Raw genomic sequence first — 114,665 nt, 5'->3', positions numbered from 1 at the left:
TGCTCGGCCTCGGCCTCAAGCCTGCTGGGGATCTTCATTTCGCCTTTGCTGGTCGGCCTGCTGATGAATCTGCACGGCGCGGGCGGGAGTCTGGAGCAGGTTGGTAAAATCATGCTGCAGCTGCTGCTGCCGTTTGTGCTGGGGCATCTTTCTCGCCCATGGATTGGCAACTGGGTGACAAAACATAAAAAGTGGATCTCAAAAACCGATCAGACCTCTATCCTGCTGGTCGTTTATTCGGCATTCAGCGAGGCAGTCGTGAACGGTATCTGGCACAAAGTGGGTATCGGATCGCTGTTGTTCATCGTTATTGTCAGCATCGTGCTGCTGGCAATTGTGATAGCTATTAACGTGTTTGTAGCGCGCAGGTGTGGGTTTAATAAAGCGGATGAAATTACGATTGTCTTCTGCGGGTCGAAAAAGAGCCTGGCGAACGGCATTCCAATGGCCAATATTCTCTTCCCGACCTCAATCCTGGGGATCATGGTGCTGCCGCTGATGATCTTCCATCAGATTCAGCTCATGGTGTGCGCAGTGCTGGCGAGGCGCTATAAGCGCCAGGCCGAAGCATTGCAGGCGCAGGAAAAAAACCGCGCCTCCGAAGCTTAACGCGGACGCTTAAGGGGCTGGACCAGACCAGTCAGTCCCTCTGTTTTAATCAACAGGGTTAATGCCATCAGTTCGCCGAGATGCCCGGCAGGAAATTGATCCTTACGGGCAAACCACAGCAGATACTCTTCCGGCACATCAATTAATCGACGGCCTTTGTACTTGCCAAACGGCATTTCCGTATTGGCAATTTCAATAAGCTGCTCTTTATCCACGCGACTCTCCGAGCAGGCGCAGCATTTCGTCTTCATCGATTACCGCAATTCCCAGCTCCTGCGCTTTAGCGAGCTTAGAACCCGCAGCCTCCCCGGCGATAACCAGGTCGGTTTTCTTCGACACGCTGCCCGCAACCTTCGCGCCCAGCGCAACCAGCTGCGCTTTCGCATCATCACGAGAGAGCTGGCTCAGGCTACCGGTCAGAACAATCGTTTTTCCGGCGAACGGGCTATCAATCTCTTCAGCATTGACCACCACCGGCGCAGGCCAGCGGACGCCCTCTTTACGCAGCTGAGCGATAACTTCGCGGTTGCTCTCTTCGGCAAAGAAATTACGCACGTGCGTGGCGACGACAATCCCGACATCCGGCACTTTTTGCAGATCGTCAATCGAGGCCTGCTCAAGCGCCTCAATAGTGCCAAAGTGGGCCGCTAAACCGGCTGCCGTCGCCTCACCCACTTCACGGATCCCCAGCGCATAAAGAAAACGAGCGAAGGTGGTCTCTTTTGACTTCTCCAGGGCATCCACGATGTTCTGCGCTGATTTTGGCCCCATGCGATCGAGCCCGGTGAGTTTACCCGGCGTCAGCTGAAAGAGATCGGCTGGCGTGTGCACATACTCTTTTTCTACCAGCTGATCGATGATTTTATCGCCCATACCATCGACGTCCAGAGCGCGACGGGAGACAAAATGCTTGAGCGACTCTTTGCGCTGCGCGCCGCAGATCAATCCGCCGGTACAGCGCGTTACCACTTCGCCTTCAACGCGTTCGACGTCGGAGTGGCATACCGGACAATGGGTTGGGAACACGATTTCCCGCGTCTCTTCCGGGCGTTCTGAGAGCACAACGTTCACGACCTGGGGAATCACATCTCCGGCACGACGAATAACTACCTTATCGCCGATGCGCAGTCCCAGGCGCTCGATTTCATCGGCATTGTGGAGGGTCGCGTTGCTGACCAGTACTCCGGCGACGTGTACCGGCTCAAGACGCGCAACCGGCGTGATGGCGCCGGTTCGCCCGACCTGAAACTCAACGTCGCGCACGAAAGTCATCTGCTCCTGCGCCGGAAACTTAAACGCCACCGCCCAGCGCGGCGCGCGTGCTACGAAGCCAAGCTGTTCCTGTAACGCAAGCGAATCGACTTTGATCACCACTCCGTCGATATCAAATCCCAGATTCGGTCGATCTTCTTCCACCTTGCGATAGTAAGTAAGCACTTCCTCTGGCGTATGGCAGAGTTTTACGCGCTCGCTGACCGGCAGCCCCCAGAACTTAAACTGCTGCAAGCGTGCAGAGTGGCTGGCCGGCAGCTCGCCGCCTTCCAGCACGCCCACGCCATAGCAAAAGAAAGTGAGCGGACGCTTCGCGGTAATCCGCGGATCGAGCTGACGTAAAGAACCTGCTGCGGCGTTACGCGGGTTAGCAAAGACTTTCCCCCCGGTTCGCCGGGCCTCTTCATTAATTTTTTCGAACCCTGCCTGCGGCAGAAACACCTCTCCGCGAACCTCAAGCCGCTGCGGAATATTGTCGCCGCGTAGCTTCAGGGGGATCGCGCGGATGGTACGCACGTTGGAGGTAATATCTTCACCGGTCGTTCCATCTCCGCGGGTCGCCGCCTGTACCAGCAAGCCGTTCTCATAGAGGATACTGACCGCCAGGCCATCCAGCTTGAGCTCGCAGCAGTAGGTAAGATCATCACTATTTTTCAGACGGTCCTGCACCCGCTTGTTAAACGCGAGGAAACTCTCCTCATCAAAGACGTTATCGAGCGACAGCATCGGAACTTCATGGCGGATCTGGCTAAAGGAGGCTAGCGGTGCGGCGCCGACGCGCTGGGTGGGCGAGTCTGGGGTGATCAGCTCCGGGTGCTGAGCTTCCAGCTCGCGCAGTTCACGCATTAACCGGTCGTATTCCGCATCAGGAATTTCCGGCGTATCCATGACGTGGTAGAGATATTCATGATGGCGAAGCGTGGTTCGCAGTTCAGTCAGTTTTTGTTCGTTCGATTCCATATTACACCATCAATGATAAAAAACCCCCGACGGGCGGGGGTTCAGGATAAGTAGATTAAACGCAAAAAGCGGGATCAGGCGTTCGCCTCTTTTACTTCACGAATGCGGTCCTGATATTCACGCAGTTTTTGCGGCGTCATCATACGACGCTGGTCGTCCAGCACCACGCCACCGACTTCATCGGCGATGTACTGCGCGGACTGCAGCATCAGCTTAAAGTTTTGCAGTTCATCGCCAAAGGACGGAACCTGCATAAAGATAGTCACCCCAGGGGTCATCATATCCGCCATGCTGTCCGGATTAAAGGTGCCAGGTTTGACCATATTCGCCAGACTGAAAAGCACCTGGCCGCTACCGTCCGGGCTCAGGTGACGATGGAAAATATTCATATCGCCAAATTTGAAGCCCGCCTGCTGGATACTGTTGATGAGCAGCTCGCCGTTAAGCTGCGAGCCATGATGCGCGGCGACGTTCATCACGATGACCGTCTCCTTGCGCTCTTTAGGCTGCGGCGCTGCCGGCTGCGGCTCAGGGGCCGGAGGTTCAGGCGTCGGCTGCGGCTGCGGAGCGGCAACAGGCTGCTGTTGAACCGGCTGCTGCACATGCTGAACGGGTTGCTGCACATGCTGCTGTGGCTGCGGCGATTGCTGTGGCTGCGTTTGCGGCGGCTGCTGGGGCTCCACGGGCTGTGTCACCGGCTGCTGCGTCGGCGCGGCATAATGCGGTTGCTGAACCGGAGCCTGAGAGTGAACTGGCTGCTGATGCGGCTGCTGCGCTGCACGGGCAGGCTCTTCCGGGCGCACAGGCTGCTGCGCCTGACGCTCATAAGGAGGCTGGTACTGGTGCTGCGGCGGCTGACGAGGAGCTTCATGCTCCCCATGAACGCCGTTCGGCGCATGACTCGCCCGATGAACCCGGACTTCACCAACGCCTTCAACATCGTCATCAAAGTCGTCGCCTTCCGACTCTTCATCGTCGCGAGACTTCATACGTTTCAGTGGGCGATCGCGAAACATCGAGGAACGTTCTTTACGGCTGGTCCAAAAACCGTGCACCAGTAAAGCGATTATGGCGATCGCGCCAACAATGATTAATATCAGACGCAAATCCTGCATCATTATATTCTCTGTTGTTCTAACACCTTGCCACCACGGCAAACATTTACTCACTAAGAGTATTTGCCGATTACATCAAGTGCAAGTGCGTCTGGGGCTTTCACTACATAAAGATGAACTAAATCGTGCTTTTTGCTGTTTTTTCGAACATTTCCTAACTGGTTATTGTCGGCTAACCCGATAAAATAGCCCGACATTCAGCCTGGATGTTAAAAAAGGAGTATCACCTGACTATGGTTTCATCATCCGTAACGACCCCGCGCAGTGGCGTCTACTATTTTTCGCAGGGTTGGAAGCTGATCGGGCTGCCGGGGATCCGTCGATACGTCTTCCTCCCTCTACTCGTCAACATCGTGCTGATGGGTGGCGCATTCTGGTGGTTGTTCACGCGACTGGATAGCTGGATCCCTTCTTTGATGAGCCATGTTCCTGAATGGCTGCAATGGCTTAACTATCTGCTGTGGCCCATCGTCGTCATTTCTATTCTGCTGGTGTTCGGCTACTTCTTCTCGACTATCGCCAACTGGATTGCCGCGCCCTTTAGCGGCCTGCTGGCCGAGCAGCTTGAGGCGCGTCTGACTGGCGCGACGCCGCCGGACGTCGGAATTTTCGGTATCCTGAAAGATGTGCCGCGCATCATGAAGCGCGAGTGGCAGAAGTTTGCCTGGTATCTGCCGCGGGCGATCGTCCTTTTGCTTCTCTATTTTATTCCCGGTTTCGGCCAGACCGTCGCCCCGGTGCTGTGGTTCCTGTTCAGCGCCTGGATGCTGGCGATTCAATACTGCGATTATCCTTTTGATAACCATAAAGTGCCGTTTAAAACCATGCGCCAGGCGCTACGCACCCGCAAAGTCACCAACATGCAGTTTGGCGCTCTGACCAGCCTGTTTACCATGATCCCGGTGCTCAACCTCGTGATCCTGCCCGTCGCAATTTGCGGCGCGACGGCGATGTGGGTTGATTGCTACCGTGACAAACACGCGATGTGGAAATAGCGCTATCTCGTTCGGAGCGGCTTATGCCGCTCCTTATTACTTCTGGCTTGCCATTATTTCCCTTCCGAATATAGATATGCTAAATCCTTACTTCCGCATATTCTTTAAGCGGGTATGCTGAAGCCGTACTCCCAAATTTCATACAGTTAAGGACAGGCCATGAGTAAGATTTTTGAAGACAACTCCCTGACTATCGGCCATACGCCGCTGGTACGACTGAACCGCATCGGTAACGGGCGCATCCTGGCAAAGGTAGAATCACGTAACCCGAGCTTTAGCGTAAAATGCCGTATCGGTGCCAATATGATTTGGGATGCCGAAAAACGCGGCGTGCTGAAACCCGGCGTTGAGCTGGTAGAACCTACCAGCGGTAATACTGGTATCGCGCTGGCCTACGTGGCGGCGGCGCGCGGTTACAAATTGACGCTGACGATGCCCGAGACGATGAGCATCGAACGCCGTAAACTGCTGAAGGCGCTGGGTGCCAATCTGGTCCTGACCGAAGGTGCAAAAGGCATGAAGGGCGCCATCCAGAAGGCCGAAGAGATCGTCGCCAGCAATCCGGAGAAATTCCTGCTGCTGCAGCAGTTTAGCAACCCGGCCAACCCGGAAATTCACGAAAAAACCACCGGCCCGGAAATCTGGGAAGATACTGATGGTCAGGTCGACGTCTTCATCTCCGGCGTCGGTACCGGCGGTACGCTGACCGGCGTGAGCCGCTATATCAAAGGCACCAAAGGTAAAAAAGATCTGATTACCGTTGCCGTAGAACCTACCGATTCCCCGGTTATCGCCCAGGCGCTGGCAGGCGAAGAGCTTAAGCCCGGCCCGCATAAAATTCAGGGTATTGGCGCAGGCTTCATTCCCGGCAACCTGGATTTGAAACTGGTTGATAAAGTGGTAGCGATCACCAACGAGGAGGCGATCTCCACCGCACGCCGTCTGATGGAAGAGGAAGGCATTCTGGCTGGTATCTCTTCCGGCGCCGCCGTTGCCGCTGCGCTGAAGCTGCAGGAGGATGAATCCTTTACCAACAAGAATATTGTGGTTATCCTACCCTCTTCAGGTGAGCGCTATTTAAGCACTGCATTGTTTGCGGATCTGTTCACAGAGAAAGAACTGCAACAGTAATGCCAGCTTGTTAATATCGTGTAAAAAAGCACCTTTTCAGGTGCTTTTTTGTGGCGCACATCAAACTTTTACCCCTCCTGGCATTGATTCACTTCGTTGGGTCTGGTATTTAACCAGCACATTTATTTCGATGCGCGAAATTATTCCGAATGGGATTTCCATAAGCTGAATCGATTTTATGATTTGGTTCAAGTCTTCCTTTAGCGGCATAATGTTTAATGACGTGGTAGACGTTAACGGCCTGAAGGTTTCCACAGCGATTCTGAGCTGCTGGTGCCGAAGCCGGACACGTAATGCCGGCGCTAACGATACAGGCTAAAGTTTGGCCGTTAGGCTAAACTTTAGGTCCACAACACTAAACCTATAAGTTGGGGAAATATAATGTTCCAGCAAGAAGTTACTATTACCGCTCCGAACGGTCTGCACACCCGCCCTGCTGCTCAGTTTGTTAAAGAAGCAAAAGGCTTCACTTCTGAGATCACTGTAACCTCCAACGGCAAAAGCGCCAGCGCCAAAAGCCTGTTCAAACTGCAGACTCTGGGCCTGACCCAGGGTACCGTTGTAACTCTCTCTGCCGAAGGCGAAGATGAGCAAAAAGCAGTTGAGCATCTGGTTAAACTGATGGCTGAACTCGAGTAAGTTCACGGGTTCTTTTTAATATCAGTCACAAGTAAGGTAGGGTTATGATTTCAGGCATTTTAGCATCCCCGGGTATCGCTTTCGGCAAGGCTCTTCTGCTGAAAGAAGATGAAATTGTCATCGACCGGAAGAAAATTTCTGCCGATAAGGTTGATCAGGAAGTTGAACGTTTTCTGAACGGCCGCACCAAGGCCTCCGCCCAGCTGGAGGTCATCAAAACCAAAGCTGGTGAAACTTTCGGTGAAGAAAAAGAAGCCATCTTCGAAGGGCACATCATGCTGCTGGAAGATGAGGAGCTTGAGCAGGAAATCATAGCCCTGATTAAAGATAAGCACATGACTGCCGATGCGGCAGCCAATGAAGTTATCGAAGGTCAGGCTACTGCCCTGGAAGAACTGGACGATGAATACCTGAAAGAGCGTGCTGCTGACGTACGCGACATCGGTAAGCGCCTGCTGCGCAACATTCTCGGCCTGGCCATCATCGATCTTAGCGCAATTCAGGATGAAGTTATCCTGGTTGCCGCAGACCTCACCCCGTCTGAAACCGCACAGCTGAACCTGAACAAGGTGCTGGGCTTTATCACCGACGCGGGCGGCCGTACTTCCCACACCTCCATCATGGCGCGTTCTCTGGAACTGCCGGCCATCGTGGGCACCGGTAGCGTCACAAGCCAGGTGAAAAACGGCGATTATCTGATTCTCGACGCTGTAAATAACCAGGTTCTGGTTAACCCGAGCGACCAGCAGATCGAAGAGCTGCGTAACCTGCAGGCTCAGGTCGCTGAAGAGAAAGCGGAACTGGCTAAGCTGAAAGACCTGCCGGCAATTACGCTGGACGGCCATCAGGTTGAAGTTTGCGCCAATATCGGTACCGTACGCGACGTTGAAGGTGCCGAGCGTAACGGCGCAGAAGGCGTTGGTTTATATCGTACTGAATTCCTGTTCATGGACCGTGATTCGCTGCCAACTGAAGAAGAACAGTTCGCGGCTTATAAAGCGGTTGCCGAAGCATGCGGCTCTCAGGCCGTTATTGTTCGTACCATGGACATCGGCGGCGACAAAGAGCTGCCGTACATGAACTTCCCGAAAGAAGAGAACCCGTTCCTCGGCTGGCGCGCCGTGCGTATCGCCATGGATCGCAAAGAAATTCTGCGCGACCAGGTACGTGCCATCCTGCGCGCCTCTGCTTTCGGTAAACTGCGCATCATGTTCCCGATGATCATCTCTGTTGAAGAAGTGCGTGCACTGAAAAAAGAGATCGAAATCTACAAGCAGGAACTGCGCGACGAAGGTAAAGCATTTGACGAAGCAATCGAGATTGGCGTAATGGTGGAAACCCCTGCCGCTGCGACTATTGCACGTCACTTAGCCAAAGAAGTTGATTTCTTTAGTATCGGTACCAATGATTTAACGCAGTATACTCTGGCAGTTGACCGTGGTAATGATATGATTTCACATCTTTACCAGCCAATGTCCCCGTCTGTGCTGACGCTGATTAAGCAAGTTATTGATGCTTCTCATGCTGAAGGCAAATGGACCGGCATGTGCGGTGAGCTTGCGGGCGATGAACGTGCTACACTTCTGTTGCTGGGTATGGGTCTGGACGAGTTCTCTATGAGCGCCATTTCCATCCCGCGCATTAAGAAGATTATTCGTAACACGAACTTCGAAGATGCGAAGGTATTAGCAGAGCAGGCTCTTGCTCAACCGACAACGGACGAGTTAATGACGCTGGTTAACAAGTTCATTGAAGAAAAAACAATCTGCTAATTCACGAGATGCGCGGCCCAAATTACTGCTTAGGAGAAGATCATGGGTTTGTTCGATAAATTGAAATCTCTGGTTTCTGATGACAAAAAAGACACCGGAACTATTGAGATTGTAGCCCCGCTCTCTGGCGAGATCGTCAACATCGAAGACGTGCCGGATGTAGTGTTTGCGGAAAAAATTGTGGGTGATGGCATTGCTATCAAACCTACTGGCAACAAAATGGTTGCGCCGGTAGATGGTACCATCGGTAAAATTTTTGAAACCAACCATGCGTTTTCAATCGAATCTGATAGCGGCATCGAGCTATTCGTTCACTTCGGTATTGATACCGTTGAACTGAAAGGCGAAGGCTTCAAACGTATCGCTGAAGAAGGCCAGCGTGTGAAAGTCGGCGACCCGGTTATCGAATTCGATCTGCCGCTGCTGGAAGAGAAAGCCAAGTCTACCCTGACTCCGGTTGTTATCTCTAACATGGACGAGATCAAAGAGCTGATCAAACTGTCCGGTAGCGTAACCGTGGGTGAAACTCCGGTTATCCGCATCAAGAAGTAATTCTTGCCGCAGAAGAATGGCGCCTCTCAGGGCGCCATTTTTTTATCTCGCCGCTTTGAATGGCCGATAGCACTTCTCCCGTGAAAGTATTTTCATCCCCTCAGGGCCGCTTTCCAGAATCCGCTTCTCGCTATCAGAAACCTGTAAATCACACTGATATCCGCCAACGGCGCCAAATAGCGACCCCACTTCGCAAACATCCTCCAGCGCTTCGCTGCCGGTCGTCTCAAAATGGCCGACGACTCTTCCCTGCTGACGAACCACTAAACGATAGCTCTTCATATCCCCTCTCCTGACGGCGGAAGAATAAGCTCGTCGCAGCCCTGTTCATCGGTCCAGGTCATTACCGCCAGCACCCGCTGCGCGGCGGCATGAGCGGCATCACCCAGCGGTATTCCGCACACCAGGCCGCTCGCCAGCTCGGCGCAAAAAAGATCGCCCGTTCCCTTAAGGTCGGTTTCTACGCGCGGATGTTCGATCACCTCGACCGACTCTGCGCTAACCACCAGCACGTTGATCGTGGCGCTATCCGCTCCCGGCGCGCTGGTAATAACGACCCATTTCAACGAATCCGAGAGCAGGCTGCGGGCGGCGACAATCGCCTCCTGCTGATTATGGCAAGGCAGTCCGCTTAGCGTCTCCAGCTCAAACAGATTGGGCGTGATTCCCTGTGCCAGCGGGAGCAAATGAGTACGATAGGCTTCCGGAATCTCGGCCTTAACATAAATACCGCTATCCACATCGCCAATGACGGGATCAACGAGAATACACAGCTCGGGATGATGCTCGCGAATGCGCTGCAGCCATTGCGCAAGGCGCTTAATCTGCACCGCGCTTCCCATATAGCCGGTCGTGACCGCCCGCAACTCGCGCAGGGCGTCACGCTCCTCCAGCGCCTTTAAATAACCGGCAAACCACTCTTCCGGGATGACGCCGCCATAGTAGGTGTCATAGTGCGGAGTATTGCTGAACAGCACCGTCGGCACCGCGATAACCCGCAGGCCGTGCTGCTTTATCGCCGGTATCGCAATACTGTTTCCTACGCTGCCGTAGACCACCTGCGACTGCACGGCCACGATATCGACCTGTAGTGCCCGACTTTTATCGTTGAAGAGCACCGATTGTATTTCATCCTGCTGGCCCATCCTTTCTCCCCCCCGCTGGACAGCGGGTCATACTCTGATTATCATTCGTCCTATGCTAAATTTCATTTTGTCATAGGTCAATAATGATCGTTGGAAAAACTGCCAGTGAGATCTTCGATAATATCCGCCATCTGGTGCAAAGCGGCGTACTCAAACCTGGCGATGTTTTGCCGCCGGTACGCGAACTGGCTGGCAAGCTGTCGGTTAACCGCAATACGGTCGCCGCCGCCTATAAGCGACTGGTGACCTCCGGTCTGGCCATTAGCCAGGGGCGTAACGGTACGGCCATTAAGACGCATAATACGCTTCCCGCCCTTGAAGGTGGCGATCCCTCTTCGCCGCTAAAAGATATCTCCAGCGGCAACCCCGATCCCACGCGCCTGGCGAACGTCAAAAACTACCTCAGCGCTATCGCCGCCGCTCCACGCCTGTACGGCGATGCGGCGGTTGACCCACGGCTGGCCGCGTGGGCCCATGCCTGGATGAGCAAAGATTCAGGCGTGGACGCGGAGATTAACCTCGCCAGCGGCGCTATCGATGCGCTCGAACGTCTGCTGTGCGCCCTGCTGCTGCCGGGCGATAGCGTGGCTATCGAAGATCCCTGCTTTCTCAGCAGCATTAATATGCTGCGCTATGCCGGCTTCACCCCCTCGCCGGTACCGGTCGACGCTGAAGGCATGCAGCCTGATGCCCTTGAGGAGGCGCTGCGCAACGGCGCCCGGGCGGTGATCATCACCCCGCGAGCACATAATCCGACGGGCTGTAGCCTTAGCGAGCCCCGCGCCCGGGCGATACGCGATATCCTGGCCCGCTATCCGCAGGTTCTGGTGATTATTGATGACCATTTCGCCCTGCTCTCCTCAACGCCCTGGCACTCTCCGCTGGCCGCCGAAAGCCGGCGCTGGGCGCTGGTACGCTCGCTGTCGAAAACCCTTGGGCCGGACATGCGTCTGGCTATCGTTGCCAGCGATTGCGAAACGTCGGCGGCGCTGCGCCTGAGGCTTAATTCCGGTAGCCAGTGGGTCAGCCATCTGCTGCAGGATCTGGTCATCGCTTGTCTTAATGATGACGCATTTATGGCATCGCTGACGGAGAGTCGCCGCCACTATCGTCGGCAACATGAAAAGCTGATCGCCGCGCTCGCTCGCTGCGGGATAACCCACCTGACGCCAGGAGACGGCCTGAACTTTTGGTTTCCGCTGGAGGAACCAAGCCAGCCGGTAGCGCTTCGCCTGGCGCATGCTGGCTGGCTGGTCCGCGAAGGCGAAACGTTCGGAATTCGCGCCCCTTCACACGGGCTGCGGCTGTCACTTGCTACGCTCAGCGATGAAGAAATTAATAAGCTCGCCAGTGACTTATGTCAGATATTACAACAACAGTGACGGGAGTTAACGCTATGCAGATCCACTTTATCGTCCATGAAGTCTTTGAAGCGCCGGGAGCTTATCTGCACTGGGCGCAGGCGCGCGGTTACGATACCAGCTGGTCGCGGGTTTATGCCGGGGATGCGCTACCGGAAAATGCTAACGCCTTTGATATGCTGGTAGTGCTGGGCGGCCCGCAATCTCCGCGTACCACCCTAGCCGAATGCCCATATTTTGATACCCACGCCGAGCAGCGTTTGATTGCGCAGGCCATTGCCGCCGGGCGGATCGTGGTGGGGATTTGTCTCGGTTCGCAGCTTATCGGCGAAGCGCTGGGCGCGCCGGTCATGCAAAGTCCGGAAAAAGAGATTGGCCACTTTCCGATAACGCTCACCACCGCCGGCCTGCAGGACGGCAAACTGGCCCATTTTGGCCCGTCGCTGGTCGTGGGCCACTGGCATAACGATATGCCTGGCCTGACGCCGGAAGCGGAGGTGCTGGCCTCCAGCGAAGGCTGCCCGCGGCAAATTGTGAAATATCGCGATCGGGTTTATGGCTTCCAGTGCCATATGGAATTTGACGCTGAGGTCATCGAACTGCTGATCGCCCATTCACAGCAGGAGCTCAGCGCCGCCAGAGGCAGACGCTTCATCCGCAGCGAACAGGAGATGCGCGCCTGGGATTACCGCGAAATGAATCAGAAGCTGTGGACATTTCTTGATAAGCTGACGGAAAAATAACCGAAAACAGCCGTTTTTCTTAAAGATGCATTTCCTGACTGCGAAGAGAGTAGACTTATCGAACAAACCAATATGGAAGGTACTCAAGATGAAGAACATCCTCTGCGCAGTTATGGCGCTGCTTCTCGCGCTCCCTGCTTTTGCCAGACTCAATACCTATGAAGAAGCGCGTATTAACGCCATGCTTGATGCCCTGGCGCAAAAGAAAGATTTGATCTTTGTGCGCAATGGCGATGCCCATACCTGCGAGGAGGCAGTGTCACACCTGCGGCTAAAATTAGGTAATACCCGTAACCGCATCAACACCGCCGAGCAGTTTATTGATAAAGTGGCCTCATCATCGTCGATCACCGGCAAGCCCTATATCGTTAAAATCCCCGGCAAAAGCGACGAAAACGCGCAGCCTTATCTGCATACATTGATCGCCGAGACGGATAAAACGGTCGCAGCAAAGGGAAATTAATCCAACACCGGCTCGACGCCCCCGAGGTTTAGATCCCCGCGCCCTGGGTAAAGTGCTCTTCGCCAAATACGCCGGTCGAAAGGTAGCGATCGCCGCGATCGCAAACGATCGCTACCACTACCGCGCCAGGATTTTCACGGGCAATGCGTAGCGCGCCCGCCACCGCGCCGCCTGAACTCACACCGCAGAAAATCCCTTCCTGCACCGCCAGCATCCGCATGGTGTTTTCCGCGTCCTGTTGATGAATATCCAGCACCGCATCCACCAGCCGCGCATTAAAAATCCCCGGCATATATTCGGCAGGCCAGCGGCGAATGCCGGGAATACTGCTGCCCTCTTCCGGCTGCAGCCCCACGATGCTCACCGCTTTAGCCTGTTCGCGCAGAAAGCGGGAAACGCCGGTAATGGTGCCGGTGGTGCCCATGCTGGAGACAAAATGGGTTATCCGCCCTTCTGTCTGCCGCCAGATTTCCGGCCCGGTAGTGGTGTAGTGGGCATAGGGATTGTCCGGATTGTTGAACTGGTCCAGCAGCTTGCCTTCACCGCGCTGGGCCATCGCCAGCGCCAGATCGCGAGCCCCTTCCATCCCCTGCTCTTTGGTGACCAGAATCAGCTCCGCCCCGTAGGCGCGCATGGCCGCACGTCGCTCCTGGCTCATATTATCTGGCATCAGCAGCTTCATCTGATAGCCTTTAAGCGCGGCGATCATCGCCAGCGCAATGCCGGTATTGCCGCTGGTTGCTTCAATCAATACATCGCCGGGCTTAATTTCGCCGCGCTTTTCCGCTTCGACAATCATCGAAAGCGCGGCGCGATCTTTTACCGAACCGGCCGGGTTATTCCCTTCCAGTTTGACCCAGATTTCGCTGCCGTTATCTGGTCCCAGACGCTGTAGCTTCACCAGAGGCGTGTTGCCGATTGTTTGTTCTAATGTATTCACGGTTTTGCCCAATAAAAAGGCCGGGAAGCGTTTACCCGGCCTGCAAACATCCCCGGATGGCGACGCAGGCGTCTTATCCGGGCTACCCAATCCTGCCGTTGCGAAAACGGCGATAAACATGCGGATTAAGCTATCAGGCCGATTCGGCCAGAGCAAGCTCCTCGCGCGGCTCAATACGCTCACGACCGTTGTACAGGCGGGCATTCTGCAAGCCGACAAACAGGCGTTCCCCGCGATACGGCGCCTCTTCGCCCTGATACACCACGGTGAGCGGTTCGTCATACCACCCGAGAGGCTGCACAACTAATTGGGTGTAGTGGCCTTTCGGGCTCGCTTCCAGCACCTGTACCGGCAACGGTGAATCCAGGCTGGTGCGCCGGCTGATATCCACTTCCCACGGCCGCAGGAACAGATCCACCGGCCCCTGATACGCCGGGGTATAGCCTAACGGCCAGCGATGCGCGCCCACGTGAAACTGTCCGCCGCGAATGGTGCCTTTCAGGCGGTTCACTTCGCCCATAAATTCCAGTACAAAGCGGGTTGCCGGCTCGCGCCATACCCGATCGGGTGCATCCGCCTGTTCAATATTGCCCTGGCTCATCACCACCACGCGATCCGCGACTTCGGTCGCCTCTTCCTGATCGTGGGTAACGAATACGCTGGTAAACTTTAGCTCTTCATGCAGCTGACGCAGCCAGCGTCTCAGTTCTTTACGTACCTGGGCATCCAGCGCGCCGAAAGGCTCATCCAGCAGCAGAATTTGCGGTTCGACCGCCAGCGCGCGCGCTAACGCGACGCGCTGCTTCTGTCCGCCGGAAAGCTGGGCCGGATAGCGATCGGCCAGATGCGCCAGCTGAACCATCTCCAGCAGTTTGGTAACTTTCGCTTTGATCCCGGCGGCATTTGGCCGTTCACGCTTAGGCAGCACCGTCAGGCCGAAGGCAATGTTGTCGAACACCGTCATATGACGAAACAGCGCATAGTGCTGAAAAACAAAGCCAACTTTACGGTCGCGAGCGTGCACCCGGCTGACGTCGGTACCGTGAAAACGAATGTGCCCGCTGGACTGATTCTCCAGCCCGGCAATGATGCGCAGCAGCGTGGTTTTCCCGGAGCCTGACGGCCCCAACAGCGCGACCATCTGTCCGGAAGGGATATCCAGTGAGATATCATTCAGCACCTGGGTGCGACCAAAAGACTTCTTAATATTGGCAATCTCAATGCTCATGATTTCCCTCCAGTTGCGCGCGTTTTTCCTGATTGGCCAAACGCCATTGCACCATACTCTTCAAAAACAGGGTCAAAATAGCCATTAACGTCAGCAGAGCCGCGGCGGTAAACGAACCAACGGTATTGTAGTCCTGCTCCAGTAGTTCTATTTGCAGCGGCAGCGACAAGGTTTCGCCGCGGATAGAGCCGGAAACAACCGATACGGCGCCGAATTCGCCGATCGCGCGGGCGTTAGTCAGCACCACGCCATACAGCAGCGCCCAGCGGATGTTTGGCAGCGTCACCCGACGGAACATCTGCCAGCCCGAAGCGCCGAGCAGAATCGCCGCTTCATCCTCATTACTGCCCTGGCTCATCATCACCGGCACCAGCTCGCGAACCACAAACGGACAGGTCACAAAAATGGTCGCCAGCACCATACCGGGCCAGGCAAACATAATCTGTAGGTTATGCTCATCCAGCCAGCCGCCAAGCGGGCCATTAGAGCCATAAAACAGCAGATAAACCAGCCCCGCCACCACCGGCGAGACGGCAAACGGAATATCCAGCAACGTCAGCAGCAGCTGGCGGCCGGGAAAGTTAAAACGCGTCACCAGCCATGCCAGCAGCGTGCCAAACACCAGATTCACCGGCACGGTAATTAAGGCGATCATCACCGTCAGCCAGATGGCGTGCAGCATGTCCGGATCGGCCAGGTTATGCAGCACCGGCATCAGACCTTTGCTGAAAGCCTGCACGAAGATATAGACCATCGGTACAATCAGGATAAAGGCGGAAACCAGCATCCCGATACCGATCAAAAACCATTTCCCCCAGTTAATGCGGGGGGCGTCATAACGCTTTAACTGAGCAACGATCGCCATTAATGACCTACCACGCGTCGACCAAAGCGACTTTGCAGGGTGTTGATTGAGAACAGCAGCAGTAACGATGCCGCGAGGATCACCGAAGCAATCGCGCTGGCGGCAGGGTAATCAAACTCCTGCAAACGAATAAAAATCATCAGCGAGGTCACTTCCGTTTTCCACGCGATGTTACCGGCGATAAAAATAACCGCGCCGAACTCTCCCAGGCTGCGGGTAAACGACAGCGCGACGCCGGCCATCAGCGCAGGTGAAAGCTCCGGCAGCACCACTTTGCGAAAGCTCTGCCAGCGCGTCGCGCCCAGGGTTTCCGCCGCCTCTTCATATTCCGGCCCCAGCTCTTCCAGTACCGGCTGCACCGTACGAACCACAAAAGGAATACTGGTAAAGGCCATCGCCACGGCGATACCCAGCCAGGTATAGGTCACTTTAATATCAAGCTTCGCCAGCCATTCACCGTAAAAGCCGTTGACGGAGAACAGCGAGGCCAGCGTCAGGCCCGCCACCGCCGTCGGTAGCGCAAACGGCAGATCCATCAGCGCGTCCAGCAACGTGCGCCCCGGAAAGCGGTAGCGCGTGAGGATCCACGCCATCAGCAGGCCAAATACGCCGTTAAAGATCGACGCCACAAAGGCCGACAGCAGGGTGACTTTATAAGCGGCTACCACCTGCGGGTTGCTGATCACATCCCAGTATTGACTCCAGGTCATTTCCGCGAGCTGCATCACCAGCGCGCTCAGCGGCAGCAGCAGAATTAAGCACACGAACAGCAGGCTGGTGCCGAGGCTCAGGGTAAAGCCCGGCAGCACGCGCTTTGAGGCAACAGCAAACATTACTTACGCCCCGCCGCCAGCAGTTTGTCCAGCTCACCGCCGCTGGCAAAGTGGGTTTTCATCACTTCCGGCCAGGAGCCAAACTGGTCCTCCACGCGGAACAGCTCGGTCTGCGGGAATTTATCTTTCAGCGAATCCATCACCTTCGGGTTGTTCACGCGATAGTAATAGTCGGTGATGATCGTCTGCGCCTGCGGGCTGTAGAGCCAGTTCAGATAGGCTTTCGCCGCTTTCTCCGTTCCGTTAGCCTGAACGTTTTTATCTACCCAGGCCACCGGGAATTCGGCCAGGATATTGGTCTTCGGGATAACCACTTCAAATCCCTGATCTTCGTACTGTTTACGGATGTTGTTCACTTCCGATTCGAAGCTGATCAGCACATCGCCCAGACCGCGCTCGGCGAAGGTCGTGGTAGCCCCGCGACCGCCGGTATCAAACACTTCGACGTTTTTCAGGAACTGGGTCATGAACTGCTCGGTTTTCGCTTTATCGCCGCCGTCAGCCTTGTCCGCCGCGCCCCACGCCGCTAAATAAGTGTAACGCGCGTTGCCGGAGGTTTTTGGGTTCGGGAAAATCAGCTTCACGTCGGAACGCACGAGGTCATTCCAGTCGTGGATATTCTTCGGGTTGCCTTTACGCACCAGGAAGCCCATGGTGGAGTAAAACGGCGAGCTGTTATTCGGCAGACGGCTTTGCCAGTCGGCGGGAATCAGTTTGCCTTTGTCGTGCAGAATCTGTACGTCGGTCACCTGATTGTAGGTCACCACGTCGGCCTTAAGCCCCTGCAGAATCGCCAGCGCCTGTTTTGATGACCCGGCATGAGATTGTTTAATCGTCAGCTTATCGCCGCCGTTATCTTTCGCCCACTGCTGTTCAAACTGCGGGTTAAGGGCGGCAAACAGCTCGCGGGAAACATCGTAGGAGCTGTTCAGCAGTTCCGTCGCCTGCGCCTGCGCAACCAGCAGCACAGAAGCAGCCAGCGCCAGATATCCTTTTTTCAGTGATTTAACGGCCATTGCGCACCCTTATCAATATGATGATTTTCTGCTGATCATCATATTTATAACGGCTATGAAAGGAGTAACGGTTTTATATACCGTTTGGCGATTTGGAAGTCGAAAAGAGAATAAGAGAATGGCAAAGCTTATCTGAATCACGCATCCATAACCGGAAAACGGGCGACGCTTGCCGACCGCGCCGAACGTTTCCCTCTCCCTGCGGGGAGAGGGTGAGGAGGAGATCTTACAGCGCCAGCAGCCTATCCAGGGACGGCGCGAAGTAGTATCCGCCGGTCACCGGTTTGGTAAAACGCAGCATCGCGTCGCGCTTACCGTCGGTATCACCGAACATACTCAGCAGCTGCTGTTCAATATTGTGCAGACGCGCGCAGTAGGCGCAAAAGTAGAGGCCGTGAGTACCGCTGGCGGTACCGTAAGGCAGGCTCTGACGCACAATCTTCAACCCTTTCCCTTCTTCTTTTAAATCCACGCGGCTCAGGTGAGAGGTTTCCGGTCGAGCATCGCCGTCAATCTCTTCGTTGGCCTCTTTGGTACGGCCGATCATCATCTCCTGATCGGGAACGCTCATACGGTTAAGCTGCTTGAGGTTGTGCTCCCAGCGTTGCACGAATACGTAGCTGCCGCCCGCATCCACGCCATCCTGAATCACCGCCACTTCACGACGAGTCTCTTCCCCCGCCGGGTTTTCGGTACCGTCAACAAAACCGCTGAGGTCGCGCTCTTCAATCCAGCGGAAGCCGTGAATCTCCTCTTTGACCTCAATCGCGGCGCCAAAAGCGGACATGGCCGCCTGAGCGACGGAGAAGTTCAGCTCATGCTGCGCGGACAGGATATGAATCAGCACATCATATTGGGTCGACGGAGCCAGACCTTTACCGTAGCCCGGGAACGCTTTTAACTCTTCGGCCCCTACGCCGCCGCTCAGATGGCGCCAGACGTGATGACCGAAAGCGACGACTGCTCCCAGCTTAGCTTCCGGATATTTTGTCTGAAAGGTGGCTAACTTATCGGCAAACACTCTGCTGGCTTCGCGCAGTGCGTCCACATCGCCTTTGACATTCGCTTCAATCCAAATCGCCGCACGGCAATGTTCCGGCAAAATGCCGCTCTGAACCTGAGACATCGCTCCTCCTGAAATAGTACAGCCACAACGCTGTGGCTTTTAAGGCGCTATTGTACCCGCTTTTTCAGGACGTCGAATCACTTCAGATCAAATTAGCGACGCCAGATAATTTTGCTCACCTTCCAGTTTTTCAGCGTGTCATCGGAAGGCATTAACTCCTCAGGGCCGCTCCAGTTACCGGTAAAGGCATAGCTAATATGCTGGCTGCCCTTGGCCTTACACTCCACCACCGCACCGTTATCGTTGCTGCCTTTCTGACAGTTGCCAAACGCTTTGCTGTAAATATCGCTAAACGGGGTCCCGATTTTCACGCCGCTGGCGGCTTTGATGTTGCTATCCCGCACGTCGATACGGCTAATAGTCCCGCTCTCGCCGTTAATGGTCAGCGCAACCTTGTCATCTTTTAACGCTTCGAAGTAGCGCACAATATTGCCGTTAGCCGTTTTCATGCCGCTGCGCAGGCGGTAGCTGCTGCCGAGCGCATCGCCGATCGCCTGCTCGTTCAGCGGCGTTGTCGCCGTCAGGTTGCCTACGCCCTGTTCGGTCACTTGCGTAGAGGAACCAAACCAGTTCCACGGATAAGCCGACGACCAGTTAACCGAGCTCATCGTCGAGCAGCCGGTTAACGCCAGCGGTAATGCGCAGAGAAGTAAACGTCGCGATTTCATGACTCAGTCCTTTCTGATTAATTCAACGCAAGTTGGAGTGCGCGATCGGCAAAAAGTGCCGTTAAACCTGCTCTTCGCGAAAACAGGCTTTCAACCGACGGTTGCTTAACAGCCACCAGAGCGCATAAAGATCCGCCGCCAGCAGGGAGATGGTCACCGCCGAGGGCGATTCTCCGCTCAGCCACAGCAGCGGCTGCCAGACCAGCAGCAGGCTCTGAGAAAGCACCAGCAGCCAGCGCATCATCGGCCAGAGGCGAGGAAAACGCTGACGATGTCCGCTGATGAGAAACGCCAGTACCGCCGGGATGCCGGGCAGCAATCCCAGCCAAAAATTATCGTGATCCGGATAAAACAGATTCAGCAGCGCGTCACCCTGCTGCCGCGACGCTCCGGCCATCAGAAACAGCACCCACGTCCGCGCCTGAAGCAGCAGCACGCACCAAAAAAGGAACGGCAATCGCAGGCGACCGTGGGCATCAAAATCGGCGGGGATAAACTCAGTATTCTTCATCTTCAATTAAGCGTTTGCCGAGGCACAGCACGTCCGAATGCTCATAGCCAAGGCGTTCGTACATCCCCTGAACCACATCATTATCTTCGCGGATCATAATGTTTATTTTCGGGCAGCCGCGGGCAATCAGCTTTTTCTCCAGCCGATTAAGCAGCGCGTTAGCAATACCGCGACCGCGATATTCCGGATGCACGCCGAGATAATAAGCGGAGCCGCGGTGACCGTCGTAACCGCCCATCACCGTACCAACCACTTCACCGTTAACTTCGGCCACCAGAAACAGGCTGGCGTCGTGGTTCAGCTTACGCTCAATATCCATTTCCGGATCGTTCCATGGCCGCAGGAGATCGCAGCGCTCCCACAGGGTAATAACCTCTTCGAAATCTTGTTGGCGAAAAACGCGTATCTCCATGGTATTGCCCACCATTAACGGTTAAAAACAGAGATTATGGCGCGATTGTGCCCGCTAGCCAATATCAGGCGCAATGAGCCGCAAAAAATGGCATAATATGACTTTGTCATGTATTGAAATGAAAAGTAAAACAATTCTTATTTTGAATGGTCGTATCAAAAAACACGATACGATATAACATTAGTCACCACTTGTTTGCAATTCAGGCCGAATGAGCACTTTTAAACCATTAAAAATACTTGCTTCGCGCCGCCAGGTGCTGAAAGCCGGGCTGGCAGCAATGACGCTTTCAGGGATCGCCTCTCAGGCCAGCGCGAAAGAACAACAGCCATTGAAAACATCCAATGGGCACAGCAAACCCGTAGCGAAGAAAAAAGGCGCCAGGCGCGTCGTGATGCTCGACCCGGGCCATGGCGGTATTGATACCGGCGCTATCGGCCATAACGGTTCAAAAGAGAAGCACGTCGTGCTGGCTATCGCCAAAAACGTGCGCAGCATCCTGCGCAACAACGGTATCGATGCGCGTCTTACGCGCAGCGGCGATACCTTTATTCCACTCTATGACCGCGTGGAGATCGCCCATAAGCACGGCGCCGATCTCTTTATGTCGATTCACGCCGATGGCTTCACCAACCCGAGCGCCGCCGGCGCCTCCGTTTTCGCCCTCTCCAACCGCGGCGCCAGTAGCGCCATGGCGAAGTATCTCTCGGATCGCGAAAACCGGGCGGATGAAGTGGCCGGCAAGAAAACGACCGATAAAGACCATCTGTTGCAGCAAGTGCTGTTCGATCTGGTGCAAACGGACACCATCAAGAATAGCCTGACGCTCGGCTCGCACATCCTGAAAAAGATTAAGCCGGTGCATAAGCTGCACAGCCGCAATACCGAACAGGCTGCGTTCGTCGTGCTGAAGTCGCCATCAATTCCGTCGGTGCTGGTGGAGACGTCGTTTATTACCAACCCGAACGAAGAAAAACTGCTGGGCACCACCGCGTTCCGGCAGAAAATCGCCACGGCAATAGCCAACGGCATTATCAGCTATTTCCACTGGTTCGATAACCAGAAAGCCCACTCGAAGAGACGTTAATGAAACCCGACGCGCACCAGGTAAAAGCTTTCCTTCTTCAGCTCCAGGATGACATCTGCCAAAAGCTTAGCGCCGTTGACGGTAGCGAATTTATCGAGGATAGCTGGCAGCGGGAAGGCGGCGGCGGCGGACGCAGCCGGGTGCTGCGCAATGGCGGTATCTTTGAGCAGGCTGGCGTGAATTTTTCCCACGTGCACGGTGATGCAATGCCGGCTTCCGCAACCGCGCATCGTCCTGAACTGGCAGGCCGCAGCTTCGAAGCGATGGGCGTCTCGCTGGTCGTACACCCACGCAGCCCGTACATCCCTACCAGCCACGCCAACGTGCGCTTTTTTATCGCGGAAAAAGCGGGTGCCGATCCGGTATGGTGGTTCGGCGGCGGCTTTGATTTAACCCCCTACTACGGTTTTGAAGAAGATGCCGTTCACTGGCATCGTACCGCCCGCGATCTTTGCCAGCCCTTCGGTGAAGAGGTTTATCCGCGCTATAAAAAGTGGTGTGACGACTACTTTTTCCTCAAGCATCGTAACGAGCAGCGCGGCATCGGCGGCCTGTTTTTCGATGATTTGAATACCCCGAACTTTGACCATTGTTTCGACTTTATGCAGGCGGTGGGCAACGGCTTCACCGAGGCGTATCTGCCGATTGTCGAGCGGCGTAAAGAGAGAGTCTGGGGCGAGCGCGAGCGCGATTTCCAGCTCTACCGTCGCGGGCGCTACGTGGAGTTCAACCTGGTGTGGGATCGCGGTACCCTGTTTGGTCTGCAAACCGGCGGCCGTACCGAGTCCATTCTGATGTCGATGCCGCCGCTGGTGCGCTGGGAATACGACTACCAGCCGGAAGCGGGCAGCCCGGAGGCCGCGCTAAGCGAATTCATTCAGGTACGTGATTGGGTTTAAAGTTGCCAGATGGTGCGATCCGTAGGCCAGATACGGCGCTGTTTTGCCTGATGGCGCTACGCTTATCAGGCCTACGATGACGGCACGATTCGCCAGCCGGTAAATAACGCGTAATCAAACCCACTGCCGCATCCGCTGATGCAGCGTCAACGACGGTTTCTCGGCGAACAGCTGTTGATAATCGGTGGCGAACTGGCCCAGATGCCAAAAGCCCCACTGCATCGCGGCATCTTTCACCGTTGCGCTCTGCGACCACGGGCTAATCAGCTCCCGGCGCACCGCGTTCAAACGAATGCGCTTCAGCCAGGCGTTCGGCCCGATCCCCAGAATCGCGTGAAAGGCATTTTGCAGCGTGCGGCGGCTAACGTGCAGCTGCTGACACAGATCGAGAACCGTCAGCGGCTCCGACATATTCTCCAGCACGTACTCCCGCGCCCGGGAAAGCAGCCGCCGGTAGCTCTGATGGCTGATGCTCTCGGCGGTGACCATCGGCTGCGCCTCCTCCAGCATCGCCCCCATCGCCAGCAGGAGATTATCGCCCAATACCTTGCGCACAGCGGGCTGATGTAGGTTTTCCGGATTCTCGCTAAACGTCGCCAGCGCCTGCTGCACAAAGCCCCATAGCGCTGCCTTGTGCTCCTCTTTAACCTCCAGCGCCGACTGGTTACGCAGCATATGCAGCACCCGCTCCGGGTGATGCAGGAAGCTGGCCTGACGGGAAATGACATCCTCTGAGATAACCACTCCCAGAATGGTGTAATCATCCGGCGTGCTGAGTTCGAACTCGGTGCCGCCGGGTCGGGTGGCGATCTCGGCGCTGCCGAGACACTGCGATCCTATAAACCCCTGCTCGCCGCGGGTTGTCGGGATACCGAACCAAAAAGAGTTCGGCCACACCAGGCAGGATTGACGCAGCGCCAGACCGGTATACTCGCGAAAAACCTGAATATCATCGAGCAGGATTTCGGTAAATTCACCGTGAAATTTCCCCGGATGCAGCTGATCGTAAATCTGCTGCCAGGCGGTAATCGTCAGGGCATGTTCATAGACATCGGTGGTCCGCCGCTGGTGGACGTTATCCACCTCGACCATCGGCGTCAATTTAACGTCTTCGGGTAATGCTTCATGATAAAGATGGTGCAGGCTGGCCGGTGTTTTCTTTTTCATGATCTTATCAACCGGGAGCGCTCTCGCGTTCCCGGCACCTCCGACTGGTTAATTTTTTAGACGATAGCGACTACTGCGTTTACGCAACGATCCGGTAGAAAACAGCTGTTCCAGCGCCTTTCTGGCTTCGTCAAGCGACCAGCCAAAATGGGCGGCCACCTCCCCTGCCGTCATTCCCTGACGCGTCGATGCCAGCAGCGCCAGTAAAGGCTCAGAGGACTCCGCTATCACCGGTGGCTGCGGGGCTTCCGGCTGCGGCTGAAAGCCGCCGATCAGCCGCTGGGTGTCCTCTTCCGGGCGCCCTATCTCCCGACGGCTAACAACGCGCCCCGTACGCTGCGCCGCAGCGCTTCCGGCATCCAGTGCCGCCCGGCACGCCGCCAGGTCGCCTTCCACCACGAGGGTTAACCTGCCGGGGTCGAGAACCTCATGGCTGAGCAGCCGCACGTTGGCCGCCTTCAGCATCGCATCCGCCGCATCAACGGCGGCGACCATGCCGTCAACTTCCAGTAATCCCAGGGCGTTGATCATCGCTTCCCCCTTACGCGCGCTGGATTGGATGACGGGCAATATCCAGAACGGCATCGGTAAAGGCATTGCAGGCTGCCTTACAGGCGGCCTGGCTCCCCGTCAAGAAGGCGGCCGAATAGTTGGTTTCCGACGGCGGCGGCACGTAGGTCACCAGCTGCACGTCGGCCGATTTCATCGCCGCGTCAATGCCGAAAGTGGCCTCCAGCGGCGGCGCCACCAGATAGGCGATCGGATCGCCCAGCGCGATGCCTGAAGAAGACGAGAGATAAGAGCCGGTACGCGACACCACGTGCGCCAGGAACGCCGTATCTTCGGCATCGTTGGCCCACTGAAACGCCGCTCCGCTTTCGATATGCGCCATCATCGCGTCCAGGCCAGCGCGAACTTCCGCCGGGTTCGGGCCGCCCAGCATAATCAGCACTTCCCCTGCGGTTGGCGACGGGCCGTGAGCCGCGCCAGCGTAGAGGGAGCGACCGTAAACCACTTCAACCATCGCCTGTTTTGTCGCTTCGTCAGCGGCAATATAGGTCACATCATCCGAATCCGCCGTGATGAGTCCGAGGCTACGTATATGCGGCGGTAATTTAAGCTCGCGGGCAAAGCCGTCATTTACCGAAGCAATCACGCGCATGGCCGTCACCGAAGGGCGAATTAAATCTAATGCAGGCATGATGCCTCCTTAACGAGTCATGTTGATGCCGGAAGCTTTCTGCTCCAGCATGCGTTTGGCCAAATCGACGATCACCGCAGCGGCTTCTACCGGCGGCGTGCCACCCTGGTGAATATTGGAAATACAGGTCCGGTCCGCTTCGACGGTGGTTGCCACGCGCGGCGAATACACGGCGTAACAGGAGAGGCTTTCCGACTGCCCCAGCCCGGGACGCTCGCCTACCAGCAGGATGACCACCTTCGCGCCGAGGATTTCGCCAATCTGATCTTCAATTTTGACCCGTCCGTAGCGGACGAAGAACGGCGTACCGACCTTCAGCCCGGCCTGCTTCAGCCCCGACAGCAGCGGCGGCAGGATCTCTTCATAGTTGACGGTAATCGCGTCCGTAGAGAGGCCATCGGATACCACCACCTGAACGTCAGGATTCGCCACGCACTGCGCCTTCAGCGCGTCAATCGCTTCCGGACTCAGGCGACGGCCCATATCCGGGCGCGTAAGGTAGAGGTTCTTGTCGCTAATCTCGGAATGCACCTCGAGCAATCCCTGGTTTTTCACCCACTCTTCCGGAACCTCTTTCAGCACCGTATCCTTAGAGCGCGAATGGTCGGCGAGGAAGCGCAGCAGCGCGAGGGTGCGCGGACGCGGGCCGGCGCGGCCGGTGCAAACGCGCGCCGCCGTGCTGCGTTTCAGTTCGGCCAGCACTTCCGCGCGATGCGGCTGCTGCACGCCAATCCAGCCTTTAGCCTCTGGCGATCCTAAATCCAGCGCGCAGCTCTCCGCCGCGACCTCACACCGGCTGCCGCACTTCGTCGCCGCAGCCTGAGGCGCCGCTGCGGCCGCCTGGGGTTGTCCCATTGACGCCATCACGCTACGTACAATTTCTTCAATCTGCTTTTGATCCATCATGTGTCATCCCCGCGTCATCAAAAGAACAGTGACGGATCGCCCGCCCGTTGGGTCAGACGACCGTTTGCCATAATGCCCATGGTTTCCAGCCAGCGTTCGAACTCCGGAGACGGCCGTAGATTCAGCAGCTGACGGACGGTGGCGGTATCGTGAAACGCGGTGGTCTGATAGTTGAGCATGATGTCGTCGCCGAGCGGCATGCCCATGATGTAGTTGCAACCGGCGGTGGCGAGCAGAATCATCAGGTTTTCATTGAGATTCTGATCGGCGTCAGCATGGTTGGTGTAGCAGCAGTCGCAGCCCATCGAGATGCCGCTCAGCTTGCCCATAAAGTGATCTTCGAGACCGGCGCGAATAATCTGCCGGTCGTTATAGAGGTACTCCGGCCCGATAAAGCCCACCACCGTATTGACGAGGAACGGATCGTAGTGCCGCGCCAGGCCATAGTTGCGCGCCTCCATCGTCACCTGATCGGCGCCGAAGTTCGCGCCAGCCGACAGCGCCGAGCCCTGCCCGGTTTCAAAATAGAGGCAGTTTTCTCCGGCGATACGGTTGAACTCGGCGCCGACCGCCCGCGCTTCATCGAGCATCGCCAGCTCCACGCCGAACTCTTTTAGCCCCTTTTCGCTGCCGCAGATGCTCTGGAAAATAAGCCCTCCCGGCGCGCCGCGGCGGATCGCTTCAATCTGGGTAGTGACATGCGCCAGCACGCAGCCCTGAGTCGGGATATTAAACTTGTCGATAACGCCGTAGACGGTATCGAGGACGCGGGTCAGGTTCTCCACGTCATCGGTCACCGGGTTAACGCCGATCACCGCATCGCCCGCGCCGAACGAGAGCCCTTCGTAGATTTGCGCCGCAATGCTCTGCACGTCATCGCGGGTATCGTTCGGCTGCAGGCGACAGCTAAAGGTGCCCGGCAGGCCGATGGTGGTGTTGGCTTTTTTAATCACCGGCATTTTCTTTGCGCCGTAGATCAGGTCGGCGTTGGAACAGACCTTCGCCACCGCCGCCACCACTTCTGAGGTCAGCCCTTTGCGCACAAACGCAATATCGTCGCTGGTGACTTCATCGTTGAGCACGTATTCGCGCAGGTCGCTGATGGTCCAGTTTTTAATCCGCTGATAAGCGGTTTCGTTGACATCGTCCTGAATCAGGCGCGTCACGCAGTCCTCTTCATAAGGGATCACCGGGTTATTACGAATATCGGCGACCGTCATATCGGAGAGCACCTGCTTCGCCGCTACGCGCTGCTGCGAACTTTCTGCCGCCACGCCCGCCAGCACATCCCCCGAACGCAGTTCGTTGGCTTTAGCCAGCACCTCTTTTACATCCTTAAACTGATAAACATTGCCGAACAATGTGGTCTTTAATTTCATAAGTCGTTCCCTCAGGAAGGAAATGCGAGTGATTTCACCGTCACCGGCACAACCGATCCGCCAAAAAGAGGCGTACCAATGTCGATATAGTCCCCCGCCCGTACGCTCACCTCATCGATGACCGCCAGCGGGAGTTGTTGCAGCTGCGGGCGCAGCAGCATGCCCAGCGCTTTGCCAAAGTCCTGCTCGGCCACCACCAGCAGGGGATGTGGATTGGGAAAGCGCGCGACAAAAGCCAGTAGCGCGTCAATCACCACCAGCAGGGCGGCGTAGCGCACCGGCAACGAAGCAGGAAGCGCCAGCACGTAAGCATCCGATCCCGGATCCAGATCGAGCTGCAGCAGCGCCTGCTGCCAGGCGCTCAGCAGATCGGATTCATCAAGCGGGATCGCCACCGGCAGATTGCGCAGCGGGAGCTGAACCCCTTCCAGCCAGATGGTGCTGCCGGAAAGGGAGAGCGTATGCGCGCCGGCGCCAATCACCGTGGCGCGCACGGTTTGCGCCGGAAACTGCACGTTCATCTTCCGCAGCCGCGGATGCTCGTGCAGCGCCGTGGCCAGCAGCGGTCCGATATCCGCAAAACAGAACGGGTCGGCAGGCTGGTTGCGGTAGCACTCGCCCACTCCGCCGGAAAGGGTAATCACCTCGGGTACCGCGCCTGCGGGCAGCAGGCCGGTTTGCATCAGCCGTTGCGCCAGCGGAGAGAGCGTGCCGTCGATAACTTCGACGATCAGATCCGCCATCCGACGCGCTACCCGCGCTAACTGCGAAGCACTCAACGCGCGCGCATCGGCGCCTGCGCCAAAAACCTCATCGACGATCATTTGCCCCGGCTGATGGGCATAAACCACGCGTCCCTGGCCGTCGGTCTCCAGCAGGCGTCCGCCAACGTTCAGGCAGGCGGTGGCGCTGACTTTTCCCGCTTCAAATAGCGCGTAATTTGAGGTACCGCCGCCGATATCAATGTTCAGCACCCGGCACATCCGCTGTTCAGAAAGGGTTTGCGCCCCGGCGCCGTGACCGGCAATCACCGATTCCAGATGCGGCCCGGCGCTGGCCACCACAAAGTCACCCAGCGACTGCGAGAGCGCCATCACCGCCGCCCTTGCGTTGCGGGTTTTCGCGCTTTCGCCGGTGATAATGATCGCCCCGGAGTCCACCGATTCTGGGGCAACCTCTGCGGCCTGATACTGCGCCAGAATCAGCGCCTTGAGTTCGTCCTCCTTCAGACCGCCCTGTTTATCAACCGGGGTAAAGAAGACCGGGCTTTGCCAGCTAATTTCGCGTTTGATGAATTCGTAGCGCGGCACCTGCGACACCGCCGCACGGTTAACCAGCTCAAGGCGGGAGAAGATCACCTGAGTGGTGGTGGTGCCGATATCGATGCCGACGCTCAGCAGCTGGCGAGTTTTCACGATTGCGCCTCCGCTTCGGTGGTCGCCGCCGCCGGTGCGTTTTCATCTTTCGGCACCAGCAGCATCGCCACGCCAATGGCGGTAACGCCGCCGATCAGCTTGCCGACGATCATCGGGAAGATCATGGCGTTCATGTTGGCGGCGGCGAAGCCTAAATGGTCGCCCAGCGCGAAAGCGGCGGAGACGGAGAACGCGCAGTTAATGACTTTGCCGCGAGTATCCATCTGTTTCATCATGCCGAACATCGGGATGTTGTTGGCCAGCGTCGCCACCATGCCTCCGGCGGCCATATTATTGATTTTCAGCAGATTACCGACGCGCATCAGCGGCTTTTCAAACCAGCGGGTCAGCAGCAGCACCATCGGATAAGCGCCGAGCAGCACGCAGGATATCGAGCCAATGACTTCAATGGCGCGCATCACCTCGCCGGGCTGGTCGCCGGGAGCCATAAAGATCGGATCAAGCCCCGGGATCAGATCCCAGCCCAGCAGGAACTTGATGACCGCTGCCGCCAGGCCGATGGTGATCAGCGCCACCAGAAATTTGGCGAAGATCTGGAAGCCGTTGATCATTTTTTCCGGAATAAACTTCAGCCCCAGCGCGACCAGCACCGCGACGATAAGCACCGGGATCATATTCATCAGGATCAGCGCGAAGGTAAACTCTACCGGCTGACCGTTAATCTCCACGCCGGAGTACATGGCCACCAGACCGCCGGCGATACAGCCGATCGGAATCGTAACGATCCCGGCCAGCACGCCCAGCGCCAGGTAGCGGCGGTCAGAGGGTTCGATGATGCCGAGCGCGACCGGAATGGAGAACACCAGCGTCGGCCCCATCATCGCCCCGAGGATCAGGCCGGAATAGAGCCACGCCGCCACGTCGCCGCCCGCCAGCTCTTTGGCGAGGAAGAAACCGCCCATATCGCAGGCCAGCAGCGTGCCGGCAAACATCGACGGGTTGGCGCCGAGCATTTCATACAGCGGAATAATCACCGGCCCGAGCAGGTGCGCCAGTACCGGCGCCAGCGCGGTCATCCCGACCATCGCCAGGCCCAGCGCCCCCATCGCCATAAACCCCTCTTCGAACTGGCCGCCGGAGCCCTCAATGCTTTTACCAAACTTGCCGAGAAAGCGCGCCGAGCCGCCAAACTGCGACAGGATCCTGTCCACGGCGGCAATCAGCATAAAGAACATCATGATGTACATGATGATTTCGTTAATTCCCATAGCCCTTACTCCCTGTCATTCGTTATGTGTAAAGACGTCCCATGGGCATACAACCAACGCCAGGACGGTAGCCCGGCATCGCCTCCGGGAAATTCTGTAACGTTTTGCGCACTTCTCCCGGGGGCGGCGCTTTGCGCCTTGCCGGGCTACGGGCTGGTAGCCCGGACAGACGCGCAGCGTCGCCTCCGGGATAATCAGCCGGGGTTAACGCCGCATCAGTGCGCCGCCGCGTACAGATCGATAATCTGCTCCCGGCTGGCGGTGCGTGGATTAGTGCGCAGACAAATGTCCTCCTGCGCCGCCTGCGCCCATGCGCTGAAATGTTCGGCCATCGCGCCGGCATCCGAGAGTCGTTTGCTCAGACCCACTTCAGCAATCAGCTCGCGTACGGCGGCGATAGCCTCACGATCGTCGGTTTTCTTACCGGTTAACGCCCGGCCGATTTGGCTGAAACGCTCGCGGCGCACCATGCGGTTAAACTCCATCACCGTCGTCAGCAGCATGGCGTTGGCCTGGCCGTGCGGAATATGCAGCGCTGCGCCAGGCTGATGCGCCATCGCATGACATAAGCCCAGACCCGCGCTGGAAAAGGCCATCCCCGCCATACAGGAAGCCAGCAGCATACTTTCGCGCGCGGCAAGATCCTGGCCGTAGCCAACGGCCTTCGGCAGCGACCGGCCGATCATCGCTATCGCGCCAATCGCCAGGCTGTCGGTGAAGGGCGTCGCGTTGAGCGCGCTGTATGCCTCAACGGCGTGGGTCAGCGCGTCAATCCCGGTCATTGCCGTCACCTGTGGCGGAACGCCTTCGGTCAGGGCGGCGTCGAGAATCGCCACGTCCGGCATGAGCGAGGCATGGGCCAGCACTTGCTTACGCCCGCTGACTGCATCGATAATCACCGTCACGTTGGTGGTTTCCGAGCCGGTTCCGGCGGTGGTCGGCACCGCAATCAGCGGCAGACGCGGGCGCAGTACGCTGCTTTCCGTCATCGCGCTTAACGTCTGCTCCGGGTTGGTGACTAACAGCGCGACCGCTTTCGCCGCGTCCAGCACCGAACCGCCGCCAAAGGCCACCACGCCGTCGCACTTCGACTCGCGCAGCTGCGCCACCGCCGCGCAGACGTCGGTAATGCACGGTTCTCCCGGCGGACAGGGCCAGACGGTCATCGTCACCCCTTTCATTGCCAGGCTGCGAGCAAGCCCGGCGGTCATTCCCGCCTGATGCAGGAAACTATCAACCATCACCAGCAGATGGCTTAGGCCCCGCGCTTGCGCCTCCTGTCCGCAGGCGCTCAGCGCGCCGAGGCCGCACAGCGTTACCGGCGGCACGCTGAAGGTTTTCACCCGCTGCAGATTCAGGGTATCGAACGCCTGAAAGAGCGCCGTCTGCAGTTCAGCTTGCATAGATTCCCTCCGCTTTCTCTCTCCCGCTGCTGGCTATCGCCAGCGGGGTCATAAACAGGCTGTGCTGCGGTAAATGCACCCGTAATTCCGGGAAGCGTTTGCGAAACAACGCGTCCACGCCCGGCTGCATACAGGAGCCGCCCGCCAGCCATAAATCGGCAATGCCATGTCCTTCAATATGGTGAGCAACGATCTCCGCCATTTTTTCGTACACCGGCTTCACCACCGGCCAGATCTCCTGCGCGTTGCTGCGCTTGTACTGCTCCGCCTCTTCCAGCGGGATACGACGATTTCCGGCGAGGGTCAGGGAGATATGGTGGCCGCCGGTCGCTTCATCGGCGGAGTAGGTCACCAGACCCTGCTTAACGATGGCGATGCCGGTGGTACCGCCGCCAATATCCACCACGCCGGCGTTATCAAGCTGCAGCAGATCCGCCACCGCGGTCGGTTCATCCAGCACGTGGCTAACTTCCAGGCCGGCAGATTCGAGTACGTTGATCGAAATACGCGGGTCGGTACCCGGCGGAAACGAGGTCGCCGCATGGGTGAAGCGGCAGCCGAGCTGCTGTTCAAGAACGTCGAGATGGCGGCGCACGAGGGTAACGGCGCCGAAGAAATCCCAGACGATGCCGTCGCGCACGACGTCAGCCCAGTCCAGGCACACTGCAACCGGCTGGCCATCGCCATCGACCACCATCGACACGACATCGCAGGTGCCTAAATCCACGCCCAGCCACAGCGGCGAACCGCTGTTCGCAGGCGTCTGGTTACACAGGGCCGCGGCTTTTTGTAGCCTGGGAGTGAGCCAACGTTGTTCGTCGTGCGCCATCTCTTTCACTCCTTATACGATGCGGAACGCATCCACCAGCACGCAGCGACGCAGACGGACAAAGGTACGTGCGCTGGTTACCCCCTCCCCGGTCGGCGTAGTGATGGTCATGGTGGTCCAGCCCTCTCCGCCCAGCCCGAGCCCGGCAATGCACGGCCCGTTTTTGACGAAAATGCTGGTATCAATGGCGTTGGCCATCTGATTCATGTTGTCGATATTGCGCGAGTGCATCGCCGCCGTATGGTGGCAGCCGCCTTCCAGCTGTACCGCCAGCGCGATAGCGTCATTGACGCTGGCCACCCGTACGACAGGGAGTACCGGCATCATCAGTTCAGTCACGGCAAACGGATGGCTGGCCGGCGTTTCAACAAACAGCAGGCGCGTCTGCGGCGGAACGCTCAGGCCAATAGCGGCGGCAATCTTGCTCGCGTCACGTCCCACCCAGTCACGGCTGACCGTACCTTTGCCGCGCTCATCGATATTCTTCAGCAGCACCGGCTGAAGCTGCTCGGCCTGGGCCGCGCTGAGCTTCACCGCCTGCTGGCCTTCCATCAGGCGCATCAGCTCGTCGGCGACGCTATCGACGACAATCAGCACCTTTTCGTCAGCGCAGATAATGTTGTTATCAAACGAGGCGCCTTTGACGATGGACTGCGCGGCGCGCGCCAGATCGGCCGTTTCGTCGACCACTACCGGCGGGTTACCGGCCCCGGCGGCAATCAGACGTTTATTGGTATGCTTGCGTGCGGACTCCACCACCGCTTCGCCGCCGGTGACCACCAGCAGACCAATGCCGGGGTACTTAAACAGCCGCTGGGCCGTTTCGATATCCGGGTTCGCCACGGTGACCAGCAGATTGGCCGGACCGCCCGCGGCAATTACCGCCTGGTTGAGCAGCATAATCGCCCGTTGAGAGACTCTTTTCGCCGCCGGATGCGGGGCGAACACCACGCTGTTGCCCGCGGCAATCAGGCTGATAGCGTTATTAATCACCGTTGCCGCCGGGTTGGTGGAGGGGGTGACCGAGGCCACCACGCCCCACGGCGCGTTTTCTATCAACGTCAGGCCGTTATCGCCGGTCAGCACCTGCGGGGAGAGACATTCGACGCCCGGCGTGCCGCGCGCCTGGGCCACGTTTTTGGCAAATTTATCTTCAACGCGTCCCATGCCGGTTTCGCTGACGGCAAGCTCCGCTAATTCTCTGGCATGTTTTTCGCCTGCCTCACGAATGGCGTGAATCGCCAGCTGGCGCATCGCCACGCTTTTCAGCCCCTGCTGAGCCACCTTTGCCGCCGCGACGGCGTCATCAAGGGAGGCAAAGACGCCCATCTCATGAACGGCGCTGTCCGGCTGGCTGCTGTCCTTCATTTTCAGCAGTACGGCTTTCACCACCTGTTCAATATCCTGTTGGTTCATGATGTTCAGTCCTATTTATGGAAAATCACCTGGCCGCCGGCCACCGCTTCATCGACGATACCGATGACGCACAAATCCACAGGAGACGCGTCGCTGCGGTGTGCCTGTCGCGCCGAGCTGCCGCTGACCAGCAGCACCCATTCGCCGGGCCCCGCGCCGATGCTGTCGATGGCGACGGCGCACTGTCCGTCGGGCTTGCCCGCAGCATCAATCATCTCCACCATCAGCAGCTTGTCGTGCGCCAGCCCCTGATGGCGAACGGTGCAGACAATTTGTCCCGTGACGACTGCCAGTTTCATACCCGCCTCCCTGGATTGCGTGGTGAGTCATGGGCCGGATAAGCGCAGCGCCATCAGGCAATGGCGCGCGTTAATGCCGAAGGACAACCCCGGCGCGCCTTATCCGGCTAACCATCAGATGTTGCTGTCGCCTTTGAAACTGATGGGGAACACCTCCTCCAGATCGCCGTGCGGACGCGGAATCACGTGCACCGAGACCAGCTCGCCGATACGCTGCGCCGCAGCGGCGCCGGCATCGGTAGCGGCCTTGCACGCTGCCACGTCGCCGCGCACCATCGCGGTGACCAGTCCGCCGCCAATCTGCTTCACGCCAACCAGCTTCACGCGCGCGGCTTTTACCATCGCATCAGAGGCCTCAATCAGCGCAACCAGGCCCCGGGTTTCAATCATTCCTAATGCTTCCATTGTGTTTTCCTCTTGCGTAAGGGGGTCCAGAACGGGACCGTTCATTCAACCTGCATGGGTAAGCGGCAATCGCTGCTTACGTCACTCCGGCGCGGCACGGCTGCCACTAACGCCAGTTCGATAATTTCCTGCACGCTACAGCCTCGGGAGAGGTCATGGAGCGGTGCGGCCAGCCCCTGAATCAGCGGCCCGATCGCACGATAGCCGCCCAGACGCTGGGCGATTTTGTAGCCGATGTTGCCCGCCTCCAGCGATGGAAAAACCATCACATTGGCCCGTCCCTGCAGCGGACTGTCGGGCGCTTTTTGCGCGGCGACCTCCGGCACGAAGGCGGCGTCAAACTGCAGTTCGCCATCCACCATCAGCTGCGGAGCGCGCTGACGCACGATCTCTGTGGCCTGCTGTACGTTGGCGACGTTGGGGTGGCGGGCGCTGCCGTTGCTGGAAAACGACAGCATCGCCACCCGCGGCTCCTCGCCGGTAATCGCCTGCCATGTCTCAGCGCTGGCGATAGCGATATCCGCCAGTTGCGCCGCCGTCGGCTGCGGCACCACGCTGCAGTCGGCAAATCCCAGCGCCGGTCCGACGTACTGCGGCAGCATCAGAAAGATCGACGACAGCGTTTTGCAGCCAGGCTGAAGGCCAATAATGCGCAATCCGGCGCGCAGTACGTTCGCCGTCGAGGAGAGATTGCCGGCAATACACACGTCGGCCTTTCCGGCGCTGACCATGGCGGCGGCGAACATCAGCGGGTCGTTGAGTTTTTCCTCCGCGTCCGGCGGCGTTTTTTCCCCGGCCCGATCCAGCCAGCGCCGGGCAAAGGCGGCGCGCATTTGCCGGTTGCTGTACGGATCGACAATCTGCATTCCGTCCATCGGCAACCGGTGGCTGAGGGCGAACTGGCGCAGAGCAAAAGGGCTGGCGATCAAAATCGGCTTTGCCAGCCCCTGCTGCTGCAGGTAGTGCGCCGCTTTAAGAACGCGAATGTCCAGGGCATCCGGAAACACCACCCGGGCGGGCGAACGCAAAGCCAGTTGACGCGCGCGTTGAATAATCATTGCTCCCCTCCCAGGCGTTGTTGGATCTGGCTGACGGTTAGCGGATGGTTTGCCACGCATAAAATCATCATCACGTAGACGGTGCTGGAGAGGCGGTTGAGCGCCTGCAGAATGTCCGGACGTAAGACCTCAAAGCTGCGCGTAATAAAGACCTGGGCGGCGATCGTTTCCGTCTCCCGAACCCGGGTGCGCAGCAGATTGAGCAAGGCGGCATCGCGGCCGTGAGCGGCTTCAGGCACCAGATGATCGTGGCCGAGATAGCGCAGCGGCTGGTGGGAAAGGCGATGCAGCTCATCCTCATTCAGGCCGACGATGGACTGCGCCGCCAGCGGTTCATCCATAGCGTCGGCGCGCATAATATTGCCCAGACGCGAGCGGATATCCGCCAGCCAGGGCTGCCATGGCTCCGCCAGTTCAATTTGCAGCCATACCGCCAGGGCGATGGTGGCGTCGAGCGCGGCGCGAAAGCCCAGGCGCGGATCGCTTTTAGCGACCATTTTGTCCGCCGTTAGATGGGTCAGGGTGTCCGGTTTTTTTTCGACCGGCTGGCGGCACAGTTCGCAGCAGGCCTGCGGATGTGTGTCGCTGCTGGTTAAACCGTGTACCGGCTGCGGCTGCTGCGCGTCGTCATCGACAAACAGGCTTCCCTGCTCATCGAGAAACTTAATGCGCAGACGGCGGCTCTCCAGCAGTTCTCGGGCCGAAGGCGTCAGACGAGCGTCGGCGGGCAGATGAATTTCTGCCCCTTCGCTGAGCGTATGGTTCGCTCTGAGCCAGGCTTCGGTAATAAAATCTTTCATAGCGATTGCCAGTTCGCAGGCCAGGCGACGTACAGGAAGCGCACGGTCGATGGCGTGCCGAATTCAATGCTGGAGCCTTTCGGGATAAACATCACATCGCCGGCTTTGGCCACCATGGTTTCACCTTCATGGCGTACGTGGAGTTCTCCCTCCAGCACCATGTCGACTTCGTCATAGTTCAGCGTCCATGGGAAAAAGGCGTTTTCCCACTGCATAAATCCGGCGGCCATACTGCTACCGTCCTGCTCGGTGACTAAATCCGTTAAGCCGACGCAGTGCGGTTCCGCGCCGTCGAAGCGGCCAAATTTCACGCTGCTGCCGTCAATGACTTTGACGCCGCCTTTGCCGGTGACCGCCTTAAAGCTGGGCTGCATATCGCCCAGCGCCAGCGACTGTTTTTCTTGCATCACCTTGTCCATCAGCTGCGCGACCAGGCTTTCGGTAAACTGCCCTTCCGGCAGCTGGGCAATAATGGTTTCGCGAATGCGCTGGCTTTCGGTTTTGCCCTCCTCCACCGGTACCGCCGCTTCTGGCGCGGACTCATCGCACTCTTTGATGGCGACGCCCAGCAGCTCCGCGACTTCGCGAGCTTCCGGGGTGATGATGCTGGCGCGCAGCACAACCGATATTTCCTCTTCACCTCGCGCGTGGGCCGCACGAATATCGTTAGCTGTGATTAGTTTCTTCACCTGCCCCTTCCTCCTTTTGGCTGAGCTCACTCAAGTAATTCACCAGCTGCTCTACGCTTTGCGGGTCGTGAGCGTTGAGCGCGAAAATTGGCTCTTGAAACCCCATCTCGTACAGCAGTTGCCGCACCGCGGCGACGTTAGCGTCCGGCATGTCCGTTTTGCTAATCGCGGCGATATGGCGTTTATTCGCCCCAATATCCAGTAACCCGGCGGGTAGACGACTTTCGGTATCATTTGCCGCGTGGACATAAATCAGCGTATCGACATCCTGCAGCGTGGTAATTAATGCGTGATACCAGCGAGGATGACTAAAATATTCTCCTGGTGTGTCGATATCGCCTTTTTCATTAAATTCCACGGCCTGCGTTTTTCTCGCGAGGGAATAATTCCCGTGCAGCGCATTAAATAGCGTTGTTTTTCCCGCGCCCACCGTACCGACAAATGCAATACGCTTCATCGCAGCCTCTAATTAGCTTTTAGTTAACTCGCAGAGGGTGTAATTTAATAATCGACCAAGCCCGCTAACCGTCTGAATCAGCGCCTCTTCAACCGCACCCACGGAGCCGTAAATCACCAGCGCGCCGCTGAACCTGTCGAGAAAACCGATATGCACATCGGCGGCTTTCATCGCTAAATCACCGGCGATCATGGCGGTTTCGCCAGGGGTTAAGGTCATAATGCCGATAGCGCCGGATTCGGGAACGCCGATCTTTTTCGCCAGTTCTGCCCCAGGGTGCGCAATCAGGTGCGCCAGCGTCACCTGCTTGCCGGGGACAAACTCCTGAATGATGCGTTCTTTATCCATAACTCACCGCTCCGCTAAAACTTGCGCTTATCGTGACAAGTTTCCGCTGGAGTAAATAACAAAATTCGGCAAGTTGATTTGAAAAGTGAGATAGATCACTTATAAACAGAAATAAAAAAGCGCGGGAGAATTCCCGCGCCTGAATTAATTAAATGATTATTACAGCGGCTGAGTTTGCGCTTCAACAACCGCCAGCGCGACCATATTCACGATACGCCGTACCGACGCAATTGGCGTCAGGATATGTACCGGCTTTGCGACACCCATTAGCACAGGCCCCACGGTCACGCCTTCCGAGCTGGAAACGCGAAGTAAGTTGTAACTAATACGGGCCGCTTCCATATTCGGCATCACCAGGATATTGGCTGAACCTTTCAGCGGGCTGTCCGGCATCCGCTCATTGCGAATGCTTTCCACCAGCGCGGCATCGCCGTGCATTTCGCCATCGATCATCAAATCCGGCGCCTGCGTCTTCACCAGCTCCAGCGCCTGGCGCATTTTGCTGGCGGACGGGCAGTCCGAAGAACCAAAGTTCGAGTGCGAAAGCAGCGCTACCCGCGGCTCAATCCCGAATCGACGAACGGTTTCTGCCGCCATCAGGGTGATTTCGGCAATTTGCTCCGGCGACGGATCGTGGTTAACGTAGGTGTCAGCGATAAAGGTGTTGCCGCTCGGCAGCAGCAGCGCATTCATCGCCCCTGCCGCATGAACCCCTTCGCGGTAGCCAAACAGCGGCTGTATTACGCTGTAGTGCTCGTGATAGTCGCCAATGGTGCCGCAGATCAACGCATCGGCTTCGCCGCGCTGCACCATGATCGCGCCGATGACCGTGGTATTGCTGATCACCGCCCGCTGCGCCTGCTCCTGGGTGATCCCGCGGCGCTTCATCAGGTTGTAATATTCGTTCCAGTACTCTTTAAAGCGCGGATCGGATTCGTTATTCACGATCTCAAAATCAACGCCGGCTTTGATCTGCAGCCCCAGCTTCTGAATACGCATCTCAATGACGCCGGGCCGGCCGATAAGGATTGGTTTCGCCAGCCCCAGGGAGACGAGTTCCTGAGTCGCGTGCAGCACGCGGGTATCTTCGCCTTCCGCCAGCACCACCCGCTTCGGCTCTTTGCGCGCCTGCGAGAAAATCGGCTTCATGAACAGATTCGTTTTGTAGACAAACTCGCTGAGCTTCTCGATGTAGGCATCAAAATCGGCGATTGGGCGCGTTGCGACGCCGGAGTCCATCGCCGCTTTCGCCACCGCCGGAGCAATCTTGACGATCAGCCGCGGGTCGAACGGCTTCGGAATGATATATTCCGCGCCGAAGCTCAGGTCCTGATCGCCGTAGGCGGAGGCCACCACTTCGCTCTGTTCTGCGTGAGCCAGTTCGGCAATCGCATGCACCGCCGCCAGCTTCATCTCTTCGTTAATCGCCGTTGCGCCGACGTCCAGCGCGCCGCGGAAGATGAACGGGAAGCACAGCACGTTGTTCACCTGGTTCGGATAGTCGGAGCGGCCGGTGCAGATAATGGCGTCGGAGCGCACCTCTTTCGCCAGCGGCGGCAGAATTTCCGGCTCAGGGTTAGCCAGCGCCAGAATCATCGGCGCGCGGGCCATCTTTTTAACCATTTCCTGGGTCAGCACTTTCGGGCCCGAGCAGCCGAGGAAAATATCCGCCCCGTCAATCACATCATCCAGCGTACGTTTGCCGCTGTCTTCTACCGCATAGGCCGCTTTCGTCTCCGCCATATTCGGCTCACGGCCCTTATAGATAACCCCTTTCGAGTCGCAGACCACAATGTTGTGTTTCTGCATTCCCAGCGCCACCAGCAGGTTCATACAGGCAATCGCCGCCGCGCCCGCGCCTGATACGACCATCCGCACGTCGGAGATATTTTTCTCCACCACCCGCAGACCGTTCAGAATCGCCGCGGTACTGATAATCGCCGTCCCGTGCTGATCGTCATGGAAGACCGGAATATTCATGCGCTCGCGCAGCTTCTGCTCAATGTAGAAGCACTCCGGCGCTTTGATATCTTCGAGGTTGATACCGCCGAAGGTCGGCTCCAGCGCTGCAACGACATTGATAAATTTGTCCGGGTCAAGCTCATCGACTTCAATATCGAATACATCGATACCGGCGAATTTTTTAAACAGAACGCCTTTACCTTCCATTACCGGCTTACCGGCCAGCGCGCCGATATTGCCCAGTCCCAGCACCGCCGTGCCGTTGGACACCACCGCCACAAGGTTGCCGCGGGCGGTATATTTATAGGCTGCCAGCGGATCCTTCTCGATTTCCAGACAGGGGGCGGCGACACCCGGCGAGTAGGCCAGAGCCAGATCGCGTTGGGTAGCAAGCGGTTTTGTCGGGGAGACCTGGATTTTTCCGGGGACCGGGAATTCGTGGAAATCAAGGGCGCTTTGTTTTAACTGCTCATCCATTTTATCGTTCCTTTCACGTATCGATCGTAGGGGGTGAAACGTAATGGCGTACCTGGTGTTCACCCTAAAGGGCTACCTAGTATCTCGCCTGACGGCTTCGTAAACTTTGAACACCGCCATACTCTCGCCATAACAAAGTTATGTTTGTTATCGATTTATAATGTTTATGTAACTTAGATTCGGAGGCAATGATAGCCCCGTCTGCTATGCTTTTTAGTTATGCAACTCATCACCCTCTCTATCCTAAACCAATAAAAACTCATGCAACTCATTGTTTCAGGAGCACATTATGTCCCGTAGAGAACTAGCCAACGCCATCCGCGCCCTGAGTATGGATGCAGTACAGAAAGCCAACTCCGGCCACCCTGGCGCGCCAATGGGTATGGCCGATATCGCCGAGGTGCTGTGGAACGATTTCCTTAAGCACAATCCTGAAGACCCAAAATGGTACGACCGCGACCGTTTTATTCTCTCCAACGGTCACGCATCAATGCTGCTCTACAGCCTGCTGCATCTGACGGGTTACGATCTGCCCATCGAAGAGATAAAAAACTTCCGTCAGCTGCATTCAAAAACCCCGGGTCACCCGGAGATTGGCTATACGCCGGGGGTGGAAACCACCACCGGTCCGCTGGGGCAAGGACTGGCAAATGCCGTGGGTCTGGCTATCGCCGAGCGCACGCTGGCGGCGCAGTTTAACCAGCCGGAACACGAAATTGTCGATCACTTCACCTACGTGTTTATGGGCGATGGCTGCCTGATGGAGGGGATTTCTCATGAAGTGTGTTCCCTGGCGGGGACGTTAGGACTGGGCAAGCTGATCGGTTTCTACGACCACAACGGCATTTCCATTGATGGTGAAACCAAAGGCTGGTTTACCGATGACACGGCAAAACGCTTTGAGGCCTATCACTGGCATGTGGTGCATGAAATTGACGGCCACGACCCCGAAGCCGTGAAGAAAGCGATTCTGGAAGCCCAGAGCGTGAAGGACAAACCCTCGCTGATTATCTGCCGTACGGTGATAGGCTTCGGTTCGCCGAATAAAGCCGGGAAAGAAGAGGCCCACGGCGCCGCGCTGGGGGAACAGGAAGTGACGCTGGCGCGTCAGAAACTCGGCTGGCATCACCCGGCGTTTGAGATCCCGAAAGAGATTTACCGTGCCTGGGATGCGCGTGAAAAAGGGCAAAAGGCGCAGAAAAGCTGGCAGGAGAAGTTTGCTGCGTATCAGCAGGCCCATCCGCAGCTGGCGGCGGAGTTTACGCGGCGCATGAGCGGCGGACTGCCTGAGTCGTGGGATGAAACGACGCAGAAGTATATCGCCGATCTGCAGGCTAACCCGGCGAAAATCGCCACCCGTAAGGCTTCGCAAAATGCCCTCGATGCCTACGGCCCGCACCTGCCGGAACTGCTGGGCGGCTCCGCCGACCTCGCGCCCAGCAACCTGACCATCTGGAAAGGGTCGACTTCGCTGAAAGAGGATCCGGCGGGTAACTATATCCACTACGGCGTTCGTGAATTCGGGATGACGGCCATCGCCAACGGCATCGCGCATCACGGCGGGTTTGTGCCCTATACCGCCACTTTCCTCATGTTCGTCGAATATGCCCGCAACGCGGCGCGTATGGCGGCGCTGATGAAAGCGCGGCAAATCATGGTCTATACCCACGACTCCATCGGTCTCGGCGAAGATGGCCCGACGCACCAGGCGGTCGAACAGCTGGCCAGCCTGCGCCTGACGCCAAATTTTAGCACCTGGCGACCGTGCGATCAGGTAGAAGCCGCGGTGGCGTGGAAGCTGGCGGTAGAGCGCCATAGCGGACCGACGGCGCTGATCCTCTCCAGGCAAAATCTGGCGCAAATGGCGCGCACGCCGGAGCAGGTACAGAATATCGCCCGCGGCGGCTACGTGCTGAAGGACGCAGGCGGCAAGCCGGACCTGATCCTGATAGCCACCGGTTCGGAAGTCGAGATAACCGTGCTGGCGGCGGAGAAGCTGCTGGCCAAAGGGGTGAACGTGCGCGTGGTTTCGCTGCCATCGACCGATGTCTTTGATGCGCAGGATGAGGCGTATCGGGAATCCGTCCTGCCCTCGGACGTCAGCGCCCGCATCGCCGTCGAAGCCGGCATCGCCGACTACTGGTATAAATACGTGGGGCTAAAAGGAAAAATCGTCGGTATGACCGGCTATGGCGAATCCGCGCCGGCCGATAAGCTCTTCCCTTACTTCGGCTTTACCGTTGAGCATATCGTCAGCGTAGCGAATGAGCTACAGAACGGGTAACCCATAGCGTGGGCCAGGCGTCTGGCCCCTGCCAGTTATCGCACTGCGGCTGCTGCGCGTAGCGTACCAGGCTAAACCGCTGGCCGTCATAACGCCAGCGCGTTTGGATACCGCAATCGCCGGGTGCGCGCCCTTTATCGAGGGTCACCAGTTCCTGATGCCGATCGTCGTAGCTGGCGTTCACCAGCTCGACGTCACGCGGCGCATCGCCGGGTGGCTGGAAGGGCAGCGTGAGTCGTACCGGGTGAGCAATATATGGCCGCTGGCGCGAAACCAGCCAGGCCAGCCAAATGGTATTGTAGGCGCCCGCTTCGCAGCTGGTCATCAGCAGGACCTTCTCGTCGGTCAGCGCGGACACCCGTACCTCGCGGCGAAACGGATCCAGCGAACAGGCGCTGCTGTTCATGCGCTCATTGCCATAATCCATCAGATCGTTAAGTTCATCGCGGCTCAGGGGCGACTGCGCCCCCTCCATTTTCACCACCGATCGCAGCGCCGGCGCAGGCGGTACGCTGAGCGGCGGCTCTTCTCCCTTGCCGACCCATGCGGTCTCGCTCCCCACCCGCTTTTGCCGGCTATCAATAAACAGCAGGGCGGCTTTGAGCCCCTGCAGAGAAACAGTCTGGAGACCCTTTTCAAGCGTGATGGTCTGCGCGTTTTGCACTTGCTGCAGGAATGCGTCAATGGTGACGTTATCGTCAGTTTTCAGCAGTTTGTCGGCAATCTGCCAGTGTGTATCGCTCAAGGCCAGGGGTTTGCCTTCGAGCTGAAGCCGGGGCGCTATCGGCGCCAGCGCCGCCACCGGGTTACCCACGCCTCCCAGCTCAATACGCAGGCTGGCGCTGGTTGCCGCTCCGGCGCTGCGGGTAAGGGTCATCACCAGGCCGTGGTGTAGCCCGACGTTGCGGGCTACGCAGAAGTTCTGATTGTTGCAGGTCACCTGCCAGTCGCTGAAGAGCTGTTGCGCCGGCGCCGCCCGCACCAGCGATGCCGGCAGCAAACCGCAAAGCAGAAACAAAATAACCCGATACCACATGAGCGGCACAACCCCGATGAACACGCCATAAACAGCGGCTATGTTCGCCAGCGGCGAGGTTTTACTCAATCGGATTTATCAGAGATCCCCGTTCATCAGCCCGGAGTTTTGCAAATATTGCAGCAGGATCACCGCTTTGCCGTCGCGGATTTCCCCGTTGGCCATCATCTCCAGCGCCCGATGATAAGGGAGCTCCAGCACCTCGATCTCTTCATCATCAACGCCGCCACCGTCGTTGGCCCGCTGGGTATCGTTATATTCGGCAATAAAGAAATGGATAAGCTCGGTGACGCCGCCGGGCGACATAAACAGTTCAAACAGTTTGCGCACTTCGCCGACTTCGAAGCCGGTCTCTTCAATGGCTTCTTTACGCACGCACGCCTCCGGCTCGTCGCTATCCAGCAGCCCGGCGCAGGTTTCGATCAACATCCCGTCTTCGTTGCCGTTTACCCAGGTCGCGATGCGGAACTGGCGAACCAGCACGACGGTCTGCTTATGGCGGTTATACAGCAAGATGGTCGCACCGTTGCCGCGATCGTAGACTTCGCGTTTATGGCGAACCACGCTGCCGTCGCTGCGCGTCAGCTCATAGGTCATGTTGCGCAAAACGAACCAGTTTTCGGAGAGGATTTTATCTTTGATAATGTTGATATTGAGTGACATACGGGCCCCACAGCGTGAAATAACGATGTCATACTACGCTGCGGAACCCGCTTTGTCGTTAGTGAAGCGGAATCGATTTAACCTCGAGGAAGTCCATGATCCCCTGCGCCGCGTGGCGGCCTTCCGCCATTGCAGTTACCACCAGATCGGCGCCGCGCACCGCATCGCCGCCGGCAAACACCTTACGATGAGTGGTCTGGTAACGATAGCGACTTTCCACATTGGCCTTAATTCGGCCGCGGCTGTCGAGCTTCACGCCCACCGATTCCAGCCACGGCATACCGTGCGGATGGAAACCGAAGGCCATAATCACCGCATCGGCGGGCATCACGAACTCGCTTCCGGGGATTGGCGAAGGGCTGCGGCGTCCCTGTGCATCCGGCGCACCAAGCTGGGTTCGCAGGAAGCGCACGCCGTTGACGTGCCCCTCTTCGTTCAGCTCCAGGGTGACCGGCTGGACGTTAAATTCAAATAATGCCCCCTCTTCGCGCGCGTTTTTCACCTCTTTCTTCGAACCGGGCATGTTGGCTTCATCGCGACGATAGGCGCAGGTGACCTGCTTTGCGCCGTGGCGCAGCGCGGTGCGCACGCAGTCCATCGCCGTATCGCCGCCGCCGAGTACCACGACGTTCAGCCCCTCGGTATTGACGTAAGGCTCTTCCGGCAGCTCCAGCAGCCCCATAACCTGTTTAGTATTCGCGATCAGAAACGGCAGCGCATCGTAAACGCCGGGCGCGTCTTCATTCGGCAGATCCGCTTTCATGGAGCGATAGGTACCTGCGCCAATAAATACCGCATCATATTCATCAAGCAGCGTCGTCAGCGGAATATCCTTGCCTATTTCGCAGTTCAGCTCAAAGCGCACGCCCATCCGGGTGAAGATTTCACGCCGCCGGGCAAGCAGGGATTTATCCAGCTTGAAGGCCGGAATGCCAAAGGTCAGCAGGCCGCCGATTTCCGGATGGCGGTCAAACACCACCGGGCTTACGCCGTTGCGCACCAGCCGGTCGGCGCAGGCGAGACCGGCTGGACCGGCGCCGATAATCGCCACCCGCTTACCGCTGTTCACGACCTGCGAAAGATCCGGCCGCCAGCCGTTGGCCAGCGCCTGGTCGGAGATATAGCGTTCAATGTTGCCGATAGTCACCGAACCGTGCTCATCGCGCAGCGTGCAGGCCCCTTCGCACAGGCGGTCCTGCGGGCAGACGCGACCGGTTATTTCCGGCAGGCAGTTGGTCTGATGAGAAAGCTCAACGGCGGCGGCGATATCCCCCTCTTTCACCCGCTCAATCCACTGCGGAATATGGTTGTGCAGCGGGCAGGTCCATTCACAAATGCTGTGTTCGCCGCATTTCAGGCAGCGTTCCGCCTCGTGATTGGCCTGTCCGGCGCTGAACGGAAGATAAATTTCGGCAAAATTAGCCTTACGCGCTGCGGCGGATAGCTTGTCGGGCTCGCCGCGCGGCGGCGTCGCGGCCATCTGTGCGACTTTCCCGGCGGAGCAAGATGCCATCGGGGCGCCGGGGTGACCCAGACGCGCCGCGCGCTGACGCCGCTGTTTCGCCAGATTCATCAGCGTGCTGTCCGTCGCCAGCTCCAGCGCCCCGGCCGGGCAGTTTTGCACGCAGGCAGGCCCCTCTTCGCGACCGTTACACAAATCGCACTTATGCGCCGTCGCTTTGACTCTGCCCTCCTGTACCGGCGTCAGGACGATTTGCATCACGCCAAACGGGCAGGCAACCATACAGGATTTACAGCCGATGCATTTTTCCTGATTCACCTGGACGCTGCCGTTAAGCTGGCTGATGGCGTCATTTGGACAACTGCGGGCGCACGGCGCGCCTTCACAGTGGTGACAGGTTACTGCGTTACGCTTTTGCTCATTTTTGATAACCGTAATGCGCGGCAAAAAACGCTGCGGGGTCAATACATGCTGCTCATCGTTATGCGCCATGACGCAGGCAACTTCACAAGCCTTGCATCCGATGCACTTATGACTATCGCTTAAAATAAAGTGGTTCATGACATCCTTCAGTCTTATTGGTGAATAACCCCTCAATTCGCATGACTATCTATTACCCGACAAGGCGGGGCTGGAACAATGTGCAATTGCACAGGTCGCCGATTTTTTGGTAATAACCCGAGTTGGATCAATTTTTTTGACTTAAATGAAATTACGTTTTATTTAGCTAAGTGATAATAGGCCGCGTCTGCGGCGACGGGTAGAAAGGATGACGTCGGTAGAGGGAGAAGGACGGTTCTTTACGCTGCCATAAAAGGCACACGATAAATTACACTATCTCCTTATTTTCTCCACGATTGCCTGCGCCCTTGCCGCTAGAGTGTCACAGGCTCTGCAATAACAAAAAAATGTGCAAAATGAGGTCCTAATTCTGATGGCGAATTTTTTTATCGATCGCCCCATTTTTGCGTGGGTTCTGGCAATCCTGTTATGCCTGACCGGTACGCTCGCAATTTTGTCGCTTCCCGTTGAGCAATATCCCGAACTTGCCCCTCCTAACGTCAGGATCGCAGCAAACTATCCCGGGGCCTCAGCACAAACGCTGGAAAATACCGTTACCCAGGTTATCGAGCAGAATATGACCGGCCTCGACAACCTGATGTACATGTCATCCCAGAGCAGCGGCACCGGGCAAGCCACCGTGACGCTAAGCTTTACCGCCGGTACCGATCCGGACGAAGCCGTCCAGCAGGTGCAGAACCAGCTGCAGTCGGCGATGCGTAAACTCCCGCAGGCCGTCCAGAACCAGGGCGTGACGGTGCGTAAAACCGGGGACACCAACATCCTGACGATTGCGTTCGTCTCTACCGATGGCAGCATGGATAAACAGGATATCGCCGACTACGTCGCCAGTAACATTCAGGACCCGCTCAGCCGGGTAAACGGCGTCGGCGACATTGACGCCTATGGTTCCCAGTATTCGATGCGTATCTGGCTCGATCCGGCCAAACTCAACAGTTTTCAGATGACGGCAAAAGACGTCACCGATGCCATCTCTTCACAGAACGCGCAGATTGCCGTCGGCCAGCTGGGCGGTACGCCTTCGGTAGATAAACAGGCGCTCAACGCGACAATTAATTCGCAATCGCTGTTACAAACCCCGGAACAGTTCCGCAATATCACCCTTCGGGTTAATCAGGACGGCTCGGAAGTTACCCTTGGCGACGTCGCGACCGTGGAAATGGGAGCGGAGAAATACGATTACCTCAGCCGCTACAACCGCCAGGCGGCTTCCGGGCTGGGGGTTAAGCTGGCCTCTGGCGCAAACGAAATGGCGACCGCCGAACGCGTCATCAGCCGTCTGAACGAGCTGTCGCAATACTTCCCGCATGGTCTGGAATATAAAGTCGCTTACGAAACCACCTCATTCGTTAAGGCGTCGATTACCGACGTGGTGAAAACGCTGCTCGAAGCCATCGCGCTGGTGTTCCTCGTCATGTATCTGTTCTTGCAGAACTTCCGCGCGACATTAATCCCAACCATCGCCGTTCCGGTGGTGCTAATGGGGACTTTCGCCGTCCTCTACGCCTGCGGCTACAGCATCAACACCTTGACCATGTTTGCGGTGGTGCTGGCGATAGGCCTGCTGGTGGACGACGCCATCGTGGTGGTGGAAAACGTCGAGCGTATCATGAGCGAGGAGGGCCTCTCGCCGCGTGAAGCGACGCGAAAATCGATGGGGCAAATTCAGGGTGCGCTGGTCGGTATCGCCATGGTTCTATCGGCAGTATTCGTGCCAATGGCCTTCTTCGGCGGCACCACCGGCGCGATTTATCGTCAGTTCTCGATCACCATCGTCTCGGCAATGGTGCTGTCGGTTCTGGTGGCGATGATCCTTACCCCGGCGCTGTGCGCCACGCTGCTCAAACCGGTGCATAAAGGCGAAACCCACGGGCAACGGGGTTTCTTTGGCTGGTTTAACCGCACGTTTAACCGCAACGCCAGCCGCTACGAAACCGCCGTCGGCAAAATTCTTCACCGTTCGCTGCGCTGGATAATGATCTACGTCCTGCTGCTGGGGGGGATGGTGTTTCTGTTCCTGCATCTGCCAACGTCATTCCTGCCGCTGGAAGACCGCGGCATGTTTACCACGTCGGTGCAATTGCCCAGCGGTTCGACCCAGCAGCAAACCCTGAAGGTGGTCCAGCAGGCGGAAGACTATTTCCTGAAAAACGAAAAACAAAACGTCGAATCGGTGTTCGCCACCATCGGCTCCGGCCCCGGCGGCAACGGACAGAACGTAGCGCGTATGTTCGTTCGCCTGAAGGACTGGGACCAACGCGATCCTACAACCGGTTCCTCTTTCGCTATCATCGAACGCGCGACCAAAGCGTTTAACAAAATAAAAGAAGCTCGCGTCTTTGCCAGCAGCCCGCCGGCCATCAGCGGCCTGGGCAGTTCCGCCGGTTTCGATATGGAACTGGAAGACCATGCGGGCAACGGACACGAAGCGCTGATGGCCGCTCGCGATACCCTACTGGAGCTGGCCGCTAAAAATAACCAGCTGACCCGCGTTCGCCACAACGGCCTTGACGATAGCCCGCAGCTACAGGTGGATATCGATCAGCGCAAAGCCCAGGCGCTGGGCGTCTCCATCGATGATATCAACGACACCCTCCAGACCGCGTGGGGGTCAAGCTACGTCAACGACTTTATTGACCGCGGCCGCGTGAAGAAGGTCTATGTTCAGGCGGCCGCGCCGTATCGCATGCTGCCGGACGACATTAATCTGTGGTACGTACGCAACAGCAGCGGCACGATGGTGCCCTTCTCCGCTTTCGCCACCTCCCGCTGGGAGACCGGTTCGCCGCGTCTGGAGCGCTACAACGGCTATTCAGCGGTAGAAATCGTCGGTGAAGCCGCGCCGGGCGTCAGTACCGGTACCGCGATGACAATTATGGAAGAGCTGGCCCGCCAGCTGCCAAACGGCTTTGGCCTTGAATGGACGGCGATGTCGTATCAGGAGCGCCTCTCCGGCGCGCAGGCTCCGGCGCTGTACGCCATTTCGCTGCTGGTCGTGTTCCTGTGCCTGGCGGCGCTGTACGAAAGCTGGTCGGTGCCGTTCTCTGTGATGCTGGTGGTGCCGCTGGGGGTCATCGGCGCCCTGCTGGCGACCTGGATGCGCGGTCTGGAAAACGATGTCTACTTCCAGGTGGGACTGCTGACGGTGATCGGTCTGTCGGCGAAGAACGCCATTCTCATTGTCGAGTTTGCCAATGAGCTGAATCAGAAAGGCGAGGACCTGCTTACCGCCACGCTCTCCGCCTGTCGCCAGCGTCTGCGGCCGATCCTGATGACCTCGCTGGCGTTTATCTTCGGCGTGCTGCCGATGGCCACCAGTACCGGTGCGGGTTCCGGCAGTCAGCATGCCGTTGGCACCGGGGTCATGGGCGGGATGATTTCAGCCACGGTGCTGGCAATCTTCTTCGTACCGCTGTTTTTCGTGCTGGTGCGTCGTCGCTTCCCGCTCAAGGAACGGCCGCAATAATCAGGATGCGCCCTGGCGATATGTCGCCGGAGCCAAATAACAGAAAAGGCGACCGGATGTGTCGCCTTTTTGATGTGGTCGCTTCAACTGCATTATTATTCTGCCTGTGAAATCGCCATGCTTTTATTGCGGAAATCTATTTACGAAGCATGCCTTCGATAAAGTCTTTCCAGTTCCCCAGTTCATGTTCAATCATAATAGCCTCTCTTATTATTATGGGTGATTTTATGCAAATTCATTGATGGTTAAAAGCGCGTTTGCGCTATCGTTCTGATAACTCTAATTACCCCCTGCGGAATGATTTCTTTCGTTTGTAAGTACTATGACCCGATTCCGGGCATTTTAATGTGACCGACAGCAACAATTAGCAACATTTGTTCATCAGCCAGAAGCGCCTGGCGCCGCCTTATGGCCAGCACTGGTCGCGGCCAATCGCTCAAAAAACAGCCAGAATGTAACGTTAAATATCTCTGGCGGGGAAAAAACGATATTTATTAATGTAATTCACGTATTATTTATTCAGGGTTTATATATTCGGAAGATTCTTAGCTAATCATTTAATTCAACGGAAAAGGTTTAATCATGCTCACCATGTACGGGATAAAAAACTGCGACACCATTAAAAAGGCCCGCCGCTGGCTGGAAGCCCATCAGATAGAATATCGCTTTCATGATTATCGTGTCGATGGCCTGGATCGCAATTTATTAGACACCTTTATTGCCGAGCTCGGCTGGGAAGCGCTGCTCAATACTCGCGGTACGACCTGGCGCAAGCTGGACGAAACGGTTCGCACCGGTATCAATAACGCCGACGCCGCGGCGAAACTGATGCTGGAAATGCCGGCAATCATCAAACGCCCATTGCTCTGCGCGCCCGGTCAGCCTATGCTGCTGGGTTTCAGTGAATCAAGTTATCAGCAGTTTAACGAGGTGTAGTCTATGTCTTGCCCGGTCATTGAGCTGGCTCAGCAGCTTATTCGCCGCCCTTCCCTCAGCCCCGATGATGCGGGATGCCAGGCGTTAATGATTGAACGTCTGCGTGCGATTGGCTTTACCGTTGAACCGATGGATTTCGGGGATACCCAAAACTTCTGGGCCTGGCGCGGGCGCGGGGAAACGCTGGCGTTTGCCGGCCATACCGATGTCGTTCCGTCGGGCGACGCCGATCGCTGGATTAACCCCCCCTTTGAACCCACCATTCGCGACGGCATGCTGTTTGGCCGCGGCGCCGCAGATATGAAAGGCTCGCTCGCGGCGATGGTGGTCGCGGCAGAACGCTTTGTGGCTCAGTATCCGAATCATAAAGGTCGTCTGGCCTTCCTGATCACTTCAGATGAAGAGGCCAGCGCCAAAAACGGTACCGTAAAGGTTGTTGAAGCGCTGATGGCGCGCAATGAGCGCCTGGATTATTGCCTGGTCGGCGAACCGTCCAGCACCGAAGTCGTCGGCGATGTCGTCAAAAACGGCCGTCGCGGCTCGCTGACCTGCAACCTGACCATTCACGGCGTACAGGGGCACGTGGCCTATCCGCATCTCGCCGATAACCCGGTCCACCGCGCCGCCCCGATGCTGGCGGAACTGGTGAACATCGAATGGGATAAGGGCAACGAATTCTTTCCGCCGACCAGTATGCAAATCGCTAACGTGCAGTCCGGGACCGGCAGCAACAACGTCATTCCCGGCGACATGTTCGTCCAGTTCAACTTCCGCTTTAGCACTGAGCTGACCGATGAAATGATTAAAGCGCGCGTCGTGGCGCTGCTGGAGAAATACGAACTGCGCTACAGCGTGGACTGGTGGCTCTCGGGGCAGCCGTTCCTGACCAGCCGCGGTAAGCTGGTTGATGCGGTGGTTAACGCTATTGAGCACTATAATGAAATAAAACCGCAACTGCTGACTAACGGCGGCACGTCCGACGGGCGCTTTATCGCGCGTATGGGCGCGCAGGTGGTTGAACTGGGGCCAGTGAATGCCACCATTCATAAAATAAACGAGTGTGTGAATGCCGCCGACCTCCAGCTACTGGCGCGGATGTATCAACGCATTATGGAGCAGCTGGTCGCCTGACGGCATCAATAGAGAAGAGGTAAGCGCATGGATTGGCTATCGAAGTACTGGTGGGTCCTGGTGTTGGTATTTTTGGTGGGCGTGATGATCAACGTGATTAAAGATCTTACCCGCGTTGATCATAAAAAATTTCTCAACAATAAACCGGAGCTGCCGCCGCACCGCGACTTCAATGATAAGTGGGATGACGATGACGACTGGCCGAAGAACGACCCGTCAAAGAAAAAGTAACATCTTTTTTGTTAGGTTTTCCCGGTAGCGCATCGCTGAGGAGGCAACGGGTTTACAGCCCGTAAGCGGGCCGGTAGCCCGGACAGATGCGCAGCATCGCCTCCGGGAAATGATTCCACTCTGCGCTCTTATCCCGGGGGCGGCGCTTAACGCGCCTTGCCCGGGCTACGGGTTTACAGCCCATCTGCGGGCCGGTAGCCCGGACAGATGGGCAGCATCGCCTCCGGGAAATGATTCCACTCTGCTCCCTTTCCCCGGGTGCGGCGCTTAACGCGCCTTGCCCGGGCTACGGGTTTACAGCCCGTCAGCGGGCCGGTAGCCCGGACAGATGCGCAGCATCGCCTCCGGGTTTATTATTTATAGCAGTTCAATAATATCGCTGTCTTTCGGCGTGCTGCCGCTGAGCGCTTCGTCGAAATAGTGCTTCGGTACGGTAAAGCGCAGATGATCGAGAGCAAACTGCATGCTGCGATCGTCAATCGCGTGCCCCAGATCCTCAACGATATCCAGCGTCACATCCCCGCCGGCCTGCTGCAACGCCTCCTGCCCCGCAACCGCCCACGCCAGATCGATAACCCGATCTTCACCGCCGTGGATCAGGTGAATCGTGGTCGCGGTCGTCGCCGTCTCGGGCAGAGTCGCATAGCGGCCGTTGAAGGCAATCACCCGCGATGCCAGACCCGGTTCGGCTTTAATGCTTTCCAGCGACATAATCGCCCCCTGCGAGAAGCCGATCAGCGCCGTCGCCTGCGGGCTGACGCCGCTCTGTTGTTGCCAGTAGCGCACCGTTTCAATAAAGGTCGGCATAATCGCATCTACGCGCTGCTGGCGATTTTCTTCGCTGACGCCCTGGACAGAAAACCACTGGCGTCCCGGAGCCGGGCCGCACGGCTCCGCGCCGCCGATGCTGACGATAAGCGCATCGGGAAAGAGCGGCGCAAACCAGCTACCGATTTGCCCCATGGCCACCGGGTTATCGCCGACGCCATGAAACAGCAGCAGCAGTTGCTGTGCAGGTGTTGCGGGGCTTTGAACAATAAAATGATCGTGTTTCATGGCTGTCTCCTTAATGTCTGCAAGGAAGTTTACGCCGCGGAGGGAATATGACCATGCCATTTAACTGATGAAGTTAGTTAAAAAATTGCAACATCTGAACCTGCCGGCGCAGGTCGTTGGCGCGGTTTTCATCCAGGCTGAGCAGCGCCTGCGCCGCCTCTTCGCGCAGCCTGGCCAGCAGCGCTTTCCGTCCGGATAAACCTAACGTTCGGCAAAGCGCGGTCTCATCCTGCTGCTGCAGGCGGGCCCGCAGCGCCGGAAGCGGCAGCGCCACCAGCATAAGCAGGCGATTGAGGCTACCCGCCGAGGTCAGCAGCGGACGATGGGCAAAAGCAAAACCCGCTACCTCCAGCCAGTCTTCTTCAGTAACAATAGTCGCTTTCAGCGCCGTCAGCGGCACAGGTTCATCTCGCCACTCGCGCAGCCAGAATTCGTCGCGCTGCAGCCGTTGGGCTTCTTCGCTTGCCAGGCAATGTCCCGCTTCGCTGAGAGGATAGAGCGCCATCGCGGTGTAACAGCCACTGCTGGCTTCCCGATGCGTGCCCAGCCGCACCAGCGTAAAACCGCAGCTTTGCCAGAAACGCCAAAGTTCGGGAGTATAGCCAAAACTGACTGAGAGATAATCCCGGTCCGCAGCCTGAGCCGCCGCCCGGGCCACCAGCCGCTGCCCCAGCCCCTCGCGCTGGCGAGCCGGATGCACGGCAATACGGCTGATGCGCAGGCCCGTCAACGTGGCCGCCAATGGGCTACCGCCATGCGCCGCCAGCGACTGCGCCACCAGATTTCCGCGCGGACGCCGATAGCCGGCCCATACCGCCCTGCTAAGCGACGGCTCAAGACCGCCCTCCTCCACCAGCCACAGCGCCCCGGCGATGCGCTCGCCGCTATGGGCGCAGGTAAAATGCTGTCCTGGCGCATCCAGCATGCGCCGGAGATCCAGCGGCGACGTGCGATAGTGGGCCCCGGAGAGCAGCTGATACATCGCTTCCGGTAACGCAGGCTGCCGCCGCCAGCACTGCTGGCTGACGTTCTCCAGCTCGATATCGCCGCCTGGCGCATGCTGGAAGGTCTCATCATTGAACAGCAGCAGCTGTGCAATTGCCGCTTCCAGCGGACAGCCGCTAGCCCAGCGGATGGGCGTCGTGAGGCTAAACTGCCGTAGGTGCGCGAAGCTGGCGCAAAATTTAAGTAAAAAACCGCGTCCGGTCCCTTCATATCCCTGAACGGTGGTGATCAGCAGCGTTCTCGGGAAACGGGAAACAAGCTGGCGCAGCAGCGGCCCGGGGATGGCGGCAGCCTCGTCGACTATCAGCCATCCCGCTTGACGTCCGGACGCCAGTAATGCATCGGGCGCCATAAAGTTAACGCTCTCCCCGGCGAAAGCCGCCATCACCTCCGTCGCTCCGCGCGCCGGCGCGGTAACGATGGCGTCACCTTTTAACTGGCGGAGAAGCATTCCCGCGAGAGCGGACTTCCCTCGCCCGCGTTCGGCGGTCAACGCGGCAATACCGGGGGGGAAATCGGCCAGTTCGGCAAGAACGGCGGCCTGCTCCGCCTGCGGATGACCATCGGCGAAATGCCATCGCGGGCGCTCGGGAAATACGGGTACGACCCGTTCATGGCCCTGCCGCCAGAGAATGGACGCTTTATCCGCAACAATCTGTTGGCAAAAACGATAAACAAAGTTCGGCGTGGGTATGGGATCGGGAGCGTCGCTCCAGCGCCGGGAATCCGCATCAGGACGGACCGGCCATTGGGCGAAGTCGGGGGTGAGCAATACCAGCCAGCTACCGGCGCGTAGCGTACCGGCTAACGCGGCGAAAGCGGCAACATCAAAGCCCGCGCGGGCATCGAAAAAGGCGTGCTGGTATTCGCGGCCCAGCAGCGATATCAGATCTGCAGGCGGGACGTACGGCGCAGGCATCGGCTGTGGGCTAACCCACAGTCCGTCTCCGGCCAGCGCTGTGCGTATTTGTTGCGCCTGAAGCTGAGTCCAGGCATCGTCGCCGCTGAGAACCAGCAGACGACGAATGCCTTCGCGCGCCATCTGCGCCGTCAGACGACGCAGTTCATCCATGACAGAAGAGCATTACAGCGCATTGCCGAAGGTGTTGCACTGCGCCGGGTCGCCGCTATCGAAGCCGCGTTTAAACCAGGTATAGCGCTGCTGCGACGTTCCGTGGGTAAAGCTGTCCGGCACCACCCGCCCCTGGCTCTGCTGCTGCAGGCGATCGTCGCCAATCGCCTCTGCGGCATTCAGCGCTTCCTGGAGATCGCCGGTCTCCATGTAGTCCTGCTTCTGCATGTTGTAGCCCCAGACGCCAGCGAAGCAGTCCGCCTGTAGTTCCATTTTCACCGACAGGCGATTCGCTTCCGCCTGCGAAGCGTTTTGCTGTAGCTGACGCACTTTCGATTCAATACCCAGCAGCTTTTGTACGTGGTGGCCAACCTCGTGGGCAATAACGTAGCCCTGTGCGAAATCGCCGCCGGCGCCAAGCTTGTTTCTCATCTCATCGTAGAATGACAGGTCGATATACACCGTGCTGTCCGCCGGGCAGTAAAAAGGCCCCATAACGGACTGACCGGTACCGCAGGCGGTCCGCGTCGCGCCGCGGTACATCACCAGTTTGGGCTGCGGATACTGGCGGCCCATATCTTTAAATATTGCTCCCCAGGTATCTTCCGTGTCCGCCAGAATCACCTTAGTGAATTTTGCGGCTTCTTCATCCTGCGGGCTGATGGAGCGTTGGGTGGTGGTTTGCTGCGGAGATACCGGCTCGCCGGTCAGCATGCCGGTTAAATCGACGCCGTAATAGCCCGCCACCAGAACAATAATCAGCAGCACAATGCCGCCTTTGCCGCTGGGGAGACGAAAACCGCCCCCGCCGCCCATTGGCGAACCAGATTGACTACGACGATCTTCAACATTGTCGCTCTCGCGACGCCCTTGCCAGCGCATAAGCACCTCAATTCATCATATTAACCAATGAATAAGATCGTAGGCGGTTCAGCGAAGGATTACCACAGGAAACAGCAAGAAGAGCGCCAGAAGAAGAAAACTTCTCCTGGCGTAGGGGATTAGTCGAGCTTCACGCCCAGGCGATGAGCGACTTCTTCGTAGGCTTCAATCAGGCCGCCGAGGCTCTGGCGGAAACGGTCTTTGTCCATTTTATCCATGGTCTTTTTATCCCACAGACGGCTGCCGTCCGGAGAAAACTCATCCCCAAGCACCACTTCGCCTTTGAACAGACCAAATTCCAGCTTGAAGTCCACCAGGATCAGGCCCGCATCGTCAAACAGCTTTTTCAGCACATCGTTAGCTTTGTAGGTCAGCTCCTGCATACGCGCCAGGTTCTCTTTGCTCACCCAGCCAAAGGTTTCGCAGTAGGATTCGTTGACCATCGGATCGTGCATGGCGTCGTTCTTCAGGAACAGGTCGAACAGCGGCGGGTTCAGCTCGATGCCCTCTTCAATCCCTAAGCGTTTCACCAGCGAACCGGCAGCGCGGTTACGCACCACGCACTCCACCGGCACCATATCCAGCTTTTTAACCAGACACTCGGTATCGGACAACAGCGCTTCCATCTGGGTCGGGATACCCGCTTCCGCCAGCTTGCTCATAATGAAATGGTTGAACTTGTTGTTCACCATGCCTTTACGATCGAACTGCTCAATGCGAGCGCCGTCCCCTGCTGACGTATCGTTACGGAATTCGAGTATCAACAGATCCGGGTTTTCGGTGCTGTATACCGTCTTCGCCTTACCACGATACAACTCAGCTTGCTTTTGCATCTTTGTCACTCCAGTGATGATTAACGATAAAAATTTGTGCTTTTCTGCCGACGCACACGTTTGCGTCACTATACATTAAAAAGGGCCGGATTGCTCCAGCCCTGTTAATTACTTACTTAATGCGGCCTGGAATACGGCAACCAGGGCATCATTTTGCGACTGCGTCAGAGTATGGCCTTTCGGGTCGATGAACTGCAGACTGCTGCGGTTATCGAGGTCCCCGACCTGCAATTTATAATCGCCGGACACCAGCTGTGGGTCGCGAGCGCCCAGATCGGTCCAGCCGCTGTCGGAAAGCGGTTTATAGGTCACGGACAAGTTACCCTGAGAGCGAGAACTATCAGTTACCTTCATACCCACTTTTTCCAGCGCGCCCGGCAGGCGTTGCCATACCAGATTAAACGGTGCGCGAACGATCAGCATCGGCAGGCCGGTATCATCAGCCCCGCTCTGCACGTCGAAGGTTGCCCCGGCATTTTTCTGCGCGGCGTTCTGCGCGCTGGTCGCGTTCAGATCCAGACCTTCGGAAATGACGTTCAGCATGGCGGTACTGTAGCGCTGCAGCGAAGCCGGATCGGCAACAGGTTTACCCGCCTGCTCCAGATTCACCAGCTTCACGATCACCGCCTGCTGGTAGCCCTGCTGTTTAACTGAGATTTGATAGCGACCACGATACTGCTGGTCTTCATCGAGGCGATTCCATTCGACCCAGTCGGTATTCAGCGTCTGGCTGGCATCGTCGCGTTTAGCGATAGTGTAGTTTTTCGACTGCACGATGCTTGCCACCTGCGCCCACAGCGAACCGCTGCGCCCGTTTTCCACCATCAGCGTTGCGGTATCACCGTTAAACTGCGTGCGCGCGCCGCTGACCAGCGCCAGAGGCTGGGCTGGCGGACGAATATCCAGCGCTTTGCCTGTGTTACCGGTGCTGGTCGCAACCGGAATATTATAATCACCCACCTGAACCGGCAGAATCATACCTGCTGGCGCGTGAAGTTCACTAAGCGGCGTAGCCTGCAAATAGGCCTCGTCGCCGCTCACCTGACGCTTATAGCGCGAGTCAGAACTACAGGCCGCGAGGAGTAGAACCAGCGAAACACCCGCAACCTTCGCCAGGCGCGACTTCTGTACTGAGTAAGCCATCAAATCTCCCTAAACTTTACAGCAAACCGGCATGCTTCAGCGCTGCGGTAACAACCTTCGTACCGTTTTCGGTAATCGGGGTCATCGGCAGGCGTAGCGTATCGGTCGCCACAAGACCCAACGCCTTACAGGCCCACTTGACCGGGATAGGGTTGGGTTCGACAAATAATTTGGTATGCAATGGCATCAGACGCTGGTTAATCGCACGAGCTTCGGCAAATTGACCTGCTAGCGCCAGTCGGCACATCTCGGCCATTTCACGCGCCGCAACGTTTGTCGTTACGGAAATCACGCCATGGCCGCCTAGCTGCATAAAGTCCATTCCGGTCGCGTCATCGCCGCTCAGCAGAATAAAGTCATCTGAAACCAGCTCTTTGATCTGATGAACCCGGCTTAAGTTCCCCGTCGCTTCCTTAATACCGATAATATTTTTGATTTCCGCCAGACGACCAACGGTTTCAGGCAGCATATCGCAACCGGTACGGGAGGGCACATTATACAGAATTTGCGGCAGGTCAGTATGTTCTGCGATAGCTTTAAAGTGTTGGAAGAGTCCTTCCTGAGTCGGACGGTTGTAATAAGGCGTTACCGTCAGGCAGCCAACCACGCCGCTATCGTTAAATCTTTTAGTCAGGCTAATCGCCTCTGCGGTTGCATTGGCACCAGTACCGGCAATGACCGGGATACGCCCGTCGGCCAGTTCCAGCGTCTGCATGACCACGTCACCATGCTCTTCATGGCTCAATGTTGCGGACTCTCCGGTAGTACCTACCGAAACAATCGCCGAGGTTCCGTTGGCGACATGGTAATCAATCAGTTTTTTCAGGCTTGACCGGCAAACGTTGCCGTTTTCATCCATCGGCGTGACAAGCGCTACAATACTTCCCGTAAACATGGGCCATCCTCAGAGCATAAGTGGGACAAGATTCTCAATGTTACGTTTGGTGCCGCAATAAAAGCAAGAGAGCCGATGCCATCAGGGATGTTGTATGCCGGTTTTTTTTATGCTTTCCTAACGTTACCTCACCTTTTTAAAGGAAGAACAGGTTTGACAGCCTCATTACAACACTATCTGGTTATTACCGCGTTGGGTGCTGACCGCCCAGGCATCGTGAATACGATCACTCGTCACGTCAGCAGCTGCGGCTGTAATATCGAAGACAGTCGGCTGGCCATGCTTGGCGATGAGTTTACGTTTATCATGCTGCTTTCCGGTTCGTGGAATGCGATTAACCTGATTGAATCAACTCTGCCGCTGAAAGGTGCCGAGCTGGATCTGCTTATCGTGATGAAGCGTACAACCGCAAGGCCGCCGCAGGCGATGCAGAATAGCGTCTGGGTTCAGGTTGAGGTGCCGGATTCACCGCACATCATTGAGCGATTCACGGCTCTGTGCGATACGTGGAAAATGAACATTGCCGAACTGGTTTCCCGTACTCAGCCGGGAGCGAACGACGATTCAGCACAGCTTTTTATTCAAATCACCGCCCACAGCCCGACTACGCAAAATGCATCAAATATCGAACAAGCGTTCAAAGCCCTATGTACAGAACTGAATGCACAAGGCAGTATTAACATCGTTAATTATTCACAGCATGATGAACAGGATGGAGTTTGAGTGATGAACCCACTGAAAGCCGGTGATATTGCACCGAAATTTAGCTTACCGGACCAGGACGGCGAGGAAGTAAATTTGACCGACTTCCAGGGACAGCGTGTTCTGGTTTATTTTTATCCCAAAGCCATGACCCCGGGCTGCACCGTACAGGCGTGCGGTTTACGCGATAATATGGACGACCTGAAAAAAGCAGGCGTTGAAGTTCTGGGAATCAGTACGGATAAACCAGAAAAACTCTCCCGTTTCGCCGAAAAAGAGCTGCTGAACTTCACTCTGCTGTCTGATGAAGATCATCAGGTGTGCGAGCAGTTCGGTATCTGGGGTGAAAAAACCTTTATGGGGAAAACCTACGACGGTATTCATCGTATTAGCTTCCTCATCGATGCCAATGGCAAAATCGAACATGTTTTTGATGACTTCAAAACCAGCAATCACCACGACGTGGTGCTGAACTGGCTGAAAGAAAACGCCTGACGCACGAGTAAACGCAAGACGCCGGGTCATCGCCCGGCGTCTTTTTTTAGGCCATTCTTTGCGGCTTCGCGCTAATGCTCGTCTTCCACTATCAGGCCATCCGGCCAGGCATGCACCACCGCTTTGATGAGCGTCGCCAGCGGGATCGCGAAGAACACTCCCCAGAATCCCCACAGACCACCGAAAATCACCACCGACAGAATAATGACCAGCGGATGCAGGTTAACGGCTTCCGAGAACAGTACCGGCACCAGCAGGTTGCCGTCCAGCCCCTGAATAATCAGGTAAACCGCAAACAGGCTCCAGAACTCGGTGCCCGCGCCAAACTGGAACAACGCCACGCCCACCACCGGAATAGTGACCACAAAGGCGCCGATATAGGGAATTAATACCGAAAATCCGACCAGTACCGCCAGCAGCAGCGAATAGTTAAGGCCAAAAAGGATAAAGCCAATCCACGTCGCCACGCCGACGACGATCATCTCCAGCACCTTACCGCGGATATAGTTGGTAATTTGCTGGTTCATCTCTTTCCACACCTGCCCGGCCAGGCCGCGGTTGCGCGGCAGCACCCGACGCACGGCGTTAAGCATCTGCTCTTTATCTTTCAGCAGAAAGAAAACCATCAGCGGAACCAACACCAGGTAGACCGCCAGCGTCAGCAGCCCGACCAGGGAGGCCAGCGAATATTTCACCACCGAATCGCCGACGGTTAACATCCGGCTGCGCATGTTCTCCGCCATCGCGTCGATAATCCCGGCATCCATTAAGGCCGGATAACGGCGCGGCACCGTGGCGGCGAAATCGGAAAGCTTATTCAGCATTCCTGGCATATCGCGAATCAGATAAATACCCTGCTGCCAGGCAACAGGCATCACCACGAACGCCATCAGGAGCAGAATACCGACGAACAGAATCAGCACAACCGACGTGGCCCAGGTACGTGAAAAACCGATACGCTCCAGTCTGACGGTAGGCCACTCCAGCAAATAGGCCAGAACTATCGACACTAACAAAGGCGCCAGCAGGCCGCTGAAGAAAAACATAATGCCGAACCCGGCCAGCAAAATGACCAGCAGCGCTATCGCCTCCGGATCGCTGAACCGTCGACGGTACCACTGCATTAACATCTGAAGCATAAAACCCTTCCCTGAAGAGCAAAGCTGTAACAATCTCAGGAATTGTATCGAAATGTCACAAAAAAGACTTCGCTTTTTATGGGTAAAACCACAAACATTAATGACCGGGTGAATATCATATTTGCAACGCCGCGAACGACGGCTAAACTCGCTGAACCTGCTTGCGGTCAGGGAACATTACGCCGCACAATCGGTCAAACTGGCACACCTACATTACAGGACAGAGGTTATGTTCAGGCAGTTGAAGAAAACGCTGGTGGCGACCGTCATAGCGTCGCTGACGCTGGGTTCAATATTACCTGCTTTTGCCGACACCGCAGACACCCTGCCGGACATGGGCACCTCCGCAGGAAGCACGCTCTCCATCGGCCAGGAAATGCAGATGGGAGACTACTATGTACGCCAGCTGCGCGGCAGCGCGCCGTTAATTAATGACCCGCTGCTGGTGCAATATATTAACGGTTTAGGCATGCGCCTGGTCTCGCACGCCAATTCCGTGCGCACCCCGTTCCACTTTTATTTAATCAATAACGATCAGATTAACGCCTTTGCTTTCTTCGGCGGCAACGTGGTGCTGCACTCGGCCCTGTTCCGCTACTCGGATAACGAAAGCGAGCTGGCATCCGTCATGGCGCACGAAATTTCTCACGTTACCCAGCGCCACCTTGCCCGCGCCATGGAAGACCAAAAGCGTAACGCCCCGCTCACCTGGGTCGGTGCGCTGGGTTCAATTCTTCTGGCGATGGCCAGCCCGCAGGCCGGTATGGCCGCCCTGACCGGCACCCTGGCGGGTAGCCAGCAGGGAATGATCAGCTTTACCCGTCAAAACGAAGAAGAGGCCGACCGCATTGGTATTCAGGTCCTTCAGCGCTCTGGGTTCGACCCGCAGGCGATGCCGGCGTTTATGGGGAAGCTGCTCGACGAATCGCGCTACTCCACCCGTCCGCCGGAAATGCTGCTGACGCACCCGCTGCCGGAAAGCCGGCTTGCCGACGCCCGCAACCGCGCGAATCAAATGCGCCCGGTTGTCGTACAGTCCTCAGCTGACTTCTATCTGGCGAAAGCCAGAACGCTCGGTATGTACACTTCCGGCGATAATAAGCTGGGCAATGACCTGCTGAGCAGCTGGGAAAAAGGCAATATTCGCGAACAGCACGCCGCCCAGTACGGTCGCGCTCTGCTGGCAATGGGCAACAACAACTACGATCTGGCGCGCAAAACGCTACAGCCGTTACTGACCGCGGAACCGCAGAACGCCTGGTATCTCGACCTGGCCACCGATATCGACCTCGGGCAAAAAAGAGCGACAGACGCGATTAACCGCCTGAAAAGCGCTCGCGAACTGCGCACCAACCCGGTGCTGCAGCTCAACCTCGCCAACGCCCTGCTGGAAGGAGGACAACCGGCGGAAGCCGCGAATATCCTTAACCGCTACACCTTTAATAATAGAGATGACATCAACGGTTGGGAGCTGCTGGCGCAGGCGGAAGCCAAACTGGGCAATCGCGATCAGGAGCTGGCTGCCAGAGCGGAAGGGATGGCGCTGGTAGGCCGCCTCGATCAGGCGATTACCCTGCTCAGCAGCGCCAGCTCGCAGGTGAAATTAGGCAGCTTACAGCAGGCCCGCTACGATGCGCGTATCGATCAGCTGCGCCAGCTGCAGCAACGCTTTAAACCGTACCAGAAAATGTAAGGAGATCTCATGTCCGATACGGTCAAAATCTATCACAACCCGCGCTGCTCCAAGAGCCGCGACACGTTGAGCCTGCTGAAGGCTAACGGTATCGACCCTGAAGTGGTGCTCTATCTGGAGACGCCGCCGGATGCCGCCACGCTGCGCCAGCTGCTGAAGATGTTAGGGATGGCCAGCGCACGCGAGTTAATGCGCCAGAAAGAAGATCTCTATAAATCGCTGGATCTCGCTAATCCGCAGCTCAGCGAAGATGCGCTGATCCAGGCAATGATCGATAATCCAAAACTGATTGAGCGCCCTATTGTCGTCAGCCACGGCGAGGCCCGTATCGGCCGCCCGCCGGAGCAGGTACTGGAGATCGTTAACTAGCATCATCCTGCCGCGGTTGGCTTCGGAAGCCGCGGCCCGCTACAGCTTGAGGATCTCTTTGACGAAAGGAATGGTCAGCTTGCGCTGGGCGGTTATAGAAGCGCGATCGAGCTGATCGAGCGTCATAAACAGCGAGCGCATTTCACGATCCAGGCGCTTGAGGAGGAACCGGCAGACGTCTTCCGGCATTTCAAAGCCGCGCAGCCTCGCCCGCAGCTGAAGCGCCTGGAGCTTATCTTCATCCGATAGCGGCTGCAGCTTGTAGATTTGTCCCCAGTCGAGGCGCGAGGCAAGATCCGGCAGGCCCAGCTTGAGCTGGCGCGGCGGTCGATCGCCGGTGATCAGCAGCCGGGTTTTACCGGATTCGAGGATGCGGTTGTAGAGGTCGAAAATCGCCATTTCCCACAGCTCATCGCCCGCCACGCATTCAATATTGTCGATGCAAACCAGCGATAGCTGCTCCATTCCGTCCAGCACTTCAGGAACAAACCACGTCCGTTTATCCAGCGGCACATAGCCCACCGCATCACCGCGCTGGGAAAGTTCCGCGCATGCTGCGTGCAGGAGATGGCTGCGCCCCGCCCCTTCGCGTGACCAGATATAGATGTATCCGCTATGCTCCTGCCGCAGCACATTTTGCAGGGCGGCAAGAAGAGAAGGGTTATCACCCGGCCAGAAACTTGCGAAAGTTTCATCATCGGGAAGATACAGTGGCAAAGAGAGCTGTGCCGGTGCGTTCAGATGGACCTCAACATAGGCTTTCAGAAAAACGCGGAGAGTTTAGCACAGAAATACGCAAGGAGAGAACCGGGCAGGATCGCCGCCCGGTATAAGGATCAATGTTTTGCTTCTTCGCTATCGGCAGCGTCGAGAACGACCTCTTCCGGACGCAAGACGCCGATCAGTTTAAAGATCAGACTCAGGCCGACGCCAACAATCGTCGCCAGCGCCATGCCTTTCAGTTCGGCGGCGCCGATATGCACTTTTGCACCGCTCACGCCGATAATCAGGATGACGGAGGTCAGAATCAGGTTCTGCGCCTTGTTGTAATCGACTTTTGATTCGATCAGCACGCGAATACCCGATGCGCCAATCACTCCGTATAGCAGCAGAGAGACGCCGCCCATTACCGGCAGCGGGATAATCTGGATCGCCGCCGCCAGCTTGCCGACGCAGGAGAGCAGAATCGCGATGATCGCCGCGCCGCCGATAACCCAGGTACTGTAAACGCGGGTAATCGCCATCACGCCAATGTTCTCGCCGTAGGTGGTGTTCGGCGTGGAGCCAAAGAAGCCGGAGATCACCGTGGAGAGACCGTTGGCAAACATTGAACGATGCAGGCCCGGATCGCGGATCAGATCTTTTTTGACGATATTGGCCGTTACCACCAGATGCCCAACGTGCTCGGCGATCACCACCAGCGCGGCTGGAAGAATGGTGAAAATCGCAAACCATTCAAAGCGCGGGGTGTAGAAGGTCGGCAGCGCGAACCAGTGAGCCTCGGCGATGGGCGTCGTATCGACAACGCCCATTACGAAGGAGAGCGCGTAGCCAACCAGGACGCCGATTAAAATCGGGATAATCGCCAGGAAACCGCGGAACAGCACCGAACCGAAGACCGTCACCGCCAGCGTCACCATCGAAATGATGATGGTTTTGCTGTCCGGCGATTGCCCCTCTGCGGGCAGCAGACCGGCCATATTCGCCGCGACGCCCGCCAGCTCCAGCCCGATAACCGCAACAATCGCGCCCATCGCCGCCGGGGGGAACATCACATCAAGCCAGCCGGTGCCGGCTTTTTTGACAATAAAGGAGACGATGCAAAACAGCACGCCGCACATGATAAAGCCGCCGAGAGCGACTTCGTAGCCCAACGGTAGCAGAAGCAGTACCGGAGAAATAAACGCAAAGCTCGATCCCAGATAAGCCGGGATTTTGCCTTTGCAGATGAAAAGGTATAACAGCGTTCCGATGCCGTTAAACAGCAGTACCGTGGCCGGATTGATGTGAAACAGAACGGGCACCAGTACCGTTGCGCCAAACATGGCGAACAGATGTTGCAAACTAAGCGGGATTGTCTGTAAAAGCGGCGGTCTTTCACTCACCCCGATAGCACGGCGCGTCATGGCATTTTCCTCTGAGAGTCGTTTGTTGATTGCTGTTGGTGTGTTTTATTCAAAAAAAAGCCGACTCTTAAAGTCGGCTTTTTCTACTTCATCGTTTATTTCGTACCAAAAATCTTATCGCCGGCATCGCCGAGCCCCGGAATAATGTATCCGTGCTCGTTCAGGCCCTGGTCGATGGACGCGGTATACAGCTCAACGTCCGGATGCGCTTTCTCCAGCGCGGCGATACCTTCCGGCGCGGCCACCAGAACCAGCACCTTAATGCTGGAGCAGCCGGCTTTTTTCAGCAGGTCGATGGTGGCGATCATCGAGCCGCCGGTTGCCAGCATCGGGTCAACCACCAGCGCCATGCGTTCGTCGATATTGGATACCAGCTTCTGGAAGTAAGGAACCGGCTCAAGGGTCTCTTCGTTACGATAGATGCCTACCACGCTGATGCGCGCGCTTGGCACGTGCTCAAGCACGCCTTCCATCATCCCCAGACCCGCGCGCAGAATCGGCACAACGGTAATTTTTTTACCCTTGATCTGCTCAACTTCTACCGGGCCGTTCCAGCCTTCGATGGTCACTTTTTCAGTCGCCAGATCGGCGGTGGCTTCATAAGTCAGTAAGCTGCCAACTTCTGAGGCGAGTTCACGGAAGCGTTTGGTGCTGATGTCGTGCTCACGCATCAGGCCCAGCTTGTGTTTGACGAGTGGGTGTTTCACTTCCACGATCTTCATTCTCTTTCTCCTCTGAGGGGCAGCCACAAAAAAAATCGACGGATTATACCGCTATTCGTTTAACGGACAATATTTTTTTGTTTGATATTGATCAAGCTATCCTCTCTCAATTAACAGGATACTTCAAATTCAAGTGGTTATGGATAACGACTCATCAATACCGAATATGAAACTCTCCTTCGAAGATGTCCTGGTCGGCGGCTATAAGATATGCCTGATGATTTTTACGCTGTGGCTGGGTTGGGTAATTTTTGATGAAGTCAAAATGCAGCGGGATGCAGTAACAACTTTAGCACAAGTGGCCAAAGCATCCAGCGCCAGCGCCTATGAAAGCGCGCTTGAAGGCGAGTGTTATCTGCACGGTCGTTCGGCGAATTGCCGGGATAGAAATTCTCTGGTCATTAACTACCAGGCAGGCGGTAACAATTACCAGGCAGAATTGAGCAATATTCTCTCTCCCCCCGGTGTGCATCCATCAATATGTATTAATTATGTAAAAAACAGTCCTGACATTGTAAAACGCTGCGAGAGTCGTTGGTTCAACCAGCATAAAGATTATGTCATTGCGCCGCTTATTTTCTGGTCGTTTAACCTTATTGGCGCATTTTTCATCGCCGTATTCTACGCCGGGGAAAAAATTAAACGGCAGTTTGCTGATAATAAAAGCGGAAACATGGAACTGGTCGCGCCTGAGCACAATACAGATATCGTCCCCAGTCAGCCCGCCGTGGCTAAAAATAAGAACAAAAAAAGAAGCGGTCGGCGCAAACCGACCGCCAAAAGCGGATTTAAAGCTCGCGTCCGTTAGATGCAATCACCTTTTGATACCAGGCAAAAGATTTCTTGCGGCTACGCGCCAGGGTGCCCTTACCTTCATTGTCTTTATCTACATAGATAAACCCGTAGCGTTTTTTCATCTCGCCGGTACCTGCGGAGACCAGATCGATACAGCCCCACGGGGTGTAGCCCATCAGGTCGACGCCATCCTCAACAACCGCTTTTTTCATCTCGGCGATATGGGCGGAGAGATAGTCGATACGATACTGGTCATCTACCGAACCGTCCGCTTCGCGCACGTCAATGGCGCCAAAGCCGTTCTCCACAATAAACAGCGGCAACTGATAATGGTCCCAGAACCAGTTCAGGGAGTAGCGCAGCCCGACCGGATCAATCTGCCAGCCCCAGTCTGACTTCTGCACGTACGGATTGGAAACCAGACTGGTGGTTTCGTCATAATCCAGCAGCGGATTGTCATCCGTTGCTTTCGTGGCAAACGACATATAGTAGCTAAAGCCAATATAATCGACGCAGCCCTGAGTCAGCGCCGCGCGGTCTTCTTCGGTGATATCCAGTTTAAAACCGCGGCGCTCGAAGTAGTTCAGCAGGTGCTGCGGATATTTGCCGCGCACGTGAACGTCGGTAAACCAGTAACGGCGATGCATGGCGTTCATCGCCATCATCATATCGTTGGGCGCGCAGCTCAGCGGGTAAATAGGACACATGGCGATCATGCAGCCCACCTGCAACGACGGGTTAATTTCGCGGGCGGCCTTAACCGCCAGCGCGCTGGCGACCAGCTCATAGTGCGCTGCCTGATACATCACCGGCTCACGGTCTTCACCCGGCAGATACTTCAGTCCGGAGTTAGTAAACGGGGCAAAATCTTCGTGGAAATTGGCCTGGTTATTGATCTCATTAAAGGTCATCCAGTACTTCACTTTATGCTGGTAGCGGGTAAACACCACCCGGGCAAAGCGGACGAATAAATTAATCAGCTTACGGTTACGCCACCCGCCGTACTCTGTCACCAGATGGTACGGCATTTCGAAGTGGGAGAGCGTAATCACCGGCTCAATGCCGTGCTTCAGGCACTCGTCGAACAGGTCATCGTAAAACTGCAGGCCGGCTTCGTTAGGTTCTTGCTCATCGCCCTGCGGGAAGATCCTCGTCCAGGCAATGGAGGTGCGGAAACACTTGAAGCCCATTTCGGCAAACAGCTGAACGTCGTCTTTATAACGATGGTAGAAATCAATCGCCTCGTGGTTGGGATAGTTTTTCCCTGGCAGGACGCCATCAGTGATTTCGCGCGGTACGCCGTGCGCGCCTGCGGTCATCACATCGGCGACGCTCACCCCTTTACCGCCCTCTTTCCAGCCGCCTTCCAGCTGATGCGCCGCTACCGCACCGCCCCACAGAAAACCTTCTTTAAATCCAGACATGTTCTCTCCCTATGCGCAGTCGCCGCTCTGCGACCGGTGTTGCTGATTGAAATGGTAAACCGCGCCTACCAGCCCGGCATCGTTGCCGTGGCTGACGGTGTCGAGATACTCCGCAATGCCAAACCAGGCCAGATGCTCGCGCAGCAGCGCCAGAAATCCCGGTCGTTCCACAATTCCACCGCCGATCAAAATCGTTTGCGGATCGAATAAGTTAACGAGGTTGTAAAGCCCGGTACCCAGGCCGTTAAAGAACTCAGCGACCAGCCGTCGACAGGTCGCGTCGCCCGCATCGTAGCGGTCAAAAATCTCTTCGCCGGTGACGTCATCCAGCGCTTTGCCGAGATGCTCAGCGTAGCGATGGCGCAGCACGCGCAGCGTGCAGTTTTCGTTCATCGAATAGCGCCGCACATCGCGGGTGCCCGGACGCGCGGTTTGCATATAACCGAATTCGCCGGCGCGGAAACGTGCGCCGTGGACCAACTGGTTATTACAGAAAATCGCCCCGCCGATGCCGGTGCCGATGGTCAGGACCAGGAAGTTGCTCATGTCGGCGGCTTTACCCCGCCAGCGCTCGGCCAGCAGCACGCAGTTAGCATCATTTTCAATGGCGACGGGCAATCGCACCTGCTGCTCAAGCCAGGCCTTGATAGCGAAGTTATCGAACTTACGGATGGCGCCGCCCATTTCGATAAAGCCGGTGTGCGGATTAACGTAGCCGGGAGCGCTGATCGCCACTCCTTTACATTCCGGGTGAGCGGCGATCCACGCCAGCATCGCCTGCAGGATCTGGTCGCCATCGCTGTCGATAAGGGTCTGCTTTCCTTTATCCAGCAGCTCGCCTTCGCGCGTCATTACCCCCATTTTTAACGCCGTGCCACCGATATCGAATGCGGCAATTTTCATCCTCAGCTTTCCTCCAGAATCCATCAAATTCTCGGTTTATCTCGCGTAGCAGCAGGAAAGAAACCGGTTTCAGTGGCATGATGATTATTCCTGAGAACGCTGGCAAGCAGAAGAATGTACCCGGTTTCATTTTCGTGAACGGTATCAAATTTGCGCACTTATCGGCCGTTTTACATCGACTGCAAAGCAGGCTCGCAAACGTTTGCTTTCCCTGTTAGAATTGCGCCGTTTTTTATTGCTACCGCAAACGCGTGGAGACTTCGCAGTGACCGATAAAACCTCTCTCAGCTATAAAGATGCCGGCGTGGATATTGATGCAGGCAACGCTCTCGTCGACCGTATTAAGGGCGTGGTGAAGAAAACTCGCCGCCCGGAAGTGATGGGTGGACTGGGCGGATTCGGCGCGCTGTGCGCGCTGCCGCAGAAGTATCGCGAGCCGGTTCTGGTCTCCGGCACCGACGGCGTCGGCACCAAGCTGCGTCTGGCGATGGACCTGAAGCGCCACGACACTATCGGTATCGACCTGGTCGCCATGTGCGTAAACGACCTCGTGGTTCAGGGCGCCGAGCCGCTGTTCTTCCTTGATTACTACGCGACCGGCAAACTGGATGTTGATACTGCGGCGAGCGTAATCAGCGGCATTGCCGAAGGTTGTCTGCAGTCAGGCTGCGCGCTGGTGGGCGGCGAGACGGCGGAAATGCCGGGCATGTATCACGGAGAAGATTATGACGTGGCTGGTTTCTGCGTCGGCGTGGTAGAAAAGTCAGAAATTATCGACGGCAGCAAAGTAGCCGATGGCGATGTGCTGGTGGCGCTGGCCTCCAGCGGACCGCACTCTAACGGCTACTCTCTGGTACGCAAAATTATCGAAGTCAGCGGCGTTGACCCGCAAACCACCGATCTCAACGGCAAACCGCTGGCTGACCACCTGCTGGCCCCGACCCGCATTTATGTGAAGTCCGTGCTCGACCTGATTGCCAACGTAGACGTGCACGCTATCGCCCATCTGACCGGCGGCGGCTTCTGGGAAAATATCCCGCGCGTCCTGCCGGACAACACCCAGGCGGTCATTGATGAATCTTCCTGGCAGTGGCCGGAAGTGTTCAACTGGCTGCAAACCGCGGGTAACGTCAGCAGCCACGAAATGTATCGCACCTTTAACTGCGGCGTCGGCATGGTAATCGCGCTGCCGGCAGACGCGGCGGATAAGGCGATTGCCTTCCTGAACGACAAAGGTGAAAACGCGTGGAAAATAGGGTATATCAAAGCCTCTGATTCCGAACAGCGTGTGGTCATTGAATGAAAAACATCGTGGTGCTGATTTCCGGCAACGGTAGCAACCTGCAGGCGATTATCGACGCCTGCGCCCGGAAAAAAATCAACGGCACCCTGCGTGCAGTCTTCAGCAACAAGGCCGACGCGTTCGGCCTTGAGCGCGCGCGCGCGGCGAATATTCCGGCTCACGCTCTCGCCGCCAGCCAGTTTGCCAACCGGGAAGCCTTCGATCGCGAGCTGATGCACGAGATCGACGCCTATGCGCCGGATCTGGTAGTACTGGCCGGCTATATGCGTATTCTTAGTCCGGCTTTTGTCGCCCACTATCAGGGGCGGATGCTGAATATCCACCCTTCCCTGCTGCCAAAATATCCGGGGCTGCATACCCATCGCCAGGCGCTGGAAAATGGCGATGAGGAGCACGGGACGTCGGTGCATTTCGTGACCGATGAGCTGGACGGCGGTCCGGTGGTATTGCAGGCAAAGGTGCCGGTTTTCGCTGAAGATACCGAAGACGACATTACCGCCCGCGTACAGGCGCAGGAACACGATATCTATCCCCTGGCTATTAGCTGGTTTGTCGACGGCCGCCTGCGCGCGGAGGGCAACGAAGCCTGGCTTGATGAAGTGAAGCTACCGCCGCAAGGCTACGCTGCCGAAGAGTAACCTCCCGCCCTGCGTTTATCCACGTGGGGCTTTTTTTGATTAAAATCGTTTAACAATCAAATATATTGGAGAAATAATTCTTCTTACTGTCATATTGTTGTGACAGAGTGAATCGCTATGCGGAAAATTTCGTCATAATAGTCTATGTCCTGTGAGTAAAACGGAGTGTGAGCTGTAATGGGCCAGGAAAAGCTATACATCGAAAAAGAACTCAGCTGGTTATCCTTCAACGAGCGCGTACTTCAGGAAGCGGCGGACAAAAGCAATCCGCTGATCGAGCGCATGCGTTTTTTGGGGATTTACTCCAACAACCTCGATGAATTTTACAAAGTGCGCTTTGCCGAACTGAAGCGCCGCATCATCATTAGCGAAGAACAAGGCAGTACCGCACACTCTCGCCATCTGCTGGGAAAAATCCAGGCTCGCGTGCTCAAGGCCGATCAGGAGTTTGACGGTTTATACAATGAGCTGCTGCTGGAGATGGCGCGTAACCAGATTTTCCTGATTAACGAACGCCAGCTCTCCGTCAACCAGCAGTCCTGGCTGCGCAACTACTTCAAGCTGTATCTTCGTCAGCACATTACGCCGATCCTGATTAACCGCGAAACGGATCTGGTGCAGTTTCTGAAGGATGATTACACCTATCTGGCCGTCGAGATTATTCGCGGGGATAGCATCAATTACGCGCTTCTCGAGATTCCATCAGACAAGGTGCCGCGTTTTGTGAATCTGCCGCCGGAAGCGCCGCGCCGTCGCAAGCCAATGATTCTGTTAGACAACATTCTGCGCTATTGTCTGGATGATATCTTCAAGGGCTTTTTCGATTACGATGCGCTGAATGCCTACTCGATGAAAATGACGCGTGATGCCGAATACGATCTGGTGCATGAGATGGAGTCGAGCCTGATGGAGCTGATGTCCTCCAGCCTGAAGCAGCGTCTGACCGCCGAGCCGGTGCGCTTCGTCTATCAGCGCGATATGCCGGACGCGATGGTCGAAATGCTGCGCGACAAGCTCTCCATCTCTAACTACGACTCTATGCTGCCGGGCGGTCGTTACCACAATTTTAAAGACTTTATCGGCTTCCCCAACGTCGGCAAAGCCAATCTGGTGAATAAACCGATGCCGCGTCTGCGCCATCTGTGGTTCGATAAATTCCGTAACGGCTTTGATGCAATTCGCGAACGCGACGTGCTGCTTTATTATCCGTACCACACTTTCGAACACGTGCTTGAGCTGCTGCGCCAGGCCTCTTTCGACCCGAGCGTGCTGGCCATCAAAATCAACATCTACCGCGTAGCGAAAGATTCACGAATCATCGACTCGATGATTCACGCCGCCCACAACGGTAAGAAAGTGACCGTGGTCGTGGAGCTGCAGGCGCGTTTCGATGAAGAAGCCAATATTCACTGGGCTAAACGCCTGACCGAAGCTGGCGTGCACGTTATCTTCTCCGCTCCGGGTCTCAAAATTCACGCCAAGCTGTTCCTGGTTTCGCGTAAAGAGGGTGATGAAGTCGTGCGCTATGCGCACATCGGTACCGGCAACTTCAACGAAAAAACCGCGCGTCTGTACACCGACTATTCGCTGCTGACCGCCGATGCGCGCATCACCAATGAAGTCCGCCGGGTATTTAACTTTATCGAAAACCCCTATCGTCCGGTCAGCTTCGATTACCTGCTGGTATCGCCGCAAAACTCGCGCCGACTGCTTTATGAGATGATCGATCGCGAGATCGCCAACGCGCAAAATAGTCAGCCATCAGGAATCACCCTGAAGCTGAACAATCTGGTCGATAAAGGCCTGGTAGACCGCCTTTACGCCGCCTCCAGCTCAGGCGTTCCGGTTAATTTGCTTATTCGCGGCATGTGCTCGCTGATCCCTGGCCTCGAAGGAATCAGCGAAAATATTCGCGTCATCAGCATTGTTGACCGTTTCCTTGAGCATGACCGCGTTTATTGCTTTGAAAACGGCGGCGATAAGCAGGTTTGGCTATCGTCCGCGGACTGGATGACGCGTAATATTGACTATCGTATTGAAGTGGCCGCGCCGCTGCTGGATCCGCGTCTGAAACAGCGCGTACTCGATATTTTCGATCTCCTCTTCAACGATACGGTCAAAGCACGCTATCTTGATAAAGAACTGAGTAATCGCTACGTGCCGCGCGGCAATCGCCGCAAAGTGCGCGCACAGATGGCGATATACGACTACCTCAAATCACTTGAACAGCCCGATTAACCTATGCCAATAAACGAAAATGCCCCTCGGCCGCAGGAGTTCGCTGCGGTCGACCTCGGTTCGAACAGTTTTCATATGGTGATCGCCCGTGTCGTTGACGGAGCAATGCAGATCATCGGTCGTCTGAAACAGCGCGTACATCTGGCCGACGGCCTGGATGAAAACTCTGTACTGAGCGAAGAGGCTATTGCGCGCGGGCTGAACTGCCTGTCGCTATTCGCCGAGCGCCTGCAGGGTTTTGACCCATCCAGCGTCTGCATCGTCGGCACGCACACGCTGCGCCAGGCGACAAACGCCGCAGAATTCCTCAAGCGCGCGGAGCAGGTCATCCCCTACCCGATTGAAATCATCCCCGGCAATGAAGAAGCGCGTCTGATTTTTATGGGCGTAGAGCATACGCAGCCGGAACGAGGCCGTAAGCTGGTCATCGATATCGGCGGCGGCTCTACCGAGCTGGTTATCGGCGAGGATTTCGAACCTCGCCTGGTGGAAAGCCGCCGTATGGGCTGCGTGAGCTTCTCTCAGGCCTATTTTGCTGGCGGCGTCATCAATAAAGAGAATTTCCAGCGCGCGAGACTTTCAGCCGTGCAGAAGCTGGAAACGCTGGCCTGGCAGTTCCGCATCCAGGGGTGGAACGTGGCCCTGGGCGCGTCCGGCACCATTAAAGCCGCTCACGAAGTGCTGGTGGCGATGGGCGAGAAAGACGGGTTCATCACTCCCGAGCGCCTCGAGATGCTGGTCGAAGAGCTGCTGAAGTATAAAAACTTCGACTCGCTGAGCCTGCCCGGGCTGTCTGAAGATCGAAAAGCCGTTTTTGCGCCCGGTCTGGCTATCCTGTGCGGGGTTTTTGACGCGCTGGCGATTAAAGAGCTGCGCTTGTCCGACGGCGCGCTGCGCGAGGGCGTGCTGTACGAGATGGAAGGACGTTTCCGTCATCAGGATATCCGTAGCCGCACCGCGCAAAGCCTGGCGAACCAGTACAACATCGACCGTGAGCAGGCGCGACGCGTCCTGGAGACCACCACGCATATTTATGAGCAATGGCAGGAGCAGAATCCCAAGCTTGCCAATCCGCATTTGGCGGCGCTGCTGAAATGGGCAACCATGCTCCATGAAGTTGGCTTAAACATTAACCACAGCGGCATGCACCGTCATTCGGCTTATATTCTGCAACATAGCGATCTGCCGGGCTTTAATCAGGAACAGCAAATGCTGATGGCCACCCTGGTTCGCTATCACCGTAAAGCGATTAAGCTGGATGATTTGCCGCGTTTTACGCTGTTTAAGAAAAAGCAGTTTCTGCCGTTGATTCAGCTGCTGCGCCTTGGCGTGCTGTTGAATAACCAGCGCCAGGCGACGACCACGCCGCCGACCCTCACGCTGAAAACCGAGGCCAACCACTGGACGCTGACCTTCCCGCACGACTGGTTTAGCCAGAATGCGCTGGTACTGCTCGATCTGGAAAAAGAGCAGGAGTACTGGGAAGGCGTACCTGACTGGTGGCTAAAAATCAGCGAGGAAGAGAAGCCTGACGCGGCCAGCTAGTTTATCTCACGCGGGCCGGACTTCCGGCCCGTTGTCCTGTCAAGCCATAACCAGCGCCTCAAGCGGCGCTGGTCTGCCAATCTCGTAGCCCTGCATATAGTCAATCCCCAGCGAAATCACCGCCTGGCGAATCTCCGGCGTTTCGACATATTCGGCCACTACCTGCATGTTTCTCATCCGGGCCAGCAGGCAAATGGAAGCAACGGCCTGATAGTCCAGACTGCTGGAGACCAGATTACGAATAAAACTGCCGTCAATTTTCAGCAAATCCGCATTCATCGTTTTCAGCCGCGCGTAGCTGGCATAACCGGTGCCAAAATCATCAATTGCCACCCGGCATCCCAGCTCCTGAAGCTGCGCCAGGGTTTTACGCGCCTGTTCCGGATTTGTCAGTGAATGGTTTTCAGTCAGCTCAAAAATAATCTGCCAGGGCTCAATGTCGTAATGCTCCAGCAGCGCTTGCACCTGTTGATGAAAATGGCTGTTGCTCACTGAAAAAGGTGAGATATTTATCGCCAGACGCATTCCCGGCAGCTTCTTGCGCTGCTTGTCCATAAACATAAGCGTATGTTCGAGTACCCAGCTATCAATACGCGCCGAGAAGCCAAACTCGTGTGCTACCGGTAAAAAGATATCCGGCATGACGATTTCATCATTGTCGTTCAACATCCTGAGCAGGACTTCGTGGTAGCTATCCCCGCGGATGCCGACAATCGGCTGCGCCATCAGGAGGAACCGATCCTGATCAAGCGCCTTCACCAGCTGATTCATTATCGCGACTTTGTCTTTCAGCTCTTGCTGCAGATTGATGGCGCCGCGGCGCTGTAAGTTTTCAGGGCTTCCGGTCGCCAGAGAAAGGTCGGCCGCGCTGTTGAGTTCGCCAAGCAGCAAATGCAGATGCATCACCGGCGAGCGAACGTTGCAATAGCTGAATCCCACGGGCGGCTGCAGCGGCATACCATTCCAGACAAAACGAAATTTTTTGAGGTGCTCATAGAGCTGGGGAATGCGCTGCTGATGGCCTTCACTGTTCAGATGAACCACCAGCTCATGCCCTGCCATCTGGTAGATATCCTCCCCAGGGCGCAGTAACTCGCTGAGCGACTCGGCCAGCAGCTGCTTGTACTGAATACGCAACAGAACACCGTAGTGGCGGCCCAATATTTCCAGTTCAGGAATGCGCAGGAAACACAGCACGGACCATGAGGATTTATTTAACGCCCGACTCAGCGCCCGGATATTAGGCAAGCGTACGACCGGATCGATGAAGGCCATCCGACGCATGCGCGAGTAAAAAACTCGCTGCTGCGTCGCCAGCATTGCCATATAGGCGATAATAAATGAAAATACCAGATAGCTGGAGGAGGTGATCGCCAGCTGATTGTTATAAATCGGGGAGTGCGGGAGATATTGATAGTGAAAGTGAATAATAATAATTAAAACAAGTGACCAGACTAATGAAATAAAGCGATAGCCAAAGCGCATCGCCCCCCATAACATCACCGGCATCAGCAAGGATAACGTATAATTTGTACTGAATATGGTGCTCGTACTATTCAGCGGCATCAATAGAAGGAATAATAGAATTATCAGCACCGCTACCCATATAACAAATTCAAAGCGCTTTATTTTTGGGTCGATCTGTAAGCGAATTTGCGATATAAACCCGCGGATATAAAGCGGATTGCGGATAGTTCGAATAACGAAGTAGCACAACGGCACGCCGGTTAAACATCCCGCCATCAGGGCCTGGAAGGTGATAAGCGAACGCAAACTTAAGGGATTGACCCCTATCAACCCGGTAGCGCGTGGATGAATGCCCAGATACTCGGCCAGCTGCGACAGGATAAGAAAGATCAGGGACGGCAACAGCATCTGCCAGAACAATCGCTGAGGCATCAGACTTACGTTGCCATGCGAGATTTGCTGCCTTCGCGGGACAAAAACGCGATAACCGCCCCAGCATAAAACGGTCGGAATAAGAAAATGGAAAATGACGCCGATAGTATCTTCCAGCGACATGCCGCGCGTAATGGAAAGCAACAACCCGAGAACGATCCCCGGTAATGCGGCCCAGCCGAAAAACAGCATCAGGCTCAGTACTAGCGCCAGGGGTAAATAGTAAAGAGAGACTTCATTACCATCCAGCAACGCAACGGTATTAGCCCATCGTGACACGGGAAGCAAACATACAGGTAAGATAAGCGGTAGCGCCCACCATTTATCCCGATATTGCCTGTAAAGTTTAATTAAGTTCATAGATGCTCTACGGATAACCCTAAATCCTGCAGGGTGTATTCAGGCAGGCATCCAACCAACCGTCATAATCGCGCCAGGAATAACAACGCGGAACTGGCTGGTGATTTTAGTTATCGCTGCGAACAGACGATTGATATAAATCAAGAAATCACGTAGCTGATATTAATAATACCGTTTTTTTAACATTCATCCGCCATAAGCAGAAAGCATGTAAATACGAGGATTATCTTATATAACATTAATTAATGTTTTGCCTGCGGGATTTTTACATCCTCATCAATTGACCCTTCCGCTTTCCTGTGCCTTAATACGCACATCGCCCAGCCTTTGGGTATACTTTAAGGAACCTTTTGTGAGTCAGGCACCCAGTATGCGTAAACGACATCGATTTAACCGTCGCATGACCCGTATCGTACTGCTTATCAGCTTTATCTTCTTCTTTGGACGCTTTGTCTACTCCTCTATCGGTGCCTGGTACCATCATCAGGACAAAAAGCAATCACAGCAATCCACTATCACCGTTGAGCCTTCGGATTCAGCAAAAGCGCCTGAGCAAAAATAAACGCTCAAAAAGACTAATGCCGAAGCACAACCAGCACACCAGCCATCACTAACAATGTGCCCGCTATTTGTGCCAGCGAAATGGGTTCTCCCAGTAACCACCAGCTAAAGAATACTGTTAGCATTGGTCCCAGAAGGCCGATCAGCACGGCGCGTTCCGCACCAATGCGCTGCACGGCCGCCGACTGCCAGAAGATCGGTAATACGGTTGAGAAGAGCGCCATCGCGCCACACCATAGATATACCTGCCACGGCAGGTTAAGCGCGGATAACGGTTGAGCAAGATAAAAATGGGTTTGCGTGGCAAGAGATGAAACCAGCAGGGCAAGAACCGAGAACTTCATCGACCCCATACGCCGGATTGCCACCTCTGACCCGGCATTATAAATGGCATACAGTAAGGCCGCAGCGGCGATCAGACCACCACCGAGCACCAGGCTGTGCATATCACCGCTAATCTGCAGATCGTGGACAAACGCCAGCAAAATTCCCGACCAGGAGAGCGCTAAGGCCAGGAGTACCTTTTTTTCGAAACGCTTACCCAAAAACAGGACGCCAATCAGAATAGTGAGCGCCGGGTAGGTAAATAAGATCAGCCGCTCAAGCCCGGCGGTAATATAGCGCAGGCCCATAAAATCCAGGATCGCCGAACCGTAATACCCCACTATTCCCAGCAGCAGTAGCAGCAGATAATCACGACGCTGCAGTGGTACACCGCTACGCAGCACCCGTAGAGCAACCAGGATAACGAAAGGTAACGACAGGGTCATCCGCAGCATGAGTAAAGTAATGGCATCTACCGTTGCCTGCTCGTAGGCAAGCTTGACGAATATTGCCTTAAACGAGAAACCAAAAGCCGCGCAGACGGAAAATAGCACGCCGATCAGCTGTGAAGATGACGCTTTATTCATCGTGAGGCCTGCTGCAATAAAGCTATCTGTCGCCACATCTCCGGCGAGTTTGAATACATAGGGAAATGCCCGCAATGCGGAATTTCCGCCAACTTTACACCACGGCGGGCAATAGAAGATAAATAGCTTAGCCCGGCATTCTGGTCGCCGTACATAAACATTTTTGGACACGGTAAATTAAGGAATTTCGCCATTAGCTCACCGTGGTCAGAATAATCCACCATCGAAGAGAAAATCCCCGGCACCGCCTCAGCGCGAACCTTTTGCGGCAGGCTGCTGGCATAGAGCGCGCTGGCCCAGGCTGGCGATTGGCGAGTGCGTTCAATAAAGCGCGCGAAGAAACGTTCCGCGTCCGGCTCAGCATATTGCACAATTTGCCGGCTCAAAAAGCAGTCTTCCGGCGCGATATTGCCCTCAATATTCACAAAACTTAGCACTCGCTCGGGGAAAGCGTGCGCCAGCAGAAGCGATGTTAATCCTCCCATTGAATGCCCGACCAGGTGAAAGCGCGTAAACCCCGCGTGGGAAATCACCTTCAGCGCCGTCTCAAGCAGAAAGGGTAACCCCATCTTGCTGTAATCAGCGCATTGGCTCTCACCACAACCCGGTGCATCCCAGGCAATAAACGGCTGCCCCTCAAAGGCTCGATGGCGCACGAAATCAGCGTAATCCTCTTTGCTGGAGCCAAAACCGTGAAGAAAGACGACCGGCTCCCCCGTTCCTTCACGGCTAATGGACGCGATATCAAGCCCGATGCCCTGCACCGTCATTGGCAAGCGCTGCCATGTCAACTCCGGCTGTATTTTCATCATATCCTCATTGCTTATCATTCCTGGGCTGGAATCATAACCAGCTATGTTGATATGTAAATTCTTATAAAATAAACTCTGTGATACTAAATAAGTAACAGAATATCTCTCATGAGCAATATTGATTTTCGTCGTATTAAGCAGCTGTGGATGTTTCTCGCAGTAGCGGAAGAGGAACACTTTGGCCGCGCGGCGCTGCGCCTCGGGATGTCGCAACCGCCGCTAACGGAACAAATCAAGCTCCTGGAGCACGGGCTGAAACTCCAGCTGTTCGAGCGTTCGCGGCGCGGGACCCGCCTGAGTCCGGCCGGAGCCGCACTCCTGCCCGCGGTACGCCAGTTCGCCGACCAGCTCAGCCAGTTGGGCAGAACCGTCGATGAAATCGCCGCAGGCCACTCGGCGGTATTGAATATCGGGGCGATAACCTCGGCCATGCTGGAGACCTTACCCCCACTGCTTGAGGAGCTTAAGCGCGCTACGCCCGGGCTAACAATATTTATCCGGGAAATCGATAGTGTCGATGCGATCCCCGCACTGGAGAACGGTGAACTGGATCTGGCTTTTGTGCGCCTGGAAGGTGAGACCGAAGGCCACATCACGACTTTGCCGCTGGAAGAGTCACGCCTGGCTGTCGCGCTACCGGTCGATCATCCGCTGGCCTTACAGCATCGCGTCAGCCTGCGCGCGCTGGCAAAGGAGCCGATGGTAATGTCTGCTCGCCAGGTCAGCCCGGCCTGGTTTGATCTCCTCACCTCGCTGTGTCGCACCCACGGTTTTACTCCCCGCATTCTGCATGAGGTCCGCTCGGTAAGTTCACAAATTGCGTTCGTCAGCTGCGGCCAGGGCATCGCGCTGGTTCCCGCCTCCACCCGCAAACTGGCGCCGGCTAATGTGGTGATAAAGGCCCTGGAAGAGAAGCAGATGGTTGTTACCGCGGCGGCGGCGTGGAACAGCGAGCGTCACCACCCGCTGGTTGATTCAGCCATTGCTTTATTGAAAACACGCTACGCCTGACCATTCTCCAACTTCTGCAGTAAACGCAGGATCTCAGCAATACCTTTGCTGATAATTTTATCCTGCCGCATGATTATGCCTAACTGACGATGCAGCAGCGGAGTCAGTGATTGAACATTTAAGCCAATACGATCCTGCGGATGCTCTACCGCCATTCTCGGCACAATGCTGAACCCCAACCCCGCACGTACCATGCGCTTAATCGCCTCAATGCTGCCTAACTGCATGACTGGCGCTATCGCCCGCCCATCGGCAAGAAACCAGCCATCGATCAGATCCCGGGTTCCGCTTCCCGATTCAAAAGCGATTAGCGGTAATGATTGCAGAATCTCTGGCGTCAGCGACCACGGTAACTCATCCTGCCCATCGCTGAAAATACACACAAACTCCTCCTCTAACACCGGCATAACCGCCAGACTGCGTCCATTCGCCGGTAGCGTACAAAGCCCAAGGTCGAGCCGATTCTCTTCAATAGCCCGAACCACCTCAAGCGTATTGCCAACCGTGACCCTCACCGTCAATAAAGGATGCTCATGATGTAGCTTCTGCAGTAACGGAGGTAGCAGATGAATACAGGCGGTTGCTCCGGATCCCAGCGTTACCGAGCCGCTGATTTCACGATTGAATTCACTCACCGATTGCACCGCCGCGCCCACCGCCTGTTCAATCCGATCGCTGTGGGCCAGCAGGGCGATACCGGCCGCCGTCGCTTTAATTCCCCGCCCGGTGCGCTCAAGCAGCCTGGTTTGTAGAAACTGTTCCAGCTGACGTACCTGCAGGCTGACCGCAGGCTGCGACAATCCCAGTACGTCTGCCGCAGCGGAGAAGCTCCCGCGCTGTACGACCAGGCGGAACGTCGCCAGATTTCCCAGATTGAGCGTCATCATCACAAAGTTTCTCTTATAAGGGTCATAAACGGACCGGCCTGCCTGCACAATAGCGCGCAAGGTATGCTGCCGACAACAGCGTAACTGAATGGAAAATCATGAATACACCTGCGAACTCGCACTCCGCGCCGGGCTTTATCACGCTGGCCGCCGGGTGCAATCAGCTGATTAACTGGGGAATCTCGTTTTATATGCCCGGCACTTTTGCCAGGGCTATCGCTCAGGAGACCGGCTGGACCGCCACGGAAATCTATTTCGGACTGACCCTCGCCATGCTCATGATGGCGACGCTTTCTCCGTTTATCGCCCGGCTTCTTGCCCGCTTTGGCGGCCAGCGAATAGTGATTACCGGTACGCTGGCGATTTCAGCGGGGTGTCTGCTGATGGCTTACGTCCATAGCCTGACGGGCTGGTTCGCCGCCTGGCTTCTTACCGGCATCGGTATGCGGCTGGCGCTGTACGACGCGCTGTTCGCGGCGCTGGTGAATCTTTACGGGCAGCGTGCCAGGTTGACCATATCGCGCGTGACGCTGGCCGGAGGATTAGCCTCGGCCCTGTTCTGGCCGCTTGGCGCCTGGCTGCTGACGCGGATGGACTGGCGGCACGCGCTGCTGGTCTACGCCCTGTTTGGCCTGCTTAGCGCTCTTCTGTTGTGGAAAATGCCGAATACCAAATTACCGTTGCCGGTAAGGGTGAAAAAAAACCAGCAGCAGTCAAAGCATGATAGACGTCCGGCCCTGCTGTACGCGTCGTTGATTGCGCTGGTTACCTTTGTATCCAACGGCACGTCAACGCATCTTCCCGAGTTCATCGCCAGCGTTGGGCTCCCTGTCGCGGTGGGAATGCTATGGGGAATTGGACAAACCGGCGCGCGCTTTCTCGAAGTGGCATCCGGCTACGCGCTCACACCGCTGCGGCTAACGATATTGACGACCTCGCTGATGCCGCTCTGCTTTGCGCTTGGACTGAGCGGCGCTTTTCTGTCGTGGGCAGCCGGCGGATTTGTACTGGGTTACGGCGCGATCAACGGCCTGACCACCGTGTTTAAGGCCACTTTACCGCTGCAGCTCTTTGCCGCCGAGGATTATGCCCGGCTAACCGGCATTCTGTTGATTCCCGCGCAACTGCTGGCCGCCATATCGCCGTTTGCCTACGCATGGATTAATCATTATCTTGGGATGTCAGGCTGCTTAGCGGTCTCTGCCGCTCTGTCCCTGGTGGTAGCAGGGTTAGCAATAATGATTGCTATCAATCAATACAGACTAACAGCGACCATTCGGTAAGCTGAATTGACGGGAAATGGCGCCAATAAACCAGAGACTCTTACTTAACCACAGGATTAAATTTGTCTATAACGTCCCCTCTGCCATCTCTCTTAAAAAAAGGTCAACGTGGAATCGCCAATAGAGATTAAAAAATCAGCAGAATAAAACTATATAAGATTACAAGGAAGGTATTATATATTTATTCTGCTAAAAAAAATCTAAAATCCGCCGCCCAGAAGATAGCCCCCTCAGGCTAATGCGAAAAAATAAAAAACCGATGTTACATATAGTAATTAAATCTGATTTTATTGTAGCCAATTACTCCACAAACTATTAAGGCAAAATAAAAACAATTTAGTATCAATAAGTTACAGTGAATCAAAAAAACAACCACTCCGGTAATTCAATATCCCTGTCTCTAAACCTGTAGTACATATATTTCTTTTTTGATACCTTACGCCTATTAGTAATTTGGTCCATGGAGGACACCTTGAAAAAGCTTCCAGTAATTATAATCACGCTATCTGTACTCTTTTTACAGGGGTGCGCTAAACCAATTAAAAAAAGCCCCGAAAAGCTGAGAGAGCAACCGCCAAAAATGTTGAAATTTCAACGTTGCATTACTGATGCTAAAACCTTATCCCAGTTAGATAGTAAATATGAGAAAAGCACCAAAGAGCTGTATACCTTAGTTAATAATGCAAAATTTTATGCGTCTATAGCCGATGAGTCATCGACAAACGTAAGTTCAACAATAACGCCATTTTTTGATTATAAATTAAATGAAATATGTAACAACATATCTCTTATGTTAATTGAAGAATTTCAAAAAAATACTATTAATTCGATCAACAAAGCCAAGAGCTAGAAACAAGGATGTTTGATTTCATATGACAAAATTAAACAAACTAACAATTGCTTCATTATTAGTGTTCATTGCCCTAAATAAAACAGCATCAGCTGAACAAAGCGAGTTTCTTAACGCCATAAAAAATATAAACTTACAGAGTATTGGTGCAAATGAAACAGTAGAACCATCGGATAACAGATCGCAGAATATTAATAGTGAAGCCAGCATCAATGATAAGTTAGAACAAAAAAATAAAAAACTCCAGATGAAGTATGAAAAACTATTGGGATCGTACAATGAAATAAAATTGAACGGTGGCTCTGGTAATGCGGAATCCCAAAAAGCAACTATCTCCGTTCTCACTAATGAAAAGGATAAACTTAACGCTGAGAATACCGCGCTACGTAAGCAGCTAGCTGATGCCACTTCAACTCTTTCCGCCATGCGCAAGCAAGAAGAGCTGTCCTTCGCCAGTCAGAAAAAAGAACTGAGCTCTCTGGGCCAGGAAAACGCCCGCCTGCTCAGCGAATCTGAGGCTACACGTAAACAGCTTGCCGAGGCCGCTTCGCAGCTGGCAGCGTTGCGTAAGCAAAACGAACTCTCCGCCGCCAGTCAGAAAAAAGAACTGAGCTCTCTGGGCCAGGAAAACGCCCGCCTGCTCAGCGAATCTGAGGCTACACATAAACAGCTTGCCGAGGCTGCTAATAAGCTGGCCAGCCTGGAAAAAAGTTCGCAGCAGTCAGCTATTTTAAAAACCAATTTATTAAAAACCCCCGAAGGCAAAAACTCATATTCCTTGGGTGTTTTTTATTATGATAAAATTAACGCTGAATTTGAAAAAATCACTAAAAACAACATTAAACTCGCGCCTTCATTGATGATTGACGGTATGAATGATGCTTTCAATAAATCACTCAAAATAAATAAACCAGAGATAATGGAAAATGTGGTCAAAATTGATCGAATCGTGCAAAGCATTAATAGCGACTATGCTAAAAAGATCCTTAAATTAATTAACAAGAAGAAATATGAAGTACTTGCAAATGGTTCATTTTTAGTTACCGATAAATCGACATCGAAAAAATACAGTGCGAATGAGATAGTAACATTCGATATGCTGGAGAAAAACCTGAACGGCAAGCCTATACTTAACACCATGAATACTAATGTTAATTTTAATCAAATCCGTGATCCGTTGCTTAGAAAAGTCGTTTCAGAGGGTGGTAAAGGTGGTGCAATGACGCTGTATGGCAAGGCAGATATCTTATATAAAAACGTACCTGATGGCGTGTCACCGGAAAGTCTGGTATCGATAACCTTTATGTTAAAGTAGAAAATATATACAGGAAATCATCAGTAAAAGCATCCTGCTTATTGGTATGTATATTTCCTGTTTTTTTATATCACAAGCGGCTGCGGTGGCATATCCATGTCCTCTGCCAGCCGTTTTTATCAACCTCCATTCTCTGCCATAATTAATTATCACATCAGATGAACTAATAACACTTAGCGATCATTTCTACTATCGACCACATCAGTGCTTTATACAAAAAAATATCGGCATATTACCACTTGTAATAACATAATTATCGTTTAAAGGATAAAGGTAAAAAAAGGTACTTACACCTTCTTTAATTAATACATCAGCAAGAAAATCACTCAGCACTTTCGAATGATTTAAGCTTTCCGGTAAAATTGACACTTTTTGTGAGGTAAAGTTATAGGAAAAGTTATTTCTTTCAATTTCAAGATAATTTCTCAGTTTAAAAAAATACACATTTGCATTGCCATCAGTAATACGCCCATCCATCATTATAGTACCGTGCCTGCCATTAATGACAAGGCTGCTTTTAGAAACCAGAAGCTTACCAGATTTCCTCGCCGAATATGTAGCATCACATCGAAAATGAGTGCTTTTGTAGTTGACATAAAAAAACACCATCACCGGAATAATAATTGATATCAAAACAGTAACTAAGATTATAATTCTGCTATTTTTAAAATACATTTTCATCTCTCAAATCCATGACTTCACATTTTTTTGGTCTCAAATCAATAGCTCTATCGCACGAAATAACTGAGATATCAGGCGAATAGGGAAGTATAGTTACATAAACGAAATATTGATGCTGACATTTCAAAAATGACAGGTTCAAAATAGACAATCGGTCTTTGCCATTTTTCGGGGATAGAAAAAACTTACACGTACTCCCGGGCATAAAAACTGGGCCACTGTAGTTTTCAAAGAATTTGTAGCCTCTGGTTTGTGTACCATATATTTCAAAAGTTAATGTGCCTGACATCATCATGATGATTAGTATAAAAGCCATTGTTGTAAAGTGAGTTAGCTTTCTGTTTTGATAAATCACGGGTTCGACAGTTTGTTCTGGTGCGTCTGTCCCATTCTCATTTTTTTCACTGTCATCCTCGTTATAATCCTGCATTTTAGCCAACACGGTTACCGTTGGGTTTAGTCGAAAACCTTTCCTGGTTTCGGTTAGAATATAATCAGTCTCATTTTCACATATCTCTCTGAATGCCCGACGAATGACAGATATGCTCTGATACAAAGTATTAGGAGACGGGATAAATCCACTTCCTTGCCAGGCATACTCATAGAAATCATTTTGTAGCACCAGATCTTTTCTGGAAATCAATAACTCCAGGCAGCGAGCTGAGGGGCCTGTCAATTGCACTTTTTTACTACTATCAGACACGCACGACAAAAGATTCTGTTCTGGCCAAAATATAACTGAATCATTTAGTACATAAATATTCTGCATACAAAATATCAACACCTCAAATCCAAATCAACAACAATAAAGTTACATATTAAGTAACAACCATTAGGAAACATACAAAAAACCTTCAATTAGATTATATAAGACAAAACCAATACCTTCACAATTTTTATCAACCACTTGATTTTAATCATTTTTAATCAAGCATAAGTTAGTTTCACTTTCATAACACATTTTTTTTATTTATGAATAAGTTCCTCAAATGAAAAATCTTAAATTTATCAAACGGCTCCCTATAATTGATTCATACCGAAAACGTAATATAAAAATATCTTACGCAGAGTGTTAACTACTTAGTATCTAAATATGGGTGATATTAATGATGAGGAACGCACGAAAAAGACAAAAAAACCAATAAAGAAGAAAAAAACAGATTTTAAAACCAAACATTAATCAGTAAGCAGCCATTAATCATCACATATATGTCTGATTGATTAATCATTTTTAACATATAGAATGCCACAACACGGATAAGGCAAAGGTAAAAGGAGATCATTTTCAATGACGCAAAACCCAAGAAAATTAGATCATCACCTTTATGGATATTGCATTGGGGATAATCTAGAGTTCAGGATATCACCTGCCTTATTAGTAAATACATTGACAGGCATCAGCATTCGTCTGCGGCCAACAATGGCGCGACTGCTTTCTTATATCTTAAATCATTCAAACGAAAGAATGATTGAAGATGAAAAAATAATGCGGGATGTTTTTGAGAATTATGGCCTCAAGTGTAACAAGCAGCGGCTGTGGCAGGCCATTAACTCGCTAAAAAAAACTTTGGCAAAGTGTGGTTTCAGCCGCTTTATTATCTACAGAGTAAATAACAATGGTTTTTTAATTTCCAATGTGAGAATTGGAATGTTGTTATGTTACGCCCTCAACAACTCTCACTTTGAGATGTTTGAGACTGCTAAGCCAGAAAAACATGACCAGAACATATAGATATATGTAAGTTAAACAGCGGCGAATTATCTTTTAAAGTTGTGTTTACACAACCTTGATAAAGCTATTTTTTCTAAATTCCTCTCCGAGAGAGACACAGTACTCATGATGCTGTGGCGATGTATTTCGTCGAAATCATGTAAAACCAAAAGTAATCAATTAAGGATAATTTTATGAAAAAGTCAGTTGTTAGTACCTCAATCTTTGCTGTTTTCGCTCTCGCAGCATTTTCCGCCCAGGCTGCTTCCACGGGGACCATTACTTTTAACGGTGAACTGACCGACACAACCTGCGAAGTGGATATCAATGGCCAGGGCTCCGACGCAACCGTCATCCTGCCGACCGTCGGCGTAAACCAGCTGACTGCCAGCGGCGACACCACCGGACGGACCTCTTTCAATATGAATATCTCTGACTGCGTCATCGGTACCGAAGGCGGCCACTCCAAAGTAGCCGCTTTCTTCCAGCCGGGTAACACCGTTGACCTCAGCACCGGTCGTTTGAAAAACGTTGGCGGTAGCGCCACTAACGTTGATCTGCGTCTGCTCGACGCCTCCAACAGCTATGCGCCGATTAACATCGGTAACACCGATCAGGTTGATGGCATGGCTTATGTCGATATCAATACCGACGGTACCGCTCTGCTGCCATACGCTGTCGAATATTTCGCGAATGCCCAGACCACGCCAGGTACCGTCACCAGCAGCGTCATTTATAACCTGCAGTACAAGTAATCAGGAATATCAGGGGGAGACTCTCCCCCTGTCACAAGGAGCCCCCAATGAGACCTTCATCTCTCATCCGAACACTCTCAACGGTAGCCTGCCTCGCTGCGGCGGTAACGTCATGGTCATCCCTGGCCAGCGTTATCGTTAACGGGACGCGCGTGATCTACAACGGAAATGAAAAGGAAGTGTCTGTCAGACTGACGAATACCGGCACGCTTCCGGTTCTGGTACAAAGCTGGATTGATGAGGGTGATATGAATGCCAGGCCGGATCGCATCCGTACGCCCTTTACTCTGACGCCGCCGATCAACCGTATTAATGCCGATAAAAGTCAGACTCTCAGAATCAGCTATACCGGCTCACCGGCCCTGCCGCAAAACAAGGAGTCCGTTTACTGGCTGAATCTTCTTGAGGTGCCGGCATCCAAAAAAGACGACAGTTTAAATAAACTGCAGGTGGCTTTTCGTACCCGAATAAAACTGTTTTATCGCCCGGCGGGCCTCACTGACAGAGCAAAAGTCACCGAAGCGGCTGAAAAAATTAAGTGGACCGTATCCGGGGGAAAACTGATTGCCTCTAATTCCTCACCCTATTTTATTTCGCTGGTGTCCGTTTCGCTGAAAAACGCCGGCAAAAATGGCTCGGTTGAAGGCGAAATGGTTCCTCCAATGGGCAGCTATACCTTTAATTTGCCGAAATCCGTAAACGCCGGTGCAGGTTCATTACTGATTTATGAATATGTGAATGACTGGGGCGCACTCAGAAAAGTCGAATACACCTTATAAGCCCTTTTTATATTTTTTACCGCTTCAGCCATGAGGAAATAAAGTCATGCGTCTTCAGTTTGGATATTCATTGATTGCCATCGCTGTCATGGCTGCAATTATGACCCCGCGGCAGGTCGTTGCAACATCGCTTTCATCGTCTCCCGCGAATGAAGACAATCTTACTTTTGACCCCATTTTCCTGAATACCTCGGGTGAAGAAAAAATCGATTTATCGCGCTTTGAAAATGGCGGCTCCGCCACGCCCGGAACATGGTCAACGGATATTTTCGTTAACGGTGAATCAGTCACTCAGAGCCCGGTTTTATTTGCCGAGCAGGCGGATAAAAAAGTGCGCCCGTGTATCACTGCCGGCCTGATTAAAAATCTCAATCTGAATTTCGATAAGGTCCCGGCCTCTTTTACCACCGCTCTGCGGGAGAACCGTGCGTGCTATAACCTTGAAGAATTATTACCCGGGGTCAGCATCATCTATGACTCCTCCACGCAGCGGCTGGATGTCGAAATCCCACAGGCCCTGTTGCGTAACACGGCTCGCGGTTATGTCAGCCCGGCATTATGGGATACCGGTATTCCTGCGGCCCTACTGGGCTATAACGCCAGCACTTACACCACCCGCTCACACGGAAGGGATTACACATCCTCCTATATTGGCCTCAACGGCGGACTGAATATTGGTGGCTGGTATTTCCGCCATGATGGTAACTACAGCTGGCAGCAAAGCAACGGCGGCCAGTATCAGTCCATCAATAATTACGTACAAAAAGATATCTCATCCATCCTCGGCCGGGTGCTGCTTGGCGAAACCTCCACCGGGGGGCAGCTCTTTGATACCCTCCCTTTCCGGGGCGTTGAGCTGGTCAGCGACGACAGGATGCTGCCGCAGTCCCGCCGCGGCTATGCGCCTGATATCCGCGGTATCGCGCGTACCAACGCCAGGGTAACCGTACGGCAGAACGATCGCATCATTTATGAAACCACGGTACCGCCCGGAGCTTTCGTGATTGAGGATTTGTATCCCACCGGTTACGGCGGCAATCTTGACGTGAAGGTCACGGAAGCCGACGGCAGCGTGCAGAGCTTCCAGGTGCCTTACGCGTCGGTGACCCAGCTTCTGCGCCCGGGCGCGCACCGCTATGATGTGGTGGCAGGACGACTGAACGATCCCAGCCTTTCCTTTAACCCAACGCTGTATCAGGCGACCTATCAGCGCGGCCTGTCGAATATCCTGACCGGATACACCGGGATCCAGGGCAGCGGCGCCGCCTACTATGCGGTGCAGCTAGGTATGGCTATTAGCACGGCTATCGGCGCTTTTTCTGTCGATGTCACCCAGGCGCGCGTACACCTGAAAACTACAGACGAGACTGCGAATAGCGGCCAGAGCTACCAGGTAAGCTACAGCAAGTATTTACCGGATACGGACAGTAACCTGACTATCGCAGCGTACCGATTCTCCACGTCCGGATATTACGACTTCCAGACCGCAATGCGCGCCATTGATGAAGAAAAACGCGGCGGTCTGGCCTCCGGAATATGGCGTCCCAAAAATCGCCTGAATATTACGATGAACCAGGGGCTTGGCCCGGGATGGGGACAGCTGTATGTCACCGGGTACACCCAGGATTACTGGAACAACGGTAAGTCTGACATTCAGTATCAAATGGGCTACAGCAATAACTTCGGCCGGGTTAACTATAACCTCAGCGCAGGACGCGTCAGAAACTACAGCGGAAAAATGGAAAACAACTTTCTGCTGAACATTTCCACCCCGCTGGGTGGATACGATAAGAAGCATGTGCCGATGCTCACCGCCAGTCTGAACAAAAGCGGCAACGGTCGCATGGGTGAACAGCTGGGCCTTTCCGGCACCTACGGGGAGGATAACCAGTATAACTACGGGATGACGGCGGCGAACTATAACCAGGGCACCGGCAGCAGCATGACCGCGAGCGGCGGATGGCGCACGCCTTACAGCCATCTGACGGCCAGCTATGGCGCCGGCAAGCATTACCAGAACACCAGTCTGGCCGCCAGCGGGACGGTGATTGCCTGGCAGAACGGCGTGGTGGCCACGCCTTATACGGGAGACACCTTTGCCGTGGTCGAGGCGAAGGATGCGAAAGGCGCCAAAGTCGGCGGCTATCCGGGGCTGAAAATTGACCGCTTTGGACACGCGGCTATTCCGTACCTGACACCGTATGAAATGAACGAGGTCAGTATTGACCCGAAAGGGCTGTCACAGGAAGTTGAGCTGAGCAATACCACCGAGAAGGTCGCACCTCACTGGGGCGCAGTCAGCAAGGTTGTTTTCAATACCCGCAAAGGGATCCCGCTGCTTATCAGTGCAAAAAATTTGCAAGGCGAGCCCTTACCTTTCGGCGCGGAAGTATTTGATGCATCCGGAGCCAACGTCGGCAACGTTGGGCAGATGGGACAAATATATGCGCTGACCGAAGCCGCCGCCGGCCAGCTGACCGTGAAGTGGGGCAGCAAGGATAATGAACAGTGCCGGATAACCTATCGGGTCAACGATGAGAAACCATCAGGGTTCAGAAAGTTGACCGAAACGTGCAAATAAAAAAGAAATGAAAAACCAGCACCACGCTGCCAGACCTGATTGTCACGGCGTTGGGTTCCTTGTTCATTCGCGCATGGCGGTACGGCCGTTTAATTTCCGACAGGGATGACATTATGATTATCAATCACCTTACACAGACCACCGAAGTCAACGTTCTGACCCAGAATGTATACCTGAAAAAGGCCCTCGAGTCGTTAATAGTGGAATGTACGGCGGGCGATAAGAAGGTGCGCTCAGGGTATCACCCTGCTTTTATTAACAAGCCTGAACATTTCAGAGTGGCACTTATCGATACCGAATACATTTATCACCTAAGAGGTGCCTGGTATAAAATTTACAAAGAAATTATCAGGGCAGATTATTACGTTTTCATTTCCTTAACCGATATGAAGTTTGGCCGGGTCCCCTTCCTGCCGCTGTGCGGCTCGGTCAGTAAAATAAAGAAAGCGCTGCTGCATATTATCAACAGCGTCGGGCAGAAAAAGCACTCCTTAACAAGGAGTAACCCGCTGTCCTCTCTGAGCTTTTCCGAAAAGGAGCTGTTCTTTTTTTTAATTTCGGGATACGGCATGGATGAAATTTTTCTCGCACTGGGTAAAAGCAAAAAAACGGTATATCAGTCGAGAACCAATTTAATGAAGAAGATGAGATTAACGAATAAAAAAGATTTGCATATGATGCTGAAGTTTTGTGAATTCGTTGAGTATTACACTTTCAGGGAAAGCACTCAAGCCACCGGCGATAACGCCTCTCTGGTTAACAATGGACGTTTACCGTTTCTCCCGAATCCGGTTGAACATGATATGCACTGATGGTAATTTGTGAGGGTTTAAATGAAAGTGTTATTAACTGTCGTTCGTTTTTTTAAAACACAATTCCGGCCGGTAAAATACCTGAGCCTCGGTCTGGCCTGCATATTCACATCTCAGGCCCAGGCTCTTCATTGTGAATTCACAAAGTTATATACCGATAACATTTCAATCCCCGTTGTTGGTCTCGGAATATCCACCGCCGGTGAAGACGTTCCGGTAGGTAAAATTTTATATCGCCAGGACTATCGAAGTGCCAGCAGAACTACATCATTCGCATGTACCGTTGAGCTTGAAGATATTGCATCCGCGCCATACACAATGAACACATATACAAAAACTGAGGTTATATCCACGCCGTCGGGGCCGGCAGTGAAGTCAGGTGGTAAAGATATATTCCCAACCAACGTTTCCGGTATTGGGGCTATTTTTTATCTTTCCGGGATAGAGGTAGATTATACTTCCTTCCCTCACCTTTGGGAGAGAAGTCAAAGTATAAGCTATGGCACTCTTACCCAAGGTCTGGGCCAATTTTGGAAAGTAACCGTAGAACTTATCAAGACCGGTCCTATTGCAGGAGGTACTCAGCAGGTTGATGGTTCATCCTTTCCAACATTTCAGATTACCTCTGGTTCAAACTCCCCTTTCATTGTAAACAATGTTTTTGTCAATTTGAATTTCGTGGGTTCAACAATGATCCACACCAAAACCTGTCAGCTGGCAACGTCCAATATTGATGTGAATCTTGACAACCATGCGGTTGGTGATTTTACCAGCCCGGGAACGGTTACCGAGTGGAAGGATTTTGATATCGTACTGCAGGGATGCCCACCATTCTATGGTTATGGCAATTACACCTATACTGAAAACACGGACAAACTTACCGGTTCCAATGCCGAAAACGTTGTCTCTATTACCTTTAAAAGCGCTAACGGCGTCATTGAAGGCAACCCTTCACTGGCCAAACTGGATTCTGGAGCCAATGCAGCCACCGGGGTCGGCATTGAATTATCACAAAGAAATATATCCGGCAGCATACCGCTGGATGGTTCCGGCGGCTTTAACCTGACCAATCTTACACAACAAGATAACGCCACCTATACCATCCCGCTAAAAGCTCGCTATGTTCAGTCTGATACCAACGTCACGGCAGGGCCAGCTAATGGTTCCGTCATTTTTACTATTACCTATTTGTGACGGTGGTTTCAGGAAAGTAAAGTCATATTCGTCTCTTTTTTAATATGGTGGGTAAAATTTCTTTTTTAAATTTTACCCATTAAAACTGAGGCACGATAAAGCGTAACAATGAAGGATAACCTTACGATTTAGCATTGGTCTGCACGCTATAGTTTATAAGGGAGAAATATATTATGCCTCGAAAAATAATTTACAGTCATATCATGATAATCATCTTCGCTTTTTGCGGGATAAGTTCTGCTTTAGCCGATATTGTCATCACCGGAACCCGCTTCGTCTATCCGGAAAAAGAGCGTGAAGTAACGGTAAAAATTGATAATGTTGGAGATAAGCCGGCTCTCGCACAGGTCTGGATTGACGCCGGGGACCCTAATGCCACGCCGGAGACGGCCAAAGCGCCCTTTACGATTACTCCTCCTATTAACCGCATCAACGGCGGTAAAGGCCAGACGCTGCGCATGATATATACGGGAGAAAAGCTGCCCGGTGATAAAGAATCCTTATTCTGGCTAAACGTGCTGGAAATTCCGGCGACGAAAAAAGACAATAAAAACCAGCTAAAAATGGCGGTTCGTTCAAGAATTAAAATTTTTTACCGCCCGCAGGGATTAGCCGGCAGCGCCAATCAGGCAGGAAAGTCAATCATCTGGAAAAAGGTCAATGGTGGAATTGAAGGTTCAAATCCTACCCCGTACTTTGTCTCCCTGGCGAATATCACCGAGGATAAAGAAGGGAAAACAGTGGTTGCCAACGGAGGGATGATTGCACCGGGAGGAAAGAGCGTTTTCCCCATGAAGAAGCACCTCGCGACGATTTATCCATCTTATATTAGTGATGAGGGAGCGATTAATTCCTTTGCGCAGCAGATCATCCCCTAATATTGAAATCCGTTATCGTTCACAAACCATCGGCGAAAACGTACGCTTATCACCTTGTAGCGCTAGCCCATACCTTTTCACACTCCATAAAAAATGCCATTAATGAGGTAAGAAATCATTAATGGCATTATTTTTATTCAATTACCGCAAAGAATAAATTTTATTCCCACTCAATTATTTACAGCGATTGTAACTAATTGACTGAAAACAAGTTTATGAAACTATAAATTCTGCGTACCGTTTTATATACCGTCACCGGGATACAGTACCCTGTTTCGTCAGTTGATCGTACTGCCTTTCGCATACCCTTCCGGCTTCTGCTGCCCGGTCAGCGTATTCTGCCAGCTGTCGGTTTCGTTCGAGAGATTTTTCGAGCACGTCGGTGAGCAAAATTCCGGTGTCTGCGGCTGACGTCCCAGCGCCGACAGTGGCGTTATACTGCCTGAGCTGCTCACGGATGGCAACGAGCTGCTGCTGCAGCCGGCCAGCGCGAGCGGCAGCGTCAAGAGCATCATTGCGCGCCTGGTCGATCCTCTGCTGGGCTTCACGTTCATTGGTTGCTTTCTCCTGTTCGTCGTGTTGACGGGCTTTCTCATCTTCTGCTTTGCGGTCTGCCTTTGCCTGCGCATAGCCGGCGTCGTACTGCCTGCCACCGTAAACATTCCAGGCGACAACGCCGCCGGCCACCAGAGCAGCAAGCATCGCGACAATAAACAGCTGTTTCCAGTACGCTTTCACGATGGCGGTGATCATGACACAAGCGCCTTTTTAGCAGTCAGATACCGCACACGGCGATCGTCAATACCATTCTGGCCGCCGTTGATAATCTGGGTCACGCGCGCCAGGTCGCCGGTATATTTGAGACAACCCTTTGTTGCGAAGAACCACGCCGCGCTGCGCGCTGCATAACTGTCCTGCGCCAGCAGCTCTGGCTGCGTTACCAGATCGACCTTTAACCCATTGCCGCAGTCGCGGTAATTCGTCAGGCCAGTGATCTGGATAAGTCCGCGCCCGCGGAAGTTATAACCGTCACCAGGTCCGTTATTCCCCATGCGTTTGCTGTACACCAGATTGGCGATAGCGCGCTGGCGCACCAGCGGCAATGACGGTTCACCCTGGCGGCGGCCGAGTGTGTTCGCCTGGTCCTGAGTCAGTCGCCCGGCGCGAACAAAGCCAGCAAGACCGGCAATGCTGTAGTTAAAGCTTTCTACCAGGCGGCTGAAACCGCCGCTTTCATGCCCGGCCTGGGCAATGAACATCGCCTGATCATCAGGCTTGCTGATGCCAAACTCTTTCATGGCTGCCACGATGTGTGGATGCCAGCGTGTAGCCAGTACCTGGCTGATGCCAGCTGCTTTCTGAAACTGGTTAATATCCATGTTACGACCTCGATATCTTGAAGATTTGCACGACGTTGCCGCGAGTTTTCAGCACAGCGGCAAGCATCACTGCATTAATGACGACCTCAGACAGATCTGCGGCCATGGGGAAGTGGTAGAAGAATGAATACGCCGCCCGTACTGGAATGCTGGCCGCCGATACAATCAGGAAATAGGCAATCCATCCTCCCCACCGACGGTGCCGCGATCCGTTGCGCTGAAAGAACATCACCCGTAGCGCAATACCTGCGCATATGATGGCGTTGGCGATAAGCAGCAGATCATGGCCTGTCATCGTCTTTTCCTCCCGGGATTAAATCGCGTGGATTATCAGAGCGGTGATACAGCCAGATGCCAACCCGAACGGCGACAATGGACGCAACGAAAGCGCCTGCGGAATATACAATTCCGCGCTCAAAAGAGTCCTGCGTGATTGTCGGGATCATGCTGGCCAGCCCGATAAGGACTGATGCTGTTGGCTTGTAGAAGAGAAGACCGCAGAGAAAGCTGAGAAGGGACAAAAGAACGCGGCGCCGGATAGGATATTCAACCGCTGAGGTGACAAATATTACCGCCCCCGCGAGTGAGCCCAGCGCCACTTCTGGCGGAACTCCAGCGACGACTGCCGCCAGAGCACCGTAGCTAAGCCCCTGATTTACTGTATCAGCGGTTAGCGTTCCTGGCATGGTGACCACCGTTTACTATGCATGATGAACCTCCTGAAGTTGGTAAGATCATCATACACAACAATCCACATATGGATAAATGGTAATTTTATGAGAGCGATAGAAACACCATGAATAAAAAGCCCCACTCAAGGGGGGCTCTATTTATAGAGGACTATTTGATTTATCTTTCGCTAATAATGTTATATATGCCTCTAGTAAATAACTATCAATATCTTCTACCGATATATGTTTTTTTATTGATTCATTTTGGCCAGATACTTTCTTTGACCACAACTCCTCAGCTAAGCGAGCGTCAAGCTTTTCAATGGCATATGATGCTGACAATTCTGAATCATATTGCCCACCAATATAATCACCTTTGCTTTTAACTAAATAAAAGCCCTCGTAGCCTATGATCTCCATATATTTACCTTATGGAATAGTAGAAATTGCAAAAAAAGTAGCGCCTGCATCAGTAGTATTAACATACTCAACTCCCGTTCCTGATGGCATAGCGCCTATCCTTTGAGTCCTTTGTCCCACCATGTAGGCTCCAAATGTTGGCGGCGCCCAGAGGATAACAGTTGTAAAACTACATCCGCGAGTCACAAAAGCCCGGTCTCCTGTGTACGTAAACGATCCACCTTTAACTGATTCAAACTCAGCGTAGGCTCTTGATACAAGAGATACTGCATTAATATATCCCCCTTTAATGATTGCCCTGTGTTGAAATGCTCCGGAAAAGGTGCCAAGAATATTGCAGGACCTGAATTCAGTAGGTTTAGACACTTCGGTCGGGCCAGTTCCACTTACGTTTCCGTTAAACGTAGTCTGATCAAATACGACCCCTGACACCGCCGTGTTTGTCGAGTTATAGTTAGCATTTACGGTACATTTTTGTAACGTTACTCCAGAGGAGTTATAGTCCGGCGTGAAAGTATCAAAGGTGCAATTAAGGGCTAAAAATCCCGAGCCGCCGACTACTGCTAAACCATCTCCTGCTGTTCTTGTGACCCGGCAACCGATCATCGTTACGGAATACGATGGGTTGTAATATTTATAGAACGAAGACGATTTAATAACCCCGTTTTGTCCGAACGTACTTGAAACAACACTTGTCGCCAGATAAAAGCTGCTTACCTCGCTCTCATATAAATTTAATCTTACGGAAGGCGTCACGCTAACCGTTCCTGCTCCAGCATCTTCCGCAGCATCTAAAATCATTTGACCAATTGTAGTATTGGTTATATTTATATTTGTGTTTTGATATTTTAAACCAGACGGTAATCCTGTAGTGCCGTCATCCAACGTTAATATTTTTAGTCGCTCAGAGTGTATTGACCCTATCACTGACCTAATAATATTAATGTTCATCTGTTTGTGATACGCCTTTTCAACTTGAATTCTACCTATAAATAAACAGTTAGAAGTATCTCCATACGGGTTTAAGTCCAGTGCGTATAAAGATGTATTTCCACATAATTCGTAAGAAATGGATGCAACCGAGGTATCCCACCACGCATCGGCTCGCAGTCCGTGACCATTAAACCTAGTAGTGCGAATACTCCCGAAACTCATAAGTGAGCCTTTAATATAGATTCCGCTAAGCTCAGCATCACGATTATCTGACTCAACTAAAAGGTATCCTATGCATGTGAAATGTTTACACCGATTAGCCCCAAAAGGAGTATCAGGGTTTCCAAATGTTACTGCAAATTTACGCGAATGAAGAGCGGAGAACCCAACAGGGTTTACCAAAATCCTTCCTGTATAGTCAGTAATTATCCCGCGTAAATTGGTAAAATCGAGCGTTGCAGATACACGCCATGGCCCGCCACGCAGATCTAGAACCTTGCCGCTCGCAGCATTAATTGCTGCTTGCATTGCAACTGTATTATCAACCGTACTACTTCCTGATATAGCTCCATACATTTGCGGCGTTATGTAATTAATGGCATCCTGCACTTTTCCCGCCGGAGACAAACCGACCAACGAAGCGCCAAGCCCAGCCTGATTTGATGCTAGTTTTATCGCCAAATCTGCAGTTTCAGTCATGGAGAAGATTGGCACCGGTTTTCCTGAGCTATTCCACCCAAATAGCGAGTCTTTCCTGGCTGCTATAGCGGGGACCAAATCCACATCATTTTCTGGCACCCTGACTGTTCTGCGAAAATTTGCATCTATTTTCTGGTCAAGAACTATGTCTCCTTCCTTCCAGGCGTTCGTATTGTCAATGATCTGACCATCAACATAGTTCTTCGTCGCCGCGTCCTGTGCCTGTGACGGGTCACGCAGGTTACGAATGCGGTTGTTGAGTGCGTCGTAATAGTTCGCGATGAATGATGGCTTACGCAGGGCCAGGCGGAGAAAGCTGAAGCACTGCTGGATAAGCATGGTCAGCTTGTCGAACGCATCCTCATGCACCTCTGCGAAGAACTTCCCCTGGTTACGGAGGTCAGTCTCCTGGGTAACTGGCAGATCACGTGAGATAGAAATCTGCCATCCGTTGGCCAGCGGTGACATCAGCACAACATTCCCGCCAGAATAGGTACCCGCCCCGGTAACGGAGTAATCGGTATTCAGAGTCAGCACCGTAATATTTTCGTTAAGGTCGGCAACCTGGACGGTGAGATCTGACTTCTTGAAGATACGGAACGTGTACGGGAAAGATGTGGTAACGCCGTTCCCTGTGTAGTCGTTATGGTCGACTTCGGTTGAGACCGTCATATGAAATCTCCGGATATCGCAGCGCCCGGCGCGCCACACTGGAGATCATTCTATTACCCATCAAACCATATATGAATAAAACATATCGAAACGAGCAAAAACATTACCATTAAGGTAAACAAAAGAGCTCTGGAAAACTTTGTTACCTTTTGATATATGTATATATATACAGTGTTTATAGGAGTATTCCTAATGCCAGAGCGATACCAGTATCCTGTCGACGAAGGTTTTGCGGATCGTATTCACACCCCGGAAGGGGTCAGATCCCTGGTTGTAAAATCACAGCTGATGGAGTTGCTCAGGGAGATGGAGCGAGACGGCCACGATGTCAGCGGTGCGGCGGCGGAACTGGTGGCACTGGTTAACTATGTGACGAGCTCGCAGTTGTCGATGCGGGAGCTGCAAACACACTTGGACTTCTGCACAATGCAGTTGCGGCAGCATCTGAGATAACGGCAACTTACCAGACCATGAAGATTTTATGGATAAAAACCGAACATAATTCTACAATCCCATCGCCACATTAAGTGGTCTACACACGGTAAGTGAAAATGAAAAAAGTAATCGCTGTCCTGTTTGTTCTGATGTCTCTGGGTTCTGCTACACAGGCTTTTGCTGGTAACTGCCAGCATGATAGTGATACTGCTGCTGACGGCTCACGTTGCGGCGGGCGTTCTGCTGATTCTCGCCCCGGCGGTCAGTGATAAATAAGGCCGCTATCGCGGCCTTTGTGACATGTCACGCTCTTCTCCTGAAAGATAGCCATTCGAAGAACGAAGACATTCCTCCGCAGACAATAGCAAAAACCAGGCCACCAAAGAAAAGAAGCCCAGCCTGCCACCACTCCCATCGCCAAACATCCATAGCTCCTACCATTCCCACGATAGACCCAACCAGTGGTATGTAGCTAATGATGAATGCAATTGGCGCAGCTATTATCCAGTGCAAACCCCACCATGATTCCAGCCCAGCCATAATTGCCGCCAACTGAAAAAGCCCCACCACTATGTAAACGATAAAGCCAATAGCTTGCATGTAGTCACCTATTTATTCAGAAAAAATTAGAGGCTTACCTTGAATAAGGCTCGCCACAAGAATTATTCCCTGCATAACAAAAATAAACCAGCAGATAGCCTGCGCTGGGGGGCTAAGAAAATATTTGTATCAGTCAGCGAATAACAACCCACAAGAAACTATCACAGACAAAACAATTAAAAACAAGCTCCCCTCCCCTTATTCCGGCGTTACGTCCTGCGGTCGCCACCAGTATGTTTGATTGAATTCTTTCTTCGAACGCTGCTCCATCTTGCGCAGATAGCCAGGCGAGAAGTATTCCTGCAGCTGATTAAATATCATATGGTCAAGAGCTGCTTTTGCATACCATAGGTTGGCACCGGGGATAAGCCCCTTGCCGAGTTTAACCAGATCACCACCTGTCTGCTCCGGCTTTCCTTCAACGGCATTAAGCGGGATACCCTGAGCCAGCTTAACCACGTCATCAACCAGTCCGGCCACAGGCCCCAGCATTGAAGCCAGCGCACCGCCGCCATAACGGGTATGGTCAGAAAGAAGAAAATCACCATACAGGCCAAGGCCACCACCTTTCAGTAGTGCACCGAGCCAGAATTTACCAGCATCTTTTCCGGTCATCTCCCGTGGGTTACGCCCGGATGCCAGGTCGTTAAGTTGCTGAGACAGCGCGCCCAGCATCGTGGTGCTGGCGAGGAATGCGGCGATATAGGCAGCCCGGCCACCAGCGGAAGGCATCCCCATTGCACGCGTCCAGTGCCGCAAAACAACAGATATCGGGAACGATTTAAACAGGAAAACCGAGCGGGTTAACTCACCTTTCCATGTGCCGCGCTGCAACCCGCCACCGGTAAGCAGCTGCTCACGCGCGCCAGGCGTAATGACTGCCATGTCGACTTCTTCAGATACTGCTGCCAACAGCCGGCGCATGGCCTCAAACCTGACTCGCTCCGGCAGTCCTAAGTGCATAACAGCAGCATCAGGGATCCGCATAATACTTTCCGGCGTGAGCATCGTAGTGTTTCCGTTACCCCAGTCTTCCTGTTGCGCCAGTTTCCATACGCTGAAGTCCTGCTCAGTAATGCCCTTGCTCTTCAGTATGCGGAAATCGCTGTCATCAAGGCTTCTCAGATCCGGCGCCCGGCTGACCACTTCGCCAAGGCTGCCCATCATCGTCACGCCGTAGGCACGCTTGTGAGCATCGGTCCATGCTGTCAGGCCGCTGGCGCGCATTACCGCCGTTGCCGCCCAGCGGGAAACCGACGGTCCCATATTGTCCATCGCCCAGCGGTTAACGCTGCCGAGCAACGATTCCATAGCCAGCCCAGCGCGACGGGCGCGGGCAAGCTCCGTGCGGTTCGCCGGGTTCATGGCCTCAAGCTGGTTCATAAATAGTCGGTTCATCGGGATGTTCGCTACCTTCGCCGACATATACATCGTGCCCAGGTCAGAGAATGAAGCCAGCAGCGCGGAACCAAGTCGGCTCGCCACCATCCAGTTTCGGATGTTGTCCGACCATCGTGCGATGTGCGGATTAGCGATCGGCTGCGTCTTCCCGGCGATAAAGTTGTAAAGGTTCTCGGTACTGTTGGCCAGGCGCTTAATCCTGCCAGTACGCTCAGGGTTGGCAGTGGCCTGTTCAGCCGTAATCTCGTCCAGGATAGAGCGGAAAACGTGATCGGGGTTCGGGCCGTATGTTTCAACCAGCGCGATATCTTTGCTGATACCTTCAAGGTGCCCGACCATTACTTCCCACAGAGAGCGATCGCCATATTCTCGCTGATACTCAAGGTAGGAGTCTGCGTCTTTGAAGTGGATCTGACGGGATGCATTACCGCGATTAGAGCGCGCGCCGGAAATGCGCATGCCAGTATCGCTTAATTTGTTCAGCCCGCCGGTGGCTATGGTGTTGTATGCCTCGCCCAGGAAGGTTGTCAACTCAGCATCGCTCATCAACTGTCCGTCATCTTTGATGTAGTACTTGCGATCCAGTTTGCCGATGACGTCGCTAACCCACTTATCCTGCGGAACCCTGCCGACTTTCTCCATTGAGTGGTGCTGAGGGATGCCCCAATTTTCCAGGTAGCCGATATCACCACCAGCGTCATTGAAGCGCTGGCGCAGCAGTTCAGTAACGCCAGCCCATGCTTTTGCGCCCTTCTTAGCCCTGACGTTGCCAGTGTCCTGCCCGCGCATCTCGTAAACCAGATCGCGCACGCTGGCCTCGTCCTCAAACAGGTGGAAGAATCTCGGGTCTACCGCTTCAAATGCTTCCTGAATCTGGCTTAGTGCATAGTCGCGTGTGGCTTTGCCGCGTGATTCTACCGACAGGAAATTTGATTTCCCGTCAGCGTGAAAGGCGATGGTCCGGTTAAGCGCCTCAAGCTTGCCGTCTTTCCCCTGGTAGGTCTTTATGAAGGCGTCGAGCCGCTGCCTTGCTGCGATGGTGAGTGCCACGCGGCGCTTCTTCAGCGCAGCTTCGTTAGTGAGTTCGTTCGCTGCTAACTGCCCGGCTCGGCGCAGCCGTTCGGCGTCAGTCATCGCCCGCCACGAAGCCGGATCATTGCGGGCCAGTTGCCGCATGTTCCGGTAAATACGGTCTTCAATATTCTTGATTTCCTGCTGCGTGAGTCGGCGGCTTGCGGCCTGCTGCACGGCGTTAATACATTCCTGACGCATAATTTATCCTCTTAAGAAACACGCAACAGCGACATCAAAAAGTCTGGAGTCCCGCACTGCCTGCTCATTTTCACGTGCAGCATCATCAAGCACCTCACGCGCGCTTCTGGACTGTGGATTGCCGTCATCATCAAGAACGGTGATCATCATATCTGGCGATAATGCCAGTGACTCTTCAGCAGCCATCACATCAATGTCCTGCTGATTCTCTGCCGTTCTTGGCGATGGCGTGGTTTCTATGTCCCGGAGAGCCGCGTTAGGCTCCAGCGGTGCGACTTCATCGGCGGAGCGCACTTCTGCCGTGCGGAAAAATGAAAGAGCCTGAGCATCAAGCTCTGCCTCTGCTTGCTGCCTGCGGGCGATCTCTGCCCTTGCCTCGAAGAATTCGCCACCAGGCTCATGCGGAGCCAGTGCGTTACGAGAGAATTCCAGCCTCCCCTGTGCTTCGCTGATCCGCTGGTCTACATCCCTCAGTCTTGCCTGCTTGTCTGCGCGAGCACGGGACAGCGTTTTGCCGCTGCCAGCCGGCTGCTCTGCCAGTATCTGATTACGCTGCTCAGTGAGGTTGGTGATAATGCGTTCGCTGTTGGCTATTTCAGACTGATAAACCTTGCGGTCGCCACGCGGAAGAATTTGCGCAGCCTGATCCTCAAGCGTCCGCATTTCAAGAGCTCTGGCGGTTGCGCCCTCATCTGCCTGAGAAAGCATCTCATCCAGTGCCTGCGATATAATGCTGCGCCGCGTCGGTATGCTGGTGAACGCCGCTGGATCAACAATACTCGCCACATCAACCGATCGGCCTGCGCTGACATCCTGCATTGCCTGCCGTAGTGCCTGAGCATGCGCATCGCGTGACAGCACATTAACCGGGATGCCTGGAGCGATATCAAACTCAGCATGATGAGCAGCATTGGCTGCCAGCGCTGCATCGACGTCGGCAGGCATAAAATCAGGTGGGCGAACATTTTCACCACGCGAGTTTACGAACCGGCCAACACCGCCGAATGCCAGGCCGAGAACGGCATCGATCGCCATCGCCTGCTTATCGAACACGTCATACTGAGAGGCCATATCCTCATAGCCATTATCTCGCAGGATGGATGCTGTGCTGCCGCGCATAGCCATACCAAATGCGACGTTGGTACCTGCCGCATAAGCGATATCAGGCGCAGCGCGCGCAACGGCACCAGCGGCATTTCCAAGCGCCGATCGTGATAACTGAGCGCCGACACCTTCAGCCAGTGCGCCACCAGCACGCAGACCAAGGCTCATTGGTATTAGGGTTCCTGCACCAGCAGTGATGCCCTGCACCAGCCCTGCTTCCTGTGCCGTCCTGAAATCTACACCCTGCGCAGTAAGTCGCTCATACTCTGAAAACCCCTGCAGGGATGTCACTGCCGCCGCACCGCCGGCAGGGCCAGCAAGTAGTGAACCAACTACAGCCTGCCCACCCATATCGAACAGCCCATGCAGAACCTGCCCAGCAGTCCCTGTAGTGGCCGCGTCTGGTGTCAGGCGCTTAACTTGCTGCTGTGCCAGTTTTCTTTGCTCGGCAATGTATTCCGCAGACGTATCGTTTACTGAGGTGTTTTCGTTTACGAATTTAGCGATAGGTGAAACCAGCTTGTCCATGCCAGCCCAGAGTAACTGGTCTGGTTTAGCCACCAGACCAGAATAGAGGCCAGACAGGCCAGCGCCGACTGCATTATCGAAGAAGCCAATATCACTGTTGAAGCCAGCAGGATTCGACGCCGCATCATCCAGCTGTTGATTCTGGTTTGCCGAGTTAAGCCCGAAGTAACTCATTGAGGGATATCTCCAGAGAAGCGCTGACGATGCTGCGTGAGATCGATAACAACCGGTGTTCCGTCCTGTTTCAGAAGGTATCCGGTACCAAGTTTCACGAGATACTGGCTGTCGCCGTAGCTTTGCAGGCCGTACTGCCCAGGCGGAGCCTTAACGCCAGCACCGGTAACCTGCGTTTCCCATGCCTGATTAACCTCTTTATCGAACTGCTCAGAAGACATGCCCCACGGCAGGAGGACATTACCCATGCCGTTATAGTCATGCACGCCGCCAGTAGCGACGTTTATCGCCTGCTCCCAGACGTCAGAATCCAGCTCGCCAGAGAGATCGCCCTTCTGCGCCATTACTCCGGCGTAGTAGTCTTTCGCAACGTCATACGCCATAGATGCGCCCTGTGCGTCACCGGCAAATGCATCTTTAACGGTATTGCTGAACTCGAGCCGCATATCGTTTTCTTTCGGCATGGTAATGCCTTTGGCTTCTTTCGATCCTTTGCGTGCTGCGGCACCAGCCAGAATGGTTTGCGATGCGGTAGAGGGCGACACAGACACGTCAGGATTGAACCAGTTTTTCTCAGCAACCACGCCGCCAGGCTTGTCCATAAGAATTCCGGCAACAGCAGCAGACGGCGCATTCGCGCTGATTTGCTGAAGTGCTGCCATGTACGGCTTACCGCCGCCGGTGCTCTGCCTGATGGTGTCGAGATACGCAGACTGTTGTGACACTGGGGCATCGCGGAAAAATGTTCCGATTTGGTTGGCCTCTTCTTTAGAAAAGAAAGTTAACGGTGTACCGTATGATTTTGCCATCTCAGCAGCCTGAGATGCGCGCAGCGCAATGCTCTGACCAAAGTTATTTTGATTGGTCATATCAATAGGCTTGGCCTGCCCGGAGGCCAGGGAGAATTGCACAGGATCAGCCTGGCGCTGTTTAATTACCTGATTCGCCGCAGTAACAACATTGTCATAAAGCGCGGCTCGCGACGCATACCCTTCCCCGGTCTGTTCCGGCGTCGGCTCAAGTTGTTTGACGTAGGCGGTGATGCTGCTGGTCGGCATGTTGCGGAATGAGCCAATGTACTGCCCGGCGATCTGCGTATTTTTGAACTCAGTGTATCGCTGGTTTCCCTCCCGTACGCCGTAGGCAGCCATAAAATCAGCTTCGCCAGGCGGGTTTGGAAACTCAACGCCGCGCATGTAAGCCGCGGTCGCGTCTCGTACCTGTCCATCGATCGCGGTTCTGTACTCAGCCTGCTGCTGCCGGCGGATCTGGTCAGCCTGGCGCAGGAAAGTCGCCTGTGCTTCCGGAGACGCAGCATCGAATGCCGCATTTCCCGTGTAACGTTTATTGCTGCTTGGCAACTGAGAGAGGCCAAGCGCGGCGCTGACGCCGGTTGATAGCTGGTCAGGGCTATATGGTTGCGTGCCATTTTCATGTTTAATGATGGCGGCACAGAGAGCCTGCAGCGTATCAGGGTTTGATGCATCAAGCGGCTGGTTAGCAGTGACGCCGAGCTGCGCGCAAACCGCTTTGATGTATGCGGCCGTGTCGTTATTGTCAGACGGCGGCGCCCAGCGGTTAATGATCTCGCCAATGGTATCAATCCCCTGTCGCTGGTAGGATATGAGGTTGCGGCCCAGCGCGCGGATCCCATGTTCCGGAGTCTCGAATTTTGCAAACCGGCCATCACTACCCGTTTGGCCTACCCATGGATTTGATGAACTCGCTTCGAGGTTACCTGGGTTATTGTTGCGGATACCCCTGGCATCGCTGCTATCACCTTTCACATAATACTGATCTTGCTGCTCGTGCAACTTTTCTGCATATGCAGTCGCATCATCAGGATTATCAAATATTCCAAGGTGCTTTCCTGTTTTTTCATATAGCGCGATTGCTTCATCATCTGAAAGTAATTTACCGTCATCACTGACCGTTGGTATCAGGACTTCACCAGCATCTGTGCCTATGGAAATAGTTCTTACCGTGCTGATAGTACCATCTTCGTTTTTTACAGATGGTCGGTTGAATAAGTTAATGTTCCCCTGGGTAACCATTCCTTTCGTAGATGATGGCTCACCACCATAAGGGTTAACAGTAGCCCGCCGTGAACCGGCGACCGTATCGCTCAGCTCACCGTTGCTCTGAATGAATCCGATCGCGTTATTTGCTGACCACTGAGAAAGCGCGCCATCTGCGACCTTCTCTTTAAATTCTACCTTTTTGGCTTGTATCTGCTCGTCACTCCAGCCATGCGCTGCACCGAAGCTTTCTATTTGCTGAAACGCCTGCTGGTTAGCCAGAACATAGCTTCCATTATCGCCGTACATCGACGCCGCTGTTTTAGCGCCGGTGGTCAGCGTTGCCTGGAACTGCCCTTCTTCGTAGGCATTAAGCTGGCCGATCTCATGTCGACCGGCCTGCGATGTAAACTGAATGCGCTGCTGCTGCACCTGCTGCAGGAAACCCTGGCGGGCAGACTCCGGCAACTGCATCGCCAGCTCCTGCGCTTTTGCGTCAAACAGCTGCGTATACTCCTGCCCCTTGCCGAGGGCATTTTTACCCTGCAGGTTAAGCAGGCCATTCTGCGGGTTGGTCATCAGGTCGCTGGCTGTCTGCGTCAGTTGCAGGGATGCATCCTGCGACATTGCCACATCGGCGCGCTGTTTAGCCTGGCCGAATACGTCAAGCACCTGGCTACCCACATTCACCAGCGCATCGCTGATATTTGGCTGAGCGACGGCCTGAAATCCTCCGGTCTGCACGCCGCGGCTTTCAACCTGGCGACCGGTGACGGTTGGTACAACTGGCATAATTATCTCCTTATCGACCGGTTGGTGTGCCGACGGCAGCAGAGATTGGTGCAGCTTTACTCTGCGTGAATGGGCTCCAGGTACCGCCGAATGCCTGGTATGCGCCATACGCTTTCAGCGGTGCCGTGAGTAACGTTGTTGCCGCACCGATATTTCCCTGCTTACGTGCTGAACTGGCCTCTGCCTGATAGTTGGCCGCCTGCACCTGATAACCGTAAGCCTCACGCTGAGCGTTATTAACCGTCGTCAGAGCATCCAGCGTGCCGAACTGGGCAGTATCGCCGAAAATGTCCAGAGCGTTGCCAGAGGAAAGATCCGCGCCGGTCGCTCCCATGGTCGCCGCCTGTGTCCCGGCTGCCTGCCGGTTGCGGCGGCGCACCTCTTCTGCCTGGCTGTTTCCACGATTGATTGAATCCTGCGCCTGAGCTTCTGCGACATTTGCATTTTGTTGCGCTACTGCTGAGGCATATTTGCCGTTCTGGTACTGGCTAAGCGCCTGGACGCCACTCAGGGCAAGCACGGCGCCGCCAGCAATTACTGGATCGCACATATCACTTTCTCTCCATGTGGAAACGGTGAAACGGTAGCCCCTGCACGCCGTACGGCGCCGGGTCTTCCAGGGTAAAGCCAAGCCAGTGGAGCCACGCTTTGGCGACGTGGTTGCGAGCATCAACATAGTTTTCAAGATGCGGATAAGCGATCAGCATTGCACTGACCACCTTTCCGCAGCGGCGCAGGAAAGTACGCTGGTATTTTTCCAGATCATCCGTACCAACAAGCCATGGTAGGCCGGCGCCGCCAATCATAGATTTAGGCGCAACGCCGAAGACAGTTACCACCCGGCCATTGATCAGCCCGGCGCAACAGAATGTTGATGTACGTAAACCGCACTCCAGGACGCGGGCAGCACTCCAGCCATTGGTGGCGGCAAACTCTTCGATGTCGGCCAGGCGAACGCGGGGGATAATTTCAGCGATGTGCGCCGCGGTGGCCGGGACTATCTGAGCGTTAATCATCAAAAACCTCCCACGGTAATACGGGGGATCACCGCCAGCACAGAGAGGGGCAGCGGGTCTGTCTGACGGATTTTTACCCGACCGTTTTTATCCCAGTTGCTGTCGAGTTTGACCTCGACTTTACCTGTGGCGTCGTCAACCGGATCGTCGTAAAACTCAAATTCGCGCTGAGGGTATTCGTACCACTGGCCACCGGGCGTTGATGCCCAGATTCCGCGGCTGGCGTTCACCACTAACGTTACGGTATTGATAAGCTGTTTCTTATCGAGCAGCGTCTCCTTACCGTTAATATTGATGTCCAAGGTTTCAAACTGGGCGTTAATCGGCAGGCCGATGTGGACCACGGCGCCGGGATTTTCCAGCGTAACAGTGCCGCCGGTAACAACCTTCTGCGGTTCCACGCTGGCATCCGACAGGATATTGACGGTCTGCCCTTCGAGGTGATCGAGGCCTGCGAATACCTGCCGGGCCATATACCAGTTAGTGGTGGCGGTGTTGCGCAGGACAGGAGGAATATTCCGGTTTGCCGTCATGGTCACCGAGTTACCGCTTTCGACCGAAATGATGTCGCAACGCAGCTGCATGGCTACATCGCTGCCATCGTCCGGGTCGCTGCCGGTGTAGGGAAACTGGATCTGCGCGCCAACATCACCTGCAGTGAAATAGCTGCTGCCGCTCATCGTCAGGGTATACGGAACCTGATAACTCCAGTCGCCGCTGCCGCCGCTGATAGTTGCCGCCCGGCTGCCGGTATTGCGTCCGTCATAAGTCAGTCCACTATCGACAAAGAAAGCGTCAAGGTCATCGGTAAACTGGCGGCTCGCTAGCCGCTCGATGTAGCGTTTCGTCTGGCCGTTGATGGTGCGGTTAACCACGAAATAGATCGCGTCTTCGCTACCTTCGCTGATGCCGCACGTGCTTTCATACTTCCCGGCGCTGGATTGCGGAGACCAGGCGAAAACCTGCTGATCACGCAGATAGGTCAGCACCAGCAATTTGCCGTCGTCACGCACGCAAAACGCGCTGGAGAACGGGACAATACAAAATGCCCAGTCGACAATGCTGCGTTTCTGGAAAAGGTGATTGGCGAGGATAGTCAGGTCATTACCCTGGAAGCCGTCCACATCAAACGAGTAGGCCAGATCTCGCACCACGCTACCCTTTTCCTGGATAAAGAGCGCGATATTAGAAACGGCGATAGGCGGCACATCGCTGCTGCCATTTGAGCCCTGAGAACTCAGGGAGAACGCCGACGGCGTAAGCACCTTATTCTGGTCGCCGGTCACAACAAACTCACCGCCGGAAGTCAGAACAACCAGCGATCCAACATCGATAAGGTGGCGGATCTCGTTAACCTGCCGCCCGGCATAGGTATAAACAATCCGGTCATCATCCTGGATTGGGTTATTTTTGCCGAAGTCTTTATAGTCACCGGTGCGGCTGGCCCAGATTGTTTGCGGGTATGCAGGAGATGCAGCAAAGTACAGCCGCTGCTGGTAATAGACCACCGTCGCCGGGTAGCCATCCACACTGTTCCAGGCGTACCGCGCCCACTTATAGCTGGCCTTGTCGACGCCCACCGCATTTTCCGGCACTCGCGAAACAACATCTGCGGTTGCAGTAAGCCCGTCCCCGGCGACGGCAGTGATCCTTACAATGCCGAACCCGCTATGCAGATACTCCCATTGCACGCCGGTATCATCATCGCCGGTACCGCCCCAGCCATCCCAGGACATACCCTCTGTATGTGAGGGCCTCAGCGTTCCGGTTTTGCCTGCAGTATTGGCACGATAATAGTTACTGTCCGCGCGGCGAATATCGTCAATGCTTGTATCTTTGCTGGTCTCCCAGACGGGAACAGAATCGACCGCCGGCTGCTCGAGATAGAACAGCTTTCCGACTTGCTCAGCCCCGAATATGGCCGAGCTCGCAGTAAGGGTAATTGTCCCGGTGGTAGCGCTGGCATAAACGGTTACTGATTCGTCGACGTTGATATCTTCAAACGGGCCGTTGGTAGTCTGAACGTCAACGATCTGCCAGTTGTCATGCGCGTAACGGCGCAGCTCTTTAGGCGGGTAGGAAGGATGCACGATCGTCATTACGTCGGCGCTTTGCGTGAACTTCAGGCCGAAAACGTCACTATCGGCATACGGCGTTGCCAGTTCGTAAATTACATCGCCGGTGGTCAGCACCAGGCCGCCGTCTTTGATGACGCGCATGTAATTGTGGCCAAACTCCAGCGCATAGGTCTGCACCGTCGAAAACTGGAAAGGGATAAGGCGGCATTTGCGATCCGGGTATTTCGCCGCGGCGATGAACTGTGTGCCGGGTCGGTTCTCTACCCCGCCATACTGCCGGACGATAAAGTTATCGCACTTGCGCAGCGCCACCTGGTATTTAGCCATATCGATGCGGCCATACAATGATGGTGCAATCTCGCCACCAGAAAAGCTCGGTTGTATCCAGCTAACAGCCATCAGCACATCCTCGCGACGGTAAACGGATCGTCCGGCAACTGCGGCTCCTGCGATTCGTTCATGCTATGAGAGCCAGCACTGAGGATGATCTGGCTATACTTGCTCAGGGCGTTATTGCCGAGGTCGGCATTACCCGTGAGAACCATGTTAATAGCTGCGGCCAGGCGCCAGGATAGAGCCTCCTGAAAGATGGAGTCGAACATGTTCACGTCGGTGATGCGGGCAACATACCGAAGCCAGGCCTGCGGCAGATCGGTGTAAATCAGTCGCCCCGTGCCGGCGCTATCCGCGCCGACCACATACTGCACGCGCATAGCAGCTGTCGGATACCGTACGCCAGGCAGCGGGATCTCAATAATACGGAGGCAGTCAGTGGGATAGGTATACGCATAATCCCAGTCCTGCGGCGGGTTGTTGGTGTCAGCCAGCGCGATAGTCTTGGTCGCAAAATTCCAGTCAAAATCGGCCAGGACAGCATCACGAATCGACTCGTAATAAAGAGAGCACTGCCCGGCCTCCTTGCTGGCTTCCGTCAGGCTGTTAATGCTCCTGTTGTTGCCGATATTACTCAGCGCGCGGTTGCAGATCTCAATAACTGAGGCCATTATTCGCCCCCTTCACCGTAAAGAGTTTGTGCGGCCGTCTTCGGCGCCTCACCCGAAACAGGCGCCAGCGCCATATCGGTAATCTGCAGATCCGCGCTGCGGAAAGTGCCATCATCACCTTCACGGGCAGAAATGCCTTTGATCACCGCTTTGGCAGTAATCATCACTTCCGTCCCGACGTTTTGCGGCTGAGCATTAAGCTTGTTCAGCGTGTCGTTATTCAGGGTGATGCACAGCCCCCACGGATATTCGTCGCGGGTTTTAGTCTCGCCACTTTCATCCTGGTAACTGTCGGTGCCGGTTTTGAGATTGACCATTTCCATAGAACGCTCCTACAAGAAAGGGGCCTAAGCCCCTCGTTTTATTCCGAGGCTCAGACGCCTAAATCTTTTCGCTTCTCTGCGATTTTCTCGCGGAGCGTTTCTGCTTTGGTGTTGTGATGAGGTTTCTCGTTAAAGAGCAGTTCATACTCTTCGCGGAGCTTATCCAGATCATCATCAGGATCCGCATCGTTCAGCGGCTCAGAAACCGCCTTAACCGTTGCTGATGCCTTGCCTTTAGATTTGGCCTTTGCCTTGGCTTCCTTTGCCGCATCGTTCAGCGGCTCAAGAGCGCTGCCAGGCTCGCCGTCATATTCAACCTCTGAGCCTTCCGGCCACAGATTGTTGTTGATATGTGACAAGCGAAGAACGCGGTATTTTGCTTTTTCACCAGACATCGATTTGCCCTTAGCCTGTCACTTTGGAGCGGATCGGATACGGCGTGTTTGCATCCACATCCAGGTTAATACCGGAAGTGAACGCGCCAGCAGTAAGAGGGCCGGTTGCCACGGAATAGTTCACACGCAGATAGCGTAGAACGCCCGCCGGGACTTTCTCCGACACAATGCGCTTACCGGCAGTGAGTGCAGCCAGAGCCTGCGCACCGCTGTCATACAGCGTTGTCCAGGTGCTGTTGTCCGGACTGGTCTGCAATTGCACGTTTACAGTAGCAGCGCCAGCAGCGGTTGCGGTGGTGGTCACCAGCGCCCAGAATTCCAGCGGATAACCAATACCGATATCACGGCGGGTACCGTCGATTGGGCCAAGGTCGATCACATCAGTTGAAGCAGCAGTAGCCGTAACCGCCTGCGCTTCGGAGAACATCAACAGTTTGTCGAGGATCATCTTTGTCTCTCCAGTTAGCAGCCCGTCCCCGGGCCGCTGATTATTGTCAGGGGTTAAACCACGCGAGCTTCAGTTTCCAGCAGCGCATCGGTTTCGCGAATCGGCACACCGCGGAAGCTGGTCCACCATTCGCCTTCTGTCTCTTTAACGCTCAACGCCAGAGAGGCTTTATCCAGGGACTGGAGGTCAAGCGCCTGCGCCACGGTGCGGTTCATGTAGAAAACCGGTTTCCCCATGCCACGGTTAGGGATGCGGTGCAGTGCTTTCACCATCAGGCTTACGATGTTTGCGGCGGCCGCCGGATCAGACAGATCGCTCACATCGATGTTTGCGATGCGCACAACATAGCGCCAGTCGCGAAGAGTCAGACCGTTATCCCACTTATAGTGAGTGCGGTAGCCTTCATACTGGCCGCCATTGGCATCTTTAAGGGTCTGCTGGCCCTTATCTTCCATCTGCAGGCCAGCCTTTTGACCTTTCGGGAAGATGCCGTGAACCGTGTTTTCGCCCCATACAACGAGCCAGATTGAGGTGTTATCGGTTCCGGTGCCGCCAGCGTCGATGATGTTCTGCCTGTTGCCTGCTGACTTGCTGGAGTAGCGAGAAGACAGGCCCATGAACTGTTGCGGGTTAACGCTGGAATCACCATAGAAAAGCGTCTGCGCCATCTGCTGGTTCATGGCTTCAATGAAGGCGCGGTCTTCTGACAGGCGGAATTCGGCAGTATTGCCATTCAGATCTGCCAGTGATTTATCAATTTCCGCGTAGGTTTCCAGCATGCCAACGGCATCGGTTACCTGCACAGTCGTCGATTTGCTCGGCTGCACGCCGTAGTTCAGCAGGCGCCAGGTTGCTGACGGCAGGCCTGAGCGGATAGTGGTACGGTGACCGGTCGGCAGGTTGCCTTCAACGATCAGCATGTCCTGCAGGATTGGGTTGGTCTGGGAAAGGAGCTCGATAATTTTATCGACTTTCCCGTTCGGGTCGATGCGCTTGCCCCAGTCTGCCAGCGTCAGCGCAGTTAAGCCTTTAACAGCCATGGTTATATCCTCTCTTATTTGCCATAGAGCACTTCGGCAGCACTACGCTGGCCGCTTTCTTTGCCAGTAATAACGCCATCTTCCGACATCGCTTTACCGACCTTAATGAATGCCTTCACCAGCTCCGGATGGTTACCCAGTCCAGTGCCGTCCAGATATTCGCGAAGCTCGGGAGTACCGAACTGATCAAGTGCGCGCTGCGCTGCGCTGAGGTTTGCCGTCAGCTTGTCTCCGCCTACTTCCTTATCGGCCTTAACGTCAGCGGCCCACTGCTCGGTTTGCGCCTGCCAGGCTTCTGTCTGACGCTGCTGCACACCGGCCAGAATTTTTGGGTATGCATCCACCAGCTTCTGCGCCTGCTCATTGGTCAGGTTCAGTTCACGGGCAACCGGTTCGAAGTCCTTCAGCGCTTCTGCATCCAGCTCGACGCCTTCGCCTGCCTGAAATTCGTATTTCTCCGGCGCGCCTTCCGGTTTCTGTTCGTCTTTCTCTTCCGGTTTTTCGCCATCTTGTTTATCGGCCTTATCGTTCTGCTCTGCGCCTTCATCGGCAGGCTTTTCGCCTTCCTGTTGCGCAGGCTCTGATGCCGGAGTAGAGGTGTCGCCAGCAGGTGCTGCAGGTTCAGATGCCGCCGCCGGCGCCGTGCCACCATCAGCTGGTTGCTCATTGCAAAGGCGGCGATACAGCAGGCGCTCAAATAGATTCATTGGTTATCTCCTTAAACCGGGATCGTTTTGGCTTTCAGCTGCGCAAGAACAGCGTTCAGCGTTGTACGAAGCGCCGCAGCATCCGCAAGAAGCGCGTTGTACTTCGTCACCAGGTCGTTATGGTCTACAAGAAGTCCGGCAACATCGGTTGCAGCAGAAGCTGTATCTGCCGTTGCAGTGGCAGCCGCTGCCGCCGCAATAGAGGCGCCAAGCTTCACGCCGCCGTAATCAGTCGTTGTCGGCGCGCCAATTACCGCCGCCGCCGGATCGGGAACCTCGACAACCTGCGTTGCGCCATTCAGACGAACTACACGCTGGGTTTGTAACTGGCTCATTTGGTTTCCTCATTAGCCTCTGCGGCCATCTTCAGATACTGATCCGGGCAGTGCGCCATCACGCGCTGAAACAATGCCAGCGCCAGGTTGCGCTGCCCTTCGTTGAAAGCTGTAACCTGTGGGTCGCCGGCAAAGCAGGCAGAGAACACTTTTCCCTGCTCCAGAACAGCCCAGATAACCCGGCGGCCCTGCGCGCTATCCATGACGAAACGAATGTCGTCGATGTCGCGCTGTAGAAGGATTTCCTTCTTGCGTGCTGATTCAGCAGCTAACTGGTCATCATCAAAATCTGTCATTGCTGACCACCTGCAGGAGCGCCTGCTGCGTTAGAAAGTGCAGTGAGAACGCTAGGATCTGCGGTCTGCGCTTCGCTGAGTGTCTTGGCACCCT

The 114,665-nt window shown here is 54.7% G+C and carries 114 protein-coding genes and 1 pseudogene (2 of these 115 running past the window's edge); 39 read left to right on the top strand and 76 right to left on the bottom strand.

The genetic code is table 11. From position 1 onward, the window contains the following. Window positions 1-609 carry the 3' portion of a bile acid:sodium symporter family protein gene (locus tag K2184_RS06850; protein ID WP_004104330.1) on the top strand. 390 nt of this gene lie to the left of the window's left edge, so 609 of the gene's 999 nt are visible here — the last part of the coding sequence; the start codon falls outside the window, past its left edge; the stop codon is at window positions 607-609. On the opposite strand, the gene K2184_RS06845 is transcribed toward K2184_RS06850, so the two are convergent. From K2184_RS06845 to zipA, 3 genes are all read right to left on the bottom strand, one after another. Then, complete coding sequence (locus tag K2184_RS06845) at window positions 606-824, bottom strand: DUF3820 family protein (protein ID WP_004104331.1); 219 nt, start codon at window positions 822-824, stop codon at window positions 606-608. The genes K2184_RS06850 and K2184_RS06845 overlap by 4 nt on opposite strands. Beyond that, window positions 817-2,841, bottom strand: a complete 2,025-nt coding sequence (gene ligA / locus K2184_RS06840) for an NAD-dependent DNA ligase LigA (protein WP_016809558.1) — start codon at window positions 2,839-2,841, stop codon at window positions 817-819. The genes K2184_RS06845 and ligA overlap by 8 nt, the downstream gene beginning before the upstream one ends. Window positions 2,842-2,915: 74 nt before the next feature. After that, entirely contained in the window at window positions 2,916-3,959 is a 1,044-nt protein-coding gene (gene zipA, locus K2184_RS06835) for a cell division protein ZipA (protein WP_196557103.1), read from the bottom strand. Window positions 3,960-4,189: 230 nt separating this feature from the next. Here zipA and cysZ point away from each other — a divergent pair, with 230 nt between their 5' ends. The 5 genes from cysZ to crr all read left to right on the top strand — a co-directional run bounded on the left by cysZ (window position 4,190) and on the right by crr (window position 9,045). Further along, on the top strand, window positions 4,190-4,951 hold the full coding sequence (gene cysZ, locus K2184_RS06830; protein WP_004104334.1) for a sulfate transporter CysZ: 762 nt from the start codon (window positions 4,190-4,192) through the stop codon (window positions 4,949-4,951). Between the two features lie 159 nt (window positions 4,952-5,110). After that, window positions 5,111-6,082 (top strand): cysteine synthase A, encoded by a 972-nt coding sequence (gene cysK, locus K2184_RS06825; protein WP_004104335.1) that lies wholly within the window; start codon window positions 5,111-5,113, stop codon window positions 6,080-6,082. A gap of 381 nt (window positions 6,083-6,463) precedes the next feature. Continuing rightward, complete coding sequence (gene ptsH, locus K2184_RS06820) at window positions 6,464-6,721, top strand: phosphocarrier protein Hpr (protein WP_002913505.1); 258 nt, start codon at window positions 6,464-6,466, stop codon at window positions 6,719-6,721. A gap of 44 nt (window positions 6,722-6,765) precedes the next feature. Continuing rightward, a complete protein-coding gene (gene ptsI / locus K2184_RS06815; protein ID WP_004104336.1) occupies window positions 6,766-8,493 on the top strand; it encodes a phosphoenolpyruvate-protein phosphotransferase PtsI in 1,728 nt (575 codons plus the stop codon). A 42-nt stretch (window positions 8,494-8,535) separates the two neighbouring features. Continuing rightward, window positions 8,536-9,045, top strand: a complete 510-nt coding sequence (crr, locus tag K2184_RS06810) for a PTS glucose transporter subunit IIA (protein WP_000522253.1) — start codon at window positions 8,536-8,538, stop codon at window positions 9,043-9,045. A gap of 42 nt (window positions 9,046-9,087) precedes the next feature. On the opposite strand, the gene K2184_RS06805 is transcribed toward crr, so the two are convergent. Both K2184_RS06805 and pdxK read right to left on the bottom strand, forming a co-directional pair. Further along, window positions 9,088-9,327 (bottom strand): hypothetical protein, encoded by a 240-nt coding sequence (locus tag K2184_RS06805; RefSeq protein ID WP_004104337.1) that lies wholly within the window; start codon window positions 9,325-9,327, stop codon window positions 9,088-9,090. After that, the gene (gene pdxK, locus K2184_RS06800) at window positions 9,324-10,190 is read right to left on the bottom strand and encodes a pyridoxine/pyridoxal/pyridoxamine kinase (protein WP_023329892.1); all 867 of its coding nucleotides are present in this window, start codon (window positions 10,188-10,190) and stop codon (window positions 9,324-9,326) included. Before pdxK ends, K2184_RS06805 begins: the two co-directional genes overlap by 4 nt. Window positions 10,191-10,273: 83 nt before the next feature. Here pdxK and ptsJ point away from each other — a divergent pair, with 83 nt between their 5' ends. From ptsJ to K2184_RS06785, 3 genes are all read left to right on the top strand, one after another. Further along, a complete protein-coding gene (ptsJ, locus tag K2184_RS06795) occupies window positions 10,274-11,572 on the top strand; it encodes a transcriptional regulator PtsJ (RefSeq protein ID WP_004114331.1) in 1,299 nt (432 codons plus the stop codon). A 14-nt stretch (window positions 11,573-11,586) separates the two neighbouring features. Beyond that, window positions 11,587-12,294: a type 1 glutamine amidotransferase gene (locus tag K2184_RS06790; protein WP_004104342.1), complete on the top strand. Its 708-nt coding sequence runs from the start codon at window positions 11,587-11,589 to the stop codon at window positions 12,292-12,294. A gap of 88 nt (window positions 12,295-12,382) precedes the next feature. Next, entirely contained in the window at window positions 12,383-12,757 is a 375-nt protein-coding gene (locus K2184_RS06785; RefSeq protein WP_016809553.1) for a YfeK family protein, read from the top strand. Window positions 12,758-12,785: 28 nt separating this feature from the next. Here K2184_RS06785 and cysM read toward each other — a convergent pair whose 3' ends face one another. The 9 genes from cysM to K2184_RS06740 form a co-directional block, all read right to left on the bottom strand. Further along, window positions 12,786-13,697, bottom strand: coding sequence for a cysteine synthase CysM (gene cysM, locus K2184_RS06780; RefSeq protein WP_024274538.1), 912 nt, complete (start codon window positions 13,695-13,697; stop codon window positions 12,786-12,788). Window positions 13,698-13,830: 133 nt separating this feature from the next. Then, window positions 13,831-14,925: a sulfate/thiosulfate ABC transporter ATP-binding protein CysA gene (gene cysA / locus K2184_RS06775; RefSeq protein ID WP_004104347.1), complete on the bottom strand. Its 1,095-nt coding sequence runs from the start codon at window positions 14,923-14,925 to the stop codon at window positions 13,831-13,833. Then, the gene (gene cysW / locus K2184_RS06770) at window positions 14,915-15,790 is read right to left on the bottom strand and encodes a sulfate/thiosulfate ABC transporter permease CysW (protein ID WP_004104348.1); all 876 of its coding nucleotides are present in this window, start codon (window positions 15,788-15,790) and stop codon (window positions 14,915-14,917) included. The genes cysA and cysW overlap by 11 nt, the downstream gene beginning before the upstream one ends. After that, on the bottom strand, window positions 15,790-16,623 hold the full coding sequence (cysT, locus tag K2184_RS06765) for a sulfate/thiosulfate ABC transporter permease CysT (protein WP_004104350.1): 834 nt from the start codon (window positions 16,621-16,623) through the stop codon (window positions 15,790-15,792). The genes cysW and cysT overlap by 1 nt, the downstream gene beginning before the upstream one ends. Continuing rightward, complete coding sequence (gene cysP, locus K2184_RS06760; RefSeq protein ID WP_004104352.1) at window positions 16,623-17,639, bottom strand: thiosulfate/sulfate ABC transporter substrate-binding protein CysP; 1,017 nt, start codon at window positions 17,637-17,639, stop codon at window positions 16,623-16,625. Before cysP ends, cysT begins: the two co-directional genes overlap by 1 nt. Window positions 17,640-17,865: 226 nt before the next feature. Continuing rightward, on the bottom strand, window positions 17,866-18,765 hold the full coding sequence (locus K2184_RS06755; RefSeq protein WP_004114340.1) for a Dyp-type peroxidase: 900 nt from the start codon (window positions 18,763-18,765) through the stop codon (window positions 17,866-17,868). A gap of 92 nt (window positions 18,766-18,857) precedes the next feature. Then, window positions 18,858-19,433, bottom strand: coding sequence for an RpoE-regulated lipoprotein (locus K2184_RS06750; RefSeq protein ID WP_163525765.1), 576 nt, complete (start codon window positions 19,431-19,433; stop codon window positions 18,858-18,860). A 61-nt stretch (window positions 19,434-19,494) separates the two neighbouring features. After that, complete coding sequence (locus tag K2184_RS06745; RefSeq protein WP_016809551.1) at window positions 19,495-19,944, bottom strand: DUF2919 domain-containing protein; 450 nt, start codon at window positions 19,942-19,944, stop codon at window positions 19,495-19,497. Then, the gene (locus K2184_RS06740; protein WP_004104360.1) at window positions 19,931-20,356 is read right to left on the bottom strand and encodes a GNAT family acetyltransferase; all 426 of its coding nucleotides are present in this window, start codon (window positions 20,354-20,356) and stop codon (window positions 19,931-19,933) included. The genes K2184_RS06745 and K2184_RS06740 overlap by 14 nt, the downstream gene beginning before the upstream one ends. A gap of 211 nt (window positions 20,357-20,567) precedes the next feature. Here K2184_RS06740 and amiA point away from each other — a divergent pair, with 211 nt between their 5' ends. Both amiA and hemF read left to right on the top strand, forming a co-directional pair. After that, the gene (gene amiA, locus K2184_RS06735; RefSeq protein WP_004104362.1) at window positions 20,568-21,443 is read left to right on the top strand and encodes an N-acetylmuramoyl-L-alanine amidase AmiA; all 876 of its coding nucleotides are present in this window, start codon (window positions 20,568-20,570) and stop codon (window positions 21,441-21,443) included. Then, window positions 21,443-22,342: an oxygen-dependent coproporphyrinogen oxidase gene (gene hemF / locus K2184_RS06730; protein ID WP_004104363.1), complete on the top strand. Its 900-nt coding sequence runs from the start codon at window positions 21,443-21,445 to the stop codon at window positions 22,340-22,342. Before amiA ends, hemF begins: the two co-directional genes overlap by 1 nt. Before the next feature lie 114 nt (window positions 22,343-22,456). Here the strand turns inward: hemF and eutR are convergent, their stop codons facing one another. From eutR to maeB, 18 genes are all read right to left on the bottom strand, one after another. Continuing rightward, complete coding sequence (gene eutR / locus K2184_RS06725) at window positions 22,457-23,509, bottom strand: HTH-type transcriptional regulator EutR (RefSeq protein WP_023329894.1); 1,053 nt, start codon at window positions 23,507-23,509, stop codon at window positions 22,457-22,459. Between the two features lie 48 nt (window positions 23,510-23,557). Next, on the bottom strand, window positions 23,558-24,040 hold the full coding sequence (eutK, locus tag K2184_RS06720) for an ethanolamine utilization microcompartment protein EutK (protein WP_016809547.1): 483 nt from the start codon (window positions 24,038-24,040) through the stop codon (window positions 23,558-23,560). Between the two features lie 10 nt (window positions 24,041-24,050). After that, entirely contained in the window at window positions 24,051-24,710 is a 660-nt protein-coding gene (gene eutL, locus K2184_RS06715) for an ethanolamine utilization microcompartment protein EutL (RefSeq protein WP_004104369.1), read from the bottom strand. A gap of 9 nt (window positions 24,711-24,719) precedes the next feature. Further along, window positions 24,720-25,613: an ethanolamine ammonia-lyase subunit EutC gene (gene eutC, locus K2184_RS06710; protein ID WP_163525770.1), complete on the bottom strand. Its 894-nt coding sequence runs from the start codon at window positions 25,611-25,613 to the stop codon at window positions 24,720-24,722. Between the two features lie 20 nt (window positions 25,614-25,633). Further along, a complete protein-coding gene (gene eutB / locus K2184_RS06705; RefSeq protein WP_004104373.1) occupies window positions 25,634-26,995 on the bottom strand; it encodes an ethanolamine ammonia-lyase subunit alpha in 1,362 nt (453 codons plus the stop codon). An 11-nt stretch (window positions 26,996-27,006) separates the two neighbouring features. Beyond that, window positions 27,007-28,410 (bottom strand): ethanolamine ammonia-lyase reactivating factor EutA, encoded by a 1,404-nt coding sequence (eutA, locus tag K2184_RS06700; protein ID WP_151386476.1) that lies wholly within the window; start codon window positions 28,408-28,410, stop codon window positions 27,007-27,009. Continuing rightward, on the bottom strand, window positions 28,407-29,639 hold the full coding sequence (gene eutH / locus K2184_RS06695; RefSeq protein WP_004114356.1) for an ethanolamine utilization protein EutH: 1,233 nt from the start codon (window positions 29,637-29,639) through the stop codon (window positions 28,407-28,409). Before eutH ends, eutA begins: the two co-directional genes overlap by 4 nt. A gap of 215 nt (window positions 29,640-29,854) precedes the next feature. Further along, entirely contained in the window at window positions 29,855-31,042 is a 1,188-nt protein-coding gene (gene eutG / locus K2184_RS06690) for an ethanolamine utilization ethanol dehydrogenase EutG (RefSeq protein ID WP_163525767.1), read from the bottom strand. Next, on the bottom strand, window positions 31,032-31,871 hold the full coding sequence (eutJ, locus tag K2184_RS06685; RefSeq protein ID WP_004104382.1) for an ethanolamine utilization protein EutJ: 840 nt from the start codon (window positions 31,869-31,871) through the stop codon (window positions 31,032-31,034). Before eutJ ends, eutG begins: the two co-directional genes overlap by 11 nt. 12 nt (window positions 31,872-31,883) lie before the next feature. After that, window positions 31,884-33,287 carry an aldehyde dehydrogenase family protein gene (locus K2184_RS06680; RefSeq protein ID WP_016809543.1) on the bottom strand — a complete coding sequence of 468 codons (1,404 nt, stop codon included), beginning with the start codon at window positions 33,285-33,287 and terminating at the stop codon, window positions 31,884-31,886. 11 nt (window positions 33,288-33,298) lie between these two features. Continuing rightward, entirely contained in the window at window positions 33,299-33,586 is a 288-nt protein-coding gene (gene eutN, locus K2184_RS06675; RefSeq protein ID WP_004104386.1) for an ethanolamine utilization microcompartment protein EutN, read from the bottom strand. 114 nt (window positions 33,587-33,700) lie between these two features. After that, window positions 33,701-33,991 carry an ethanolamine utilization microcompartment protein EutM gene (gene eutM, locus K2184_RS06670; RefSeq protein WP_000387720.1) on the bottom strand — a complete coding sequence of 97 codons (291 nt, stop codon included), beginning with the start codon at window positions 33,989-33,991 and terminating at the stop codon, window positions 33,701-33,703. A 41-nt stretch (window positions 33,992-34,032) separates the two neighbouring features. Beyond that, on the bottom strand, window positions 34,033-35,049 hold the full coding sequence (pta, locus tag K2184_RS06665; protein ID WP_004104391.1) for a phosphate acetyltransferase: 1,017 nt from the start codon (window positions 35,047-35,049) through the stop codon (window positions 34,033-34,035). Further along, window positions 35,046-35,849 (bottom strand): ethanolamine utilization cob(I)yrinic acid a,c-diamide adenosyltransferase EutT, encoded by an 804-nt coding sequence (gene eutT, locus K2184_RS06660; RefSeq protein ID WP_004114363.1) that lies wholly within the window; start codon window positions 35,847-35,849, stop codon window positions 35,046-35,048. The genes pta and eutT overlap by 4 nt, the downstream gene beginning before the upstream one ends. Further along, entirely contained in the window at window positions 35,846-36,538 is a 693-nt protein-coding gene (gene eutQ / locus K2184_RS06655) for an ethanolamine utilization acetate kinase EutQ (RefSeq protein ID WP_023321405.1), read from the bottom strand. Before eutQ ends, eutT begins: the two co-directional genes overlap by 4 nt. Beyond that, window positions 36,516-36,995: an ethanolamine utilization acetate kinase EutP gene (eutP, locus tag K2184_RS06650; RefSeq protein WP_004114369.1), complete on the bottom strand. Its 480-nt coding sequence runs from the start codon at window positions 36,993-36,995 to the stop codon at window positions 36,516-36,518. Before eutP ends, eutQ begins: the two co-directional genes overlap by 23 nt. Window positions 36,996-37,007: 12 nt before the next feature. Continuing rightward, window positions 37,008-37,343: an ethanolamine utilization microcompartment protein EutS gene (gene eutS / locus K2184_RS06645; RefSeq protein ID WP_004104395.1), complete on the bottom strand. Its 336-nt coding sequence runs from the start codon at window positions 37,341-37,343 to the stop codon at window positions 37,008-37,010. Between the two features lie 159 nt (window positions 37,344-37,502). Continuing rightward, window positions 37,503-39,782 carry an NADP-dependent oxaloacetate-decarboxylating malate dehydrogenase gene (gene maeB, locus K2184_RS06640; protein ID WP_004104396.1) on the bottom strand — a complete coding sequence of 760 codons (2,280 nt, stop codon included), beginning with the start codon at window positions 39,780-39,782 and terminating at the stop codon, window positions 37,503-37,505. A gap of 289 nt (window positions 39,783-40,071) precedes the next feature. On the opposite strand from maeB, the gene tkt reads away from it, so the two are divergent. After that, window positions 40,072-42,066: a transketolase gene (gene tkt / locus K2184_RS06635; protein ID WP_163525768.1), complete on the top strand. Its 1,995-nt coding sequence runs from the start codon at window positions 40,072-40,074 to the stop codon at window positions 42,064-42,066. On the opposite strand, the gene K2184_RS06630 is transcribed toward tkt, so the two are convergent. The 3 genes and pseudogenes from K2184_RS06630 to aegA all read right to left on the bottom strand — a co-directional run bounded on the left by K2184_RS06630 (window position 42,035) and on the right by aegA (window position 45,788). Beyond that, a complete protein-coding gene (locus K2184_RS06630; protein WP_163525771.1) occupies window positions 42,035-43,102 on the bottom strand; it encodes a DUF1176 domain-containing protein in 1,068 nt (355 codons plus the stop codon). The two genes, tkt and K2184_RS06630, sit on opposite strands and share 32 nt — an antisense overlap. A 65-nt stretch (window positions 43,103-43,167) precedes the next feature. Next, window positions 43,168-43,765: pseudogene (gene nudK / locus K2184_RS06625) on the bottom strand (GDP-mannose pyrophosphatase NudK). A gap of 58 nt (window positions 43,766-43,823) precedes the next feature. Beyond that, the gene (gene aegA, locus K2184_RS06620; RefSeq protein WP_032728615.1) at window positions 43,824-45,788 is read right to left on the bottom strand and encodes a formate-dependent uric acid utilization protein AegA; all 1,965 of its coding nucleotides are present in this window, start codon (window positions 45,786-45,788) and stop codon (window positions 43,824-43,826) included. Between the two features lie 373 nt (window positions 45,789-46,161). Here aegA and acrD point away from each other — a divergent pair, with 373 nt between their 5' ends. After that, window positions 46,162-49,275 carry a multidrug efflux RND transporter permease AcrD gene (gene acrD / locus K2184_RS06615; protein WP_163525769.1) on the top strand — a complete coding sequence of 1,038 codons (3,114 nt, stop codon included), beginning with the start codon at window positions 46,162-46,164 and terminating at the stop codon, window positions 49,273-49,275. A 136-nt stretch (window positions 49,276-49,411) separates the two neighbouring features. On the opposite strand, the gene ypfM is transcribed toward acrD, so the two are convergent. Continuing rightward, the gene (gene ypfM, locus K2184_RS06610) at window positions 49,412-49,471 is read right to left on the bottom strand and encodes a protein YpfM (RefSeq protein WP_100181659.1); all 60 of its coding nucleotides are present in this window, start codon (window positions 49,469-49,471) and stop codon (window positions 49,412-49,414) included. Window positions 49,472-49,857: 386 nt separating this feature from the next. Between ypfM and K2184_RS06605 the strand changes: the two genes are divergently transcribed. From K2184_RS06605 to K2184_RS06595, 3 genes are read left to right on the top strand one after another with little or no spacing between them, the layout of a single operon-like run. Continuing rightward, entirely contained in the window at window positions 49,858-50,211 is a 354-nt protein-coding gene (locus K2184_RS06605) for an ArsC family reductase (protein WP_004104403.1), read from the top strand. 3 nt (window positions 50,212-50,214) lie between these two features. Further along, a complete protein-coding gene (gene dapE, locus K2184_RS06600; protein ID WP_004104405.1) occupies window positions 50,215-51,342 on the top strand; it encodes a succinyl-diaminopimelate desuccinylase in 1,128 nt (375 codons plus the stop codon). Between the two features lie 27 nt (window positions 51,343-51,369). Continuing rightward, complete coding sequence (locus K2184_RS06595; protein WP_049095255.1) at window positions 51,370-51,573, top strand: YpfN family protein; 204 nt, start codon at window positions 51,370-51,372, stop codon at window positions 51,571-51,573. A 357-nt stretch (window positions 51,574-51,930) separates the two neighbouring features. Here K2184_RS06595 and ypfH read toward each other — a convergent pair whose 3' ends face one another. From ypfH to dapA, 6 genes are all read right to left on the bottom strand, one after another. Further along, a complete protein-coding gene (gene ypfH, locus K2184_RS06590) occupies window positions 51,931-52,629 on the bottom strand; it encodes an esterase (RefSeq protein WP_016809537.1) in 699 nt (232 codons plus the stop codon). Window positions 52,630-52,702: 73 nt separating this feature from the next. After that, complete coding sequence (locus K2184_RS06585) at window positions 52,703-54,706, bottom strand: tRNA(Met) cytidine acetyltransferase TmcA (RefSeq protein ID WP_196557102.1); 2,004 nt, start codon at window positions 54,704-54,706, stop codon at window positions 52,703-52,705. A 12-nt stretch (window positions 54,707-54,718) separates the two neighbouring features. Then, window positions 54,719-55,588: a KPN_02809 family neutral zinc metallopeptidase gene (ypfJ, locus tag K2184_RS06580; RefSeq protein ID WP_004104416.1), complete on the bottom strand. Its 870-nt coding sequence runs from the start codon at window positions 55,586-55,588 to the stop codon at window positions 54,719-54,721. A gap of 119 nt (window positions 55,589-55,707) precedes the next feature. Further along, the gene (gene purC / locus K2184_RS06575) at window positions 55,708-56,421 is read right to left on the bottom strand and encodes a phosphoribosylaminoimidazolesuccinocarboxamide synthase (RefSeq protein WP_004104417.1); all 714 of its coding nucleotides are present in this window, start codon (window positions 56,419-56,421) and stop codon (window positions 55,708-55,710) included. 108 nt (window positions 56,422-56,529) lie between these two features. Further along, complete coding sequence (bamC, locus tag K2184_RS06570; RefSeq protein WP_004104418.1) at window positions 56,530-57,564, bottom strand: outer membrane protein assembly factor BamC; 1,035 nt, start codon at window positions 57,562-57,564, stop codon at window positions 56,530-56,532. Between the two features lie 16 nt (window positions 57,565-57,580). After that, window positions 57,581-58,459 (bottom strand): 4-hydroxy-tetrahydrodipicolinate synthase, encoded by an 879-nt coding sequence (gene dapA / locus K2184_RS06565; protein ID WP_004104419.1) that lies wholly within the window; start codon window positions 58,457-58,459, stop codon window positions 57,581-57,583. Between the two features lie 153 nt (window positions 58,460-58,612). On the opposite strand from dapA, the gene K2184_RS06560 reads away from it, so the two are divergent. Both K2184_RS06560 and bcp read left to right on the top strand, forming a co-directional pair. Next, window positions 58,613-59,182 (top strand): glycine cleavage system transcriptional repressor, encoded by a 570-nt coding sequence (locus K2184_RS06560; protein ID WP_004104421.1) that lies wholly within the window; start codon window positions 58,613-58,615, stop codon window positions 59,180-59,182. Between the two features lie 3 nt (window positions 59,183-59,185). After that, window positions 59,186-59,656 carry a thioredoxin-dependent thiol peroxidase gene (gene bcp / locus K2184_RS06555; protein WP_004104423.1) on the top strand — a complete coding sequence of 157 codons (471 nt, stop codon included), beginning with the start codon at window positions 59,186-59,188 and terminating at the stop codon, window positions 59,654-59,656. Window positions 59,657-59,727: 71 nt separating this feature from the next. On the opposite strand, the gene K2184_RS06550 is transcribed toward bcp, so the two are convergent. Continuing rightward, window positions 59,728-60,795, bottom strand: a complete 1,068-nt coding sequence (locus K2184_RS06550; protein ID WP_004104424.1) for an AI-2E family transporter — start codon at window positions 60,793-60,795, stop codon at window positions 59,728-59,730. Window positions 60,796-61,024: 229 nt separating this feature from the next. Between K2184_RS06550 and bepA the strand changes: the two genes are divergently transcribed. Together bepA and arsC are read left to right on the top strand one after the other, a co-directional pair. After that, on the top strand, window positions 61,025-62,488 hold the full coding sequence (gene bepA, locus K2184_RS06545; RefSeq protein WP_049129514.1) for a beta-barrel assembly-enhancing protease: 1,464 nt from the start codon (window positions 61,025-61,027) through the stop codon (window positions 62,486-62,488). Between the two features lie 9 nt (window positions 62,489-62,497). Beyond that, complete coding sequence (arsC, locus tag K2184_RS06540) at window positions 62,498-62,857, top strand: arsenate reductase (glutaredoxin) (protein WP_004104426.1); 360 nt, start codon at window positions 62,498-62,500, stop codon at window positions 62,855-62,857. Window positions 62,858-62,896: 39 nt separating this feature from the next. Here the strand turns inward: arsC and K2184_RS06535 are convergent, their stop codons facing one another. The 3 genes from K2184_RS06535 to upp form a co-directional block, all read right to left on the bottom strand. Further along, on the bottom strand, window positions 62,897-63,598 hold the full coding sequence (locus tag K2184_RS06535; RefSeq protein ID WP_213799324.1) for a DnaA inactivator Hda: 702 nt from the start codon (window positions 63,596-63,598) through the stop codon (window positions 62,897-62,899). Window positions 63,599-63,693: 95 nt separating this feature from the next. After that, entirely contained in the window at window positions 63,694-64,983 is a 1,290-nt protein-coding gene (gene uraA / locus K2184_RS06530) for a uracil permease (RefSeq protein WP_004104428.1), read from the bottom strand. Window positions 64,984-65,078: 95 nt separating this feature from the next. Next, window positions 65,079-65,705, bottom strand: a complete 627-nt coding sequence (upp, locus tag K2184_RS06525) for a uracil phosphoribosyltransferase (RefSeq protein WP_004104429.1) — start codon at window positions 65,703-65,705, stop codon at window positions 65,079-65,081. A gap of 139 nt (window positions 65,706-65,844) precedes the next feature. Between upp and K2184_RS06520 the strand changes: the two genes are divergently transcribed. Beyond that, window positions 65,845-66,513 (top strand): hypothetical protein, encoded by a 669-nt coding sequence (locus K2184_RS06520; RefSeq protein ID WP_004114386.1) that lies wholly within the window; start codon window positions 65,845-65,847, stop codon window positions 66,511-66,513. Here the strand turns inward: K2184_RS06520 and K2184_RS06515 are convergent. Together K2184_RS06515 and bglK are read right to left on the bottom strand one after the other, a co-directional pair. Beyond that, a complete protein-coding gene (locus K2184_RS06515) occupies window positions 66,494-67,924 on the bottom strand; it encodes a 6-phospho-beta-glucosidase (RefSeq protein WP_196557101.1) in 1,431 nt (476 codons plus the stop codon). The genes K2184_RS06520 and K2184_RS06515 overlap by 20 nt on opposite strands. A 9-nt stretch (window positions 67,925-67,933) precedes the next feature. Next, window positions 67,934-68,827, bottom strand: coding sequence for a beta-glucoside kinase BglK (bglK, locus tag K2184_RS06510; protein ID WP_004104432.1), 894 nt, complete (start codon window positions 68,825-68,827; stop codon window positions 67,934-67,936). Window positions 68,828-69,092: 265 nt separating this feature from the next. Here bglK and purM point away from each other — a divergent pair, with 265 nt between their 5' ends. The 4 genes from purM to ppx all read left to right on the top strand — a co-directional run bounded on the left by purM (window position 69,093) and on the right by ppx (window position 74,551). Next, a complete protein-coding gene (purM, locus tag K2184_RS06505) occupies window positions 69,093-70,130 on the top strand; it encodes a phosphoribosylformylglycinamidine cyclo-ligase (RefSeq protein WP_004104433.1) in 1,038 nt (345 codons plus the stop codon). Next, window positions 70,127-70,768, top strand: coding sequence for a phosphoribosylglycinamide formyltransferase (gene purN / locus K2184_RS06500; RefSeq protein WP_004114390.1), 642 nt, complete (start codon window positions 70,127-70,129; stop codon window positions 70,766-70,768). The genes purM and purN overlap by 4 nt, the downstream gene beginning before the upstream one ends. Window positions 70,769-70,945: 177 nt before the next feature. Continuing rightward, the gene (gene ppk1 / locus K2184_RS06495) at window positions 70,946-73,006 is read left to right on the top strand and encodes a polyphosphate kinase 1 (RefSeq protein WP_004104435.1); all 2,061 of its coding nucleotides are present in this window, start codon (window positions 70,946-70,948) and stop codon (window positions 73,004-73,006) included. Window positions 73,007-73,009: 3 nt separating this feature from the next. Further along, window positions 73,010-74,551, top strand: a complete 1,542-nt coding sequence (gene ppx / locus K2184_RS06490; RefSeq protein ID WP_004114392.1) for an exopolyphosphatase — start codon at window positions 73,010-73,012, stop codon at window positions 74,549-74,551. A 39-nt stretch (window positions 74,552-74,590) separates the two neighbouring features. Here ppx and K2184_RS06485 read toward each other — a convergent pair whose 3' ends face one another. Then, window positions 74,591-76,810 carry a sensor domain-containing phosphodiesterase gene (locus K2184_RS06485; RefSeq protein WP_023321414.1) on the bottom strand — a complete coding sequence of 740 codons (2,220 nt, stop codon included), beginning with the start codon at window positions 76,808-76,810 and terminating at the stop codon, window positions 74,591-74,593. Window positions 76,811-77,180: 370 nt separating this feature from the next. Between K2184_RS06485 and K2184_RS06480 the strand changes: the two genes are divergently transcribed. Then, window positions 77,181-77,372, top strand: coding sequence for a YfgG family protein (locus K2184_RS06480; protein ID WP_004104447.1), 192 nt, complete (start codon window positions 77,181-77,183; stop codon window positions 77,370-77,372). A gap of 13 nt (window positions 77,373-77,385) precedes the next feature. Here the strand turns inward: K2184_RS06480 and K2184_RS06475 are convergent, their stop codons facing one another. Both K2184_RS06475 and K2184_RS06470 read right to left on the bottom strand, forming a co-directional pair. Beyond that, the gene (locus tag K2184_RS06475) at window positions 77,386-78,282 is read right to left on the bottom strand and encodes a DMT family transporter (RefSeq protein ID WP_004104448.1); all 897 of its coding nucleotides are present in this window, start codon (window positions 78,280-78,282) and stop codon (window positions 77,386-77,388) included. Further along, window positions 78,279-79,094, bottom strand: a complete 816-nt coding sequence (locus tag K2184_RS06470) for an alpha/beta fold hydrolase (RefSeq protein WP_224226339.1) — start codon at window positions 79,092-79,094, stop codon at window positions 78,279-78,281. The genes K2184_RS06475 and K2184_RS06470 overlap by 4 nt, the downstream gene beginning before the upstream one ends. Window positions 79,095-79,202: 108 nt before the next feature. Between K2184_RS06470 and K2184_RS06465 the strand changes: the two genes are divergently transcribed. Further along, the gene (locus K2184_RS06465; protein WP_004104450.1) at window positions 79,203-80,105 is read left to right on the top strand and encodes a LysR substrate-binding domain-containing protein; all 903 of its coding nucleotides are present in this window, start codon (window positions 79,203-79,205) and stop codon (window positions 80,103-80,105) included. Here the strand turns inward: K2184_RS06465 and K2184_RS06460 are convergent. Beyond that, entirely contained in the window at window positions 80,096-80,992 is an 897-nt protein-coding gene (locus K2184_RS06460; RefSeq protein WP_016809528.1) for a LysR family transcriptional regulator, read from the bottom strand. The genes K2184_RS06465 and K2184_RS06460 overlap by 10 nt on opposite strands. Window positions 80,993-81,090: 98 nt before the next feature. On the opposite strand from K2184_RS06460, the gene K2184_RS06455 reads away from it, so the two are divergent. From K2184_RS06455 to K2184_RS06445, 3 genes are all read left to right on the top strand, one after another. Beyond that, the gene (locus K2184_RS06455; protein WP_023321415.1) at window positions 81,091-82,275 is read left to right on the top strand and encodes an MFS transporter; all 1,185 of its coding nucleotides are present in this window, start codon (window positions 81,091-81,093) and stop codon (window positions 82,273-82,275) included. 472 nt (window positions 82,276-82,747) lie between these two features. Beyond that, a complete protein-coding gene (locus tag K2184_RS06450) occupies window positions 82,748-83,125 on the top strand; it encodes a hypothetical protein (RefSeq protein WP_049094944.1) in 378 nt (125 codons plus the stop codon). A 22-nt stretch (window positions 83,126-83,147) separates the two neighbouring features. Continuing rightward, a complete protein-coding gene (locus K2184_RS06445; RefSeq protein WP_196557100.1) occupies window positions 83,148-84,440 on the top strand; it encodes a hypothetical protein in 1,293 nt (430 codons plus the stop codon). 201 nt (window positions 84,441-84,641) lie between these two features. Here K2184_RS06445 and K2184_RS06440 read toward each other — a convergent pair whose 3' ends face one another. Together K2184_RS06440 and K2184_RS06435 are read right to left on the bottom strand one after the other, a co-directional pair. After that, window positions 84,642-85,121 (bottom strand): hypothetical protein, encoded by a 480-nt coding sequence (locus K2184_RS06440; protein WP_023321419.1) that lies wholly within the window; start codon window positions 85,119-85,121, stop codon window positions 84,642-84,644. Further along, on the bottom strand, window positions 85,105-85,890 hold the full coding sequence (locus tag K2184_RS06435; protein WP_023321420.1) for a winged helix-turn-helix domain-containing protein: 786 nt from the start codon (window positions 85,888-85,890) through the stop codon (window positions 85,105-85,107). The genes K2184_RS06440 and K2184_RS06435 overlap by 17 nt, the downstream gene beginning before the upstream one ends. Window positions 85,891-86,409: 519 nt before the next feature. Here K2184_RS06435 and K2184_RS06430 point away from each other — a divergent pair. The 7 genes from K2184_RS06430 (at window position 86,410) to K2184_RS06400 (ending at window position 93,831) form a co-directional block, all read left to right on the top strand. Further along, window positions 86,410-86,853, top strand: a complete 444-nt coding sequence (locus K2184_RS06430) for a hypothetical protein (protein ID WP_004104457.1) — start codon at window positions 86,410-86,412, stop codon at window positions 86,851-86,853. 173 nt (window positions 86,854-87,026) lie between these two features. Continuing rightward, on the top strand, window positions 87,027-87,587 hold the full coding sequence (locus K2184_RS06425) for a fimbrial protein (protein ID WP_004104458.1): 561 nt from the start codon (window positions 87,027-87,029) through the stop codon (window positions 87,585-87,587). Between the two features lie 47 nt (window positions 87,588-87,634). Next, window positions 87,635-88,366: a fimbrial biogenesis chaperone gene (locus K2184_RS06420; RefSeq protein ID WP_004104459.1), complete on the top strand. Its 732-nt coding sequence runs from the start codon at window positions 87,635-87,637 to the stop codon at window positions 88,364-88,366. Between the two features lie 46 nt (window positions 88,367-88,412). Then, window positions 88,413-90,947, top strand: coding sequence for a fimbria/pilus outer membrane usher protein (locus K2184_RS06415; protein ID WP_023321421.1), 2,535 nt, complete (start codon window positions 88,413-88,415; stop codon window positions 90,945-90,947). 113 nt (window positions 90,948-91,060) lie between these two features. After that, the gene (locus K2184_RS06410; protein ID WP_023321422.1) at window positions 91,061-91,759 is read left to right on the top strand and encodes a helix-turn-helix transcriptional regulator; all 699 of its coding nucleotides are present in this window, start codon (window positions 91,061-91,063) and stop codon (window positions 91,757-91,759) included. 21 nt (window positions 91,760-91,780) lie between these two features. Beyond that, on the top strand, window positions 91,781-92,953 hold the full coding sequence (locus K2184_RS06405) for a fimbrial protein (protein WP_004104463.1): 1,173 nt from the start codon (window positions 91,781-91,783) through the stop codon (window positions 92,951-92,953). Between the two features lie 173 nt (window positions 92,954-93,126). Continuing rightward, window positions 93,127-93,831 (top strand): fimbrial biogenesis chaperone, encoded by a 705-nt coding sequence (locus K2184_RS06400; RefSeq protein WP_004104466.1) that lies wholly within the window; start codon window positions 93,127-93,129, stop codon window positions 93,829-93,831. Between the two features lie 252 nt (window positions 93,832-94,083). Here K2184_RS06400 and K2184_RS06395 read toward each other — a convergent pair whose 3' ends face one another. From K2184_RS06395 to K2184_RS06370, 6 genes are all read right to left on the bottom strand, one after another. Next, complete coding sequence (locus K2184_RS06395) at window positions 94,084-94,584, bottom strand: DUF2514 domain-containing protein (RefSeq protein ID WP_098992370.1); 501 nt, start codon at window positions 94,582-94,584, stop codon at window positions 94,084-94,086. Next, window positions 94,581-95,210 (bottom strand): glycoside hydrolase family 19 protein, encoded by a 630-nt coding sequence (locus K2184_RS06390; protein ID WP_098992371.1) that lies wholly within the window; start codon window positions 95,208-95,210, stop codon window positions 94,581-94,583. Before K2184_RS06390 ends, K2184_RS06395 begins: the two co-directional genes overlap by 4 nt. Before the next feature lies 1 nt (window position 95,211). Continuing rightward, window positions 95,212-95,505 (bottom strand): phage holin family protein, encoded by a 294-nt coding sequence (locus tag K2184_RS06385; protein WP_049090806.1) that lies wholly within the window; start codon window positions 95,503-95,505, stop codon window positions 95,212-95,214. After that, the gene (locus K2184_RS06380) at window positions 95,492-95,896 is read right to left on the bottom strand and encodes a putative holin (RefSeq protein ID WP_098992372.1); all 405 of its coding nucleotides are present in this window, start codon (window positions 95,894-95,896) and stop codon (window positions 95,492-95,494) included. The genes K2184_RS06385 and K2184_RS06380 overlap by 14 nt, the downstream gene beginning before the upstream one ends. 144 nt (window positions 95,897-96,040) lie before the next feature. Then, the gene (locus K2184_RS06375) at window positions 96,041-96,301 is read right to left on the bottom strand and encodes a hypothetical protein (protein ID WP_439237743.1); all 261 of its coding nucleotides are present in this window, start codon (window positions 96,299-96,301) and stop codon (window positions 96,041-96,043) included. A 9-nt stretch (window positions 96,302-96,310) separates the two neighbouring features. Continuing rightward, entirely contained in the window at window positions 96,311-98,605 is a 2,295-nt protein-coding gene (locus K2184_RS06370; protein WP_439237742.1) for a hypothetical protein, read from the bottom strand. Window positions 98,606-98,761: 156 nt separating this feature from the next. On the opposite strand from K2184_RS06370, the gene K2184_RS06365 reads away from it, so the two are divergent. Next, a complete protein-coding gene (locus tag K2184_RS06365; protein WP_098992375.1) occupies window positions 98,762-99,058 on the top strand; it encodes a hypothetical protein in 297 nt (98 codons plus the stop codon). A gap of 98 nt (window positions 99,059-99,156) precedes the next feature. Continuing rightward, window positions 99,157-99,309, top strand: a complete 153-nt coding sequence (locus K2184_RS06360) for a transmembrane anchored protein (protein ID WP_071787028.1) — start codon at window positions 99,157-99,159, stop codon at window positions 99,307-99,309. A 34-nt stretch (window positions 99,310-99,343) separates the two neighbouring features. On the opposite strand, the gene K2184_RS06355 is transcribed toward K2184_RS06360, so the two are convergent. The 16 genes from K2184_RS06355 to K2184_RS06280 form a co-directional block, all read right to left on the bottom strand. Continuing rightward, a complete protein-coding gene (locus tag K2184_RS06355; protein ID WP_032422374.1) occupies window positions 99,344-99,640 on the bottom strand; it encodes a hypothetical protein in 297 nt (98 codons plus the stop codon). A gap of 198 nt (window positions 99,641-99,838) precedes the next feature. Next, window positions 99,839-102,313 carry a hypothetical protein gene (locus tag K2184_RS06350; protein WP_098992376.1) on the bottom strand — a complete coding sequence of 825 codons (2,475 nt, stop codon included), beginning with the start codon at window positions 102,311-102,313 and terminating at the stop codon, window positions 99,839-99,841. 3 nt (window positions 102,314-102,316) lie between these two features. Further along, window positions 102,317-104,119 (bottom strand): hypothetical protein, encoded by a 1,803-nt coding sequence (locus K2184_RS06345; protein WP_098992377.1) that lies wholly within the window; start codon window positions 104,117-104,119, stop codon window positions 102,317-102,319. Then, window positions 104,116-106,929, bottom strand: coding sequence for a hypothetical protein (locus K2184_RS06340; protein WP_098992378.1), 2,814 nt, complete (start codon window positions 106,927-106,929; stop codon window positions 104,116-104,118). The genes K2184_RS06345 and K2184_RS06340 overlap by 4 nt, the downstream gene beginning before the upstream one ends. A 10-nt stretch (window positions 106,930-106,939) precedes the next feature. Next, window positions 106,940-107,479 (bottom strand): hypothetical protein, encoded by a 540-nt coding sequence (locus tag K2184_RS06335; protein ID WP_219675370.1) that lies wholly within the window; start codon window positions 107,477-107,479, stop codon window positions 106,940-106,942. Between the two features lies 1 nt (window position 107,480). After that, the gene (locus tag K2184_RS06330; protein ID WP_053064330.1) at window positions 107,481-107,945 is read right to left on the bottom strand and encodes a hypothetical protein; all 465 of its coding nucleotides are present in this window, start codon (window positions 107,943-107,945) and stop codon (window positions 107,481-107,483) included. Next, complete coding sequence (locus K2184_RS06325) at window positions 107,945-110,422, bottom strand: hypothetical protein (protein ID WP_439237741.1); 2,478 nt, start codon at window positions 110,420-110,422, stop codon at window positions 107,945-107,947. The genes K2184_RS06330 and K2184_RS06325 overlap by 1 nt, the downstream gene beginning before the upstream one ends. After that, complete coding sequence (locus K2184_RS06320; RefSeq protein WP_098992381.1) at window positions 110,422-111,027, bottom strand: hypothetical protein; 606 nt, start codon at window positions 111,025-111,027, stop codon at window positions 110,422-110,424. The genes K2184_RS06325 and K2184_RS06320 overlap by 1 nt, the downstream gene beginning before the upstream one ends. After that, the gene (gene gp10 / locus K2184_RS06315; RefSeq protein ID WP_053064331.1) at window positions 111,027-111,350 is read right to left on the bottom strand and encodes a capsid staple protein; all 324 of its coding nucleotides are present in this window, start codon (window positions 111,348-111,350) and stop codon (window positions 111,027-111,029) included. Before gp10 ends, K2184_RS06320 begins: the two co-directional genes overlap by 1 nt. 50 nt (window positions 111,351-111,400) lie before the next feature. After that, window positions 111,401-111,745: a hypothetical protein gene (locus tag K2184_RS06310; RefSeq protein WP_098992382.1), complete on the bottom strand. Its 345-nt coding sequence runs from the start codon at window positions 111,743-111,745 to the stop codon at window positions 111,401-111,403. Between the two features lie 10 nt (window positions 111,746-111,755). Continuing rightward, on the bottom strand, window positions 111,756-112,193 hold the full coding sequence (locus tag K2184_RS06305; protein WP_439237738.1) for a Bbp16 family capsid cement protein: 438 nt from the start codon (window positions 112,191-112,193) through the stop codon (window positions 111,756-111,758). A gap of 53 nt (window positions 112,194-112,246) precedes the next feature. Further along, complete coding sequence (locus K2184_RS06300; RefSeq protein ID WP_439237737.1) at window positions 112,247-113,233, bottom strand: major capsid protein; 987 nt, start codon at window positions 113,231-113,233, stop codon at window positions 112,247-112,249. A 14-nt stretch (window positions 113,234-113,247) separates the two neighbouring features. Further along, window positions 113,248-113,940 (bottom strand): peptidase, encoded by a 693-nt coding sequence (locus K2184_RS06295; protein ID WP_053064333.1) that lies wholly within the window; start codon window positions 113,938-113,940, stop codon window positions 113,248-113,250. 11 nt (window positions 113,941-113,951) lie between these two features. After that, entirely contained in the window at window positions 113,952-114,275 is a 324-nt protein-coding gene (locus tag K2184_RS06290) for a phenylalanyl-tRNA synthetase subunit beta (RefSeq protein WP_439237736.1), read from the bottom strand. Beyond that, window positions 114,272-114,571, bottom strand: coding sequence for a Bbp19 family protein (locus K2184_RS06285; RefSeq protein WP_032715111.1), 300 nt, complete (start codon window positions 114,569-114,571; stop codon window positions 114,272-114,274). Before K2184_RS06285 ends, K2184_RS06290 begins: the two co-directional genes overlap by 4 nt. Next, a protein-coding gene (locus K2184_RS06280) for a portal protein (RefSeq protein ID WP_032745664.1) crosses the window boundary here: on the bottom strand, window positions 114,568-114,665 show its end. The gene runs 1,585 nt beyond the window's last position; 98 of the gene's 1,683 nt are visible here — the last part of the coding sequence; its start codon lies beyond the right edge, outside the window; it ends in the stop codon at window positions 114,568-114,570. Before K2184_RS06280 ends, K2184_RS06285 begins: the two co-directional genes overlap by 4 nt.

It is taken from the genome of Klebsiella sp. K5-306 (genome assembly GCF_051835185.1).
GTDB lineage: Bacteria > Pseudomonadota > Gammaproteobacteria > Enterobacterales > Enterobacteriaceae > Klebsiella > Klebsiella oxytoca.
The sequence above is the reverse complement of the archived record's forward strand: the minus strand, read 5'-3'. Positions and strand labels throughout refer to the sequence as shown.

Bases quoted from the DNA above. Each gene is read 5' to 3' on its own strand.
- maeB (WP_004104396.1), bottom strand. From the start codon at position 39,782: ATGGATGAGCAGTTAAAACAAAGCGCCCTTGATTTCCACGAATTCCCG.
- K2184_RS06305 (WP_439237738.1), bottom strand. From the start codon at position 112,193: ATGATCCTCGACAAACTGTTGATGTTCTCCGAAGCGCAGGCGGTTACG.
- eutT (WP_004114363.1), bottom strand. From the start codon at position 35,849: ATGAAAGATTTTATTACCGAAGCCTGGCTCAGAGCGAACCATACGCTC.
- K2184_RS06630 (WP_163525771.1), bottom strand. From the start codon at position 43,102: ATGTGGTATCGGGTTATTTTGTTTCTGCTTTGCGGTTTGCTGCCGGCA.
- uraA (WP_004104428.1), bottom strand. From the start codon at position 64,983: ATGACGCGCCGTGCTATCGGGGTGAGTGAAAGACCGCCGCTTTTACAG.
- bepA (WP_049129514.1), top strand. From the start codon at position 61,025: ATGTTCAGGCAGTTGAAGAAAACGCTGGTGGCGACCGTCATAGCGTCG.
- K2184_RS06680 (WP_016809543.1), bottom strand. From the start codon at position 33,287: ATGAACCAACAGGATATTGAACAGGTGGTGAAAGCCGTACTGCTGAAA.
- K2184_RS06390 (WP_098992371.1), bottom strand. From the start codon at position 95,210: ATGGATATTAACCAGTTTCAGAAAGCAGCTGGCATCAGCCAGGTACTG.
- ypfH (WP_016809537.1), bottom strand. From the start codon at position 52,629: ATGAAACACGATCATTTTATTGTTCAAAGCCCCGCAACACCTGCACAG.
- eutG (WP_163525767.1), bottom strand. From the start codon at position 31,042: ATGCAAGCTGAACTGCAGACGGCGCTCTTTCAGGCGTTCGATACCCTG.
- K2184_RS06370 (WP_439237742.1), bottom strand. From the start codon at position 98,605: ATGACGGTCTCAACCGAAGTCGACCATAACGACTACACAGGGAACGGC.
- ptsJ (WP_004114331.1), top strand. From the start codon at position 10,274: ATGATCGTTGGAAAAACTGCCAGTGAGATCTTCGATAATATCCGCCAT.
- K2184_RS06740 (WP_004104360.1), bottom strand. From the start codon at position 20,356: ATGGAGATACGCGTTTTTCGCCAACAAGATTTCGAAGAGGTTATTACC.
- K2184_RS06320 (WP_098992381.1), bottom strand. From the start codon at position 111,027: ATGGCCTCAGTTATTGAGATCTGCAACCGCGCGCTGAGTAATATCGGC.
- ptsH (WP_002913505.1), top strand. From the start codon at position 6,464: ATGTTCCAGCAAGAAGTTACTATTACCGCTCCGAACGGTCTGCACACC.
- crr (WP_000522253.1), top strand. From the start codon at position 8,536: ATGGGTTTGTTCGATAAATTGAAATCTCTGGTTTCTGATGACAAAAAA.
- ppk1 (WP_004104435.1), top strand. From the start codon at position 70,946: ATGGGCCAGGAAAAGCTATACATCGAAAAAGAACTCAGCTGGTTATCC.
- K2184_RS06350 (WP_098992376.1), bottom strand. From the start codon at position 102,313: ATGCGTCAGGAATGTATTAACGCCGTGCAGCAGGCCGCAAGCCGCCGA.
- K2184_RS06360 (WP_071787028.1), top strand. From the start codon at position 99,157: ATGAAAAAAGTAATCGCTGTCCTGTTTGTTCTGATGTCTCTGGGTTCT.
- upp (WP_004104429.1), bottom strand. From the start codon at position 65,705: ATGAAGATCGTGGAAGTGAAACACCCACTCGTCAAACACAAGCTGGGC.
- eutB (WP_004104373.1), bottom strand. From the start codon at position 26,995: ATGAAATTAAAGACCACATTGTTCGGCAATGTTTATCAGTTTAAGGAT.
- K2184_RS06425 (WP_004104458.1), top strand. From the start codon at position 87,027: ATGAAAAAGTCAGTTGTTAGTACCTCAATCTTTGCTGTTTTCGCTCTC.
- K2184_RS06410 (WP_023321422.1), top strand. From the start codon at position 91,061: ATGATTATCAATCACCTTACACAGACCACCGAAGTCAACGTTCTGACC.
- purC (WP_004104417.1), bottom strand. From the start codon at position 56,421: ATGCAAAAGCAAGCTGAGTTGTATCGTGGTAAGGCGAAGACGGTATAC.
- K2184_RS06430 (WP_004104457.1), top strand. From the start codon at position 86,410: ATGACGCAAAACCCAAGAAAATTAGATCATCACCTTTATGGATATTGC.
- eutL (WP_004104369.1), bottom strand. From the start codon at position 24,710: ATGCCTGCATTAGATTTAATTCGCCCTTCGGTGACGGCCATGCGCGTG.
- K2184_RS06750 (WP_163525765.1), bottom strand. From the start codon at position 19,433: ATGAAATCGCGACGTTTACTTCTCTGCGCATTACCGCTGGCGTTAACC.
- K2184_RS06785 (WP_016809553.1), top strand. From the start codon at position 12,383: ATGAAGAACATCCTCTGCGCAGTTATGGCGCTGCTTCTCGCGCTCCCT.
- K2184_RS06345 (WP_098992377.1), bottom strand. From the start codon at position 104,119: ATGAGTTACTTCGGGCTTAACTCGGCAAACCAGAATCAACAGCTGGAT.
- K2184_RS06475 (WP_004104448.1), bottom strand. From the start codon at position 78,282: ATGAATAAAGCGTCATCTTCACAGCTGATCGGCGTGCTATTTTCCGTC.
- K2184_RS06470 (WP_224226339.1), bottom strand. From the start codon at position 79,094: ATGATGAAAATACAGCCGGAGTTGACATGGCAGCGCTTGCCAATGACG.
- K2184_RS06595 (WP_049095255.1), top strand. From the start codon at position 51,370: ATGGATTGGCTATCGAAGTACTGGTGGGTCCTGGTGTTGGTATTTTTG.
- K2184_RS06790 (WP_004104342.1), top strand. From the start codon at position 11,587: ATGCAGATCCACTTTATCGTCCATGAAGTCTTTGAAGCGCCGGGAGCT.
- amiA (WP_004104362.1), top strand. From the start codon at position 20,568: ATGAGCACTTTTAAACCATTAAAAATACTTGCTTCGCGCCGCCAGGTG.
- cysP (WP_004104352.1), bottom strand. From the start codon at position 17,639: ATGGCCGTTAAATCACTGAAAAAAGGATATCTGGCGCTGGCTGCTTCT.
- pta (WP_004104391.1), bottom strand. From the start codon at position 35,049: ATGATTATTCAACGCGCGCGTCAACTGGCTTTGCGTTCGCCCGCCCGG.
- K2184_RS06480 (WP_004104447.1), top strand. From the start codon at position 77,181: ATGCGTAAACGACATCGATTTAACCGTCGCATGACCCGTATCGTACTG.
- K2184_RS06290 (WP_439237736.1), bottom strand. From the start codon at position 114,275: ATGAGCCAGTTACAAACCCAGCGTGTAGTTCGTCTGAATGGCGCAACG.
- bcp (WP_004104423.1), top strand. From the start codon at position 59,186: ATGAACCCACTGAAAGCCGGTGATATTGCACCGAAATTTAGCTTACCG.
- K2184_RS06385 (WP_049090806.1), bottom strand. From the start codon at position 95,505: ATGACAGGCCATGATCTGCTGCTTATCGCCAACGCCATCATATGCGCA.
- K2184_RS06520 (WP_004114386.1), top strand. From the start codon at position 65,845: ATGGATAACGACTCATCAATACCGAATATGAAACTCTCCTTCGAAGAT.
- cysK (WP_004104335.1), top strand. From the start codon at position 5,111: ATGAGTAAGATTTTTGAAGACAACTCCCTGACTATCGGCCATACGCCG.
- cysW (WP_004104348.1), bottom strand. From the start codon at position 15,790: ATGGCGATCGTTGCTCAGTTAAAGCGTTATGACGCCCCCCGCATTAAC.
- eutH (WP_004114356.1), bottom strand. From the start codon at position 29,639: ATGGGAATTAACGAAATCATCATGTACATCATGATGTTCTTTATGCTG.
- eutJ (WP_004104382.1), bottom strand. From the start codon at position 31,871: ATGGCGCACGACGAACAACGTTGGCTCACTCCCAGGCTACAAAAAGCC.
- K2184_RS06460 (WP_016809528.1), bottom strand. From the start codon at position 80,992: ATGATGACGCTCAATCTGGGAAATCTGGCGACGTTCCGCCTGGTCGTA.
- pdxK (WP_023329892.1), bottom strand. From the start codon at position 10,190: ATGGGCCAGCAGGATGAAATACAATCGGTGCTCTTCAACGATAAAAGT.
- cysZ (WP_004104334.1), top strand. From the start codon at position 4,190: ATGGTTTCATCATCCGTAACGACCCCGCGCAGTGGCGTCTACTATTTT.
- K2184_RS06335 (WP_219675370.1), bottom strand. From the start codon at position 107,479: ATGTGCGATCCAGTAATTGCTGGCGGCGCCGTGCTTGCCCTGAGTGGC.
- K2184_RS06745 (WP_016809551.1), bottom strand. From the start codon at position 19,944: ATGAAGAATACTGAGTTTATCCCCGCCGATTTTGATGCCCACGGTCGC.
- K2184_RS06325 (WP_439237741.1), bottom strand. From the start codon at position 110,422: ATGGCTGTTAGCTGGATACAACCGAGCTTTTCTGGTGGCGAGATTGCA.
- K2184_RS06440 (WP_023321419.1), bottom strand. From the start codon at position 85,121: ATGAAAATGTATTTTAAAAATAGCAGAATTATAATCTTAGTTACTGTT.
- dapE (WP_004104405.1), top strand. From the start codon at position 50,215: ATGTCTTGCCCGGTCATTGAGCTGGCTCAGCAGCTTATTCGCCGCCCT.
- K2184_RS06805 (WP_004104337.1), bottom strand. From the start codon at position 9,327: ATGAAGAGCTATCGTTTAGTGGTTCGTCAGCAGGGAAGAGTCGTCGGC.
- K2184_RS06405 (WP_004104463.1), top strand. From the start codon at position 91,781: ATGAAAGTGTTATTAACTGTCGTTCGTTTTTTTAAAACACAATTCCGG.
- eutP (WP_004114369.1), bottom strand. From the start codon at position 36,995: ATGAAGCGTATTGCATTTGTCGGTACGGTGGGCGCGGGAAAAACAACG.
- K2184_RS06340 (WP_098992378.1), bottom strand. From the start codon at position 106,929: ATGCCAGTTGTACCAACCGTCACCGGTCGCCAGGTTGAAAGCCGCGGC.
- gp10 (WP_053064331.1), bottom strand. From the start codon at position 111,350: ATGGAAATGGTCAATCTCAAAACCGGCACCGACAGTTACCAGGATGAA.
- K2184_RS06515 (WP_196557101.1), bottom strand. From the start codon at position 67,924: ATGTCTGGATTTAAAGAAGGTTTTCTGTGGGGCGGTGCGGTAGCGGCG.
- K2184_RS06330 (WP_053064330.1), bottom strand. From the start codon at position 107,945: ATGATTAACGCTCAGATAGTCCCGGCCACCGCGGCGCACATCGCTGAA.
- K2184_RS06355 (WP_032422374.1), bottom strand. From the start codon at position 99,640: ATGCAAGCTATTGGCTTTATCGTTTACATAGTGGTGGGGCTTTTTCAG.
- bglK (WP_004104432.1), bottom strand. From the start codon at position 68,827: ATGAAAATTGCCGCATTCGATATCGGTGGCACGGCGTTAAAAATGGGG.
- K2184_RS06420 (WP_004104459.1), top strand. From the start codon at position 87,635: ATGAGACCTTCATCTCTCATCCGAACACTCTCAACGGTAGCCTGCCTC.
- eutK (WP_016809547.1), bottom strand. From the start codon at position 24,040: ATGATCAACGCCCTGGGATTACTGGAAGTTGACGGCATGGTCGCCGCC.
- K2184_RS06365 (WP_098992375.1), top strand. From the start codon at position 98,762: ATGTATATATATACAGTGTTTATAGGAGTATTCCTAATGCCAGAGCGA.
- ligA (WP_016809558.1), bottom strand. From the start codon at position 2,841: ATGGAATCGAACGAACAAAAACTGACTGAACTGCGAACCACGCTTCGC.
- K2184_RS06605 (WP_004104403.1), top strand. From the start codon at position 49,858: ATGCTCACCATGTACGGGATAAAAAACTGCGACACCATTAAAAAGGCC.
- K2184_RS06485 (WP_023321414.1), bottom strand. From the start codon at position 76,810: ATGAACTTAATTAAACTTTACAGGCAATATCGGGATAAATGGTGGGCG.
- dapA (WP_004104419.1), bottom strand. From the start codon at position 58,459: ATGTTTACGGGAAGTATTGTAGCGCTTGTCACGCCGATGGATGAAAAC.
- cysT (WP_004104350.1), bottom strand. From the start codon at position 16,623: ATGTTTGCTGTTGCCTCAAAGCGCGTGCTGCCGGGCTTTACCCTGAGC.
- acrD (WP_163525769.1), top strand. From the start codon at position 46,162: ATGGCGAATTTTTTTATCGATCGCCCCATTTTTGCGTGGGTTCTGGCA.
- aegA (WP_032728615.1), bottom strand. From the start codon at position 45,788: ATGAACCACTTTATTTTAAGCGATAGTCATAAGTGCATCGGATGCAAG.
- K2184_RS06550 (WP_004104424.1), bottom strand. From the start codon at position 60,795: ATGCTTCAGATGTTAATGCAGTGGTACCGTCGACGGTTCAGCGATCCG.
- zipA (WP_196557103.1), bottom strand. From the start codon at position 3,959: ATGATGCAGGATTTGCGTCTGATATTAATCATTGTTGGCGCGATCGCC.
- eutN (WP_004104386.1), bottom strand. From the start codon at position 33,586: ATGAAACTGGCAGTCGTCACGGGACAAATTGTCTGCACCGTTCGCCAT.
- arsC (WP_004104426.1), top strand. From the start codon at position 62,498: ATGTCCGATACGGTCAAAATCTATCACAACCCGCGCTGCTCCAAGAGC.
- eutR (WP_023329894.1), bottom strand. From the start codon at position 23,509: ATGAAAAAGAAAACACCGGCCAGCCTGCACCATCTTTATCATGAAGCA.
- K2184_RS06380 (WP_098992372.1), bottom strand. From the start codon at position 95,896: ATGCCAGGAACGCTAACCGCTGATACAGTAAATCAGGGGCTTAGCTAC.
- ptsI (WP_004104336.1), top strand. From the start codon at position 6,766: ATGATTTCAGGCATTTTAGCATCCCCGGGTATCGCTTTCGGCAAGGCT.
- eutS (WP_004104395.1), bottom strand. From the start codon at position 37,343: ATGGATAAAGAACGCATCATTCAGGAGTTTGTCCCCGGCAAGCAGGTG.
- K2184_RS06465 (WP_004104450.1), top strand. From the start codon at position 79,203: ATGAGCAATATTGATTTTCGTCGTATTAAGCAGCTGTGGATGTTTCTC.
- tkt (WP_163525768.1), top strand. From the start codon at position 40,072: ATGTCCCGTAGAGAACTAGCCAACGCCATCCGCGCCCTGAGTATGGAT.
- K2184_RS06395 (WP_098992370.1), bottom strand. From the start codon at position 94,584: ATGATCACCGCCATCGTGAAAGCGTACTGGAAACAGCTGTTTATTGTC.
- ppx (WP_004114392.1), top strand. From the start codon at position 73,010: ATGCCAATAAACGAAAATGCCCCTCGGCCGCAGGAGTTCGCTGCGGTC.
- purN (WP_004114390.1), top strand. From the start codon at position 70,127: ATGAAAAACATCGTGGTGCTGATTTCCGGCAACGGTAGCAACCTGCAG.
- cysA (WP_004104347.1), bottom strand. From the start codon at position 14,925: ATGAGCATTGAGATTGCCAATATTAAGAAGTCTTTTGGTCGCACCCAG.
- K2184_RS06295 (WP_053064333.1), bottom strand. From the start codon at position 113,940: ATGAATCTATTTGAGCGCCTGCTGTATCGCCGCCTTTGCAATGAGCAA.
- K2184_RS06445 (WP_196557100.1), top strand. From the start codon at position 83,148: ATGACAAAATTAAACAAACTAACAATTGCTTCATTATTAGTGTTCATT.
- K2184_RS06375 (WP_439237743.1), bottom strand. From the start codon at position 96,301: ATGGAGATCATAGGCTACGAGGGCTTTTATTTAGTTAAAAGCAAAGGT.
- bamC (WP_004104418.1), bottom strand. From the start codon at position 57,564: ATGGCTTACTCAGTACAGAAGTCGCGCCTGGCGAAGGTTGCGGGTGTT.
- K2184_RS06455 (WP_023321415.1), top strand. From the start codon at position 81,091: ATGAATACACCTGCGAACTCGCACTCCGCGCCGGGCTTTATCACGCTG.
- K2184_RS06285 (WP_032715111.1), bottom strand. From the start codon at position 114,571: ATGACAGATTTTGATGATGACCAGTTAGCTGCTGAATCAGCACGCAAG.
- K2184_RS06400 (WP_004104466.1), top strand. From the start codon at position 93,127: ATGCCTCGAAAAATAATTTACAGTCATATCATGATAATCATCTTCGCT.
- K2184_RS06585 (WP_196557102.1), bottom strand. From the start codon at position 54,706: ATGGATGAACTGCGTCGTCTGACGGCGCAGATGGCGCGCGAAGGCATT.
- K2184_RS06310 (WP_098992382.1), bottom strand. From the start codon at position 111,745: ATGTCTGGTGAAAAAGCAAAATACCGCGTTCTTCGCTTGTCACATATC.
- K2184_RS06755 (WP_004114340.1), bottom strand. From the start codon at position 18,765: ATGTCTCAGGTTCAGAGCGGCATTTTGCCGGAACATTGCCGTGCGGCG.
- hemF (WP_004104363.1), top strand. From the start codon at position 21,443: ATGAAACCCGACGCGCACCAGGTAAAAGCTTTCCTTCTTCAGCTCCAG.
- eutC (WP_163525770.1), bottom strand. From the start codon at position 25,613: ATGGATCAAAAGCAGATTGAAGAAATTGTACGTAGCGTGATGGCGTCA.
- ypfJ (WP_004104416.1), bottom strand. From the start codon at position 55,588: ATGCGCTGGCAAGGGCGTCGCGAGAGCGACAATGTTGAAGATCGTCGT.
- K2184_RS06435 (WP_023321420.1), bottom strand. From the start codon at position 85,890: ATGCAGAATATTTATGTACTAAATGATTCAGTTATATTTTGGCCAGAA.
- K2184_RS06300 (WP_439237737.1), bottom strand. From the start codon at position 113,233: ATGGCTGTTAAAGGCTTAACTGCGCTGACGCTGGCAGACTGGGGCAAG.
- eutM (WP_000387720.1), bottom strand. From the start codon at position 33,991: ATGGAAGCATTAGGAATGATTGAAACCCGGGGCCTGGTTGCGCTGATT.
- K2184_RS06415 (WP_023321421.1), top strand. From the start codon at position 88,413: ATGCGTCTTCAGTTTGGATATTCATTGATTGCCATCGCTGTCATGGCT.